Here is a 115,343-nt window from a genome sequence, read left to right as displayed (position 1 = left end):
AAGAAGACATAGTTTCCCTTTCTATCTGACCAATGGCGCCGGTCTGCAGCCAGCTCACCATTCATGAAATATATGTGCCTCGGATTTTCGAAGGCAGAGATTAGCACAAAAAAGATTTGATAGAAGAGAGATTCATGAAAATCCCGAGCTCAATTGAAATTCACGCGTGTCATTTTGACCGGCCGCGGCCTTTTCTCAAATTTTTACGTTCCTACACAGAGATTAGGACATTAGCCATTGCCTATTAGGCCTATCAACATACGCAATTACCCTGCATTCGAAAAATCAAAGCTTTCATCAGACGACAGCTTTACCAAAATCGGATGGCGCGACTCGCTGAACGAACAAAGCGCGGACAAGCCGGCATCCGCGACGTCACGTCACATCCCGCGCGCACGCAATCAGCCGCTCGCGCAATTCGCCCGCATCGGCCAATGGCGTATCGAACGGCGTACGCACGCGGCGGCCGTCATGTCGCCAGTCGGCGCCGTGGCGATCGACACCGAGCAATTCGAGCCCGTCGCGGCGCGCATTGCCTGCATCGTACGCGTCCCATAGCGCTTGTTCCTCATCGAACGCGAGCGGCGGTAGCCCATCGAGATGCGTGCCGTCGACCCAGCCCATGCGCCCGAAGCCGCCGATATAGCGCAGCCGCTCGACGCTGAGCGCCCAGAACGTGAAATCGCCGAGCGCGAGATAGCGCGCGGCGTCCGGCTCATAACGACAGTAGCGCGCGGTGACGTGCGGATCGTCGCCGAGCGGCACGAACCGGCCGAGCAGCGTCGCGCGCTCGGCATTCAGCACGTCGCCGCCGGGTGCGTCGACGACGAGGAAGCCCGCGCGCGGATCGGCGGCCAGATTGCGCGTGTGCTCCGCGAGGCCGCTCACGAGGATCACGGGACGATGGCTTGCATCGGGTGCAAACGGGACGACCGTCGGATACGGGAAACCCTGCGGATCGCGCGAATGGGTGGCGAGCGTGCCGAGCGCGCAGCGGTGCAGCAGATGCAGGGCGAGAGCGGGATCGATGTTCAAGAGGACTCCTGCGGTCGAAAGGTGGCGCGCCAGGCACGCCATGCGCTTCGATGTTACCCGCGGGCGCGGCGCGCCGCGCATCGGCCGAACGCGGGTCACCGGGCAGTCGCCGGATCATCGGCCAAACGGCCATCGCCCGGCACGATCGTAAGCGGTTCGATAGAATCGGACCGATCCGACGGGCGCCGCGTGCGTCCGTGCATGACTTTTGATGAGCGTTGCCGTGTCCGAATCCTCCTCCCCCGAATCGTCGTCCCCGTTCTCCGCGCCGCCCGACGCGCATCGCGTGCTGTCGCTGCCGGCCCGCCAGCGGGCGCGCGCGGCGTCGATGGCGCTGTTCTTCGTCGCCGGCATGATGTTCGCGTCGTGGGGCGTGCACGTGCCGACCGTACGCGACAAGTTCGCGCTGAGCCCCGGGCTGCTGTCGATCGCGCTGTTCGCGGTCGCCGTCGGCTCGATCGCCGCGATGCTGACCATCGCGCGCTGGATCGCGCGCGTCGGCTCGCGCACCGCGTGCCTCGCGGGCGGGCTCGTGATGTCGGCCTGCGCGGCGCTGATCCTCGTCGTGCCGGACTACCCGCTGCTGCTCGCCGTGCTCGCGCTGTTCGGCTTCTCGATGGCGACGCTCGACGTCGCGATGAACGCCGAGGCCAGCGCGGTCGAAATCGCGATCGGCAGGCCGATCATGTCGTCGCTGCACGGCATGTTCAGCATCGGCGGCATGGCAGGCGCGGCCGCCGGCGGCGCGTTGCTGTCGGCCGGCATGGCGCCGGCCGTGCATCTCGCGCTCGCGGCGGCGACCAGTGCGACGGTGCTCGCGGTCGCCAGCCCGGCCGTGCTGCCGCATGTGCCGCACCACGAACACGCGCACGGCGGCGGCAACCGCTGGCGCTCGCCGGCGTTGTGGATGCTCGGCGGGATCGCGCTCGTCGCGCTGATCGCCGAAGGCGCGATGTACGACTGGGCGACGGTCTACATGCGCGACGTCGTCGCGGCGAGCCCCGCGCTCGCCAGCGCCGCCTATGCCGCGTTCTCGGGGGGGATGGCCATCGCGCGCTTCGCAGGGGACGCCGTGCGCGCCCGCTTCGGCGCCCCGCAGCTCGTGTTCGCGAGCGCGTCGCTCGCCTGCGCGGGGATGATCGGCGCGCTGCTGCTGCCGTATCCGGCCACGGTGCTGACCGGCTTCACGATGATGGGGCTCGGCCTCGCGAACATGATGCCGGTGCTGTTCGCGGCCGCCGCGCGCGTGAAAGGCATCCACGCGGCCGAAGGGCTCGCACACGTGGCCGGGCTCGCGTATTTCGGCATGCTGTTCGGTCCGGTCGTGATCGGCGCCGTCGCGCAGGCCGCGAACCTGACGATCGGCCTGTCCGTCGTCGCGCTGTGCGCGGCGCTCGTCGCGGCCGTCGCGCCGAAGGTGCTCGCGCGGCTGAAGATCTGACGGGGCGCGGCCGGTGCCAGCCTAAAAAGAAAGCGCGCATGCGTTGCCGCATGCGCGCTTTCACCCCTTCTGTTGACCGCTTTTCGGGTTACATCTTCACTTCGTCGAGCAGCGACTTCTTGCCGTTCTTGTAGTTGTACAGCGAGATCACGCCGTGCTGCAGGTCGCCCTTCGAGTCGAAGGTCGTCGTGCCGATCACGCCCGAGTAGTTCGTCGCCGGCATCGCGGCGAGGATCTTCGCCGGATCCGTCGAGTTCGCGCGCTTCATCGCATCGACGATGATGTACACGGCGTCATACGTGAACGGTGCGTAGATCTGGATCGGCTGGCCGAAGCGCTTCTCGTACTTCGCCTTGAACGTTGCGCCGCCCGCCATCTTCTCGAGCGAAGCACCGGCTTCCGAGCACACCACGTTGTCGGTCGCGTCGCCGGCCAGGTCGGCCAGCTTTTCCGTGCACACGCCGTCGCCCGCGAAGATCTTCGCGCGCAGGCCGAGCTGCTTCGCCTGTTTCGCGAACGGGCCGCCGGTGGCGTCCATGCCGCCGTACATGATCGCGTCCGGATTCTCGCCCTTGATCTTGGTCAGAATCGCGCGGAAGTCGACCGCCTTGTCGTTCGTCGCGTCATGCGACATCACCTTCAGGCCGAGCGCCTTGGCCTTCTTCTCGAACTCGTTCGCGAGACCCTGGCCGTACGCGGTCGAATCGTCGACCACGGCCACGCTCTTGATGCCCTTCGAGTGCGCGTAGTTCGCGAGTGCCGGGCCCTGCTGCGCATCGGTGGCCACCACGCGATACGTGGTCTTGAAGCCCTGCTGCGTGTAGGCCGGGTTGGTCGCCGACGGCGAGATCTGCACGATGCCTGCATCGCTGTAGATCTTCGAGGCCGGGATCGACGTGCCCGAGTTCAGGTGGCCGACCACCGCGACGACCTTGTCGTCGACGAGCTTCTGCGCAACCTGCGTGGCCTGCCGCGGGTCAGCAGCGTCATCCTGCGGGTCGAGTTGCAGCGTGATTTTCTGGCCGCCGATCGTGAGACCCTTCGCGTTGATCTCCTCGACTGCGAGACGCGCACCGTTCTCGTTGTCCTTGCCCAGGTGTGCAATGCCGCCCGTCAAGGGCGCGACGTGGCCGATCTTGACGACTTGATCGGCGGCCGCGTTGCTTGCAGCTGCAACGCACAGCATCGCCGCAGCGGTGATCGGCAGCAGCTTTTGCATCTTGATATTCATGTAAGTCTCCAGTTTCGGTCCCAATAAACGCCATCGCCCGGTGCCCCGCTGCCATCCCTGTGTTTGCAATCACTGGACGATTCGCCGGTTGCATCGTTCATGCACTTGGCCTCAAGCACGTGAAAACCGCCGCTTTTAGCAGCCGCCCGTCCGTACTTGCGCGCAAGTGTAGGTGATCAAATTAATTTGTGGGACTTTTTTGGGGTAGTGGTAACACTACCGATATGCGTACTTTGGAATGATGACTCGAACATCGCTGCAAGCCCCGCCTGATAAGGGTTTCCGCTAATTCTCGGCGGCCTGCCGAAAGGTCGTTTCAAAACATTCCGGGGGCATTTCGATTCGGTATTTTGTGCCCGTGATCATTGAGTGAAACGCGCGTGACAACGCGCGTTTCATCGTCCGATATGAACGATTCAGGCAGCCGCCGCACGCCATTCGGCATCGAGCGCGTCAACGAGCTGCGATGTCGTCAGCGCGTCGCCGCGCCGTCGCGCGAGCGGTGCGCCCTGCCCGGCCCACAGCGACAGGTAGTCGCCGTTGTTGGCGCGTGCGGCGGCCTGGCGCAGCGGCTGCGTGAGCGCGTTCTGCACCGGGTACGGCGCGACGTCGGCCATGCGCTCGCCGAGCCGCGCCATCAGCGTGTTGCGCAGCCCGCGCGCGTGGCGGCCGGTGATCGCGCGCGTGACCTGCGTCGACGTATCGGCGCTTGCGAGCAGGCGCGCCTTCCAGTCCGCCGCGATCGCGCTTTCCGTGCATGTGAGAAACGCGGTGCCGAGCTGTGCGCCCTGCGCGCCGAGCGCGAGCGCGGCCGCGATCCCGCGGCCGTCCATGATGCCGCCCGCGGCAAGCACGGGCAGGCCGGTCGCGTCGACCAGTTGCGGCACGAGCGCGAGCGTGCCGATCAGCGCGTCATCGGCGGAACCGATGAACGTGCCGCGATGGCCGCCCGCCTCGGCACCTTGCGCGGACAGCGCGTCGGCGCCGGCCGCCTGCCATGCGAGCCCCTCGGCCACGTGCGTCGCCGTGCCGATCACGTAGGTGCCGGCGGCCTTCAGGCGCGCGACATCGGCGGCATCGAGCACGCCGAACGTGAAGCTCGCCACGGGCACGCGCAACGCCACGAGTGCATCGAGCTGCGCGCGAAAGTCGGGGGCGTAGCGCGCGGGCGCGGTGCCCGGCGGCAATCCGAGCGCCGCGTTCAGCGGGTCGATCGCGGCCAATGCGCGGGTGACGGTCGCCGCGTCGGGCGCGGCGTCCGGCTGCACGAACAGGTTGATCGCGAACGGGCGATCGGTCGCCGCGCGAATGGCTTCGACTTCGGTCGCGAGGCGCTCGGGCGCGAACGCGCCGGCGCCGAGACTGCCGAGCGCGCCGGCATTCGAGGCGGCGGCGACCATCGCGGTCGTGGTCGCGCCGACCATCGGCGCCTGCACGAGCGGCAGGCGCAGGCCGAAGCGTTCGGAAAAAGGCGTGGAAAACACACGGGCAGACATGGCGAATCCTTCGATGACGATGCGCGAAAGCGCTTTGTAAAGGCCGGCACATCGACTTTATCGAAGTGGCGCAGCGCCGAAAAATGAATAATCGAGATCGAAACGATCGCTGCGCGAGAAGCGGGCGCGTACCCTGCAACGACACGGGATCGGTGGCACACTCTAGGGCCTGTTCCCGCTAATGACGGGCTTGCGCCGGCCCGCCGCGGAAGGGCCGAGCGCAAGGATTGCAGCGAAGCGAATACCCGACGGATTCGCGACGAGCATGACGCCGCGATCGGCCCTTCCGGGGCCCGCTCCACGCATGAATTTTTCCAGTCAGGGGGACGTGCGTTACCGACCGTATTACGGCGTCGATCGCCGCTTGCTTGGCTCGGCCAAACGGCGCGCCTCGCGCCTCGCACGACGGCCGGCAACGCACGTTCGCAAGTCCGTCATTAGCGGGAGCAAGCCCTAGCCCTCTTCCACCCCGGGGCGCGCATCGCGCACCCCGTTCGCCAGGAGTTCAGAACGTGACTGCCCAATGGATCGACATCCCCACCGGTAACGACAGCTTCGGCGGCTATCTCGCACTGCCCAAGCGCGGCAAAGGCCCGGCCGTCATCATCATCCAGGAGATCTTCGGCGTGAACTCGCACATCCGCGCGGTCGCCGACCAGTACGCCTCCGACGGCTTCGTCGCGCTCGCGCCGGACGTGTTCTGGCGCACGCAGCCGCGCGTCGAGCTGACCTACGAAGGCGCGGATCGCGACAAAGGCATCGAACTGATGAAAAAGACCGACGTGGGTCTCGCGGTCGCGGACATCGGCGCGGCCGCCGATGCGTTGCGCGCGCGCCCCGAAGTGGCCGGCAAGATCGCCGCGATCGGTTACTGCTTCGGTGGCCAGCTCGCGTACCGCGCGGCCGCGACCGGCAAGATCGATGCGGCAGTGGCTTACTACGGCGGCGGCATCCAGAACGCGCTCGACCTCGCCGGCAAGGTCACGCAGCCGATCCTGTTCCACTACGCGGAAAACGACCACGGAATCCCGCTCACGGCCGTCGAACAGGTGAAGGCCGCGTTCGCCGGCCACGGCCATGCGTCGTTCCATGTGTATCCGGGCGCCGAGCACGGCTTCAACTGCACGGACCGCGCGTCGTACAACCAGCGCGCGTCGGCGCTCGCGCACGGCCGCACGCTGACCTTCCTCGCCGAGCACCTCTAAAAACGGCCGGCCGCGGGCCCGCGCACCGGGCCCGCGTTATGCTGCTGTCATCGCCACGGGTCACAACGGGGGTGACTGCGATGCACTCGGACTATCTCGCGCATGACGCGATCGGCCTCGCCACGCTGGTACGCGAACGCAAGGCGAGCCCGCGCGAATTGCTCGACGCCGCGATCGGCCAGGCCGAAGCGGTCAACGGCGCGATCAACGCGATCGTGCTGCAGGACTACGAAGCCGCACGCCAGCGGGCGGCCGCCACGCCCGACGGCGGCGCCGACGCGCCGTTCGCCGGCGTGCCCTATCTCGTGAAGGATCTCGGCGCGGCGGTGGCCGGGCTGCCGCTGTCGATGGGCAGCCGGCACTACCGGTATTTCGTGCCCGCCGACGATTCGCCGGTGATCGCGCGAAGCCGCGCGGCCGGTCTCAACGTGTTCGGCAAGACCAACACGTCGGAGATCGGCCAGATGCCGTACACGGAACCCGAGCTGTTCGGCGCGTGCCGCAACCCGTGGAGTCTCGATCACACGCCCGGCGGCTCGAGCGGCGGCGCGGCGGCGGCCGTCGCGGCCGGCATCGTGCCGATCGCGCATGCGTCCGACGGCGGCGGCTCGATCCGCATTCCCGCATCGTGCTGCGGGCTGTTCGGACTGAAGCCGAGCCGCAACCCGGTACTCGTCGACCTGCCTTCGAACGGCGAGCTGATCGTCCAGCATGCGATCACGCGCAGCGTGCGCGACAGCGCGCTGCTGCTCGACGTGACGACCGGCCAGACCTTGCCGGCCGGCTCGCCCGGCACGTTCCTCGGCGAGCTCGACACGCCGCCCGGCCCGCTGCGGATCGGCCTCGTGCTCGACCCGATGCTCGCGCCGGCGCTCGCCGACGACACGCGCGCGGCGCTCGACGACGCGGCCGCGCTGCTCGAATCGCTCGGCCACCATGTCGAGCCGGCGACGCTGCACGTCGACTACGCGCGCGCGGCCGAAACCTTCCTCACGCTATGGGCGACGATCGCCGAGGAGATGGTGCTCGGTGCGCGCGCGCTGACCGGCCGCACGCCGAAGCGCGGCGAATTCGAGGCCGCGACGTGGGCGATGGCCGTGGTCGGCCGGCGCCTCGCGCGCACGCGCCTGCCCGACGTGCTCGAATGGCAGCGCCAGCTCACGGTGCAGGTGGCCGGCCTCGTGTCGCGCTACGACGCGATCCTGTGCGCGTCGCTCGCGGGCCCGCCGGTGAAGATCGGCGAATTGCAGCCGACGCCGTTCGAATCGGCGCAGATGAAGGTGCTCGCCGCGCTGCCGGTGAAGCCGCTGCTGAAGGAAATGCTCGCGAAGTCGTCGGAAAAGGCGTTCACGTGGGCCGGCTGCACCGAGCTGTTCAACCTGACCGGCCAGCCGGCGATGTCGGTGCCGCTCTACTGGAACGCGCGCGGGCTGCCGATCGGCGTGCAGTTCGCCGCGCGCCACACCGACGACGGGCTGCTGCTCAGGCTCGCCCGGCAGCTCGAACAGGCGCGGCCGTGGTTCGACCGCCGCCCGCCGCTGATGCAGGCGCGGCGCTGACGCACGCGGCGCCGCTCCGCAGGGCTCGAAAAAAAGCCCCGCCGGCACAAACCGGCGGGGCTTTTCCACATGCAATCGCGTGAGCGCGCCTACACGACGAGCCGTTCACAGATCGTCCGCGTCGCGGCCGCCGTGTTCAGCGTATAGAAGTGCAGCCCAGGCACGCCCGCGTCGACCAGACGCTGGCACAGGCTCGTGACGACGTCCGCGCCGAACGCGCGGATCGACTCGCGATCGTCGCCGAAACTCTCGAGCCGGCGCGCGACCCAGCGCGGCACTTCGGCGCCGCACATCTCGGAGAAGCGCATCAGCTGCGAGAAGTTCGTGATCGGCATGATGCCCGGCACGATCGGCACGTCCACGCCCAGCTTGCGCGCATCGTCGACGAAGCGGAAATACGCGTCGGCGTTGAAGAAGTACTGCGTGATCGCGGAATTCGCGCCGGCTTTCACCTTGCGCGCGAAATTCTCGAGATCGGCCTTCGGCGAGCGCGCTTGCGGGTGGTACTCGGGGTAGCCGGCGACCTCGATGTGGAACCAGTCGCCATGCTCGGCGCGGATGAAGCTGACGAGCTCGGACGCATAGCGCAGCTCGCCGACCGCACCCATCCCGGACGGCAGGTCGCCGCGCAGCGCGACGATATGACGGATGCCGTACGAGCGGTACTGGTCGAGGATCGCACGCAGGCTGTCGCGCGACGAGCCGATGCACGACAGGTGCGGCGCGGCCTCGAGGCCGTCCTTCTGCATGTCGAGCACGGTATCGAGCGTGCCCTGCTGCGTCGAGCCGCCGGCGCCGAACGTCACGGAGACGAATTTCGGCTTCAGCGGCAGCAGTTGCGCACGCGTGGCGCGCAGCTTCTCGACGCCTTCCGCCGTCTTCGGCGGGAAGAATTCAAACGAGAGTTCGATCGGTTTCATGATTCGGTGGGAACAGGCTCAGGCCTCAGCCGATGTCGCGCTGACCGAAGATCAGCGCGGACAGCAGCCACGACACGATGCTGTACAGGATCGAACCGAAGAACGCGGACCAGAAGCCCGACACCTCGAAGCCCTTCAGCAGCGACGACGCGAACCAGAAGCACAACGCGTTCACGACGAGGATGAACACCCCGAGCGTGACGATCGTGACGGGCAGCGTCAGCAGGATCAGCACCGGACGGATCACCGTGTTGATCAGGCCGAGCACGACCGCCACGATCAGCGCCGTGCCGAAGCTCTTGATGTGGATCGACGGCACGAGGTACGTGATGATCAGCAGCGCGAGCGCGTTGATGACCCAGGTGAGGATGACGCTCATGGAGTGCTCCGGTTCGGTTGTCGATCGGTACGATCAGTAGCCGCCGCCGGCTGCCGCGGGTGCCCGAAGGCGCGCCGCGGCAGCCGGCGATCCGGCGCCGTGCCGCCGTACCGTGCGCACGTCGGCGACGCGCGCACGGCACCGCGGCAGCGGCGCATCGGATCAGTAGCGGTAGTGGTTCGGCTTGAACGGGCCATCCTTCTGCACACCGATGTACGAAGCCTGCTCGTCCGACAGCACGGACAGGTTCGCGCCGATGCGCGCGAGGTGCAGGCGCGCGACCTTTTCATCGAGGTGCTTCGGCAGCACGTACACCTTGTTCTCGTACTCGCCGCCGCGCACGAACAGCTCGATCTGCGCGAGCGTCTGGTTCGCGAACGAGTTCGACATCACGAACGACGGGTGGCCGGTCGCGCAGCCGAGGTTCACGAGGCGGCCTTCCGCCAGCAGGATGATGCGCTTGCCGTCCGGGAAGATGATGTGGTCGACCTGCGGCTTGATGTTTTCCCACTGGTACTGGCGGGTCGACGCGACGTCGATTTCCGAGTCGAAGTGACCGATGTTGCAGACGATCGCGTTGTGGCGCATCGCCTTCATGTGATCGTGGTTGATCACGTGGTAGTTGCCGGTCGCCGTCACGAAGATGTCGGCCTTGTCGGCCGCGTATTCCATCGTCACGACGCGGTAGCCTTCCATCGCCGCCTGCAGCGCGCAGATCGGGTCGATTTCGGTGACCCACACGGTCGCGCCCAGGCCGCGCAGCGACTGCGCGCAGCCCTTGCCCACGTCGCCGTAGCCCGCGACGACCGCGACCTTGCCCGCAATCATCACGTCGGTCGCGCGCTTGATGCCGTCGACCAGCGATTCACGGCAGCCGTACAGGTTGTCGAACTTCGACTTCGTGACCGAATCGTTCACGTTGAACGCCGGGAACGGCAGGCGGCCGTCCTTTTCCATCTGGTACAGGCGGTGCACGCCGGTCGTGGTTTCTTCGGTCACGCCCTTGATGTGCGCGAGGCGCGTCGAGTACCAGGTCGGGTCCGCGTCGAGGTGCTTCGCGATCGACTTGTACAGCGCGACTTCTTCCTCGTTGGTCGGCTTCGCGATCACCGAACGGTCCTTCTCGGCCTTCGCGCCGAGGATCAGCAGCAGCGTTGCGTCGCCGCCGTCGTCCAGGATCATGTTCGCGAATTCGCCGTTCGGCCATTCGAAGATGCGGTGCGAGAACTCCCAGTATTCGTCGAGCGATTCGCCCTTGAACGCGAACACCGGCGTGCCGGCCTCGACGATCGCGGCGGCTGCATGGTCCTGCGTCGAGAAGATGTTGCACGAGGCCCAGCGGACGTCCGCGCCGAGCGCCTTCAGCGTCTCGATCAGCACGCCCGTCTGGATCGTCATGTGCAGCGAACCGGCGATGCGCGCGCCCTTCAGCGGCTGCTGTGCCTTGTATTCGTCACGGATCTGCACGAGGCCCGGCATTTCGGTCTCGGCGATGTTCAGTTCCTTGCGGCCCCAGCCGGCCAGCGCCATGTCGGCGACGACGTAATCGTTGGAAGCTTTGGAATCGATAATGGCGTTCATCACGCCCTCCTTTCTAAAAAGTTTCTAGATTGGTGACGTGAGCGCCGTTCAGGAAGCGGAACCGGTGCGGTTGTGCCGCACGGCTGCTTGGTGAAGCCTTCCGAGCCTGGCGGACGCAGGATGGTCCGTCGCAACGCTCCTCGGAAAGCGGAGAGGATTGTAGCAAATCGGCGCGCAAAATGCGCAAGCGCGGCGCACACACGGCGCAAGCGCGCGGCGGCGGCGCGCGCGGCCGTCAGGAAAGGGTCAGGACTCCGCGCCGACCCACGCCTGTTCGCGCAGCCGCGCGCGCAGGCGCGCGACGGCCTGGCTGTGCAGCTGGCACACGCGCGATTCGCTCACTTCGAGCACCGAGCCGATCTCGCGCAGATTCAGACCCCGTTCGTAGTACAGCGACATCAGCAGCTTCTCGCGCTCTGGCAGCCGCTCGATCGCCTCGACGAGCGCCTCGCGCAGGTGCTCGTCGAGCAGCGCCGACAGCGGATCGGCGTGATCGACGCGGTAGCGGTCGAGGAACGGCTCGTCGTCGGCCGCACGGTCGAAATCCTCGTAGTAGATCAGCTGGCTGCCGTGCAGGTCCTGCAGCATCCCCTGGTATTCGTCGAGCGGCATGTTCAGGTGCTGCGCGATCTCGGTCTCGCTCGCCGAACGGCCGAGATGCTGCTCGACCTGATGCACCGCGTGCTCGACCTCGCGCGACGTCTTGCGCAGGCTGCGCGGCAGCCAGTCGTTGCTGCGCAACTCGTCGAGCATCGCGCCGCGGATGCGCTGCGTCGCGTAGGTCTCGAACTGCGCGCCCTGGTCTTCCTTGTAGCGGCCGGCCGCGTCCATCAGGCCGATCATGCCGGCCTGGATCAGGTCGTCGAGGTCGACGCTCGCCGGCATCTTCGCGACGAGCTGCAGCCCGAGGCGTCGCACGAGCGGCGCATATTGCGCGAGCACGTCGGCCTGGGACATCTTTCCTTGAGCGTTGTACATCATGGCTCTCTCCTTCCGGTGGTGCTCACGCGGCGTGTGCCGCGCCCGCCTCATACGACGGCTTGCCGCCCGCGTGCACGGCGCGGCCGGCACCCGAATACGGGCGCATCGGCCAGTACAGCAGGTCGGCGGCAATCTGCCGGTAGTCGCGCGCGGCAGCCGACGACGGGAACGCGTCGACCACGACGCGCATCAGCTCGCGTGCGTGCTCGACGAGCGTATCGGCGCTCACGCAGCCCGCGTCGGCGATCGACACCGTCAGGTAGCGGCTCGCGACGCCCGCGAGGTTGTCGAACGCGACCTTCGCGTCCGCGTGGCTGCCGACGTGATTGGTCAGCACGCGGAACTGCGCGAGCGCATGCGCGAAATGCAGCCGCTTCATGCACGCGTACGCCTCGGTGATCGCCTGCGCGGCGACCCGCGTGACGACCAGCACGTCGTGCGCTTCGCGGGCGAGCGTCGAGAACGAACCGTCGGCGCCGAGCTGCGCGTCGACGAGGACGATATCGGCCGGCCCGTCGATGAAATCGCTCAGTTGCGCATCGGTGTAGCCGGTGCGTGCGAGCCGCGCCGCGGCGCACAGGCCGAAGCCGGCCGCGACCCGCGTGCGTTCGCCGTCGCGCAGCCACGCGCCCGCCAGCGTCGCGCTGGCCGAATGCACGTCGGCACGCTCGTCGACGACGAGCACATCCTTGCCGAGCGACGCGAGCGCCGCCGCCAGGTTCACGACGGTGGACGTGCAGCCGACACCCGCCGGCCCGCCCGTCACCGCGACGATGCGCGATGCGCGCCCGGCCAGCAGGCGCCGCAGCCCTTCGGCCTGGTCGATGATTCGTTTATCCAAATCGCACCTCGTGCAGCTCGGCGGTGGAACGTGCGGTCAGTGCGGAGAGCAGCGTCGGCATGTCCTCGTCTTGCGGCACGAAGGGCGAGCCGTCGCGCGGTACACAGAACGCGCTCTTCAGCAGGAATTTGGTCGACGCGACGTACAGGTTCTCCGGCACCTTCTGGCCGGTCGACACGTAATGGATCGGCAGCTTGTAGCGGATCACCGTGTCGAGCACGCCGCCGAGGTGGGTCGCCTCGTCGAGCTTCGTGAGGATGCAGCCGGCCAGGTCCGGATGCTCGCCCACGCTGCGGTACGCCTGCACGACTTCGTTGAGCGTGTCGCCGTGGCTCGTCGCGTTGAGCAGCAGCAGGCGCTGCACCGGCGCGTTCGCCCCGTGCAGCATCGCGATCTGGTCGGATACCGCGCGGTCGCGCTGGCTCATGCCGATCGTGTCGATCAGCACGATGTGCTTGTTGCGCAGCTCGGACAGCGCGAGCGCGAGGTCGCCCGCATCCTTCACCGCGTGCACGGGCACGCCGAGGATCTTGCCGAAGATGCGCAGCTGCTCGTGGCCGCCGATCCGGTAGCTGTCGGTGGTCAGCAGCGCGACCTTGCTCGCGCCGAAGCGCATCACGCAGCGTGCGGCCAGCTTCGCGGTGGTGGTCGTCTTGCCGACGCCCGTCGGCCCCATCAGCGCGAACACGCCGCCGCGCTCCATCAGCGCATCTTCGCTTTCGAGCACCGGCAGGTTCGACGCGAGCACCGACTGCGCCCATGCGGCGGCCTGTTCGAAGGTCTGCGCGCCGTCGCCGGCCGGCATGTTGTCGACCAGCATCCGCACGAGCTGCGCGGAGAAACCGGCCGCGAACAGGTGCTTCGTCAGCGCGCCATGCACGGCGCTGCGACGCTGGCGGTCGTGCCACAACAGGCTGTCGAACTGCTCTTCCATCATCCCGCGCAGTTCGCCGAGCTCCTGCATCACCGTATCGTTGACGATCCGCTCGATGCGCGACTTCACTGCGTCGGCCACCGCGGCGGCGGCGTCGGTGGACAGGCGCGTGCGCTCGGCCGCCTTCGCGTTCGCTTTCGTGTCGGGCGCGCGGACGGCGACGGCCGGCATCCGGCGTTCGGCGTCGCGCACGATGTCGCGCGCCCAGTCGGGCGGCGTCGCGCTCGCGGCGGCCTGCGGGGCAGGCGCGCTCGCCTGCGGCGCGGCGGGCGCCGCCTGCGCACGTGCCATCAGCGCGTCGCGCTGCTGCGTCAGGCGCTTCGCGTGCTCGACGAGCCACGGTGCGGGTTCGGAGGCGGCGGCCGGGGCCGGGGCCGCGGCAGTCGGAGCGGGGGCGGCGGAATACGGCGCTGCCGCGGCCGGCGCTTCGTCATCGATCGCCGACGGTTGCGCCGCCGTGTCGTCTGCTTCGGCGCTTGCGCCGAACACCGACGAGAACACGTCCGGCAGCCCGCCTTCACCTGCCGCATACGGATTGACCGTCGGGCGGGCCGGCGCCGCGCCCGGGCGCGACACGATGCCCGGCACCGCGGCGGCCGGCACGGATTCCGGCACGCGCGGCGCGGCGATGCGCGGGCGCGCCGCAGCCGGCGGCGTCACGGCGGCCAGGTCCGAATCTGCAAGCGCAACGATTTCCACGCTGCCGTCATCGAGCGTACGGTTCGACAGCACGACCGCGTCGGCGCCGAGCGCCTCGCGCACGAGACGAAGTGCGTCGCGGCTCGTTGCGCCGGTGAATTTGCGAATGTTCAAGCGGAACCCCCGATGACGTTAACGACTTTGATCGTGCGTGTGTCCGGCACTTCGGCATACGACAGCACTTTCAATTGCGGCAGGCTGCGGCGCAGGAAACGCGCGAGCATCGCGCGCAGCGCGTGCTGCACCAGCAGCACGGGCGGCAGCCCGAGATTCTGTTGACGCAGCATCGCCTGTTGCGTGCCGGTCAGAAGGTTGTGCGCGAGGCCGGGTTCGAGGCCCGGGTTCGCGCCGGTGGCGAGCGCCTGCGACAGCACGCGCTCGAGATTCGAGTCGAGGCCCATCACCTGCATCTCGCCTGCGCCCGGATACCACTGCTGCGTGATCGCGCGGCCGAGCGCCAGCCGCACGGCGGCCGTGATCTCGAACGCATCGCCGCGGCCCGCGTGTTCGGACACGGCCTCGAGGATCGTGCGCATGTCGCGGATCGGCACGCCTTCCTCGAGCAGGTTCTGCAGCACCTTCTGCAGCGTCGTCAGCGAGATCGTCTTCGGGATGAGGTCCTCGACGAGCGACGGCGCGTCCTTGCCGGTGCGCTCGACGAGCGACTGCACTTCCTGGCGGCCGAGCAGCTCGGCCGCGTGCTGGACGACCAGATGATTCAGGTGCGTCGCGACGACCGTGCTCGCGTCAACCACCGTGTAGCCGTACACCTGCGCCTGCTCGCGCATCGCGACGTCGATCCACACGGCCGGCAGCCCGAACGCGGGATCCTGCGTGACGGCGCCCGGCAGCGCGGCCGTCACCTGGCCGGGGTTGATCGCGAGCCACTGGCCCGGGAACACTTCGCCGACACCGATCTCGACACCCTTCAGCGCGATCCGGTACGCGTTCGGCCGCAGCTCGAGGTTGTCGCGGATATGGATCACCGGCGGCAGGAAGCCGATTTCCTGCGCGAATTTCTTGCGGATGCTCTTGATGCGCTTGAGCAGTTCGCCGTCGCTGTTCTTGTCGACGAGCGGGATCAGCCGGTAACCGACTTCCAGCCCGAGCGGGTCGATCAGCTGCACGTCGTCCCAGGTCGCCTCGTGGCTGTCCGACGGCAGCGCCGCGGGCGGCGCGATGTCGGTCAGGTCGCCGGCCGCCTTGCGGGCCGCCGCGCGCTTGGTCTGCGTGCGGGCCAGCCAGATCGCGCCGCCGCCGAGCGCGAGGAACGCGACGTGCGGCATGCCGGGGATCAGCCCCATCAGCACGATGATCGCGCCGGTGATGTTCAGCACGCGCGGGTTCGTGAACAGCTGGCCGGTGATCTGCGTGCCGATGTCCTCGTCGGTCGCGACGCGCGACACGATCACGCCCGCCGCGGTCGAGATCACGAGCGACGGGATCTGCGCGACGAGGCCGTCGCCGATCGTCAGCAGCGTGTAGTTCGTGCCGGCCGCGGCGAACGTCATGTCGTGCTGGACCATCCCGACGATCAGCCCGCCGATCACGTTGATCGCCATGATGATCAGGCCGGCGATCGCGTCGCCGCGCACGAACTTCGACGCGCCGTCCATCGACCCGTAGAACTCGGCTTCCTGCGACACGGCCAGGCGGCGCTTGCGCGCCTGCTCTTCGTTGATGAGGCCCGCGTTCAGGTCGGCGTCGATCGCCATCTGCTTGCCGGGCATCGCATCGAGCGTGAAGCGCGCGGACACTTCGGCGATCCGCCCCGCGCCCTTCGTGATCACCATGAAGTTGATGATCATCAGGATCACGAACACGACGATACCGACCGCGAAGTTGCCGCCGACGAGGAAGTGGCCGAATGCCTCGATCACCTGGCCGGCCGCGTCCGGGCCCGTGTGGCCTTCGAGCAGCACGACGCGCGTCGACGCGACGTTCAGCGACAGGCGCAGCAGCGTCGAGAACAGCAGCACGCTCGGGAACGCCGCGAAGTCGAGCGGCTTCATCGTGTACATGCTGACGAGCAGCACCATCACCGACAGCGCGATGTTGAACGTGAACAGCAGATCCAGCAGCAGCGGGGGCAGCGGCAGGATCATCATCCCCAGGATCATGCAGATGAGGATCGGGCCCGCGAGCGCGCGCACATTGGCGCCCGCGAACGGGTTCGGGCGCTTCGCGAACAGGCCGGTCGGAGTGCTCATGCCGCACCTGCCTTGCCGAGCGTGTCTTCGGCTTCTTCGCGCTCGTCTTCTGCGGGCACCGACGCGCCCTTGTCGAGATCGGCCGGCACCTCCAGATCGACCGGCGCCGCCGGGAACGCACCGCCTTCCGAACGGAAGCGCTTGAGCTGGTAGACCCACGCGAGCACTTCGGCGACGGCCGAGTACAACGAGCCGGGAATCTCGCGTTCGAGTTCGACGTTGTGATACAGCGCACGCGCGAGCGGCGGCGCCTCGAGCAGCGGCACGTTGTGCTCGGCCGCGAGTTCGCGGATGCGCGCGGCGACGAGGTTCACGCCCTTCGCGACGACCTTCGGCGCACGCATCTCGCCGTCCGTGTATTGCAGCGCGACGGCGAAGTGCGTCGGGTTCGTCACGACCACGTCGGCCTTCGGCACGGCCGCCATCATCCGGCGGCGCGCGATCGCGCGCTGCTGCTGGCGGATGCGCCCCTTCACGTGCGGATCGCCTTCGTTCTCGCGATGCTCGCGCTTCACTTCTTCCTTCGTCATGCGCAACTTCTTGTTGTACTGCCAGATTTGGTAAGGCACATCGAGTGCGGCGACCACCAGCATCCCGGCGACCGTCGTGCCGCAGCACACGGCGACCAGGTGCAGCGCATCGGTCAGCGCCGCGCCGAGCGGCTGCGTCGCGAGGCCGAGCAGCTCGTCCTTGCTGCGCCAGATCGCGATGCCGCCGATCCCGCCGACGACCAGCGTCTTCGCGAGCGACATCCCGAGCTGGATCGGCCCCTGGATCGAGAAGATCCGGCCGAGGCCCGAGATCGGGTTCAGGCGGTCGAACTTCAGCTCGAACGTCTTCGACGAGATCAGCCAGCCGCCGAGCGCCATCGGCGCGAGCAGCGCGGCGACGCCGGTGAGCGCGAGGATCGGCAGCAGCGCGGCGAAGCCTTCGAGGCTCGCGCTGCCGGCCGCCGACAGCATCCGGCTCGTGTCGAACGCGGCCGCGCGATCGAACGTGAACGCGCCGCGCAGCATTGCCTGCAGATGCCCGCCCGACGGGCCCGCGAGCAGCCAGGTGCCATAGAACCCGGCCGCGAGCAGCGCGAACGAAGCCAGTTCGCGCGAACGCGCGACCTGCCCCTCCTCGCGCGCCTTCTCGAGGCGCCTGGGAGTGGCGGCTTCGGTCTTGTCGAGATCGCTCTCGTCTGCCACGTGGCCTCCAGTCGGGTACGGCGGAATGCCGCTTTCCAGTGACACCGATTATTCATGGAGGCGTCAAACGCCGATCGGTCGAGCAAAGCCGGGAAAGGGGGGTATTTCGGGGAATCGGGCGAACCGGCGCGAACGGGCCTGGACGGGGGACGGAACGGTGTGCGGCGCGGCGGAAAAACGCGCCGATCAGTGCGATCGGGGGGTGTCGGCTCCGGACGGAGCGGCGACGGTGTGAAGCGAGGAAAGGCGCGGAAAGGGAGAAACGGTGAAACGGCCTGGCGGGTGCGACGCGAAACCCTGCCCCGACGCGACGGCGTCGCGCGTCGGAGCAGGCGTCGGTCAGGCTGCCGCGACCGGATCCTCGCCGAAGCGGTTCGGACCTTCGGTGCCGCGCGAGCACATCCACACGAGCAGCAGGATGCCGCCGACGATCGGAATCAGCGCGAGCAGCAGAAACCAGCCCGAGCGGCCCGTATCATGCAGCCGGCGCACGCTGACCGCGATGCTCGGAATGATCAGCGCCAGCGAAGCCAGGCCGATCACGACGAGCAGCAGCAGCGTGATCAGGCCCGCGTCGTGGCCCGCCGCGCCGATGATCTGCGCGGCGATCGACAGCGCGCAGGTGAGCAGCGCGAAATACCAGTATTCGGCACGGCGCGCACGGCCTTCGAATGTCGCGTATTTATTGAGTGCGGAACGAACGGCTTCTGAAAAATTCATCTTATTACCCTCCTGTTTTATATAGACGACCCCGGAAACAACGCCGGCATTATATGTTTGAATTTCGACGGACTCCATCTGTTTTCACATGCCGGGGAGTGCGCGCACCCGGCCGCATTGCCGCCGGAACGCCGCCCGAACGGCGCGGGAACGGCTGCAACAGCGGAATGCGACACCATCGGCTTGCATGCCGCGTCATTTCAATAATCTTGAAAACCTGACAGAAACTGCAGCCCGGGATAATCCGGCATTTGATTGCATCGAAATGAAATCGGGTGCGATCGATAATCGGCGAAAGTGTGTCGCATTCGATTAACCGGCCGGCCTTACGCGGGGGTGCAAAGCGCGCTGCCCTTCGCCATTCCCGATTCCGGTCGAACCGCACGATGCTCCGCCATCCGCTCGTGTCGTGGCTGCCGCTCGCCTGCGCGCCAACAGCCGGCTGCGCAGGCACGCCGGCTCCGCCGCCGGGCGCGTAGGCGCCGCGCCCGCGCGCGGCGGCGCGCCGGTCGGCCCCGTCGCACCGCGCACCGCGTCCGGACAAAAAAAAGGGGACGATCGCTCGTCCCCTTGTTCCTGCGTCCCGCCGTGCCGCGTCAGAACGCGACGAAAGGCGCCGCGCCGCCGCTCGCGGTCTTGTCCATCCCGAAGTAGATCGTCTTGCCGTAGAAGTGCGGCATGCCGATGTCGAGCCAGCCGGACGAACCGAACGGACCCGCGATGTCGTTGAACGCGAACGTCGACGGGTTCGAGAACAGCGAATCCGCGTTCACGACGGGCATCGATACCGTGCCGCTCACGCCGTTCTGGCCGGTCAGCGTCGCCGAATAGGTGGTCGACGCCGTCGGGCAGTAGAACTGCGTGTTCTTCGAGCAGGCCGTCTGCGACGAATCGTTGAAGAAGTACGCATTCGAACCCGTATCGAAGAACGCCGTCACGTTGCGCCCGAGGAACGTCGCGTTGACGTCGCCCGTGGTGGTCGACGTCATCACGGTCTTCCCGGTCAGGTCGGGCAGGCCGAACGTCAGCGTCCCGGTTGCGCTCGCCTGTCCGTTGTTCGAGATGGTCGGCATGCTCACGCTCACCCCGTTGCTGTCGGCGAAACGATGCACGGGGTTGGCCACCTGCTGCGCGACCGGCACGAGCGCAACCGTGCAGTTCGCGTTGTCGCCGTTCGGGCATGCGTAGTAGTTGTTGTTCGTCGACGTCGACGTCGCGCAGGTCGTCCCGCAGTCGACCGGCGCCGGCCCGATGCCGAGGATCCCGTTCGCGCCGAGCGCGCTCGCCGTGTTGGCCGACGCGCCGCCGTTCGTGCACGAGTTCGGCACGTTCGTCGTGCCGAGGTCGCCGATGATCTGCACGGGCAGCGAGCTCGCCTGCTCGGAGCCGATCGACAGGTCGACCGTGCGCACCGAACCCCACGTATAGCTCGACACGAACTTGCCGCACTCGGCGACCGGCGCGCCGCCGCTCGTCACCTGCGGAAGGCTGCCGAGCACGCCCGACACGGCGCTGCCGACGAGCCGCAGCCCGTAGGACGCGGTATCGACGAGCACGTTGTTGACCACCTGGCAGTTCGACGTGCCCGGCGCACAGACCTTCAGGCTGATGGTCGGGATGTTGATCACGTTCGCGACGCCGGCGTTGACGGTGATGACGGCCGTGTTCCCGGAATTGCCGTCCGAGCCGCTGTTACCGTTGTTGCCGTTGTTGCCGTTATTGCCCGAACTGCTGCCGCCACCGTCGCCGCCGCCGCATGCCGTCACGAGGACGACCGTCGCCGCCGCGAGGCCCAGCACGCCGAGCCAGCGCTTGAATGTACGAGGAATGCTCAAGATCGCTCTCCCGCTGTCACTGGATGTCGGTGCCGGCCAGGCCGGCAGGCAGCGCCGCCGGCAGCCACGCCTGGCCCGAGAAGGCGCCCATGTGGCCGCCTGTCCGGATCACGAGGCCGCTCGTGTCGACGGACACGGGCGCGCGCCAGCCGCGCGCCTTGTGTGCCGCCTGGACGCCTGCGGTGTACTGCGGGAAATAGCTGCCGAGCAGCGAGGCGAGATCCGGCATCGTCGGCCCTTGCCACGCGAGGCCGAACACGCTGCCGGCGGCCGACGTGTATTCGTGGATGACGGTGCCCGATCCGAGCGTGATCTCGCGGACGGTATAGCCGGCCGTGCTCGTCTGCACGCCGTCTGCCGAACGCATTGCGCGCTGCAACGCGCGCACGGTTGCGGCCTGATCGTCCGCCGGCGGCGACATCGGCGCGCCGCCCAGTTCCGCGTATGCGTGGACGCTCCACAGCACACCCATTGCAGCCGTCGCGTGCGCGACGGCCCAGCCCAAGCGTTTCAGCTTCACGTTCCCCCCCAAGGGACTGGCTTCGTTGCCGGTAGTGCGGCCATCGGGCCCGCGCCGCCGGCAAACATATGAAATCGTACGAATGACGCTACGTTGCTACTGACGCGTAGTATGCCTGCTGAGTGTGTCGAAGTGTCAATTTGACGCAGGACGACCCTCGGCCTCACGGGTGAGACGCGCGCGGGAATGCGGTGCGGGGAACACGGGACGCGTGCATCGGGCGCCGCCGCGACACGCGGCGCGCCGATGCATGCGGCAGGATCAGAAGCCCAGGCTGGCGAGCAGGTCGTCGACCTGCCCCTGGTCCTGGACCACGTCGGTCTTGCCTTCCGGCGCGATCTGCGGGCCGTTCAGCAGCGACTCGGGGCTGCCGGTCGAACTCATCTGCTCGGCCGCGAACGCAGCCGCGGTGGCCGCGAACTGCTCGCGCCGCTCAGGCGCGATGTTCTCGACGAGCACGGTGAGGAGCTGCTGCTCGATCAGGTAAACCATGTCCATGATCTTCTTGATCACCTGCCCGGTCAGATCCTGAAAATCCTGCGCGAGCATGATCTCGAGCAGTTGCGCGCTGGTCGCCGACGTCGCTTCGGGCAGCGTGCGCAGGAACGTGCGCGTATCGTCCATCAGCTCGCGCACTTCCGCGTGCTCGATCGGTGCCGCGTACCACTGCGTCCAGCGCGCGTCGAGCGCCTCGGCCTCGTTCTGGATGCGCGCCTGCATCGGCTTCGCGACCTCGATCGCGTTCAGCACGCGCACGGCGGCCTGCTCCGTCATCGTCGCGACGTAGCGCAGCCGGTCGCGCGCATCGGGTACGGCTTCCGCCGCCCGCTCGACATGCTTGTCGAGCCCGAGCTCGCGCATCGAATCGCGCAGCGTGCGCGTGACATGGCCGATACGCGCGAGGATGCGGTCGCTTGCGAAATCGGCGCCTTCGGCGTGGCCGTCGGCGCTGAACCCCGCACCCGTCAGCGCGGCATGGATCGGCTCGTTCACGTCAGCTCCCGGCCTTCGCCATCTTGTCGATGATCTTGTTCAGCTTCTCGTCGAGCGTCGCCGCCGTAAACGGTTTCACGACGTAGCCGCTCGCGCCGGCCTGCGCGGCCGCGATGATGTTCTCCTTCTTCGACTCGGCCGTGACCATCAGCACCGGCAGGTGCGTGAGCGTCGCGTCCGCGCGGATTTCCTTCAGCATCGCGAGGCCGTCGAGGTTCGGCATGTTCCAGTCGGAGATCACGAAGTCGAAACCGCCGCCGCGCAGCCGCGCAAGGCCGGCCGCGCCATCCTCGGCCTCGTCGACGTTCGAGTAGCCCAGTTCCTTGAGCAGGTTGCGGACGATCCGGCGCATCGTCGGGAAATCGTCCACCACCAGGATTTTCATGCTCTTGTCCATCGTCGTTCCTTTCCAGATTCGTTTCCGTCGGGACGCGTATCGTGGCACGCGCCCCGTGGCATTCCATTCAAACGCGCTGCACGCGGTCGCCCATCGTCGCCAGGCGCGCCATCACGCGGCGGCTCATCTCGGCGAGCGGCACGATTTCGTCCGCGCCGCCGAGCGCGATCGCCTCGCGCGGCATCCCGAACACGATGCAGCTTGCCTCATCCTGCGCGAACGTGTGCGCGCCCGCGCGTTTCATTTCCAGCAGGCCTGCCGCGCCGTCGCGGCCCATCCCGGTCAGGATCACCCCGATCGCGTTCTTGCCCGCGTGCGTCGCCGCCGAGCGGAACAGCACGTCGACCGACGGGCGGTGCCGGTTCACCGGCGGCTCGTCCGACAGTTGCGCAATATAGTTCGCCCCGCTTCTCGCAAGCAACAGGTGCGCGTGGCCCGGCGCGATATACGCGTGGCCCGGCAGCACGCGCTCGCCATGCTCCGCTTCCTTCACCGCGATCCGGCACAGGCCGTTCAGCCGCTGCGCGAACGATTTCGTGAAGCCGGGCGGCATGTGCTGCGCGATCAGCACGGCCGGCGCATCCGGCGGCAGCGGCGTCAGCACTTCGCGGATCGCCTCGGTGCCGCCCGTCGACGCACCGATGATGATCAGCTTCTCGGTACTGACGAGCGGGTTGTTGATCATCGGCGCGGCCGGGTGGCTGTCCGCCGCGCGCGCGACGGCCTGCGGCTGCGGCGCCTGGCGCACGCGCGCACGCGACGCCGCGCGGATCTTGTCGGCGAGCTTTTCCGCATAGTCGAGCATCCCGTCGCGAATCCCGACGCGCGGCTTCGTGACGAAATCGACCGCGCCGAGTTCGAGCGCGCGCAGCGTGATTTCCGAGCCGCGCTCGGTCAGCGACGACACCATCACGACCGGCATCGGCCGCAGGCGCATCAGCTTCTCGAGGAAGTCGAGCCCGTCCATGCGCGGCATTTCGACGTCGAGCGTGAGCACGTCGGGGTTGTGCTGCTTGATGAGCTCGCGCGCGACGAGCGGATCGGGCGCGGTCGCGACCACCGTCATGTCGGGCTGGCTGTTGATGATCTCGGTCATCAGGCTGCGGATCAGCGCCGAATCGTCGACGCACAACACTTTGATCTTCTGCACTGCGGTCATGCCTCCTGCTTTCTTGATAGGTTCGCCGCCCGCACGCCGCCGCCCGCACGCCGCCGGCCGGCGCCGCGCTGCGCGCACCGAACAGCTCGATGCGCGGCCGCGCCGGCTGCGGCGGGGCCGGACGCTTCGCCGAGAACAGCTCGACTTGCGGACGCGGCCGTGCGGCGCGGGCGCGATCGGCCTCGCGGGCGAGCGCGGCTTCGCGCTCGGTGACGCCCGGCACCTGCAGCCGCAGCTTCTTCACCATCGCGCGCCCGCTGTTCGCCATGAACGCGACCTTGCGCGGGTGCACGCCCTGCAGGTCTTCCGCCGTGATGCGGATGCGTTCGAGCGCCAGGTAGCGGCGCACGAAATCCGCGTTGCGGTCGCCGATGTTGATCGTCGTCATCCCGGCCAGCACGGCGGCGCCCCCAAACACCTTCGCCTCGAAGCGTTCGCGGCGCCCGCCGGCCTTGATCATCTCGTTGATCAGCACTTCCATCGCATACGCACCGTAGCGCATCGATTCCGACGCGGCCGCGCCCGGATCGGCGCCGTCGTCCGGCAACATGAAGTGGTTCATCCCGCCGATGCCCGCGTACGGGTCGTGCAGGCACGCGGCGACGCACGAGCCGAGCACGGTCATCAGCACCATGTCCTCGGACGTCGTGTAGAACTCGTTCGGCAACAGCTTCACGCCGGGACGGCCGAAGTGGTTGTCGAAGTAGCGATTGGTTGCGATCGGCAGGGCGCTCATCCGCGCTCTCCAAAGGCGGGCGCGGCGCCCGCCGCCCGTGCGCGCACCGGCTGCGGCATCGCGGCCGCCGCCTGCGCCTGCGCACCACGCGGCCGCGCGCCGATTGCGGCGTCGCGGGTCAGTTCATACACCGTCTGCCCGCGCAGCCGGAACGCCTGCGTGACATACGTGAAATTTTCCGAATGGCCGGCGAACAGCAGCCCGCCCGGCTTCACGAGCGGCTCGAAGCGCGACAGCACCTGCCCCTGCGTCGGCTTGTCGAAATAGATCATCACGTTGCGGCAGAAGATCGCGTCGAACGGCTTCGCGATCCCGTAGTCCGCATCGGTCAGGTTCAGCTGCTCGAAGCGGATCATCGCGCGCAGCTCGGGGCGCACCTTCACGCGGCCGGCCTGCGCGCCCGTGCCCTTCAGGAAGAAGCGCTTCAGCCGCTCGGGCGACAGGTGCTTGACCTGGTCGTACGTGTAGATGCCGGCTTCCGCCTTCGCGAGCACCTGCGTGTCGAGGTCGGTCGCGAGGATCGACGCGCCGCGCGCCGCCGATTCGCCGAGCGCCTCGATCAGCGTGATCGCGATCGAGTACGGCTCCTCGCCGGTCGACGCCGCCGAGCACCACACCGATACCGGCGCCGGCCGTCCTTTCACGAACTCCGACAGGATCGGGAAGTGGTGCGACTCGCGGAAGAACGCGGTCAGGTTGGTGGTCAGCGCATTGGTGAACGCTTCCCACTCGAGCGGATCGTCTTCCTGCTCGAGCAGGTCGAGGTAGTCGCGGAACGTGTCGAGGCCGCGTGCCCGCAAGCGGCGCGCGAGACGGCTGTACGCCATGTCGCGCTTGTGCTCGGACAGCGAGATCCCCGCGCGTTGATGGATCAGCGCGCGAATGCGTGCGAAATCCGCGCTCGTGAACGCGAAGTCGCGCCCCGGCTCGCCCGCGCGAGGCGAGGCATCCGGTACATCGGGTCGAAACGGCGCGCGCGCGTGCGACATGGTTTAGAAGGTCTCCCAATCATCATCGGACGTGCCGGCCGTGGCCGCCGCCGGCTTCTCGCCGTTCAGCGCGGGGCGCACGAGCGCGGGCTTCGCGGCCGGCTTGTCGGCCGGCGCGGCGGTTTTCGCGAGACGCGGCCCATAGCCGCCCGCGGCCGTGCCGCGGGAAGCCGGCGCATCCTTCTGCGCGTGCGCGCCCGTATCGGCCGCACGCTTCGGTTCATGGCCCGCACCCGATGCAGCCGCAGCGGCCGCACGCGGTGCCGGCGCGGCGCGCCGTGCCGGTTGTGCGGCAGCCTGCGGGGCCGGCAGCGCGGCGGCCGGCGCCGCATCGAAACGCGGCTCCGACGTCAGCGCCGGCACGGCCGCAGGCTCATGCGCGACCGGCCGCGCGACCCCGCGCGACGGCGCGAGCACGATGCCGCCCGCCACGCGCCAGCCCGACACGATCGCCTTCATCTGGCGCGTCTGCTCCTCGAGCGACGCGGCCGCGGCGGCCGCCTGCTCGACGAGCGCCGCGTTCTGCTGCGTGACCGAATCCATCTGGCCCACTGCGCGGTTGACCTGCTCGATGCCGGTCGACTGCTCGTCCGACGCGGCGCTGATCTCGCCCATGATGTCGGTCACGCGGCGCACGGCCTGCACGATCTCGTCCATCGTCGAGCCGGCACGCGCGACGAGCGCCGACCCGCTTTCGACCTTCTCGCTCGAATCGCCGATCAGCTGCTTGATTTCCTTCGCGGCGCTCGCGCTGCGCTGCGCGAGCGAGCGCACCTCGCCCGCGACCACCGCGAAGCCGCGGCCCTGCTCACCCGCGCGGGCCGCTTCGACCGCCGCGTTCAGCGCGAGGATGTTGGTCTGGAACGCGATACCTTCGATCGTGCCGATGATGTCGACGACCTTGCCCGAGCTCGCCGCGATGTCCTGCATCGTCGACACGACCTGGCCGACCACCTCGCCGCCCTGCGTCGCGATGTCCGACGCATTCACCGCGAGCTGGCTGGCCTGCCGCGCGTTCTCCGCGTTCTGCCGCACGGTGCCCGTCAGCTGCTCCATGCTCGACGCGGTTTCCTGCAGCGAGGCGGCCTGCTCCTCGGTACGCTGCGACAGGTCGATGTTGCCGGTCGCGATCTCGCGCGCGCCGACGTCGATCGATTCGGTGCCGCGATGCACGGCCTGCACCATCGTCGTGACGGCGTCCTGCATCCGCTTGATGCCGCCGAACAGGCGGCCGATCTCGTTCGTGCTGAACACGTTCACCGGCTGCGTGAGGTCGCCGCCGGCGATGCGCTCGAAGTGCGCGATCGCGTCCTCGAGCGGCTGCACGATCAGCCCGCGCAGCGCGAAGCGGATCGCGATCACGACGACGACCGCGATCGCGATGCCGGCCGCGATCAGCGCGACCATCAGCGAGATCTGCGACTGCGTCGCGGCCTGGCGATCTTCCGCGCGCTTTTGCAGCGACGCGACCACGGCCGACGCGGCCTGGTCGTACGCGACGAACATCGGGCTGATCTTGGTATCGGCGACCGCGTGGTACGCGGCCATGTCGCCCGCGCGCGCGGCCGCGAACTCGGGCTCGACGCCTTCCTTCACGATCGTCGTGTAGCGGGTGGTCAGGTCGTCGACGAGCGCCTGCTCGACGCCGAGCTTCGGCGTCGACTGGAATGCCTGCCAGTTCTGGCTCGACTTCGCGTACAGCTCCTGCGCGCGGTCGAGCACCTTGGCCGCCTCGGCCGTGTTGCCTGCTTCCGTCAGCGAACGGAAGCGGTCGAGCGACACACGCGCACGCAGCAGGTACGACGACGTGTCGTCGAGCGTATGGATCGCCGGCAGGTCGACGTGCGCGATCTCGTCGAGCGAGCGGCTCGCCTGATTCAGCGCGTACAGGCCGAGCCCGCCGACGGCTGCGGCCAGCGCCACGAGGATGAGTCCGACCGCCGTGAGCGTCGTGCGGATCGACCAGTTATGCAACATTGCAGATTCTCCCTAAATTCCTGCGCGCGCGCGGCGCGCTTACCCGCCGAGCGTCTCGATCAGCGCCATTTCACGGCTCGACATCAGCTTCTCGATGTCCATCAGGATCAGCATCCGGCCGTCGACCGTGCCGAGGCCCGTCAGGTACTCGGTCGTCAGCGTCGCGCCGAATTCCGGCGCCGGCATGATCTGGTCGGTCTGCAGCGTCAGCACGTCCGAAACGCCGTCGACCACCATCCCGACCACGCGATGCGCGACGTTCAGGATGATCACGACGGTCTGGTGGTCGTACTCGACGCGGCCGAGATGGAACTTGATCCGCATGTCGACGATCGGCACGATGATCCCGCGCAGGTTGATCACGCCCTTGATGAATTCCGGCGCGTTCGCGATGCGCGTGACGCTGTCGTAGCCGCGGATTTCCTGCACCTTCAGGATGTCGATCCCGTATTCCTCGTCGCCGAGCGTGAACACGAGGAATTCCTGGCCCGTCGCGTCGCCTTGTTCCGCATCGCGGCGGCTCGTTGCCGCGTTCGCCGCGGCCGGATTGATCATTTGGACTTCAGCAGACACGTTTGCCCCCAATCGGTTGAATGGCGAGTGACATCAGAACATCGCGAGCTCGGCGCCGGCACGGGCGCCGTGCGTCGCACGGGTTTCACGGTTCAGCGCCGCGACGTCGACGATCAACGCGACGCTGCCGTCGCCGAGAATCGTCGCCGCCGAGATGCCGTGCACCTTGCGGTAATTGGTTTCGAGGTTCTTCACGACCACCTGCTGCTGGCCGACCAGCTCGTCGATCAGCATCGCGAAGCGGCGCCCCTCGGTTTCCATGATCGTGACGATTCCTTGCGTCGGGTCGGTGCGCGCGTCGTCGACCGAGAACACTTCGTGCAGCGCGACCAACGGCAGGTATTCGCCGCGCACGCGCACCACGCGTTCGCCGTTGCCGACCGTGTAGATGTCGTCGTTCGACGGCTGCAGCGACTCCATCACGAAGTTCAGCGGCAGGATGAAGATCTCGTTGCCGACCTTCACCGACATCCCGTCGAGGATCGCGAGCGTGAGCGGCAGCACGATCCGCGTGGTCGTGCCGCGGCCGGCCACGGACGTGATCTCGACGTGGCCGCCCATCGACTGGATGTTGCGCTTCACGACGTCCATCCCGACGCCGCGGCCCGACACGTCGGTCACCGTCTCGGCCGTCGAGAAGCCCGGCGCGAAAATCAGTTGCCAGACTTCGTCGTCGCTGATGTTGTCGGACACCTGCATGCCCTGTTTCGCGGCCTTCGCGAGGATTCGCTCGCGGTTCAGGCCTGCGCCGTCGTCGCTCACCTCGATCACGATGTTGCCGCCGTGATGCGCGGCCGACAGCACGAGCTGGCCCACCGCGTCCTTGCCGGCGGCCACGCGCTTGTCGACCGTCTCGATCCCGTGGTCGAGGCTGTTGCGCACGAGGTGGGTCAGCGGATCGATGATCCGTTCGATCAGGCTCTTGTCGAGTTCGGTCGCCTGGCCGAACGTGACGAGCTCGACCTGCTTGCCGAGCTTGCCGGCAAGGTCGCGCACGAGACGCGGGAAGCGGCTGAACACGTAGTCCATCGGCATCATGCGGATCGACATCACGGCTTCCTGCAGGTCGCGCGCGTTGCGCTCGAGCTGCGCCATCCCGTTGAACAGGCGGTCGTGCAACGCCGGGTCGAACGCGGTCGCGGTTTCCGCGAGCATCGCCTGCGTGATCACGAGCTCGCCGACCAGGTTGATCAGTTGATCGACCTTCTCGACGCCGACGCGAATCGAGCTGCCTTCGGCGCCCGATGCGGCAGCGGCGGCCGGGCGGGCGCGCTTGTCGTCGTGATGCGCGGCGGGCTGCGGCGCGTGGTCGGCGGGCGCTTGCCGGGCCGGCTGCTGCGCTTGCGCGGCAGCGGCGGCCGGCTCGGCGGGCGCGGGCGCGGCCGGCGCCGATGCGGCCGGTTGCGGTGCCGCGGCCTGCGGCGCGAAGACCTCCGCGCGCACCGGTTGCGCGGCGGCGGCCGGTTCTGCTGCCGGCGCCGCGGCTTCCGGTGCGGCAGCCGGTGCGGCCGGCGCGGTGCCGCGCCCGACGCGGATCTGGCTTTCGTCGATCACGAAGCAGCACACGGCGACGATGTCGTCGGACGGCACGTCCGATTCGACCCACAGCGTCAGGTCGGCGCCGGCTTCCTCGCGGCCCACGATCCGGCCGAGGTTGCCGAGCTCTTCGGTGAGCAGTTCGCGATCCTTCGCATCGACGCCCACGAGCGTGATCTTCAGGTGCGGACCGCCTTCGCCCGCATCGGCGGCGGCCGCCGGATGCGCGGCCGCGACGGCCTGCTCGATCACGTGGTCGGGCACGCGATCGTCGCCGGCGGCCGGTTCCACGGCCGGAGCAGCCGGTGTGGCGGCGGCAGCGGCCGGCGCCACGGGCGCAGCCGCGGCGGCTGCCGGCGCACCCGCGCCGCTCTCGGCCTTCAGCCGTTCGAGCTTCGCGCAGATCGTCGCGGCGGCGGCCGCGTCCGGTTCGGCGCTCGCGCGGTAGTCGACGAGCTGGTCGGACAGCACGTCCTTCGTCTCCAGGAACGCGTCGACCATTTCCTTGGTCAGCGTCAGCTCATGGTTGCGCGCGCGGTCAAGCAGCGATTCGAGGATGTGCGTCGTATCGGTCAGCGCGGAAAAGCCGAACGTCGCCGCGCCGCCCTTGATCGAATGCGCGGCGCGGAAGATCGCGGCCAGATCCTCGGGGTCGGGCGAGCCGACGTCGAGGTTCAGCAGCAACTGCTCCATCTGCGCGAGCAGCTCGTCCGCTTCGTCGAAAAATGTCTGGTAGAACTGAGTGATGTCGAGAGTCATGCCCGGTCCCGGGTTGAATGCGTCGCGTGAATGTCAGGAGGCGGCCGGCTCGGACAGCGTCGCGACCAGGTCGACCAGCACGGCGGGGTCGATCGGCTTTTCGATCCAGCCGGTCGCGCCCGCCTCGCGTGCGGCGTCCTTGAACGCGTCGCTGCCTTCCGTCGTCAGCACGAGAATCGGCGTTTCCGTATAGGCGGTCAGCTTGCGCAGTGCGGCGATCACTTCGAGCCCGCTCTTGCGCGGCATGTTCTGGTCGGTCAGCACCAGGTCGTACGGCACGGTGGCCGCCAGATCGAAGCCGGCCTCGCCGTCCGGCGCCACCGTCACGTCGTAGCCGGCCTGCATCAGCGTTGCCTGCAGCAGCGCACGCATGGTCGCGGAGTCGTCGATGGCGAGAATGGTTCGGATCATGTCTGTCTCGGAATCTTGTAAACGTCAGGGTTTCGGCACGGCGACGGCGGACGCCGCGAGCGCCGGGCGCGCGGCCGGCGACGGGGCCAGCTGCTGCGCGAGCTGCTGCGAGCCGGCCGCATCGGCCGACAGCGTCGTGGTCGTCGCATCGTCGCGCATCAGCGCCTCTTCGGATTTGCGGTTCAGCACGATCACGCTGATCCGGCGGTTTTCCGGATCGAGCGGGTCGGCCTTGTTCAGGTTCTGCGTCGACGCGAGACCGAGCACGCGCAGCACCTTCGCCTCGTCCATGCCGCCGGCGATCAGCTCGCGGCGCGACGCGTTCGCGCGGTCGGCCGACAGCTCCCAGTTGCTGTAGCCGCCCTCGCCGCCCGAGTACGGCACGGCGTCGGTGTGGCCCTGGACGATGATCCGGTTCGGCACGTCGTTCAGCGTCTTGCCGATCTCGCGCAGGATGTCGCGCATGTACGGTTCGACGTTGTCGCTCGACATCGCGAACATCGGCCGCTTCTGCGTATCGACGATCTCGATGCGCAGCCCCATCAGCGTGGAATCGATGCGGATCTGCTGCTTGAACTGGCGCAGCGTCGGGTTGGCCTCGATCGCGGCCATCAGCTTGATCTGCAGGTCGTGCAGGCGCGCCTGCTCGAGCCGGTCCTGCGCGCCTTGCGCCTGCGACCGGGATTGCTCGTCGCCCATCTTCGCGAGGCGTTCGGCGAGCTGGGTCGTGCCGTCGGTGCGGCGCAGCGTGCCGGCGTCGACGCTCGACAGATCGCGGCCGCCGCCGTTGATGATGCTGGAATCCTGCGAGCTGCGGTCGCCGCTGCCGAACAGCGCGGCCTTCAGCGGCGTGTTGAAGTATTCGGCGATCCCCTTCAGCTGCACCGGCGTGACCGAGCTCAGCAGCCACATCAGCAGGAAGAACGCCATCATCGCGGTCATGAAGTCCGCGTACGCGAGCTTCCATGCGCCGCCGTGGTGGCCCTTCTTCGCCGGGGCCACCCGCTTGACGACGATTGCGCGATCCTTGCTCTTGCTCATTGGTCGCTCCGCGTCACTTCGCCTTCACGCGGCGCACATGCTCTTCGAGCTCGGAGAACGACGGGCGCTCGGTCGAGAACAGCACCTTGCGGCCGAACTCGACCGCAATCGCCGGCGCATAGCCGTTCAGCGTCGCGAGGATCGTCACCTTGATGCACTGGAACATCTTGGTCGACTCGGCGACGCGCTGCTCCGCGAGGCTCGCGAGCGGCCCGATCAGCCCGTACGACAGCAGGATCCCGAGGAACGTGCCGACCAGCGCCTGCGCGATCATCGCGCCGAGCACCGCGGGCGGCTTGTCGGCGGATGCCATCGTGTGCACGACGCCCATCACGGCCGCGACGATACCGAACGCCGGCATCGCGTCGCCGACGCGCATCAGTGCATGCGCGGGGCCTTCGCCTTCCGCGTGGTGCGTCTCGATCTCCTCGTCCATCAGGCTTTCGATCTCGAACGCGTTCATGTTGCCGCCCACCATCAGGCGCAGGTAGTCGGTCAGGAATTCGACGATGTGATGATCGGCGAGGATCTTCGGGTATTGCGTGAAGATCGGGCTCTTTTCCGGATCGTCGATGTCGGCCTCGAGCGTGAGCGTGCCTTCCTTGCGTGCCTTCGCGAGCAGCACGTAAAGAAGCGCCATCAGCTCCATGTAGACATCCTTCGTGTATTTCGAGCCCTTGAAGAGCGTCGGCAGCACGCGCAGCGTGGCCTTGATGGTCTTGCCGCCGTTGCCGAGGATGAACGCGCCGACGCCCGCGCCCACGATCATCAGGATCTCGACGGGCTGGATCAAGGCGCCCAGATGCCCGCCTGCCAGCGCATAACCGCCGAAGACGGACAACAGCGTCACGAGTGTTCCCACGATAATCAGCACTGCCTGTCCCTCACGAATGACCGGCGGGGAGACCGCCGTTAAACAGGTTTACGGCAGTCGGCAGGAAAACTTTCGCGGGCGGCCAGGCGGCAGCCCGACGGTGTTTACCAGCAATTTGCAGACGATTCGCGCTACCCGGCCCGGCGCTCAGGCCGCAGCGGCGGCCAGTTCGGCGCGTGCGGCGGCGGCCTTGCGGGTCTTGCCTGCGCGCGACGGCGGCTGGCAGAGGCCGCAGACGAAACCTTGATGCGGATCATGCGCATGCGCGACGAAGTGGCCGCCGCAGCGCGTGCACGGGGTCATCTGCAGCATCCCCGAATCGAAGAAGCGCACGAGCGTCCACGCGCGCGTGAGGCTCAGCGCGGCCTCGTCGCCGGACAGGTTCACGTGCTCCTGATAGAGCCGGTACGCCTTCACGATCGACTGGATCGGCTCGCAACGGCCGTGGTCCTGCATGAACCGGTAGATGTTGTAGAACAGCGACGAGTGGATGTTCGGCTGCCACGTCATGAACCAGTCGGTCGAGAACGGCAGCATCCCCTTCGGCGGCGACACGCCCTTCAGTTCCTTGTACAGCTTGATCAGACGGTCCCGCGACAGGCTCGTCTCCGCTTCCAGGAGCTGCAGCCGGGCGCCCAGTTCGATCAGTTCGATGGCGAGAGTGATTTCCTTCACCTCGATCACGACGCTTTTGCTTGCCATGGTGATAACCGTCCGCTTGACGTTGTTCGGATGGATGGCCAATACGCTGCCCACCGGCGCGGCACGCCGGGACAAACGCAAGGCGGGATGGATCAGCGGACGCCTTCGACCTGCTGCCCGGCCATCAGGATGGCCGAGTGGGCGTGCGCGACGACATCGCTGCGGCCCTTGTCGGCGAGCGACGAGAGCAGCGCGTGATCATCGAAGCGGAAGCGGCACAGCATCTGGTTGGACGCAGCCAGCTTCACGGTCTGTGCGAGCGTGAGGTTGGCGAGCACGTCGGCGAGTTCCTGGGAGATTCCCATGCGGAACATGCCCATCGCTTTGTCTTCCCGCAGCAGGCGTTGCGCGAGGAGGAGGTACGACAGGTTGACCTCTTTGATCTCACTGAGCATTTCGCTGGTAGCGCTCATGATTCCCCCGTTAAAGAGCTTTGCTTTGGCCAATCGTGTTATGAAAACGTTTGCTCGATCAGAGCGCTCTTGGCGCTCAGTCGGCTCGTTTATAGTCTTACAGGGCGAATTTTGGCCAAACGGCATTTATGTCGGTATCAGCGAAGTGGCGTATGCCATGCAGGATTTGTCTGTAAACCGTGTAGGAATTTTTCCGACAAGGCGAATTGAAAGGGACAATTGGAAAAGCGAGTGGCGGCGCGAATTCGGCTGCGATGCGTCCGATGGCCTCCGGGCGGTGACGGAAGGCTTGCCGGCAGGGCTGCCGACAATCGGATCGGTAAAAATTATAGTGGTTTTTCACGATGGCGCAACAATAGTTGCATCTATCTCGATTCCTGATTCCTCGCCCTTTTTCTCGGGGTTTTCGCGTATTTCATCGTGTAACAAGCCTTAAGTGTTTGAAAAAACACTCGAAACCCTCGGGGCGCTATCGATAATGGACTCCAATGGGCGGCGGCGCGAGCCGTGCCGGCCCGCCCCGCAGCTTGCCGTCCGGCGCCCCGCGCACCCCGCCCAGGGCACGGCCACGTACCGCCAACCGCGTGCGTCGGCGAGTTCCGCAACCTTGCACGGGATCCGTACCGGCGCCACCGCGCTCCCGGATCGACACAGGAGAACATCCATGCGAATTGCCCAGATCGCGCCGCTTTACGAAGCCGTTCCGCCGAAGCTCTACGGCGGCACCGAGCGTGTCGTGTCCTACCTCACCGAGGCGCTCGTCGAACTCGGCCACGACGTGACGCTGTTCGCCAGCGGCGACTCCGTCACGTCGGCCCGGCTCGAGGCGGCCTGGCCGCGCGCACTGCGGCTCGACCCGTCGATCCGCGATTCGATGGCGCCCCATATGCGGCTCCTCGAACAGGTCGCCCGGGTCGCGCACGAATTCGACGTGCTGCACTTCCACCTCGACTACCTGCCGTTCCCGCTGATGTCGCGCCTCGACACGCCGTATGTGACGACGCTGCACGGCCGCCTCGATCTGCCGGAGCTGCAGCCGGTGTTCGACGCCTTCCCGGACGCGCCGGTCGTGTCGATCTCGAACAACCAGCGCAAGCCGCTGCCGCAGGCCGCGTGGGCCGGCACCGTCTATCACGGGCTGCCCGACACGCTGCTCACGCCGCAGCCGGGCGTGAAGCCCGAATACCTCGCGTTCCTCGGCCGGATCTGCCCGGAAAAGCGCGTCGACACCGCGATCCGGATCGCCGCGCAAAGCGGGCTGCCGCTGAAGATCGCCGCGAAGGTCGACAAGGCCGACGCCGACTATTTCAAGGAAGTGATCGAGCCGCTGCTCGGCCAGGCACACGTCGAATTCATCGGCGAGATCAACGAGGCGCAGAAGCCGGCGTTCCTGTCCGGCGCGAAGGCGCTGCTGTTCCCGATCGACTGGCCGGAGCCGTTCGGCCTCGTGATGATCGAGGCGATGGCCTGCGGCACGCCGGTCGTCGCGTTCAACCGCGGCTCGGTGCCGGAAGTGATCGAGGACGGCGTCACGGGCTTCATCGTCGAGGACGTTCAAGGCGCGGTCGGCGCGCTGCACCGGATCGACAGCCTGTCGCGCACCGCCATCCGCAAACGTTTCGACACGCGCTTCAGCTCGAAGGCAATGGCGCAGCGTTATGTCGAAACTTACGAATCGCTGTGCGCGGGAACCCGTCAACCGGTATTGCGCCGGGTCGCCGGCGCCTGACACGGAATTCCGCAAGGAAATATTCCGTAATCAAATCCGCGCCCGAATCGGCGCGCAAAACAAAAGAGCCGCATCTCGATGCGGCTCTTTTGTTTGGGCTTTCGGTCATTCGATCAGGAAACGATCGCGGTTTTTACCGACGATCCAATTCGGCGGCTTGCCTCGCCCGCTCCAGGTCGCGCCCGACTTCGGATCGCGGTATTTCGGGGGCAGCGGCGCCTTCTTCGGCGGGCGTCCGCGCTTCGCTCGCTCCGCGAAGCCCAGATCCTGGGCAGTCAGCCCATATTCGGCGATTTTTTGCTGGACTTCCGCAATCACCGCCGCCACTTCCTGGCGGCGTACATCGTCCGCCTGAGCCTGCAGATCGGCGATCTGCGCCTTGAGTTTCGCGTATTGAGACATTTTTCGACTCCCCTTTTGACGATGCGGCCCCGGCGAACTCGACCGGGACACCAGCATCCGTTACGTCATCCGCACTGCCGCCCTACCCTTCGAAATTAATGCTGTCATCTTTAACCGATTCGGCTATATCGAGAATGCGGACTTATTCTAATAAAAGGCATTCGTCAGCCATTCAAATTTAACAATCGTTGACCCTCCCCGACCCGATTCATTTCCTATAATCCAGACCAATTCCGGGTGACGGTTTAAATCCTTCGCGTCGTCCGGTTGTCTTCAATCCACTTGAACGAGGTCCTTACATGAATCTTTCTCAGCGTCTCGCTGCAGAGGTATTCGGCACGTTCTGGCTGGTGCTCGGCGGGTGCGGAAGCGCCGTGCTGGCCGCCGCCTTTCCGGGCCTCGGCATCGGCTTTGCCGGCGTCGCACTTGCCTTCGGCCTGACTGTGCTGACGATGGCATTCGCAATTGGTCACATTTCGGGCTGCCACCTGAATCCTGCGGTGAGCGTCGGCCTGACGGTCGCCGGCCGCTTCCCCGCGCGCGATCTCGTGCCGTATATCGTGGCGCAGGTGGTCGGCGCGACGCTCGGCGCATTCGTGCTGTACCTGATCGCAACCGGCAAACCGGGCTTCGACGTCGTCGGCAGCGGCTTTGCGACGAACGGCTTCGGCGAGCGCTCGCCCGGCCACTACGCGCTCGGCGCGGCGTTCATTTGCGAAGTCGTGATGACGGGCTTCTTCCTGTTCGTGATCCTGGGCGCCACCGACAAGCGCGCACCGGCCGGCTTTGCGCCGATCGCGATCGGCCTTTGCCTGACGCTGATTCACCTGATCTCGATTCCTGTCACCAACACGTCGGTGAACCCCGCCCGCTCGACCGGCCCCGCGCTGTTCGTGGGCGGCGAAGCGATCGGCCAGCTCTGGCTGTTCTGGGTGGCGCCGATCATCGGCGCCGCACTCGCCGGGATCATCTACCCGCTGGTCGCGGGGCGTGACAACGCCGTCGACCTGCTGCCGGTATCCGCTCGCACAAGCGAATAAAACACTACGGGGTCAAGCGAGCAGAGCAGCGAGCCTCACGCTGTCCAAGAAGATCGAGGCAGGTCGTTTCGACGGGCGCCACTGGCGCCCGTTTTTCATTGGCGCCCCGGCGGGACGCTCAGGATGCGGCGACGTTTTCTTCGAGCGAGAACAGCGTGCGCAGGTGGCGGGCGACGCCCGCGTCGAAGTTGTTGCCGATCCGCGGGATGTGCGGGAGCCGCGCGACCAGGTCGGGGTTCGCGTTGTTCATCATGAACGCGTGGCCGGCGGTTTCGAGCAGGTCGATATCGTTCATGTTGTCGCCGAACGCGATGCAGTGGCCGGTGTCGACGCCGAGCCGCGCGAGCACCGAGCGCAGCGCGCGGCCCTTCGACACGTTCGCGGTCATCACTTCGAGGCAGTCGGGCAGCGAGTACGTGACGTACAGCGCATCGCCGAAACGCACGCGCATCTGCTCGGCGACGACCGCCAGATCGGCCGGATCGCCGATGTACAGCACCTTCGCGATATCCGTGCCGTCGTGCGCGGACATGTCGATCACGTCGTAGCGGAAGCCCGAATCCTGGTGGAATTCGAGCAGGTGCGGCGCATCGCGGTCGATCAGCCAGCCCTGGTCGGTGAACAGGTTGACGATCACGCGGCCGTGCGCGCCGACGACGTCCGGCTGCACGAGGCCGCGGACGATCGCCGGATCGATGTCCTGCGCGTGGATCGTCGTATCGTCCGGCGCATGCACACGCGCACCGTTCGACGTGATCAGGTACGGCCGGATGCCGAGCACGTCGCGAATGCCCGCGACGTCCGCGTAATGACGCCCGGTGGCGATCACGAACTGCAGGCCGTCGCGGTCGAGCCGGCGGACGGTGTCGATCGTGTACCGATCGAGCTGGTGGTCGCTGTTCAGCAGGGTGCCGTCGAGATCGGTGGCGATGACTTTGTACATGGGACGGAAGAATGGCGCTCAGGGCTCTGCGGAACGGCCATTTTAACGTCGTGCCCGGTTGCCCGCCGGACGGTTCCCGGTCGATCGCCGCCCGCGGCCCGGTTGCGGTGCGCCATCAACCACCGTCGAAACGCCTTCAGCCTCCTTCCGCGGCCCGCAGCGCCTGCAGCGCGAGCCGCAGCGCGCCGTGCGCGGAATCGTCGAGCGGCGCGCGCAGCCGGGCGGCATGGCGCGCCGGCACGGCCGGTGCGAGTGCGTCCGCCAATCCGCCGCACAGCGCGACCGGCAGCGCCTGCTGCGGATCGAGCGCGTCGATCATCTTGCCGATCTCGTCGCCCGCCTGCGCGATCAGTGCGCCCGCGACCGGATGCGAGCGGTGCGCGAGCACGATCGGCGCAAGCCGCGCGTAGATCGTCTGGTTCGCATCGCACGACCACTGGACGAGCGCGTCGCGATCCTGCGCGCCCGTTTCCGCGAGCAGCGCATTGGCGAATGCATCGCGCGGCGCGCGGCCGTCGAGCGCCTGCTGCGCATACGCGAGCGCTCGCACGCCGAGCCATGCGCCGCTCGCCTCGTCGCCGGACGGAAAGCCGAAGCCGCCCGCAATCCGGCATGCGCCGGAGGCATCGAGCGCCGCCGCGATGCTGCCGGTGCCGAGCGCGACGATCAACCCCGGCGCGCCGCCGTGCGCGCCGACGACGGTTGTATACGCGTCGCTCTCGACCGCGAGCGCGCCGAGCGGCGCCTGCGCGCGGAACGCGGCGAGCCACGCCGCATTGTTCACGCCCGCGAGCCCGCAGCCGAGCGCGCACTGCGACCACTCGAACGCGAAACCGGCCTGCGTGAACGCGTCCGCGCACGCCGCGCTAATCGACGCCCACGCGCGCTCGATGCCGAGCCCGAGCCCCGACGGACCGCCGCGCCCCTGCGCGAGCTCGCGCCCGTGCCGGTCGGCCAGCACCGCGCGCGTGCCCGTGCCGCCGCCGTCGATGCCGATCGCAAAAAGTAATGCCGCCATGCCTTCATCCCGCTGATTCGAACAGGCACCAAGCTTAACCGGATCGGCGCCGCGCGCCCATCTGCCGTTCGGCAGGCTGTTCCGTGGAAGGGGCTTCCGCTATGCTGACGCGATCGAATCGACACTGAATACGAGGCAGACGATGTCGCAGCGGTGCAACTGGGTGAAGACGGAAGCGGATGCTCACTATCACGATACCGAGTGGGGCGTGCCCTCGCACGACGATCGCCACCTGTTCGAAATGCTGATCCTGGAAGGCGCGCAGGCCGGGTTGTCGTGGTCGACGATCCTGAACAAGCGCGCGGGCTATCGCGAAGCCTTTGCGGATTTCGACGTCGATGCCGTCGCACGCTTCACGCCGAAGCGCATCGAGAAGCTGCTGGAGAATCCGGGCATCGTGCGCAACCGCGCGAAGGTCGAGTCGGCGGTCACCAATGCGCGCGCCGTGCAGCGCATCCGCGAAGAGCACGGTTCGCTCGCCGCGTTCCTGTGGTCGTTCGTCGGCGATACGCCCGTCCAGAACGCATGGCAGTCGTACCGCGACGCGCCCGCGTCGACCGAGCAGTCCGACGCGCTCAGCAAGGCGTTGAAGGCTTACGGCTGCAAGTTCGTCGGTTCGACGATCTGCTATGCGCTGATGCAGGCCACCGGCATGGTCAACGATCACGAGGTCGGCTGCCCGTGCCACGCGCAATGCGCGGCGCTCGGCGGCAAGCAGCCCGCACGCCGGCGCAAGGCGGGCTGACGGCGCGCAAGCGCGCCGGAACCGCAGCGGCCCCGGGATTTTCCCGGTCCCCAAAAGCAAAACGGCGGAGCGGCTTCTTTCGAAGCACGCTCCGCCGTTTCGCGGCGAACCGTAAGACGCTCTTAGTGGAGCTTCTTCGGCAGCATCTGGCTGCGCAGGCGCTTGTGCAGGCGCTTGACGGCTGCGGCCTTCTTGCGCTTGCGGACTGCGGTCGGCTTTTCGTAGGACTGGCGTTCGCGCAGTTCAGCGATCAGGCCATTTTTTTCGATAGCACGGCGAAAGCGGCGAATCGCCACTTCGAACGGCTCGTTTTCTTTCAGAAGAATCGTCGTCATGTCGTTCCTAAATTGCTTAAACGGTCAAAAACGTAGCGGCCAAGCGCCACGCACCGGCCATCCGAGCGTCCCCACAAACAGGCGAAACGAGCGGAAATACGGCCTCGGAGGCCGGAAAAGAGAGGCGGAAAGCACCGCGAGTACGCTTCACAGCCGCGTGCAGCGCCGCGTTTGACTGCCAGCAGACATGCCGAAAACGGCAGAGGCGTGACAGAAATCTCAATTCAGCCCGCCATCATAGCAGAGAATCACAGATAAAACTATCCTTTTGCATCTCCCGGTTCGTCGCTCCGCGTGGCGCGGCCGATCGCCCCGTCGAACGGGGCCGGTTGCCGCACCTGCCCGCGGCCCGGCCGGCCAAGCCGGGCGTGCCTTTCGGCCGACAACCATCCTTCCGTCCCGAATTTACCCAAACATCCCTCTAAAGTTTTCGCCGGGTGCCGCCGTCAACCAGGAAAGGCGGGCAGCGCCAGTCGCGATAAAGCGCAACGCCGAAATCAGAACCTGTCTGTATCCCAGGCATTTTCCAAAACGAGGAAGCAAATGCTGAACATCAACACCAACATCCTTTCGCTGACGACGCAGACGAATCTGTCGGGCTCGCAAAGCGCACTGTCGCAAGCAATCAACCGCCTGTCGTCGGGCAAGCGCATCAACACCGCTGCTGACGATGCAGCAGGCCTGGCGATCTCGACGTCGCAAACGGCGGCAATCAATGCGCTGACGCAAGGTGTTGCAAACGCGAACAACGGCATCTCGATGATCCAGACCGCCAACGGCGCGCTGCAATCGACGGTCGACAACCTGCAGCGTATCCGTACGCTGGCGCAACAAGCGGGCGACGGCTCGCTGGATTCGAGCGCTCGCGCGAACCTGCAAGCTGAAGTGACGACGCGTCTCGGCGAAATCGACCGTGTCGCATCGCAAACGACGTTCAACAGCCAGACCATCCTGGGCGGCGCCGGCAGCGTCACGTTCCAGATCGGCGCAGCAGCGAACCAGGTCGTTACCGTCGACTTCGGCACGGCGAACTGGAACAGCACGGGCATGAGCGTGAACACCCTGAGCGTCGCCACCCAGTCGGGCGCGCAATCGGCGATCACGGCGATCGACGCGGCACTGAAGCAAGTCAACACGTTCCAGGCAACGCTGGGCGCAGCACAGAACACGTTCCAGGCTGCGATCTCGACGACGCAAACCCAGGCAACCAACATGACCGCCGCTCGCTCGCAGATCACCGACGCGGACTTCGCGACGGAAACGGCGAACCTGAGCAAGGCGCAAGTGCTGCAACAAGCCGGTATCTCGGTTCTGGCGCAAGCGAACTCGCTGCCGCAGCAAGTCCTGAAGCTCCTCGGCTAATCGAGCAGCACCCGCGGCGGGCCACGCGCCCGCCCGCCTCCGGGCCCGGCGGCGTCACCATGCGACGCATCGCGACGCCGCCGAACCCGCCCGGATCAGAATTCTCCAGGGAGGCACGCCTCCCTCTTTGCATTGAACCGCGGCGCCCCGCCGCATCGCGCACGTTGATTGCGCGGACGACCGGAGCAACGGCATGGCCACCACAACCCCCGTCAGCAGCACGGACATCAGCACCCTCCTGTCGCAGGCCGGACAGTCGATCATCAGCGGCGCGACCAATTCGTCGCTCGACGTCAATTCGCTCGTCACGACGCTGGTGAACGCGAAGACGGCCGGGCAATTGCAGACCCTGCAGACCCGCCAGACGAACGACAATACGCAGTTGTCCGCGATCGGCCAGTTGAAGGGTGCGCTGTCCGCGCTGCAGACCGCGCTCACCGGCCTCTCGAACGGCACCACGCTCGGCAGCCTGGCCGCGACGGCGAGCGGCAGCGGCATCGCGACGACGGTCACGAGCGGCAGCGGCGCGGTGGCCGGTTCGTATTCGGTCAATGTCACGCAGCTCGCGACCGCCAACAAGCTGTCGTCGGCCGGCGTGACGTCGGCGGACACGATCTCGGCCGGTTCGCTGAGCATCACCTTCGGCAGCAACCCCGCGTTCAACGTCAGCGTGGCGGCCGGCGCATCGCTGTCCGACATCGCGTCGTCGATCAATTCGGCATCCGGCAATGCCGGCGTCACCGCATCGGTCATCACCGGTTCGGACGGCCAGCATCTCGTGATGCAGTCGAACGCCACCGGCGCGGCCAACACGATTTCGATCACGGGTACGGGCGTCAATTCGAAACTGACGTCGGGGTACACGACGGTCACGCCGGCCGCCGACGCGAAGCTGACGATCGACGGCACGCCGGTGTCGAGCGCGTCGAACAACGTGTCGGGCGCGCTGACGGGCGTCACGCTGGCGCTGTCGCAGGCCGCCGTCGGCACGACGCAAACCGTCACGCTGTCGCAGGACACGGCCGCGGCGACGACCGCGATCAACAATTTCGCGACCGCATACAGCAACTTCGTGAGCACGGCGAAATCGCTGTCGTCCTACGACCCGACCGCGAAGACCGCCGGCCCGCTGCTCGGCGACGCGATGCTGAACACGATCAGGAACACGCTCGCGACGACGCTCAGCAGCGGCGTCACGACGGGCGGCACGACCTATGCGCTCGGCAGCATCGGCATCAACGTGGACTCGACCGGCGCGATGTCGGTCGACACCGCCGCGCTGACCACCGCGCTCAAGTCGAACGGTTCCGCGGTGGCGGCGATCTTCAACCAGACGAACGGCATCGCCCAGGCGCTCAATGCGAACATCAACTCGTACACGCAGACGTCCGGCCTGATCGACCAGCGCACCACCGCGATCAATGCCGATCTGACGAGCGTGCAGAATCAGGCCACGCAACTGCAGACCTACTCGAACCAGCTGACCACGCAATACACCGCGCAGTTCACCGCGCTGAACACGCTGATGGCGCAGATGGCGAACAACACCCGCTACCTGACCCAGCTGTTCGGCGGCCAGAACAGCGCGGGCGCGATGGCCACCAACAAGTAAGTCGCAACCGCACCGAACGGACCTGACCATGACGAACGACACCCTGTCCCGCGCCTTCGACCTGACCCGCGCGATGCAGTCGGCGGCCGACGCACGCGACTGGGTGCGCGTCGCGGCCCTCGTCGACGAACGCTCGCCGCTGCTGATGAACCTGTCCGGCGAGCAGACGCCAGACGCGCTGGACCAGGTGCGGCAGATCATGGCGATCGACGCGTCGATCACGGAGCATGCGCAGACGGACCGTGACCGCCTGGCTGCGGAATTTGCGCAGTCCCAGGAGCGGATCAAGGCCGCGAGCCAGTACCAGAAGGCCGGCATGCTGTGACCGGCCGGGCGTCTCGCCCGCCGCGCATTTCGAATTAAAAGACGCCGCCAGTCGAGCGGTCCGTTGTCGCCGTACCGTCGAGCCGCTTCCATGCGGCTTTTTTTTCGCCTGCAGGCGGGAGCGCGAGCCGGATCGCGCCGGCTACGCCCGCGTCGCCCGCTCGACGGCCGCCCCGATCAGCTCGGGCGGCCGGCCCGACGATGCGCGAGCGCGGCTTCCAGCCGTGGCGCGATCCCGCTCGTCACGCGTCACGGGTCGCCGTCTCACCGGCCGCGTAGCGGGTCCACATGCCGTGCAGCGCGTCCTCGAGGTTGCGTGCGAAGCGCGACGCATCGCACAGCGGCGACGCCAGCGCGCGCTCGCGCAGCGTTGCACGCAGCGTCGCCAGCCCGTCGCGGTCGCGCGCGAACGCGACGGCCTTCGCGAGGTACGCCGCCTCGTCTTCCGCGATCCATTCGCCCATGCCCGCCGCGTGCAGCAGGCTCTCGCAAATGTGCGTGACGAAGCGGCTGCCCTTCATCCCGAGCACCGGCACGCCCATCCACAGCGCTTCGGCGGTGGTCGTGCCGCCCGGGTACGGGAACGGGCTCAGCGCGATGTCGATGCGGTTATACGCGGCGAAGTACTCCGCACGCGGCGAACCGCCTTCGAGAATCAGCCGATCCGCGCCGATGCCGTGCCGCGCGAAGCGGTCGAGCGTCGCGTGGTTCACGTCGCCGGCGCCGAGCTCATGGGCCTTCAGCAGCAGGCGTGCGTCCGGCAGCGCGTGCAGGATGCGCGACCACAGCGCGACGACCTCGTCGCTGATCTTGATCAGCTTGCCGAAGCAGCCGAACGTGACGCCGCCATGAGTCACCATCGGCAGCGGACCGACCGCGACATCGTACGGCGGCGGCGTGAAGCACAGGTAGCTGTCCGGCAGTCGCCACGGCCGTTCGGTGAAGTGATGCGCCTCGTCGGCCGGTAGCGTATGCGCATCGCCGATGAAATAGTCGATCGCGCGGCAACCGGTCGTCGCGAAGAAACCGAGCCAGCTCGCCTGCACCGGCGCGGGCTTGTGCCCGAAGATCGGCAGGCCGCTCCAGTTGGTATGGCCTGCCATATCGATCAGGATGTCGATGCCGTCGTCGCGAATCAGTTGCGCGGCCTCCTCGCGGCCCAGGCTGACCACCTTCTTCCAGCTCGCGAAGTTCGGCCTGAGCCGCGCGGTCACGTCGTCCTCGCCGACGAAGGTCACATAGGCATGCGGCTCGATGCGCGACCGGTCGATCCGCGCGAGCACGCTTTCAAGGAAGATGCCGACCGGGTGCTGCCGCAGGTCGCCCGACACGAAGCCGACGCGCAGTGGCCGCCCCTGCGCCTGCGCGACGCGCTGCGCGCGGTCGTGCTCGAACGGACGCGCGTCGCGCTCGAGATGCTCGCCGTAGCGGCGCGCTTCGGCGACCCACTCGTGCGGTTCGAACGCGGGCGAGCTCGACATGTTGAACAGCATCCGCGAGTACGCGCGATGCAGGTCGTGCCGGATCGCCGAGCGGAACGCATCCAGCGCGCCGGCGAGATCCCCTTTCGCCCACAGGATGTCGCCGAGCGTCATCTGGACCTTCAGCGGATCGATGCCGAGCTCCCGCGCGATCTCGGTGTGCTTCATCGCCTCGTCGAGCTTCTCGAGCCGAAACAGCGCGGCGGCGAGGTTGTGATGCGCGTCGGCATCGTCCGGGTTCAGGTCGATCGCATGCCGGTGGCTCAACTCCGCGGCGGCCAGCAAGTTGAGGTTGTGATACGCGAAGCCAAGGAAGTTGTATGCGTCGGCCAGTTCGGGATCAAGCTCGATCGCACGCCGGCACACTTGCACCGCCTGCCCGTATTCGCCCTGCTGGTTGCGCAAATCGCCGAGCCACGCCCATGCTTGCGCATGCGCGGGGTCGATCGCGACCGCCTGCTCGAGCAGTTCGAGCGCCTTGTCGAAATCGCCGATACGCTGCAGCAGCCTTGCCAGTACGCAGTGCGCGTCCGCGTCGCCCGGATCGAGTCCCTCGCGCGCATGGTCGACCGCACCTCGCAGATCACCTGCCGCGCGCAGCGTCTCGCTCAGCCCCTGGTGCGCGACACGGAAGCCCGGTTGCAGCGCGATGGCGCGACGATAGGCATCCGCAGCATCGTCGAATTTCTCCTGCGCATGCAGCGCGTTGCCGAGATTGCAGTACGCATCCGCGTATTGCGGCTGGTGCGCGACCGCCTTGGCGTAGCTCGCCGCCGCCGCCTCGTGCTCGCCCAGATCCTGCAGCGCGTTGCCGAGGTTGTTGTACGCCTGCGCGTAACCGGGCCGCAGCTCGATCGCGCGCGCGCAGCTCTCCATCGCGGCCGTCGGCTCGCGCGCGTCGCGCAACGCGTTGCCGAGGTTGTTGTGCGCTTCCGGATAGTCCGGTCGCAGCCCCACCGCGCGCCGGTAGTACGCGATCGCGTCGTCGAGCCGGCCGCTTTCGCGCAGCATGTTGCCCAGGTTGTTGAAGTACGACGCGTCCGGCCGCTCGACGAGCGATTGCTCCATCAGGGCGAGCCCCGCGTCGTACTGCTTCAGCTGGCACGCCAGCAGCCCGAGGAAATGCAGCGCATCCGGCTGGCCCGGCTGCGCGGCGAGGATCGCGTCGTACAGCGTCTTCGCTTCCGCGAGACGCCCCGCCTGATGATGCGCGAGCGCGGACTGCAGCGTGTCGTGGATATCGTTCATGCTTCCTGCTCCGAGTTCGTATAGCGTTGCCACATGGCGAGGAACGCCGCTTCGAGATGCGCGGCGAACCGGCGCGCGTCGCACAACGGCGATGCGAGCAGCTGCGCGCGCAGCCCGGCGCGCAGCGCCGCGAGCTGCTCGCGATCGCGCACCGCCGCGATCGCCTTCTCGACATAGGTGTCCTCGCCGTCAGCGACCCATTCGCCCATGCCCGCCGCGTGCAGCACGCTTTCGCAAATGTGCGTGACGAACCGGCTGCCCTTCATCCCGAGCACCGGCACGCCCATCCACAGCGCTTCGGCGGTGGTCGTGCCGCCCGGGTACGGAAACGGGCTCAGCGCGACGTCGATGCGGTGATACGCGGCAAAGTATTCCGCGCGCGGCGAACCGCCCTCGAGGATCAGCCGGTCCGCATCGATGCCATGCCGCGCGAAGCGCGCCGCGGTCGCGTCGCGCACGCCCTCGCGGCCGAGCTCATGCGCCTTGAGCAGCAGCCGCGCGTCCGGCAGCGTGTGCAGGATGCGCGACCACGCGCGCACGACGTCGTCGCCGATCTTCACGAGCTGGCCGAAGCAACCGAACGTCGGATGGCCGCTCGCCGCCATCGGCAGCGGGCCGACCTCGACGTCGCAGGCCGGCGGCGTGAAGCACAGGAAGCTGTCGGGCAGCCGCCACGGCTTCTCGTCGAAGTGATGCGCTTCGGCGTCCGGCAGCGTGTAGCGGTCGCCGATGAAGTAGTCGATCGCGTCGCAGCCGGTCGACGCGAAGAAGCCGAGCCAGCTCGCCTGCACCGGTGCGGGTTTCCAGCCGAACACGGGAAGCCCGCTCGACTGCGTATGGCCCGCGAGGTCGACGAGGACGTCGATTTCGTCATCGTGAATCATTCGCGCGGCCGCCTCCGGACCCAGCGCGGCAATCGAGCGCCAGCGGTTCGCGTGCGGCTTCAGCTTCGCGGTGATCGCGTCCTCCTCGTCCGTGGTCACGTACACGCGCAGATCGATGCGCGTGCGCTCGAGGTGCGCCAGCACGCTTTCCAGGAAGATGCCGACCGGATGCAGGCGCAGGTCGCCGGACACGAAGCCGACGCGCAGCGGCCGCCCTTGTGCGCGCGCGTCCCGCTCGCGCGGATCGTGCGCATAGCGCGTCGAACGCGCGGCCAGGTGCCGGCCGTAGCGCCGCGCGTCGGCCAGGTAGTCGGCGGGGGTCACGCACGCGGACACCGCCGCGCTGAACAGCAGCCGGTTCAGCACGGTCGCCGCGACGTCGTCGGCATCGTCGCGCACCAGCGCCAGCGCATCGCGATACGCGTGGACCGCGGCGTCGACGTTGCCCTGCGCGCGCAGGATGTCGCCGAGATTGACGTGCATCAACACGGCCGGCGGGCCGGCCTGCAACGCCTGCCGGCAATACACGAGCGCCTCGTCGAGCCGCTGCAGCTTCAGCAGCACGACGGACAGGTTGTGGCACGCGCCGGCGTCGGCCGGATTCAGCGTGACAGCCGTGCGATGGCTGGCCTGCGCCGCGTCGAGCCGGTCCAGTCCGTGATACGCGTTGCCCGCGTGGTTGTGCGCGTCAGCGAGGTTCGGTGCGAGCCGGATCGCGTCCAGCGCATGGGCGAGCGCCTCCGCGCAGCGCAATTGCTTGTGACGCACGGCGCTCAGGTTCGCGTGGGCCATCGCCATCGACGCGTCCAGCTCGATCGCGCGGCCGTAATGCGTGGCGGCGCCGTCGAGGTCGCCCAGATCCTGCAGCGCGTTGCCGAGGTTGTTGTACGCCTGCGCGTAACCGGGCCGCAGCGCGATCGCGCGCGCGCAGCTCTCCATCGCGGCCGTCGGCTCGCGCGCGTCGCGCAACGCGTTGCCGAGGTTGTTGTGCGCCTCCGGATAGTCCGGCCGCAGCGCCACCGCGCGCCGATAGTGCGCGATTGCGTCGTCGAGCCGGCCGCTTTCGCGCAGCATGTTGCCCAGGTTGTTGAAGTACGACGCGTCCGGCCGCTCGACGAGCGATTGCTCCATCAGCGCAAGTCCCGCGTCGTACTGCTTCAGCTGGCACGCCAGCAGCCCGAGAAAATGCAGCGCATCCGGCTGGCCCGGCTGCGCGGCGAGGATCGCGTCGTACAGCGTCTTCGCTTCCGCGAGACGCCCCGCCTGATGATGCGCGAGCGCCGCCTGCAATGTCTGTCCTGTTCCGTCCATCTCGTCTGCTCTGCTCAATAGGGATGCGGTTCGCGTCCGGAGTCGATCAGCCTGCCGACATGCCCGATCATCACGGCCGACGCCGCAATCCCATCGCGTGCCATCCCGACTACGGTGTCGCGCACGCGCGACCGGTCGGAACGACGATCACGCCGGCCGGCGAGGTGTTCAGCGCGAGAGGCGCGATGTTCCGCTTGCCGCTGGCGTGGAAATGCCCACGCACGTCACGTCGTGAGCGGCCTCACACGGATGCGCCCGGCGCGGCTTCGACGTGCTGCGCCCACATGCCGTGCAGTGCGTCCTCGAAGTGGCGCGCGAAGCGGGGCGCGTCGCACAGCGGCGACGCGAGCACCTGCGCGCGCAGCGTCGCGCGCAGCGCCGCCAGCTCGGCGGGCTGGCCGACCTGCGCGACGGCCTTCGCGACATACGTGTCGTCGTCGTCCGCGATCCACTCGGGCAGCCGCGCCGAATGCAGCAGGCTCTCGGCGATGTGCGACAGGAAGCGCTCGCCGCGCCGGCACAGAACGGGCACCCCCATCCACAGCGCCTCGGCGGTCGTCGTGCCGCCCGGATACGGGAACGGGCTCAGCATCAGGTCGACGCGCCGGTACGCGGCCAGGTATTCGGCGCGCGGCGCGCGGCCTTCGAGGATCAGGCGCTGCGCGTCGATGCCGTGCGCCGCCAAGCGCGCGGCAAGCGCCTGCTGCTCGCGCGGATCGTCGAGATGCTCCGCCTTCACGAACAGCTTCGCGCCCGCGACCGATTGCAGCACGCGCGACCAGACCGCGACGACGTGATCGGTGATCTTCGCGAGCTTGCCGAAATAGCCGAAGGTCGGATGGCCGTTCGCGAGCATCGGCAGCGCGCCGACGTCGACAGGCTCGGCCGGCGGCGTGAAGCACAGATAGCTGTCCGGCAGATGCCACGGCCGCTCGGTGAAATGCGCGGCCTCGGCGGGCGGCAGCACGTGACGGTCGCCGATCACGTAGTCGATCGCGCGCACGCCGGTGCTCGCGAAATAACCGGGCCAGCTTGCCTGCAGCGGCGCGGGCTTCCACGCGAACAGCGGCAGGCGGTTGTAGACCGTGTGGCCCGCCGCATCGAGCAACACGTCGATGCGGTCCGCGCGGATACGCGCGGCCGCCGCTTCGTCGCTCAGGCCGGCAATGCAGGTCCACGTCGCGAAGGCCGGCTTGATGCGGGCGGTCACGTCGTCCTCGACGTCGCGCGTCGGGTACGCATGCATCTCGATCCGGTTCGCGTCGAGATGCTTCAGGATGCTCTCGATGAAATAGCCGACCGGATGCGCTTTCAGGTCGCCCGACACGATGCCGACCTTGAGCGGCCGCCCGGTGCGGGCGGTCAGGTCGACGAGCCAGTCCGTCCACGGCGTCGCGCACCGCGTGACGACTTCGTCGTAGCGCGCGGCCTCGGCGAGATATGCGTCGTGGTCGAACGCTTCGCTGCAGTGGCTCGCGAACAGCAGGTTGCTGCGCGGCTCCGGCAGTTCGGGGCGCAGCGCGATCGCGTGCCGGTAAGCCTCGAGCGCGGCCGGAATCTCGTTCACGTCGAACAGCGCATTCGCAAGGTTGTTGTAGGCCTGGCCGTTGTCCGGCTTCAGCGAGATGGCCTGGCAGAACGCATCGACGGCCGCACGGGCGTCGCCGGCGAGCCGAAGCGCGTTGCCGAGGTTGTTGTACGCATCGACGTAGTCGGGTCGCAGCTCGATTGCGAGACGGAAGCATTCGGCGGCGGCGGCGTGACGGTTGTCCGCCTGCATCACGTTGCCGAGGTTGTAGTAGTACATCGCGTCCGGCCTGATCTCGATCGCCGCCATGATCAGGTCGGATGCCTCCTGATAGCGCCCGTACTGATGGCCGATCAGGCCGAGGAGGTGAAGCGCGTCCGCGTGCCGGGGATCGGTGTCGAGGATCCGCCGGTACAGCGTCTCGGCCTCTTCCAGCCGGTCGGCCTGATGGTGCGCCAGCGCCTGTTCGATCGTGGCGGCGGCGGGGGAGGTGGGCATCATGAGCTATGTCGTCCTGGTAGCCAATACGGGATTCGAATCGCGGCCGGCTCCGCTGCGTCGGCGCACGCCTTCGCCTGCGGACGCACGCACCGACGGTCTCCGACGTGTCCGAATTCTCCTCGCGCACGCCGCGTTCCAATTTGGCGAGCAGGTGCTGGAAATGGTCGCTATTCCCGCTACTGCAAGCCGCACCCGCGGGTGCCCCGAATTCGCACCGGACACCCGCGAATCCATCGAAATGCGGGGTGAAACCACCCGCTAATCCGACATTCGATCCTGGCGGCGCTCGCTAGACTTGATCGCAGAAAGATGTCCGACCTGCGACGCCCGGAAGGTTGCGCATTCCGATGCCACCGCGCCGACGCGCGCTCGTCCGGTCACACCCTTTGTGCCTGGAGCCCTGTGTATGCACGAATCAGCGATCATCACCAACGCAGATGGCGATCAGCTCGCGGCGCGCCGCGAACTGTTCGACCTGATGCAGACCTACCCCGCGACGCGCGAGGAACTGGAACGGTCGCTCGGCCTGTTCGTGCGCGGCTCGCTCCTCGCACGCATTCTCGCGACCTTTGAGATTTATCAAAAAATCGTGCCGCTGCCGGGCGCGATCCTCGATCTCGGCACATGGCGCGGGCAGACCGCCGTGCTGTGCGAGAACTTCCGCGCGATTCTCGAGCCGCTGAACTTCCAGCGCCGCATCCACGCATTCGATACGTTCACCGGCTACACGGGCTTCGCCGAGCACGACACGCGCGACCGCAAGCTGTTCTCCGACGGCACGTACTCGCTGTCCGGCGAGTACGCCGACCTGCTGCGCAAGCTGCTGAACCTGCACGAGCGCAGCAACGCGATGGGGCACGTGCATGACAAGCACCACGTGTGGGAAGGCGACTGCCGCGACACGCTGGCCGCGTTCGACGAAGCGCATCCCGGCGAGATGGTCGCGCTCGCGTGGTTCGACCTGAACGTGATCGAGCCGACCCGGCACGCGTTCGACGCCGTGATGGAGCGGCTGGTGCCCGGCGGCGTCGTCGCGTTCTGGCAGCTCACCCGCGGCGGCCAGCTGCCCGCGGAAGGCATCCATTACCTGCGCGACCTGCTCGGCAACCGTCCGCACCAGATCCACAAGGCGGCGGCCTATCCGTCGCTCTGCTACCTGTCATTCCCCGAAGGCGGGGGCGCACGCAAATGAAAATCGCAATCCTCGGCAACGGCATTCTCGGCCTGATGACGGCCCGCGCCTGGCAGCAGGCCGACCCGGGCGTCGAGCTCGTGATCGTCGGCCACGCGCATCGGCCCGGCTCGGCCACGCGCGCTGCGGCGGCGATGCTCAATTCGTTCACCGAGCTGGAAGGCGATTCGCTCGGCACGCCGATCGACCGCTTCAAGTTCGAGCTGAGCCGCGGCGCGACGGCGGCCTGGCCCGCCGTATTCGCTGAAATCTGCACGCCGGAGCGCGCGATCGCGCACGGCTTCGGCACCTTCGTGCTGAACAACGCGGCGACCGACGCGCTCGACGACGAGAACTTCGCGGCCATGCAGCGGTTCTGTCGCGAATTCGAGGAGCCCTGCGAGGCGGTCGATCCGTCAGGCATCCCGAACTATCATCCGGACCCGCGCTATCGCGCGCTGAAGGCGGTCTTCCTGAAGCGCGAAGGCTGGGTCAATCCGAAACAGTTTCTCGACGCGCTGACCGAGTCGGTCGCGCAAGCCGGCAACGTGCGCTTCATCGACGCCGAGGTCGAGCGGCTCGACACCGCGGCCGGACGCGTCACCGGCGCGCGCCTGTCCGATGGCAGCGTGCTCGGCGCGGACCGCTTCATCCTCTGCAACGGCGCCAACGTGACGCGCGTGCTGCAGGCGAGCCTGCCCGAGCTGCCGGTGCAGCGGATGTTCTACGGCATCGGCATGTCGATCGAACTGCAGAGCACGGAGAACGTGCACACGCACTGCGTGCGCACGACCAACCGCGGCCTCGCGTGCGGTGTGTATTCGGCGCCGCACGGGCCTGACCGGACCCTCGTCGGCGCCAGCAACTACATCAGCCCGGTGCCGCACCAGCACGGCCACGCCGGCAGCGCGTACACGCTGCTCAAGTCCGCGATGGACCAGATCAACACCCGCTTCTCGCGCGCGAACCTGGTCAACGTCAACGTCGGCTGGCGACCGACGACGTCCGACCTGTATCCGCTGTTCGGCGAAACCAGCGTGCGCGACCTGTGGATTCTCGGCGGCACCAAGCGCGACGGCTTCCACCTGTCGCCGGTGCTGTGCCGCGATCTCGTCGCGGCGATGCGCGGCGAGCCGATCGATCCGCGCTACGCGGAACTCGCGCCCGAACGCCCGCTGATCCGCAACATGACGCGCGAGGCCGCGATCGCGAAGACGGTACGCCATCAGATCAATGCCGCGTACCAGCACGACTTCGTGCCGGCGCGCAACCGCATGGTCGAACAGCTCCAGAATGCGATGCGCGCGGACCTCGAGGCGCTGCACGACAAGCTGGGCGCAACGGACTGGGGCATTCCGCCCGAGCTCGTCGACATGTACCGGTACGGCCACATTCCGGCATGAGCGGTGCGACCATGAACCGCGACGCGAAGCGGGTGGCGATCGTCCAGTCCAACTACATTCCGTGGAAGGGCTACTTCGACCTGATCGCCGCCAGCGACGAGTTCATCCTCTACGATGACGCGCAGTACACGCGCCGCGACTGGCGCAACCGCAACCAGATCAAGACGCCGCAGGGCGTGCAATGGCTGAGCGTGCCGGTGAAGGTGAAGGGCAAGTATCACCAGTCGATCCGCGAAACCGAGATCGACGGCGCCGACTGGGCGCTGCTGCACTGGAAGGCCCTGCAGCAGAACTACGCGCGCGCGCCGCACTTCGCGCGCTATGCGGACGAGCTCGAAGCGCTCTACACCGGTCGCACCTACGGGATGCTGAGCGAGCTGAATTTCGCGATGCTGACGTGGGTCCTCCGGCAACTGGAGATCGGCACGCGCGTGTCGTCGACGTCGGACTATGCGCTGCACGGCGACCGCACCGAGAAGCTGCTGAACCTGTGCGTGCAGGCGGGCGCGACCGAGTACCTGTCCGGCCCGGCCGCGCGCAGCTACCTCGACGAGAACCTGTTCGCCGATGCCGGCGTCGCGGTGCGCTGGTTCGACTATCCGACCTATCCCGAGTATCCGCAGCAGTGGGGCGACTTCGTCCACGGCGTGACGGTGCTCGACGTGCTGTTCAACTGCGGTCCCGAAGCGCGCCGGTACGCGCTGACCTCGAAAGACTGAGGTGATGTCCATGAGCGAATCCCGGCATACGAGCCTGCTGGAAGATGTGGCCGCGTACTACAGCGCGCGGCTGGCGGAGCACGGCGCGACCGCGCGCGGCGTCGACTGGAACGGCGAAGCCGGCCAGTTCCTGCGCTTCGAACAACTGACGAAGATCCTGCCCGCGTCCGGCGGCCACTCGGTGAACGATATCGGCTGCGGCTACGGCGCGCTGGTCGATTTCCTGAAGGCGCGCGCGCTGCCGGACGGCTTCGCGTATGCGGGCTACGACATCTCGTCCGACATGGTCGACGCCGCGCGGCAGCGCTACCGCGACGACGCGAACGTCGCGTTTCATGTCGGCGCGGTGCCGCAGGCCGCGTCGGACTACGGGATCGCATCCGGCATCTTCAACGTCAGGCGCGGTCACGGCGACGACGCCTGGCTCGACTACATCCACGCGTCGCTCGACACGCTGCACGCGACGAGCCGACTGGGCTTCGCGTTCAACTGCCTGACGTCGTATTCCGATCCGCCGTTCATGCGCCCGGACCTCCTGTACTACGCGGACCCGTGCGCGCTGTTCGATCGCTGCAAGCGCCGCTATTCGCGCCACGTCGCGCTGCTGCACGACTACGGCCTGTACGAATTCACGATTCTCGTCCGCAAGGACATCTGAGCGGCGCCGCGCGCGAGCCGCGCGGCCGAACGTCCAACCCTTACCGCGGAGCCTGACCATGTTCGGCCCACCCAATCTCGACAGCATTCCGTTCGGCCGCCCGTTCGTGGTCGGCAAGGAGCTCTACTACATCGCGAAAGCGGTCGAGCAGGGCGGTCTCGCCGACGACCAGGCATTCACGAAGCTCTGCCACCGCTGGCTGGAAGCGCGCATCGGCTGCCAGCGCGCGCTGCTCACGCACTCGTGCACGGCCGCGCTCGAGATGGCCGCGATCCTCGCCGACGTGCAGCCCGGCGACGAAGTGATCATGCCGTCCTACACGTTCGTGTCGACCGCCAACGCGTTCGTGCTGCGCGGCGCGACGCCGGTGTTCGTCGACATCCGCCGCGACACGCTGAATCTTGACGAGATGCAGATCGCCGCCGCGATCACCAAGCGCACGCGCGCGATCGTGCCGGTGCACTACGCGGGCGTCGCATGCGACATGGACGTGATCGGGCAGCTCGCGGCGGACCACGACCTGTGGGTGATCGAGGACGCCGCTCAGGCGCTGCAGTCGACGTGGAACGGCAAGCCGCTCGGCAGCCTCGGCCACCTCGCGTGCCTCAGCTTCCACGAGACCAAGAACGTGATCTCGGGCGAAGGCGGCGCGCTGCTGGTCAACGACCCACGCCTCGTCGAGCGCGCGGAGATCATCCGCGAGAAGGGCACCAACCGCAGTCAGTTCTTCCGCGGGCAGGTGGACAAGTACACCTGGGTCGACGTCGGCTCGTCGTTCCTGCCGGGCGAGCTGATCGCGGCGTTCCTGTACGCGCAGTTCGAGCACGCGGACGTGATCACCGCGCAGCGGCGCGCGACCGTGCAGCGCTACCAGGACGCGCTGCAGCCGCTGCACGCGGACGGGCTGATCGAGCTGCCCGCGATTTCGCTCGCCGAGCGCGGCAACGGCCACATGTTCTATTTCCTCGCACGCGACCTCGCCGAACGCACCGAGCTGCTGCAGCAGATCCGCTCGGTGGGCGTGAATGCGGTGTTCCACTACGTGCCGCTGCACAGTTCGCCGGCCGGCCAGCGCTACGGGCGCTGCGGGTCCGGCATGGCGGTGACGGACCTCGTCGCCGACCGGCTCGTCCGGCTGCCGCTGTACCACGACATGACCGAAGCCGAACAGGATCGCATCCTCGACGTGGTCTTCGATTTCTACCGCACCCGATAACGATGACGATTCCCAAACCTAGCCTGGCGCACGGCGGTTCGCGCATCTTTACGCGACTCGACCACCCGTACTACATACTCGCGCCGAATTTCCGGCAAACCTCCGGCGGGATCCGCGCGATGCACTACCTGTGCCACGTGCTGAACCTGCTCGGCCACGAAGCGTACGTCTGCACGCCGGTCGTGCATCCCGACCTGCGCACGCCGCCGCTGACCAACGACATCGTGCAGGCGCACGCCCGCGCGAATCGCAGCCCGATCGTCGTCTACCCGGACGTCGTCACCGGCAATCCGTTCAACGCGCGCTGCGTCGTGCGCTACCTGCTGGCCGAGCCCGGCCGCATCAACGGCGAACCGATCACCCTGCAGCCGAACGACCTCATCTTCACGTTCGGGCCGTCGCTGGTGCCCGAAGAATGGAAGGCGGACCTGCTGCGCATGCCGCTGGTCGACACGCGCATCTTCAACAGCGACGGTGTCGACGATGCCCGCCGCAACGGCACGGCCGTCTTCATCAATCGCCACCTGCGGCGCGGCGGCACGCTGCATCCGGTCACCGCCGAGTCGATCGAAATCTCGACCCGCGTGCCGGAACGTTCGGCGCACGAACTCGCGGCGCTGTTCCGCCAGGTCGAGTGCGTGTACATGTACGAATGGTCCACCGCCGTGTTCGAAGCGCTGCTGTGCGGCTGCCCGGTCGTGTGCATCATGAATGACGCGTCGCTGTCGGAGCCGACCCGGTGGGTGATGGACGGCAAGGGCATCGCGTGGGGGCTCGACGAACACGAGATCGCCCACGCGAAGGCCACCGTTCACGAAGCGCGCAGCGTCTACCTGAAGGAAGAGGAGGCGTTCTGGCAGCAGTTGCAGAACTTCGTCGAGCGGACCCAGGCCCACGCGGACAAGCTGGATGCGCAGGCTGTCGCGCCGGGCGCCGCCGCACCGGGACAGCCCGCTCCCGCGCCGCGCTCGTGCATCGCGGTCGTCACCGCCGAACCGGCCGACTACGCGCGCGCCAGCCTGCGCTTTGCGCAGCCGTTCGCGCGGCTGGACCGCGAATGGGCGTTGACTTTCCCTGTCACGCAAGCCGGCATCGATCCCGACGCGCTGCAGCGCGCGGACCTGATCGTGCTGCAGGGCGACACGCCGGGCCTGCTGTCCGCCGCCACGCTGGAACACCTGTTCTCGCTCGGCAAGCCGGTCGTCCTCGAGATCGACGCGCCGCTCGACACGCTGCTCGCCGACCTCCCCGGCGCGACCGACAACGCGCGCCGCAAGGCGGGCATCCGCAGCGCCGTGCAGCGCGCGCATGCGCTCGTCGTGCCGTCGGAAGCGCTGGTGCGGCAGTACCGTCACGTCAACGCATCGGTCCACGTGCTGCCGACCGGCGTCGATCTCGAGCGTCTGCACCGCGCGGCCCCCGGCGTGCGCGACCACGTGAACCTCGCGGTTTCCGGCACCGGTCTCGACGGCGCGCGTCTCGAGCAGGTCCGCCACGCGCTGGCCGAGCTCCGTCGCCGGTTTCCGGGGAAGCTCCGGGTGTCGTTCGTCGGCGCGGCGCTGCCGGCCGGCTGGGACCGTGAACCGGACGTCACGCTGATCGCGCAGCCTGCCCCTTACGACAGCTACGCCGACGCGCTGAAGCGCGCGGACCTCGACATCGCGCTGGTCGCGGCGCCGGTCACGTTGCGCGACGATGCGCCGCCGCGCACATGGCTCGAATGCTCGGCGGCCGGCGCGGCCACGGTGCTCGTCGCCACGCCGGCGGAAGGCTGCTCGGTTGTCCACGGCCTCACGGGCTGGCTCGTCGCCGACAGCGCCGACGCGTGGGTCGACGCGATCGCGCACCTGATCGAGCATCCGCAAACCCGCGCGCAACTCGCCGCGGCCGCGCAGGATGCGATCCGCGCGCAGCACGACATCGGCCGCAACGCCGCGCGCCACGGTGCGCTGTACGCGCGGCTGCTGGCGGAGAACCGGACGCTGGCGCCCGTCGCCGCGACTGCGGACGCCACACCGCGCCGCAAGCGCCTGATCGTGTATTCGATCGATCCGGACGCATGCGCGTCGTCGCGAATTCGCCTCACGCTGCCGTTCGGTCTGCTGAACGACGAATGGGAACTCGTCCCGGGCATCCGGGACGGCCAGATCGACAGCAGCGTGCTGGCCACGGCCGACGCCATCCTGCTGCACCGGCTGACGCCCGGCCTGCTGACGGGCAACGACCTGTACACCATCTTCAAGCATGAAAAGCCGGTGATCTACGAGACCGACGACCTGCTGACCGACCTGCCGCCCGCGCATCCGCTCGCCGCGCAAGGCGGGATGGCCCGCGCGGGGATCGAGCTCATGCTGCGCAACGCGGACGCCGTGATCGTATCCACGCCGTTCATCGCCAGCCGCTACCGGCTGTCGCACCCGCGCGTTCACGTGCTGCCCGACAGCGTGGACTTCGACCGGTTCTACCGCCCCGTGACGGCGCGCGGCGGCGACTGCGTGACGATCGGCATCGCCGGCGCGTCGCTGCGCGCCGACAACTTCGCGCTCGTCGACGCGGCGCTGCAGGCGATCTGCGCGCGCCATCCCGGCAAGGTCAGGGTGAGTTTCGTCGGCGCGGACGTCCCGCCGGGCTGGGCCGGCCATCCGGCCGCCGGGTGCGAGCCCGAGCTTCACGACTACGACGCGCACGCACAACGCCTGCCGGAACGGCGCTGGGACATCGCGCTGCTGCCGCTCGCCGACCACGACTACAACGCGGGCGCGAGCACGATCCAGTGGCAGGAATACGCGGCGGCCGGCATCCCCTCGATCGTCAGCGACCGGTCAGCCTATCGCTTCGCGCTGAACGACGGCTGCGACGGCCTGCTGGTCCCGGATGCGCCGCAGGCCTGGGTCGACGCGCTCGACCGGCTGATCGCGAACCCGGCGCTGCGCCGCGGGCTCGCGCGCACGGCGCAGGCGAAGGTCCGCAAGCATCACGCGCTGCAGCAGGCGCTGCCGCGCTATCGCCATGTGTATCAGCAGTGCATCGACAAAGGCGCTGTCGGCAACCAGCCGGGCCGGCCGGATGCGCCGATCCACGGTGCGCTGATCCTGGACGCCGAGGGCGACCTCGACAAGGTCCGGCTGAGCCTGCAGGAAATCGCAAGGCGGCCGGAACAGGATCTGCTCGCGGTCGTGCTGACCACGTCGCAGGCGCCGCTGCCCGAATGGACCGACAAGGTGCGCTACCTGCACGCGCCCGCTCACGAGTACACGGCCACCGTCGAGCAGCTCTGCGCACTGCCGGCGTTCGACTGGACGCTGATCGTCGAGGCGGGCGACGGGCGTGCCGCGCAGGCACCCACGCCCGCCGATGCCGCGATCGCGTAGTTCGGCGCGCGCCGTGCCGCTTGCCTGACGCTGGCGGCCCGGCGCGCTGTCCCGGCAGCGCGCCCTGTGCTCAGTTGCTCGAACAGCCGCCGCAACTGCTCGAGCTGCATGAGCTCGACGAACTGCACGAACTCGACGCTCCGCACGAACTCGAACTGCTGCTGTCCCCGGCGCCCGAGTCGGACGAACCGCTCGACCCGCCGGTTTTCACGGCGACGGGCGGCGGCGCCATCAGCACTTTCGAATGCGCGGCCCACACGGTGCCGGCGAGCGCGCCGGCGCCGAACAGCGCAGCCGTCCACAAGAGCCCGTCCGGAGTCGCGCGCTCGCCCCGGCGTTCGTCGCGGTGCGCGTCGAGCGCCGCCTCGCCGCCGCGCGTCATGCCGCCGCGCCCCAGGCCGGGCAGGCGTCCGACCATGAAGTGGTACGCGACCATGAACGCCGCCATGAAAATCATCAGCAGCAGCACCGGCCGGCCGCGGGTCAGGCCGACCGCGAGCTTCGCCGCGCCCGCGCCGAACACGAGCAGCAGGATTGCGCGCGCGGCCATCCGCGTCGCCCGCATCTCGCCCGGCGCCCAGAGCCAGCCTTTGCGCTGCAACGCTGCAACACAGTCGGCTTCGCGCCACGCGAGACGCTGACGAAACGCGTGGCAGCTCGTCTCGCCGCCGGGTTGCCTCCTCAGCCATTCCCAGTCGGCGCCATAAGCGCCTGCGTGTCGCGGATCGTCGATCCGCACCCGCGCGCCGTGAACCTTGCTCATCCGCAGCTCGATCGCACCGGCATGCGCGAGCGACAGCATCGCGACCTGCGCCATGCGCGCACCGCCGCCCGCGAGATACGCCGCTTCCTCCGCGCTCAGGTCGGGCGACGATTCGGGGGCGCGCGTTCCCCACGCACGGTGGCGGTATTCGATCCACTGCAGGCCGGCGATCAGCAGCAGCGCGGCGATGCAGAGCGGCACGTAGAACAACCCGAGAAAGTCCGGCCCCGAGAAGTCCAGCACATTGAAATCGCTCGCGCTCGCGCAGGTCGCCGCGACACTGATCGCCGCCGTCGGCCACGCGAACTTCGCGAAGCGCCGCCAGCGTCGCGGGCGCGCGGCGGGCTCGCTCGACGGGCCGTCGCGCAGTTCTGCGCGCTGCATCGGGGCGTCGGCGGGCACGGTCGGCTCGGCGACGGGGCGCGGCCAGATCGCTTCGGGCGGCTCGCAGCCGAACAGCCTGCGGTAGCTGTCGAGCGTCTGCCGGTAGTGCCGCGCGTACTGCGCGGCCTCGTCGGGCGCGCCCGCGCCCGGCACGTGATGCAGCGGCGCGCGCAGCACGTCGGCGCAGAACACGTCCCAGTATTCGCGCGTGTATTGCAGGTGCAGGTGCCAGGCGGCGTCGACCGCGTGCGACGGCGTGACCGGATGGCCGGCTGCCTGCGCGAGGAACGCGAAGCGCTTGTATTCGTCGATCACGGCCAGCGCGTGTGCATGCGACCAGCCTTCGGCTTCGGCAAGGCGCCGGCTGTACGGCAGCGGCGCGGTCGGGTCGTCGGGGGAATACGTGTGCAGACGCGCGAGCAGCGCCTGCTGCGCATCGGTCTGCGCGCGGGCATCGACTGCGGTCGAGGTAGACAGGATGGCAGCCATCGGAAGTCGGCGCGATGCGCGGACGGCCGCCGCGATCGTCGCTTGGAGTGGTCGTTGCGGGCGATTCTCGCACAACGGCGAGGCAACACGACACCGGCACGGCGGCTGCGGTCGGCGCCCGTGGTGCGGCCGGTAACGGCTCCCGATCCGGCCCGAAGATCGAATTCGTAAGATAATGTTGTGCTACTGAAAGGCGGGCCAGGGGCCAGGCTCGGTGAATACCAAAAAAAGAACCGGAACATAAGTTTGAACAGGCGAAACTTTTTGATGGCGGCAGCGTTGGTGCCGCTTCTCGGGGCATGCAATCGCGGCAAGACGTCCGTGACATTCGAGCCACGGCAAATCCTGACCGGCCCCACGCCAAAAAACGGGGGTCGCCACATCCTGACGTTCGGCGACGACGGCATCACCTTCCTGCTCGACGGTGCGCCATTCCAGATTCGTAGCGGCGAGATGCATCCGGGGCGCATCCCGCGCGAGTACTGGCGCCACCGAATCCAGATGGCAAAGGCGATGGGGATGAACACCATCGCCGTCTACGTCATGTGGAATTTCCACGAGACGGCCGCGGGCAAATTCGATTTCGAGTCAGACGAGCGCGACGTCGAGACATTCATGCAGCTCTGCCAGGACGAAGGCATGTGGGTGCTGCTACGGCCCGGCCCGTATATCTGCGGCGAGTGGGATCTCGGTGGCATCCCTTCACGCCTGCTCGCACACGATGGCATCCAGTTGCGTGTGGGCTCGCACCGTGACCCGCGCTTCATGGATGCGGCGCGCCAGTACATTGCCGAGCTGGTGCCGCGAGTACGCCCGTTGATGTCGGCAAACGGCGGGCCGATCTTGCTGATCCAGATCGAAAACGAGTACGCGACCTACGGCGACGACATCGCCTATCTGGAGGAAATACGGCGCGCATGGGTTGACGGCGGCATCACGGGGCCGTTCTTTACCGACGATGGTGTCAAGCAGCTGCGGGAAAATCGAACTGCGCTTGACGGCTGCGCGATCGGCCTCAGTGGGCCAAAGGCGCACGACATTGATCGGATACGCGAAGAATTCCCCGGTTCTACCGTCATGGGCGGCGAAGTCTATCCAGGCTTCTTTACCCATTGGGGCGACCAGAAATTCCAGGGGGACGATTCCGATATCTCGCGCGAGCTATCGGATTTCATGCGCTATGGCTTGTCGTTCAGCATTTACGTGATCCACGGCGGCACGAGCTTCGGCTTCACGGCCGGCGCGAACCGCGACCACAAGACAGGCGACTATCAACCTGACATCACGAGCTATGACTACTTCGCGCCAATCGACGAGCAGGGACGCGCAGCGGGCAGCTTCACGCGCTACCGCGACCTGATTCAGGCGCACCTGACCGAACCGCTCCCGCCCGTACCGGCCGCACCGCCTACGATCGAGCTCGCTGGCGACCGTTCGCTGCGGCCGTTTCTTTTCGCTTCGCTATGGGACAACCTGCCGGCGCCGATCGCGACAAGCGACGCGCCGCGGCCCATGGAAATGCACGGACAACAGGCCGGCTTCGTCCTTTACCGTCACGCGGACATCGGCGGAGCCGGCGGCCCGCTATCGGCGGGTGACGTTCACGACTATGCGACAGTGTTCGTCGACACTGAATACGCTGGCGGCATAACGCGCGCGAAAATGCCGCGATATCTCGCGGAAGGGCTGCGCGTCGTATCAAACACCGAGCACGTCACACTTCCGACCGGTGGCAGGGTGCTCGATGTGCTCGTCGAAGGCATGGGCCGCGTCAACTATGGTGACGACCTGATTGATCGAAAGGGGATCAACGGGGACGTGACGGTCGGTGCGAAGCCGTTGCGTGAATGGACAACGTACGCGCTCCCGATGGACGCCGAGTACATCACGAGGTTGCGGCAACGCTGCACTGACCCGACCCGACCCGGCCTGTTCTTCAAGGCTGCTCTCATGCTCAACCGGGTAGGCGATACGTTCCTGGACATGCGTGGTTGGATCAAAGGCGTTGTATGGGTCAATGGGCGCAACCTCGGTCGCTACTGGAACGTCGGCCCTCAATATCGACTGTTCTGCCCCGCCCCGTGGCTGCGAACCGGGTACAACGAAGTGGTGATCTTCGACATGCATCAAATTACGCCGGCGCCGATCGACCTTCGTTCAACGCTCACCGGCTGATCCGCTCCAACGTGACGGGGCTGCGGTGGTCGCAAGTCGACCTTGCGCGGCGCGTCGCGTGGATCCACCCGGACCAGGCGAAGGCGCGCAAGGCCATCACGGTACCGCTCTCGGATACCGCGATCGCCGTGCTGCGCCGCCAGCACGCGAACCCGCGGGCGCCGGAATGCGCGGACAGCGTGTTCACCTATCGCGGCAGGCCGGTCTACCAGACGGCAACGGCCGCATGGGCCAAGGCGCTGCAGCGGGCCGGTCTGAGCGATTTCCGCTGGCACGACCTGCGTCATACCTGGGCGAGCTGGCACGTGCAGCGCGGCACGCCGCTGCAGGTGCTCAAGGAACTGGGCGGATGGGAGACGATGGAAATGGTGCAGCGGTACGCGCACCTGTCGGCCGACCACCTCGCGCAGTGGGTCACGCCGTTGACGGCCGAGCCCGTGCCCGAGCCAGCTGCAATTCAGCTGCAACGAGACAGTGCGACGAACGGAGAAAACCGCTGAGAGCCTTACTAGGCTTGGCGCGCCCGGCTGGGATCGAACCAGCAACCCCTGCCTTCGGAGGGCAGTACTCTATCCATTGAGCTACGGGCGCGTGAGACAGTGAAGCGACCCCATATACAGGCCGCCCACGATTGGCAAGACAGCAAGGATACCCGGTTTCCCATGACGCGTCCACCGTGCCCGACGAATCCCCGCCGGGCCGCGCTGCGTGCGGGTAAACACGCGCCATCGCACCGCTCGCCGTGATGTAAACGTTCCGTCTATAATCGACCGGGCTTCATTGGACTGCCATTTGCCGTTGCACCGCGCTCACAATTCCTATTCACGGAGACGAGGCAAGCATGAGCGAAGCACCCCACGAATCTCCCGTCAAAACCCCCGGGCAACTGATTGCCGTCATCATCGCGTCGTTCGCGATTCCGATCATCCTGATCGTCCTGTTCGCCAACTATGCGAACCATGCGTTCCGTTCCGGCGCCGGCACGGACGCGCTGTCCGACGAGCAGGTCGCCGCGCGCATCGCCCCGCTTGCGCAGGTCGACGTGAAGGACGCCAACGCGCCCCGCACGTACAAGACCGGCGAGGAAGTCTACAAGGCCGTCTGCGTGACCTGCCACGGCACGGGCGCCGCCGGCGCACCGAAGTTCGGCAACAAGGACGACTGGGCGCCGCGCATCTCGCAAGGCTTCGACACGCTGCTGAAAACGGCCCTCGCCGGCAAGGGCGCGATGCCGCCGCGCGGCGGCACGAGCCCCGATGACGTCAGCGACTACGAAATCGCCCGCGCGATCGTCTACATGGCGAACAACGACGGCGCGAACTTCCCCGAACCGGCCGCGCCGGCCGCCAATGCGGCGCAACCCGCCAGCGGCGCCGCAGCCGCGTCGGGCGCAGCGGACGCCGCGAGCGCGCAAATCGCCGCGGCACAGGCTGCGATCGCCGCGATCCCGAAGGCCGGCGAAGCGCCCGCGGCCGTCCCGGCCAGCGCCGACGCCGGCAAGGCGCTGTACACGTCGACCTGCCAGGCCTGTCACGCCGCCGGCGTGCTCGGCGCGCCGAAGTTCGGCAGCAAGGAAGACTGGGCGCCGCGCCTGAAGGACTCGATGGATACGGTCTACAACTATGCGCTGCACGGCAAGGGCGCGATGCCGCCGAAGGGCGGGTCGAACGCATCGGACGCCGACGTGAAGGCGGCCGTCGATTACATGGTCAACGCGTCGAAGTAACGCCCGCCCACCCGTAAAAAACCCCCCGCGACGCATACGCATCGCGGGGGTTTTGTTTTTCCGGAGCGCCGGGCCGCCATGCACCCGACGACGCCAACGCGTCACTTCTGCAGCAACGCCTTCAGGCTCGCGAGCCGGTCCTTCGGCGACATCGGCGCCTCTTCCGGCGTCGGCGGCGGCGCCTCGTCGAGCCCCATCTCCGGGATGAAGCGCGACGGTTCGCACACGACCGTCTCGCGCGCCCGCTTGCGCTTCTTGCACCAGTTCAGGTGCAGGCTGCGCTGCGCGCGCGTGATCGCGACGTACATCAGCCGGCGCTCCTCCTCGATCCGCTCGTTGTCGATCGGGCCGTCGTCCTCGGAGCCGCCGCGGTGCGGCATGATGCCCTCCTCGACGCCGACCAGGAACACGTGCGGATACTCGAGCCCCTTCGACGCATGGACGGTCGACAGGCGCACGGCGTCCGGATCCTCTTCCTTGCCCTCGAGCATCGACATCAGCGCGACGGTCTGGATCAGGCCGAGCAGGTTCTTGCCCGTATCGGCGAGCCCGTCCGCATTGTGGAAACCTTCCGCCTCGCCGTCGACGGCCTCCGTCTCGGGCTTGGTGCCCTTGCGCTTCAGCCATTCGAGGAATTCGAGCACGTTCTGCCACTTCGACTGCGCCTGCCGCTCGTCGAACGCGTCGTACAGGTACGCCTCGTAGTGGATCGCCTCCATCATGTCGTCGAGCACGACGGTGGCGGGATCCTTGTCCGCGCGCTCGGTCAGGCGCTGGATGAAGTCGCAGAACATCCGCAGCGGCTCGACCTGCCGCGCGGACAGCCGCGCCTCGATCCCGCCCATGTACACGGCCTCGAACAGCGACACTTTCGCCTGCCCCGCGAACGAGCCGAGCGCTTCGAGCGTCGTGTTGCCGATCCCGCGGCGCGGCGTGGTGACCGCGCGGATGAACGCGGGATCGTCGTCGGCGTTCGCGATCAGCCGCAGGTACGCGCACAGATCCTTGATCTCGGCCTTGTCGAAGAACGACTGGCCGCCCGACAGCACGTACGGGATCCGCTCGCGCCGCAGCACCTGCTCGAAGATCCGCGCCTGGAAGTTGCCGCGATACAGGATCGCGTAGTCGCGGAACTGCGCGCGCCGCTCGAACTTGTGCGCGGACAGCCGGAACACGACCGATTCGGCTTCATGCTCTTCGTCGTTGCACGGCGTGACGGTGATCGAATCGCCCATCCCGTGCTCGGACCACAGCTTCTTCTCGAACAGTTTCGGGTTGTTCGCGATCACGTTGTTCGCGGCGGTGAGGATGCGCACCGTCGACCGGTAGTTCTGCTCGAGCTTGATCACGTGCAGCTTCGGGAAATCCTTGCCGAGCTGCGCGAGGTTCTCGAGCGTCGCGCCGCGCCAGCCGTAGATCGCCTGGTCGTCGTCACCCACCGCCGTGAATGCGGCGCGCGGGCCGGCGAGCAGCTTCAGCAGCTCGTACTGGCACGCGTTGGTGTCCTGGTATTCGTCGATCAGCAGGTAGCGCAGCTTGTTCTGCCAGCGGTCGCGCACCTGCTCGTTCTTCGCGAACAGCTCGGCGGGCAGGCGGATCAGGTCGTCGAAGTCGACCGCCTGGTACGCATGCAGCGTCGCGACGTAGTTGCGGTAGACCAGCGCGGCCTGGTGCTCGTCCTCGTTGGCCGCGATCGCCATCGCCTCGTCGGGCATGATCAGGCCGTTCTTCCACAGCGAGATGATGCTCTGGATCTTGCGGATCAGCCCCTTGTCGGTCGTGCCGAGTTGCTCCTGGATCATGCCGAAGCAGTCGTCCGAATCCATGATCGAGAACTGCGGCTTCAGGCCGACGTGCTCGGCCTCCTGGCGCAGGATCTGCACGCCGAGCGAGTGGAAGGTGCAGACGGTGAGCTGGTTGACGGGCACCTTGCGGCCTTCCTTGCCGGGCGTGGTGAGCGTCTTGCCCTCGAGCAGCTTCCCCACGCGCTCGCGCATTTCGGCGGCCGCCTTGTTCGTGAACGTGACGGCGGCGATGTGGCGCGGCTCGAAGCCTTTCGCTTCGATCAGGTGCGCGATCTTCTGCGTGATCACACGGGTCTTGCCGCTGCCCGCGCCGGCGAGCACGAGACAGGGACCGTCGAGGTAGCGCACCGCTTCGTTCTGGGCGGGATTGAGGCCTGCGGACATGATGGCGGATGGTGTTGCGGTTGACGGCGGAACGCCGGGAGGATGCCTTGCGCGGCAGGCTGGCGAAGCAGGCGGACACGCGGGCAGGACGCGCATGTTAACACGTCGGCGGCGTGCTTTTCGGGAGCGCCGCCGGGCGGGGCTGCGCGGGCCGACCGGCCGGCCGCCCCCTGTCCGTCCGGCCAATCCGGCCCCGTTCTCGCACCGATCGGCCACAATATGTCCACCCGGCGCAGCCCCTCGCCGGCCCGCTTGAATCACCTGAACCGCCACCGGATCGACATCATGGGATACCCGTTCGCCACCGCTGCCCTTGGCCCGCTGCTGTTCGCGCAGGGGCGCTACGTGCGCCGCGTCACGCCGCGGCTGCCCGAGGCAGCCGGCCCGCGCGCCGGGGTAGCGGGCGACGGCCCGCCGCTGCGCGTGCTGGTGGTCGGCGATTCGGCCGCCGCGGGCGTCGGCGTCGCGACGCAGCGCGACGCGCTGTCCGGGCAACTGGCGAACGCGCTGGCGGCCACCCACCGCGTGAGCTGGAAACTGCTCGCGCACACCGGACTGACCACGCAGGATCTCGTCGACTGGCTCGCCGCCGAGCCGGCCGAGCCGTTCGACGTGGCCGTCACGTCGCTCGGCGTCAACGACGTGACGGGCGGCGTGCCGCCGGCCCGCTGGCGCGCGCAGCAGGCCGAGCTCGTCCGGCTGCTCGCCGCGCGCTTCCGGGTCGGGCACGTGATCCTGTCCGCGGTGCCGCCGATGGAGCGCTTTCCGGCGCTGCCGCAGCCGCTCGCGTGGTATCTCGGGCGGCGCGCGAAGCGGCTCAACACGGCGCTCGCCGGCTGGGCCGCCACGCAGCCGCATTGCACGTTCCTGCGTGTCGCGCTGCCGCTCGAGCGCCACCTGATGGCCGCCGACGGCTTCCACCCCGGCGAAGCCGCATGCGCCGCGTGGGCCGAGCAGGTCGCCGCCGCCGTGCGGCGGCGGGCAGCCGCATGACGCGGCGCGGCGCCCGTGCGCCAGCCGCTCACCGCACGGGCCGGCGGGCAAACACGCACGGGCGGCCTGCGCGCTCGCGCAAGATGCCGGCTGTCCTTGCGCAAGCGCCGGATCGCACCGCGCATTTCGCCCAACGCGCCAGTACAAGCGGCGGCGCCATGCCAAAATAGCCGGTCGTCTTCGCGCCGTCTCGGCGCACCATCCTTTAGTTTCCTTCGCAGCCAGGGATTGCCATGTCGTCATTGCTCAGGATTGGTTTGATGGGTTTCGGTTTCGCCGGCGCGACGTTCCACGCGCCCGTGATCGCCACGAGCGGCCGCACTGAAGTCGCCGCGATCGCGACGGGTCAGCCCGATCGCGCGCAGGCCGCGTATCCGGGCGCGCGCGTCGTCCCCGATCTCGACACGCTGCTCGGCCTCGACGACATCGAGTGCGTGGTGATCGCCACGCCGAACGACACGCACTTCGCGCTCGCGCGCCAGGTGCTCGAAGCCGGCCGTCACGTGGTCGTCGACAAGCCCGTCACGCTCACCGCCGACGAGGCGCTCGCGCTCGCGCGGCTCGCGAACGCGCGCAGCCGGCTGTTCGCGCCGTTCCACAACCGCCGCTGGGACGGCGATTTCCTCACCGTGCGCCGTGTCGTCGAATCGGGCGAGCTCGGCCGGCTGACCTGTTTCGAATCGCACTTCGACCGCTTCCGCCCAACGCCGCGCACGCGCTGGCGCGAGGAGCCCGCCCGCGGCGGCGGCCTGCTGCTCGACCTCGGCCCGCACCTGATCGACCAGGCGCTTGCGCTGTTCGGCGTGCCGGAGACCGTGAGCGCGACCGTCAAGACGCGCCGCGACCACGGCACGGCGCCCGATTTCGTGCATCTGCAGCTCGGCTATCCGGACAAGGACGTCGTGCTGCACGCGAGCGCGCTGTCGGCGATCGAACCCGCGCGCTTCACGCTGCACGGCACACGCGGCAGCTACCAGAAGTTCGGGCTCGACACACAGGAAGACCAGCTCAAGGCCGGCCTCACCGCGGACGACGTCGAATTCGGCGGCGGCAACCCGCCCGGCCTGCTGCGCGTGCTGGACGGCGACGTCGAGGTCGAGGTCGAGGTCGAGCGCCCGGTGCCGACGCTCGATGGCCAGTACGCGGAGTTCTACCGCGCGCTCGCCGCGTCGATCCGCGACGGCGCGCCGTTCCCCGTCACCGCGCAGGACGCCGTCGACGTGATGACGATCATCGAACTCGCCGCGCAAAGCGAGCACGATGGCCGCCGGCTGCCGTTCGTGCGCCGCACGATCTGACACCGCGCGCCGGCCGGTCATGGCCGGCCAGCGCACGCTCACTTGGATCAGCCGGAACATTCGGTTACAAATGCCGGGGGAACGAAAGTCAGCGCCCGACCGGTCTGACGCGTTTCTCAAAAAAGTCGATACGACACCAATCCGTCAGGAGAATGTTGATGCAACGGTTGATTCGCGCAGCTGCGTGCTGCGTCCTGGTTTCCTCGCTTGCGGCCTGTATCGTGCAGCCGCAGCAGCCGGTCCGCCCGGCCCCCCCGCCGCGGCCGAATCCGCAGGTCGTCGCGAACGAGCGGATGCAGCAGATCCAGGGCCGGATCGACAACCTGCATCGCCGCATCGATGCGCGCGTGAACGGCGGCTACTACCCGCCGCCGTACGGCGCGCAGCTTCATCACCGCCTCGACGTGATCCGCCAGGAAGCGAACGACATGTCCGCGCAACACAGCGGCGGCCTGTCCGGCGACGAGCAGCGCGTGCTGAACCAGGAACTCGACACGGCCGCCCGCGCGATCGGCGAGTAACGCACCGGCGCCCGCCGGAGCGGAAAAGCGGCGGCACCCGGTGCCGCCGCTTGTCGCGAAGCGACATTCTTTTGCTCAAATTGACAAGGCCCACCCGCTCGCGTACAGTCGCCCGCACGCGTCGGGAGAGCGTGTAACCGGGCTGTTTCAGCACCGGTTGCGCCGCCGAAGGGGCACACCCGCAAACTCTCAGGCAAAAGGACCGACCGCGTCGGGGAATCCCGTCCGCGCATTGCGCGGGCCACACTCTCCCCGCACTCTGGAGAGCGGCAGTAGCCCGCAGCGCATCGGTTGCGCGGGCAGGCTGCCCACCGAAGGGGCGCGCGTTCGCCAGGCCTGGCCGGCAGCGCAATCTCTCAGGTATCGAGGACAGAGGGGCATGTACCGGATCGCTCGCAGGCCATCGGCCGCGGTGGTCGGCACATGGCCGTTCTGATCCGCGCGCAAGCGCCTTGCCTGAGGCCTCGATGACTGCACTGAATCACACCCCGCTCAACGCCGCGCACCGCGCGCTCAATGCCCGCATGGTCGACTTCGGCGGCTGGGACATGCCCGTCAACTACGGCTCGCAGATCGAAGAACATGAAGCCGTGCGCACCGACGCCGGCATGTTCGACGTGTCGCACATGTGCGTCGTCGATTTCACCGGCAGCCGCGTGCGCGCGTTCTTCGAGCATGCGATCGCGAACAACGTCGGCAAGCTCAAGACGCCCGGCAAGGCACTCTACTCGTGCCTGCTCAATCCGCAAGGCGGCGTCATCGACGACCTGATCGTCTACTACTTCACCGAAGAATTCTTCCGCGTCGTCGTCAACGCCGGCACGGCCGAGAAAGACATCGCGTGGTTCAACCAGCTGAACGAGCAAGGCGGCTTCGGCGTGACGATCGCGCCGCGCCGCGATTTCGCGATCGTCGCCGTTCAGGGCCCGAACGCCCGCGAAAAAACCTGGACGACCGTGCCCGCCGCGCGCGCCGCGACGAGCGAACTGAAGCCGTTCAACGCCGCGCAGGTCGCCGGCACGCCGTTCGGCGATCTCACCGTCGCGCGCACCGGCTACACCGGTGAAGACGGTTTCGAAGTGATCGTCCCGGCCGTGCACGTCGAAGCGCTGTGGAACGCGCTGCAGCAAAACGGCGTGCGCCCGTGCGGGCTCGGCGCGCGCGACACGCTGCGCCTCGAGGCCGGCATGAACCTGTACGGCCAGGACATGGACGACACCGTCTCGCCGCTCGACGCGGGCCTCGCGTGGACGGTCGACCTCTCCGCGCCGCGCGACTTCGTCGGCCGCGCCGCACTGGAAGCCAACGGCACCCGCGCCGCGTTCGTCGGCCTGATCCTGCAGAAGGAAAACGGCAAGGCGGGCGGCGTGCTGCGCGCGCACCAGAAGGTCGTCACGCCGCACGGCGAAGGCGAGATCACGAGCGGCACGTTCTCGCCGTCGATGCAGGAATCGATCGCGTTCGCGCGCGTACCGGCGGCCGTCCAGATCGGCGACCTGGTCCAGGTGCAAATTCGCGACAAGAATCTTCCCGCGCGCGTGGTAAAACTGCCGTTCGTGCGCAACGGCAAGGTCCTCGCTGCGTAACGGCCGGGAGGCCCGCCTCCCGGGAAGCCGGGAGATGGCGCCCGGCGCAACACCACACCCGGCGTGCCTCGGCGGCGCGCCAGCAAAACGAATCACACCCTTTTATCCAGGAGCATCCGATGAGCAACGTCCCGGCCGATCTGAAATACACCGACGAACACGAGTGGATCCGCACCGAGGCAGACGGCACGCTGACGGTCGGCATCACCGATCACGCGCAGAGCACGCTCGGCGACATCGTCTTCCTCGAGCTGCCGGCAGTCGGCAAGCAGGTGAAGGAAGGCGACGCCGTCGGCGTCGTCGAATCGGTGAAGGCTGCATCCGACATCTACTCGCCGGTGTCCGGCGAGGTCGTCGCCGTCAATACGGAAGCCGCCGACGCACCGGAAGAAGTGAACAGCGACGCGTACGGCGTGTGGCTCTTCAAGATCAAGCTCGCGGCCGGCGCATCGACCGACAAGCTGATCGACGCTGCCGCCTACACCAAGCTGATCGACTAATTTCCTCACCCGAACCGCGCGGGGCCGGCCAGCCGCCCCGTCCCGCGCGGGACCAGAGTCACGCCATGAAGCTCGAACACCCGGACCGCCTGATGAACCGCACGCCCCTCTCGCTCGCCGCGCTCGAAACGCACGACGCGTTCGCCGAACGCCATATCGGCCCCGACGCCGCCAGCCAGCAGGCCATGCTCGACACGCTCGGCTTCGCGTCGCGCGCCGCCCTGATCGACGCCGTGATCCCGGCCTCGATCCGTCGCGCCGAAACGCTGCCGCTCGGCCCGTTCGCGCAGCCGAAGAGCGAGGCCGAAGCCCTCGCCGCGCTGCGGGTTCTCGCGGACAAGAACCAGGTGTTCCGCTCGTATATCGGTCAGGGTTACCACGACACGCACACGCCGGCCGTCATCCTGCGCAACGTGCTCGAAAACCCCGCGTGGTACACGGCCTACACGCCGTACCAGCCCGAAATTTCCCAGGGCCGCCTCGAGGCGCTCCTGAACTTCCAGCAGATGGTGGCCGACCTCACGGGCCTCGCGATCTCGAACGCGTCGCTGCTCGATGAAGCCACCGCCGCCGCCGAAGCCATGACGCTGCTGCAGCGCACCGGCAAGCCGGCGTCGAACGTGTTCTACGTCGCCGACGACGTGCTGCCGCAAACGCTCGAAGTGATCCGCACGCGCGCGCTGCCGGTCGGCATCGAGGTCAAGACGGGCCCGGCCGCCGACGCGGCACAGTCGAATGCATTCGGCGTGCTGCTGCAATACCCGGGCGTGAACGGCGACGTGCGCGACTACCGCGCGCTCACCGACGCGATCCACGCGGCCGGCGGCCACGTGGTCGTCGCAGCCGACCTGCTCGCACTGACCGTGCTCACGCCGCCCGGCGACTGGGGCGCGGACGTCGCGATCGGCAACACGCAGCGCTTCGGCGTGCCGATGGGCTTCGGCGGCCCGCACGCCGCGTATCTCGCGGTGCGTGACGAATTCAAGCGCCAGATGCCGGGCCGCCTCGTCGGCGTGACGGTCGACGCCCAGGGCAAGCCCGCGCTGCGCCTCGCGCTGCAAACCCGCGAACAGCACATCCGCCGCGAGAAGGCCACGTCGAACGTGTGTACCGCGCAGGCACTGCTCGCGATCATGGCCAGCATGTACGCGGTCTACCACGGCCCGCACGGCCTGAAGACGATCGCGCTGCGCGTGAACCGCATCGCGGCGCTGCTCGCCGCCGGCGTGAAGCAACTCGGCTTCGCGACCGTCAACGACACGTTCTTCGACACGCTGACGATCGACACCGGCGCGCGCACCGCGCAGATTCACGAATTCGCGAAGGCGAAGCGCATCAACCTGCGCCGCGTGAGCGACACGCAAGTCGGCGTGTCGGTCGACGAAACGACGACGCGCGACGACCTCGCCGATCTCCTCGCCGTGTTCGCGCAAGCCGCAGGCGGCACCGCGCCGGCCGTCGACGCGCTGGACGCGGGCCTCGCCGGCGTCGCCGCGCTGCCGGCCGGCCTCGAGCGCACGAGCGCGTACCTGACGCACCACGTGTTCAACCGCCACCATTCCGAAACCGAAATGCTGCGCTACCTGCGCAGCCTGTCGGACAAGGATCTCGCGCTCGACCGCTCGATGATCCCGCTCGGCTCGTGCACGATGAAGCTGAACGCGACGTCGGAAATGCTGCCGGTCACGTGGCCCGAATTCGGCCGGATCCATCCGTTCGCACCGGCCGAGCAGACCGTCGGCTACCGCGAGATGATCGACCAGCTCGAGCAGATGCTCGTCGCGGCCACCGGCTACGCGGCCGTGTCGCTGCAGCCGAACGCGGGCTCGCAGGGCGAGTACGCGGGCCTGCTGATCATCCACGCCTACCACGCATCGCGCGGCGAAGCACACCGCGACGTGTGCCTGATCCCGGCATCCGCGCACGGCACGAACCCGGCGTCCGCGCACATGGCCGGCATGAAGGTCGTGGTCGTTGCATGCGACGCGCAAGGCAACGTCGACATCGCCGATCTGAAGGCAAAGGCCGACGAGCATTCGAAGGATCTCGCGGCGATCATGATCACGTATCCGTCGACGCACGGCGTGTTCGAGCAGAACGTGCGCGAGATCTGCGAGATCGTCCATGCGCACGGCGGCCAGGTGTACGTCGACGGCGCGAACATGAACGCGATGGTCGGCCTGACCGCGCCGGGCCAGTTCGGCGGCGACGTGTCGCACCTAAACCTGCACAAGACCTTCTGCATCCCGCACGGCGGTGGCGGCCCGGGTGTCGGCCCGGTCGCAGTCGGCGCGCACCTCGCGAAGTTCCTGCCGAACCAGCGTTCGACCGGCTACACGCGCGCGGAAGACGGCATCGGCGCGGTATCGGCCGCGCCGTACGGCTCGGCGTCGATCCTGCCGATCTCGTGGATGTACATCGCGATGATGGGCGCGAAGAACCTGACCGCCGCAACGGAAACCGCGATCCTCAACGCGAACTACATCGCGAAGCGCCTCGCGCCGCACTACCCGGTGCTGTATTCGGGCCCGGGCGGGCTGGTTGCGCACGAGTGCATTCTCGACCTGCGTCCGATCAAGGAATCGAGCGGCATCACCGTCGACGACGTCGCGAAGCGCCTGATGGACTACGGCTTCCACGCGCCGACGATGAGCTTCCCGGTGCCGGGCACGCTGATGGTCGAGCCGACCGAATCGGAATCGCAGGAAGAACTCGACCGCTTCATCGCCGCGATGATCGCGATCCGCGACGAAATCCGTGCGGTCGAGGAAGGCCGCGCCGATCGCGAGGACAACCCGCTGCGTCACGCACCGCACACGGCGGCCGTCGTCACCGCGAACGAATGGCCGCACGCGTACTCGCGCGAGCAGGCTGCGTACCCGGTCGCGTCGCTCGGCACGAACAAGTACTGGCCGCCGGTCGGCCGCGCGGACAACGTCTACGGCGACCGCAACCTGTTCTGCTCGTGCGTGCCGATGTCGGAATACGCATAACGCGCACAGGCCAGGAGCCGTCCGATGGCAATCGCACCGCACGCAACTCCGTGTTGCGTGCGGTTTTTGCATTCGCCGCCCGAACCGGTGCGCGTTCGCCCGCCAATCCGGCTAACATCACACGCGATCCAGCCAATGAAGGAGTTCCGCATGGTGCGTCCGATGTTTCCGGGCCAGGGTGCAATGCAGAGCCGGCCGCGCACGCGCGCACGCCGGTTCGCGCCGATGCTCGTCGCGTCGCTGTCGTTTGCCGCCGCCGGCCTCGGCGCGTCCGGCAGCGCGCGCGCCGCGATGAATTTCTGCGCGGCGCCGGCACTGCAGGCGAGCGAGACGACCCAGGCCGAGCCGGGCGTCCAGGCGCTGATCCGCAGCGTCGACGCGCGCATCGGCGAGCAGCCGAAGGCGATGCCGCGCGTGCACACCGAGGGCACGCTGCCGCACGAAGGCATCTACGACCAGAGCGTCGACGCGCTGAAGGATCTCGACCTGATGCGCGACGCCGCGCTCGCGTGGCGCGTGACGAACGCGCCGCGCTACCTGCAGCTCGTCGACCGCTTTCTTTCCGCGTGGGTCGCGACCTACCAGCCGAGCTTCAACCCGATCGACGAGACGCGCTTCGACAGCCTGATCGTCGCGTACGACATGACCGCGAGCGCGCTGCCGGTGAAGACCCGCAACGCGACGGCCGCGTTCATCGCGAAGCTCGGTGCCGGCTATGTCGCACAGATCGACGCGCAGAAGCGCCCGCTCACCGGCACCTGGCGCAACAATTGGCAAAGCCACCGGATCAAGCTGATCGCGCTGTCCGCGTTCACGCTCGGCGACCGCAAGATGATGAACGCCGCGCAGCGGCTGTTCGTCGAGCATCTCGCCGACAACATCGGCCCGGACGGCAAGACGTGGGACTTCGAGGAACGCGATGCGCTGCACTATGCGGTGTACGACCTGCAGCCGCTGGTGACGGCCGCGCTCGCCGCGCGCCGCTTCAACCGCAACTGGCTGCGCGAGCGTGGCGCAAACGGCGCGACGCTCGCGGCCGCGCTCGACTGGCTCGTGCCGTACGCGCTCGGCGAGAAGACGCACGAGGAATTCGTGAATTCGCCGGTGCCGTTCGACGCGAAGCGCCGCGAGGCCGGCCTGCCGGGCTACACGGGGCAGTGGGACCCGAAAAACGCCACCGAACTCTTTCATCTGGCCGCGCGGCTCGACGGGCGCTATGCCCGCGTCGCGCAGCAGCTTTCCCCAACGCCGCCCGCATGGCTCGCCGCGTGCCTGCCATTGCAGGCGCGCTAGCACTACTCTTAAAGCAAGGCAGAAATCAACATGGCAGTCAGCGTCTTTGACCTCTTCAAGATCGGTATCGGTCCGTCCAGTTCGCATACGGTCGGGCCGATGCGCGCGGCGCTGATGTTCGTCCAGGGCCTCGAGCGCGACGGGCTGCTCGACGCAACGGCCCACGTGAAGGTCGAGCTGTACGGCTCGCTCGGCGCGACCGGCAAGGGCCACGGCACCGACCGCGGCGTGATGCTCGGCCTGCTCGGCGACGCGCCCGACACCGTCGATCCCGACACGATCGACGCGCGGCTGGAAGACGTCCGCAAGTCGAAGCAGCTCGCGCTGCTCGGCACGCACCCGGTGCCGTTCGTGCTGAAGGAGAACATCGCGTTCTACCGCCAGGCGCTGCCCGAGCACCCGAACGGAATGAAACTGCGCGCGTCCGACGCGAGCGGCGCGGTGCTGGTCGAGCGCACCTACCTGTCGGTCGGCGGCGGCTTCGTCGTGACGGCCGGCGCACCGAACACGAAGGTGCTGAGCGCGGCCGAGCAGATGACGCACCCGTTCCGCACCGGCGCCGAGCTGCTCGCGCTGACCGAGTCGACCGGCAAGTCGATCGCGCAGCTGATGTGGGAAAACGAGCGCGCGTGGCATACCGAGGAAGAGACGCGCGACGGCCTGCTGAAGATCTGGGCCGTGATGCAGTCGTGCGTGTCGCGCGGCTGCGGGATCGGCAACCCGGAAGCCGACGGCAACCTGCCCGGCCCGTTCCAGGTCAAGCGCCGCGCGCCGCAGCTGTACCGCACGTTGACGGGCAGCCCGGAGCGCGCGCTGCAGGATCCGCTGTCGATGATCGACTGGATCAACCTGTACGCGATCGCGGTCAACGAGGAAAACGCGGCCGGCGGCCGCGTCGTCACTGCACCGACCAACGGCGCGGCCGGCATCATCCCGGCCGTGCTGCACTACTACACACGCTTCACGCCCGGCGCGAACGAACGGGGCGTGATCGACTTCCTGCTGACGGCCGCCGCGATCGGCATTCTTTACAAGCTCAACGCGTCGATCTCCGGCGCGGAAGTCGGCTGCCAGGGCGAAGTGGGCGTCGCGTGCTCGATGGCGGCCGGCGCGCTCGCGGCCGTGCTCGGCGGCACGCCGCAACAGGTCGAGAACGCGGCCGAGATCGGGATGGAGCACAACCTCGGCCTCACCTGCGACCCGGTCGGCGGGATGGTGCAGATCCCGTGCATCGAGCGCAACGCGATGGCGTCGGTGAAGGCCGTCAACGCGGCGCGCATGGCGCTGCGCGGCGACGGCTCGCACTACGTGTCGCTCGACTCCGTGATCAAGACGATGCGCGAGACGGGCGCCGACATGAAGACGAAGTACAAGGAAACGTCGCGCGGCGGGCTCGCGGTGAATATCGTCGAGTGTTGATGCCGGCGCCGGCGGCCATGCGGGGCGGATCGATATCCCGCCAGGCCGCCGGGCACGGCTCCGGACACTAATCGTTCAGCCAGTTCTCCAGTCGCAACCCCGGATAGCTGACGAAATCCCGCTCGTTGTTGGTGACGAGGGCGACATCGAGCGACACCGCATGCGCGGCGATCAGCTTGTCGAGGTGGTCCTTCTTCCGCTCGCGCGTTGCGTCTCGGACCGGACCATACGCGTGCGCAGCCGCGACGTCGAAAGGCGCGACGGGAATATCCTCGATCAATGCGGCGAGGTTGCGACGCTCCCGCGCGGGATTCGCACATGCGGTCACGCCGTACTCGAGTTCGGCGTAAGTGATCGCCGACATGACGACGTCGCCGGTGTAGCACTGCGCAAAACGTTTCGCCACCTGCTCCGGCTGATTTTTCATCAGATAGATGCACATGTTGGTGTCGAGCATGTAGCGCGGCATCACAAACCCTCGCGTTCGGCCTGCTCATGCTCGCCACGCCCTTCGGTCATGAAGTCCGGCCCGAATTTCGCGAATTTCTCGAGTACCCGAGTCAGGGGTCGCCGCATCGGCCGAATGCGGATTTCGTCGCCGACGCGCTCGATTTCCAGCTCGATATCGCTGCGTTCATAGGCAAGGTCCGCAGGAATGCGCACGGCCTGCGAGTTGCCGTTCCGAAATACCCTCGTGGTGTGCATGTCGATCTCCGCCCGGATGTACAGTGTATGTACATTATATGATGCAGGCCGAGATGTAAATCCATGTGTGTACATACGCCTCCCGATGGCGGTCTGCCCGACGCGTCAACATCAACCCGCCGCTGAAGGTCGACATGCCGATTCAGCGTCCGGCTCAATATCCGTAGCGCGTACTTTTCATCGTCGCGCCAACGAGCACAAGCTGGCCGTTCGGCCAACCGCAACCAGAGAACGGGGGCGAGGCACCGTCCGAATCACTCCGCGTTCCGACACTTTTCACCGCCCCGCCGACAGGCGTAAGCTGTACGTCCCGCTACCCAGGGAGACGGCAGCCCATGTCGCATTCCAAGGATCTCGAGCAGCCCGCCACCACCGGCGCGCGACTGCTCGTCGATGCGTTGCTCGCCAATCACGTCGAACGCGTGTTCTGCGTGCCGGGCGAGAGTTTCCTCGCCGTACTCGATGCGCTGGCGGACAACACCGCGCGCATCCAGACGGTCGTCTGCCGCCACGAGGCCGCCGCCGCGAACATGGCCGAGGCCGTCGGCAAGCTGACCGGCCGCCCCGGCATCGCGTTCGTCACGCGCGGGCCCGGCGCGACGCATGCTTCGATCGGCGTGCACACCGCGTTCCAGGATTCGACGCCGATGATCCTGTTCGTCGGCCAGTGCGCACGCGAGCACCTCGACCGCGAAGCCTTCCAGGAAATCGACTACCGGCGGATGTTCGGCCAGATGGCGAAATGGGTCGCGCAGATCGACGATCCGCGCCGCATCCCCGAATACCTGAGCCATGCGTTCCACGTCGCGACGTCCGGCCGTCCCGGCCCGGTCGTGCTCGCGCTGCCCGAAGACGTGCTGTCCGAAGCGTGCGCGCCGCAGCCCGTCGTGCCGGCCGCGAAACGCGTCGCGGCCGCACCGTCGGCCGCGCAGCTCGACGAACTGCGCGAGCGGCTCGCGCGCGCGGAGCGGCCGCTGGCGATCGTCGGCGGCAGCGGCTGGACACCCGACGCGTGCGCGAACCTGCGCACCTTCGTCGAGCGCTGGCAACTGCCGGTGGCCTGTGCGTTCCGCTACCAGGACACGATCGACAACGCGCACCCGAACTACGCGGGCGACGTCGGGCTCGGGATCAACCCCGCGCTCGCGAAGCGCATCCGCGACGCCGACCTGCTGCTCGTGATCGGGCCGCGCCTCGGCGAAGCGACGACCGGCGGCTACACGCTGCTCGACATCCCGAAGACGCGCCAGACGCTGATCCACGTGCACCAGGGCGCGGACGAGCTTGGCCGCGTATATGCGGCCGACCTGCCGATCGTGTCGGGCATGCCCGAGATCGCCGCGCCGCTCGCCGCGCTCGAGGCGCCCGAGCACCCCGCGTGGGCCGGCACCGCCGCCGACGCGCACCGCGCGTATCGCGAATGGCATGCGCCGCTGCCGATGCCCGGCGACGTCCAGCTCGGCGACGTGATGGTGCAGTTGCGCGAGCGCCTGCCGCACGACGCGATCCTCACCAACGGCGCCGGCAACTATGCGATCTGGCTGCATCGCCACTTCGCGTACCGGCACTTCCGCTCGCAGCTCGCGCCGACGAGCGGCGCGATGGGCTACGGCGTGCCGGCTGCGCTTGCCGCGAAGTCGCTGTACCCGTCGCGCGCCGTCGTCGCGCTCGCGGGCGACGGCTGCTTCATGATGGCCGGCAACGAGCTCGCGACCGCGATGCAGTACGGGCTGAACATCGTCGTGATCGTCGTCAACAACGGGCATTTCGGCACGATCCGCATGCATCAGGAGCGCAACTACCCGGGACGCGTGCATGGCACGGGGCTCACGAATCCCGATTTCGCCGCGTATGCGCGCGCGTTCGGCGCGCATGGCGAGACCGTCGAGCGCACCGCCGATTTCGCGCCCGCGCTCGAACGTGCGCTGACCTGCGGGCGGCCCGCCCTGATCGAAATCCGCATCCCGCAGGACGCCAGCACGCCGGCGGCGACACTCGAGCAGATCCGCGAACAGGGCCGCCGCGCGCGCGGCGGATGACGGTGGACACGCACGCCGCGCCGCCCGACGTCGCGCTGTCGCACGACGACGCACTCACGCTCCCCGGCACGCTGCTCGCACCGGACGGCACGTTCGTCGCGCCCTACGACCTCGAGCACGGCGGCGCGCGTGCCGTCGGCCACGTGCCGGCCACGGCCGCACGCAGGCTGCTGCACGCCGCGCACCGGCCGTTCCGGCTCGACTACGACAACGCACGGCACGTGCACGTGATTAACGGGATGGGCGTCACGCTCGGCGATTCGGTGATCGGGCTCACCGCCCTCGCCGCGCTGCGCGACGCGCACCCGGGCCTGCGCTTCACGCTGTACCGGCCGGCCCGCGCGCCGCGCTATGTCGAGGCGCTGTATGCGCTCGCGGCCGACATCGTCGCGCCGTCCCGCACCCTGCCGTACCCCGCCGACGCGCTGCTGGCGGACGCGCCGTGCATCGACGTCGGCAATCACCTGTACTGGCCCGCTTTCGCGCGGCTGCCGATGATCGATTTCTTCCTCGACGCGCTCGGCGTGGAACCCGCGTCGGTGCCGGCATCGGCCAAGCGCAACCGCTGGCTCGCGCGGCTGCGGCTGCCTGCGTTGCCTGCGTCATGGCAGCGCCCGTACGTGCTGTTCTGTCCGACCGCGAGCACCGCATTGCGTAGCGTGCCGCCCGCACTGCGGGCAACGTTCGTCGAACAGCTCGCGCAGCGCTACGGATTGCCGGTGGCCGGGTTCGGGCCCGTCGCGCATCCCGCCTATGTCGACGTGAGCGCCGATGCGGCCGACGATACGGCCCGGTTCATCGCATGGGTCAAGGGTGCCAGCCTGCTGTTCGCGCCCGACACGGCCGCGCTGCATCTCGCCGACGGTTTCGACGTGCCGACGCTCGCATGCTTCACGACGATCGGGCCGGCGCTGCGCGTGCGCGACTATCCGCGTTGCGTGCCGGTCGCGCTCGACGTGCCCGCCGAATTGCTCGGGCTGCATCGCAGCGAGCGCCCGGCCGATCTCGCGGCGGTCGAGGCGGCCTATCGCGCGATCGATTGGGATGCGGTGGCGTGGCCCGCGCCGCGCAAGGCGGCGGCTACGGCCGAATAGGGAAACAGGGTGCGGCGGGCAGCGGCGACGCCGAAAGCGCGCTGTGTGTCCGCGCCGCCTGAGCCTGAGCCTGAGCCTGAGCCTGAGCCTGAGCCAGTGCCGGTGCCGGTGCCGGTGCCGGTGCCGGTGCCAGTGCCAGTGCCAGTGCCAGTGCCAGTGCCAGTGCCAGTGCCAGTGCCAGTGCCAGTGCCAGTGCCAGTGCCAGTGCCAGTGCCAGTGCCAGTGCCGGTGCCAGTGCCTGAGCCGAAGTCCACATCGAAACCGGAACCGCTTCGACTACCGCCCCACGCTTACCCCACCGTCACCATCGCCGCGCGATCGCGCAGCGTCTCCGACGGACGCTTGCCGAACAGCCGCCGGTAATCGGTCGCGAACTGGCTGAGGTGCCAGAAGCCCCATGCCTCCGCCACGTCCTGCACCGAACCGGCCGCGCGGCCGCACAGGTCACGCCGCGCACCGTTCAGCCGCAGCGTGCGCAGGTAGGTGGCCGGCGCCATGCCGAGCACGTCCTGGAAGCAGTACTGCAGCGTGCGCCGGCTCACGTGCAACTGCTCGCACAGCTCGGGCACGCCAACCGGGCGCGTACGATGCGCGAGCACGTAGTCGCGTGCCTGTTCGACGATCCAGCGCCGCATCGATGGCGCGCGGCCGGCGGCGTCGTCGGCCGGTTGCGCACACACATCGAACAGCGCGGCCAGCACCTCGGCCTGCAGGTCGTCGCGCTGCGCATCGGCCAGCGGGCCGGCCATCGCCACCGCACCATCGAGCCGGCGGCCGAGCAGCGCGCACAGGCGCGCGAGCCGCGCATCGCCGACCTGCATCACGCGCTGCGTGAACAGCCGCTCGTCGAGCGCGCGGCGCTCGACCTCCTCCGCATAGCGGCGCAGCACGTCGCCGCGCACGACGACACCGTAGATCGAGAACTGCGCGGGCGTCACCAGTTCAAACTCGACGTTGCCGGGCCGGAACGCGAGCGCACCCGGCCCGATGCGGCACGCATCGACGCGCGCGGTGCCATCGCACACGAGCGGGATGCCGAACCAGTACGCATCGCCGCGCACCTCGCACGCCTGGCGCAGCAGGTGGCTCGTCGATTCGCGAAACAGCTTCATCGTGTCGAGCGGCAGCTCGGTCAGCGTGCCGACGAAGCGGCCAGCCGCGAGCTGGTCGTAAGTCTGCCGCCAGCCGATCAGGTTGCGTGCCTGCTCGTCGGCGTCGTGCGCCACGCTGACGACCGCCTGCCCGGCCAGCGCATCGTCGCCCTGCGCGCTGCGCCGCGTGTCTTCGGCCGTCGGTTCTTCGCTGCACGCCACGTGTTGGTCCATCGTGTCCTCCCTCACCTGCCCGGAACCCCGCCTGTCACGCAAGTCCCGTGCCGAACGATGCATCGCCCGTCATTCGGCGCTGCGCGGCCTGCGCGCGCCATGTAGGCGTACCCAAACGCCCTGCCGTACGCACCCCGCCGGTGCGGCACGCGCCACGCCGGCGCACCCGGTGCGCTCCGCCCCGCCGGCGACACGCGACGGCCGGCTAGCCACCGTTCGCGCGCCGCAGCCGCACGACCCGCGTGCAGCAATTGCCGTACGCCTGCGCGACCGCCAACTCGACGATCGCACTGCCAGCCGGCCACGGCGCCGCGTCCGCATCGGACAGGTCCGTGTGCAGCGTCGCGCGCCCGTTGATCCGGTAACGGATACCGCGCATGAAGTCGACGAACAGCAACCCGACGCCGCTGCCATCGCACCGCGCAATGTCGCCCCGGCCGTCGTCGCCGTCGCCGTGCACCGGCAGCACGAAGCGCAGCGTCTTCGTATCGATCACGCGCACGACCGGCAGCAGGTCGCCGTTCGCGTCGCGCCGGCTCTGCACGATGTCGCAGGTCACGCCCGCCGGCCCGCCGCAGGCCGTGCCGACGAACATGAACGGCTGCGTCTCGATGAACTGCCGCACACCGATGCTCAGCCGCGTCGTCACGACGTCGCTCATCCGCTCGGCTTCGTCGGCGACGCCAAAGCGGTGGTGCGCGTCGAGTTCACCCGCGTGGAACACGGGATGGCGCGGACGGGATCGGGGCGGTTCTGACATGGGGTTTTACGTCCGGCGCGCCGGCTCAACATGCCGCCGCGAGCAAACGGCCATCGGGTTCGTTTCCGTCGAAGGCCGCGGCAACTCGCGGCCGGTGTCGGGTTGCGACTGCGAATGGGCGGAAACGGCAAAACTCCGGATCGCCGGTCGGCCGTGCGGCACGCATCCGCGCACCGGTCGTCGGCCAGCCAGCCGCCATCGCCCGGCGCGACACGCGTTCGACGACCATCCGGCATCCGACGCTTCGCCGCTGACGCCGAAACCCTGCGCCCCGACCGGCCGGCAATCCACTGCCGGCCGGCCAGGACGCCCGCGCGCGGCTCAGAAGAACCCGAGCGCCTCGGCCTGGTAGCTCACCAGCAGGCACTTCGTCTGCTGATAGTTCGACAGCGCCATCTTGTGCGTCTCGCGGCCGATCCCCGACTGCTTGTAGCCGCCGAACGCCGCGTGCGCGGGGTACAGGTGGTAGCAGTTGGTCCACACGCGGCCGGCCTCGACCTCGCGGCCCATCCGGTACGCACGCGTGCCGTTACGCGTCCACACGCCCGCGCCGAGCCCGTAGAACGTGTCGTTCGCGAGCTCGATCGCGTCCTGCTCGTCCTTGAACGTCATCACCGACGCGACCGGCCCGAAGATCTCTTCCTGGAACACGCGCATCTTGTTGTTGCCGAGCAGCATCGTCGGCTTCACGTAGTAGCCCGTGCCGAGTTCCGCCGCCGGCGCCGTGCGCTCGCCGCCCGTCAGGCATTGCGCACCTTCGCCGCGGCCGATGTCGATGTACGACAGGATCTTGTCGAGCTGCTGCTGCGATGCCTGCGCGCCGATCATCGTCTGCAGGTCGAGCGGATGGCCGGCCTTGATGCGCTCGACGCGCGCGACGGCCTTCTCGATGAACTTCTCGTAGATCGATTCCTGGATCAGGATCCGCGACGGGCACGTGCACACTTCGCCCTGGTTCAGCGCGAACATCGCGAGCCCTTCGAGCGCCTTGTCGAGGAACGCGTCGTCCTGGTCGAGCACGTCGGCGAAGAAGATGTTCGGACTCTTGCCGCCCAGTTCGACCGTCGACGGGATCAGGCTGTCGGCCGCCGCGCGCAGGATGTGCTTGCCGACCGGCGTCGAGCCCGTGAACGCGATCTTCGCGATGCGCTTGCTGGTCGCGAGCGCTTCGCCCGCTTCCTTGCCGAAGCCGTTCACGATGTTGATCGTGCCGGCCGGGAACAGGTCGCCGATCAGCTCCATCAGCACGAGCACCGACGCGGGCGTCTGCTCGGCCGGCTTCATCACCACGCAGCAGCCGGCGGCAAGCGCCGGCGCGAGCTTCCAGGCGGCCATCAGCAGCGGGAAGTTCCACGGAATGATCTGGCCGACGACGCCGAGCGGTTCGTGGAAGTGATACGCGACAGTGTTGTCGTCGATTTCGGAGATGCCGCCTTCCTGCGCGCGGATGCAGCCTGCAAAGTAGCGGAAGTGGTCGATCGCGAGCGGCAGGTCGGCCGCCATCGTCTCGCGCAGCGGCTTGCCGTTGTCGATCGTCTCGGCCACGGCCAGCAGCTTCAGGTTCTTTTCCATCCGGTCGGCGGCGGCGAGCAGCAGGTTCGCGCGCTCGGCCACGGACGTCTTGCCCCACTTGCGGCGCGCGGCATGCGCGGCGTCCAGCGCCAGCTCGATATCGTCGGCGCCCGAGCGCGGGATGCGGCAGAACGGCTGGCCGTTGATCGGCGATACGTTCTCGAAGTACTCGCCTTTCACCGGCGGAACCCACTTGCCGCCGATGTAGTTGTCGTATTGCTGACGGTACGGGTATTCGACGTCGAGGCCCAGTTGCTTCAGGTCAAACGGGTTCATACATGTCTCCTGTTTATCGTGCTTGTGTGAGTACAGCGCCGGTTCGAATTGCGCTGCCTTCGTTTACGCAACATGCGTGCCAAACAGGACGGAAACACGGCGACCCCAGCCGGCCCGCGTGCGCACCGTGCCGTGTTCATCGATGCCGCACGGCGGGTGTGCCGATTCTGAACAGCGCGACTGCGCCGCGCGCCGGGGCGGTGTTCGAAATTTCCACAGTGCGCAGGCGCACCTGCGCATGGAGGCAGGCCACGCCGCGTGGCATGTCGCTTGCGTGCACAACGCGCATTCCCACGCAACGGCGTGTGCGCCGGACGACACCATGAACGACCGCGGCCCCCTGACCGACGACGCCATCGCGTTCATTCGCGAACAGGCGTTCCTGATCGTCGCGACCGCCGACGCGGACGGCAACAGCGACTGCTCGTACCGCGGCCGCGAGCCACGCGCGGACGGCTCGTTCGAGCCGCTCGTCGACATGCCCGACCGCCGCACGCTCGTGCTGCCCGACTTCGCGGGCAACAACCTGTTCAACACGATCGGCAACCTGCTCGTGAATCCGGCCATCGCGCTGCTGTTCGTCGACTTCGTGCGCCAGACGACCTGGCTCGTGCAGGGCCGCGCGACGATCGACGAGGCGGCGGAAAACCACGCGCACTTGTGGCCCGCCGCGCGGCGCTATGTGGTGGTTGACGTGGAACGGGCGCAGGCACGGGCGGATGCGACGCTGCCGCCGTTGGTGCTGGCGTGATGCGCGTGACGGAGCGTCAACGTGCGAGCACAGCGATGACGAAACAAGACGGCACGCCGGCCGCCGTGGCCGGAGCACCCGTGCGCGACGACGCGCGGCTCAACGTCCGTGCGTCTGCGCACACGCCGCTTCGATCCGGCTGCGCACCGGCACGTCGGTGTGCGCGTGCTCGCCGGCGTCGTCACCCGTTTCAGCCGCCGCCGGCCGCCCGCCGAGAAACGCAAACACCACCCCCGCACACAGCACCGTAACGACCGCCAGCCCGATCAGCAGCCGATCGAACGCATGCGCGTAACTCGCGAGCAGCGCCGCATGCCCGACACCCGGCAGCGCGGCTGCCGCACCCGCCAGATCACCGGTCGCGAGCCGCGCAGCCGCACGCAGCGTCGCGTCGGGTGTGCCCGCAGCACCCGCCGCCTGCGCCAACCCCGCCCGCGCGAGCGCGGCCAGCACCGCACCGACGATTGCGAGCGCGATCCCCTCGCCGGCCACGCGCGTCGTACTGAAGATCCCCGTCGCCATCCCCGCGCGCTCCTTCGGCACGACGCTCACCGACAGCCCGTCCATCAGCCCCCACGGCATCCCGGCCCCGACGCCGATCGCGAGCATCGGCGCGATCACCGCAGGCCCCGCGCCGCCGCGCAGCGCGATCCCCAGCCACACGAGCCCGGCTGCCGCGATCAGCAGCCCGAGCCCCGAGATCACGCCGGCCGACAGCCAGCGCGTGAGCGTCGCGGCGACGAGCGGCACGACCAGCATCGGCGCGGAAATCGCGAGCATCAGCCAGCCGGCGTCGATCTCGCTGAAACCGTCGATGCCGATGAAGCGCAGCGGCAACACGACGAGCAGCACGATATAGCAGCAGCAGGTCGACACCGGCAGCACCTGCACGCCGACGAAGCGCGCAATCCGGAACAGCGACAGGTCGAGCATCGGCCGCGCGACGCGCGTCTCGATCATCACGAATGCGCATGCGCCGAGCGCCGCGCCGGCCAGCAGCACGATCACGAGCGCGCTCGTCCAGCCGCGCGCGGGCGCCTCGATCACGCCGAACGTGAACAGCGTCAGCGCGGCGGTAAACGCAGCCGTGCCTGGCCAGTCGAGCCCCGTCGCATGCGGGTCGCGCGACTCGTGCATGCGCGGCAGCCCGAATACGAGCGACAGCCCGCCGGCCACCGCGCTCGTGACGAAGATCGCGCGCCAGCCGACATGCCCGATCAGCGCGCCGGCGAGCACCGGCCCAAACGCGAGCCCGATGCCGAAGGTCGTGCCGAGCAGGCTGAATGCGCGCGTGCGCGCCGCGCCGTCGAACTCCTGCGCGAGCGCGGCCGTGCCGCCCGCGAGCGCCGCGGCTGCCGCGAGCCCCTGCGCGGCGCGCAGCAGGTCGACCGCGAGCATCGACGGCGCGAACGCGAGCGCAACCGACATCAGCGTGAAACCGCCGACGCCGATCGCGAACAGGCGCTTGCGGCCGAACTGGTCGGCCAGCGCGCCGGCCGCCATCAGGAAGCTGCCGAACGCGAGCATGAACGCGTTGGTGATCCAGTTCATCGCGACCGTGCCGCCGTGCAGGTCGCGGCCGATCGCCGGCGTCGCGACCGCGCCGCCCGAAAACGACAGCGGCAGCGCGACGGCGGCCATGCAGACGGCGGCCAGCACCCACGCGCGCCGGCGTGCCGACGGGTCTGAAGCGGCTGAAAAAGGGTGATCCATCATCGCTCCTCGAAAAGCCGGCGCGGATGCGCCGTCAGAGCGACAGAAGATAAATCCGATTCAATCCGCGAAAAACCACGCAAAGTTCCGCATATAACGGACTAAAATTCCGCAATTCACTCGACTACGCGCGTCGGCGCACGCCCTTCGATTCGATGGACAACCTGACCGGCATCGTCGCCTTCGTCCGCACCGCGGAAGCGCTGAGCTTCGTCGCCGCCGGCCGCGCGCTCGGCATCTCGGCGTCGGCGGTCGGCAAGACGATCGCGAAACTCGAGCAGTCGCTCGGCGTGCGGCTGTTCAACCGCACGACGCGGCGCGTCACGCTCACCGAAGAAGGGCGGCACTTCTACGAACGCTGCCAGCGGATCCTCGAGGATTTCCGCGATGCGGAAGCGACTGTCACGGCGTCGGCGCAGCGCCCGCGCGGCAAGCTGCGCGTGAGCCTGCCGGTGATCGGCTACCGGTTCCTGCTGCCGGTGCTGCCCGAATTCCGTCAGCGCTACCCGGACGTCGAACTCGATCTCGATTTCAACGACCGGATGGTGGATGTCGTCGAAGGCGGCTTCGACGCGGTGATCCGCAGCGGCCCGCTGTCCGATTCAAGCCTGATGTCGCGGCGGCTCGGCCCGTTCGCGTTCGTGCTGTGCGCGACGCCCGCGTATCTCGCCCAGGCCGGCACGCCGCGCACGCCGCGCGATCTCGAAACGCACGAGTGCGTGCGTTACTGCTTCCCGACCACCGGCAAGCTGCAGGACTGGGCGCTCGCGGCCGACGACGGCACGCCGCTGAAACTGCGCACCGCGCTGACCTGCAACAACATGGAGGCCCTGCGCGGGACAGTACTCGCGGGGCTCGGCATCGGTTACATGCCCGACTTCCTCGCGCACGACGCGCTCGAACGCGGCGCACTCGTGACCGTGCTCGACGACTACCGGATCGCGCCGGGGCAATTCTCGATCGTGTGGCCGTCGAGCCGGCAGTTGTCGCCGAAGCTGCGCGTGTTCGTCGATTTCCTGTGCGAGCGGCTGTTCCGGTAGCCCCCCGCAAGCCGCTCGCTCTGCGCGAATGCCGCCGCGCACCAGCGACCCGCACGGCCGTTTTCAGTCCGCCCCGATCCGCTCCGCCTGCGCCTGCGGCAGCAACGCATCGCTGTCGTCCTTCAGCCCGACGCCCGTCAGCTGGAGCCTGCGCGCATGCGTCATCAGGTAATGCAGCTTGTGCGCGGCCGCCGCGTAAGGCAGCCCTTCGGGCCGCACGTTCGAGATGCAGTTGCGCAGCGCGTCGTGGCAACCGACCTTCGGCGCCCACGTCAGGTACACGCCGAGGCTGTCCGGCGAGCTGAGCCCCGGCCGTTCGCCGATCAGCATCGCGACGACCTTCGCGCGCAGCAGCTCGCCGATCTCGTCGCCGAGCGCGACGCGCGCCTGGGTCGCGACCACCACCGGGCCGATCCGCCAGCCGTCCGCATCGAGCCGCGGCCGCACCGCCTGCAGCAACGGCAACGCCTGCTTCGCGGCCGCGAACGCCGACAGCCCGTCGCCGACCACGAACACGACGTCGGGTGCGTCGTCGAGCGCCGCGCCGTAGCCGGCCAGCCGCCCGCGACTGTCATCCGACAGCTTGCGGCCGAGGTCGGGCCGGCGCAGATAGTGGTCGCGGTCCGGCGCGGCGCTCTGCACGCCGAGCGTCGGTAACCCGCATGTCTCGATCTCGCGCCGCAGCGCGTCCGCATCGAGCGGCTGGTGCACCGCGTCGCGCGCCTGCGCATGCGACAGGTTGAACGCGAGCAGCGGCGCGGTCGGCAGGCTGTTGCCCGCGCGACCGAGCGCGATCCGTGCGTTCGTGAACGACTTCAATTGCGCCCACGGGTTCTTCTCGACGGCGTCGCTCATGCCGAAATCCCCATCCAGTCGTTCGCGCCCGCGAGCAGCGGCACACGCGACGTCGCGGCGCGCAATGCGCCGTGCGCGTCGGCGATTTCCATCGTCTCCAGCCACTCCTCGAATTCCGGCGCGCGGCGCAGGCCGAGCACCTCGCGCACGTACAGCTGGTCGTGGAACGACGTGCTCTGGTAGTTCAGCATCACGTCGTCCGCGCCCGGAATGCCCATGATGAAGTTGATGCCGGCCGCACCCAGCAGCGTCAGCAAGGTATCCATGTCGTCCTGGTCGGCTTCCGCGTGGTTCGTGTAGCAGATGTCGCAACCCATCGGCACGCCGAGCAGCTTCCCGCAGAAGTGATCCTCGAGCCCCGCGCGGATGATCTGCTTGCCGTCGTACAGGTATTCAGGGCCGATGAAGCCGACCACCGTGTTCACGAGGAACGGCTCGAACTTGCGCGCCACCGCATATGCGCGCACTTCGCAGGTCTGCTGGTCGACGCCGAAGTGCGCGTTCGCCGAGAGCGCACTGCCCTGCCCCGTCTCGAAGTACATCAGGTTGTTGCCGACCGTGCCGCGCTCGAGCGACAGCGCGGCCTCGCGCGCCTCGCCGAGCAGCGCGAGCGAGATGCCGAAGCTCGCGTTCGCCTTCTCGGTACCCGCGATCGACTGGAACACGAGATCGACCGGCGCGCCCTTCTCGATTGCCGCGATCGTGTTGGTCACGTGCGTGAGCACGCACGACTGCGTCGGCACGCCGTAGCGCTCGCGGAACCCGTCGATCATCGCGAGCAGCTTCACGATCGCCGCGAGGCTGTCGGTGGCCGGGTTGATGCCGATCATCGCGTCGCCGCAGCCGTACATCAGCCCGTCGAGCATCGATGCGGCGATGCCCTTCACGTCGTCGGTCGGGTGGTTCGGCTGCAGCCGCACCGACATCCGGCCCGGCAACCCTACCGTGTTGCGAAAGCGCGTGACGACGCGGCGCTTCCTCGCCGCCGCGATCAGGTCCTGATTGCGCATCAGCTTCGACACGGCCGCGACCATCTCGGGCGTGAGGCCCGGCGCGATCCGTTCGAGCGCCGCGCCGTCGGCCGCGGGCGACAGCAGCCAGTTGCGGAAGTCGCCGACGGTGAGGTGCGAGATTTCCGCGAACGCGGCAGCGTCGTGATCGTCGACGATCAGGCGCGTGACCTCGTCGTCCTCATACGGGATCACCGCTTCGTTCAGGAACGCCTTCAGCGGCACGCCCGCGAGCGCGATTTTCGCGGCGACGCGCTCCTCCTCGCTCGCCGCCGCGACACCGGCGAGCTGGTCGCCGGAACGCAGCGGGCTCGCCTTCGCGAGCAGCGTCTTCAGGTCCGCGAAGCGGTACGTGCGCGGGCCGATCGTCTCCGTATAGGACATCTGCGAGTCTCCTTGCCAAAAGCCGACGGCGCGCCCGTTCGACGGGGCGCGCCGGATGCCGTCAGGAACGGCCGTTCACCTTCGCCATGCTCATTCCTCCAGCAGCACGTCGCCGGGCGCGCTCGCGCGCTGCGAACGGGTCGCGAGGAAGTACGCGTAGCCCACCGCGAGGAAGCCGACGAACACCAGCGCGACCAGCCCGTTGAAGACCACCATCGTACCGAGACAGACGAGCGCCGCAAGAATCGCGAATGCCGGGAAGATCGGGTACAGCGGTGCGCGGAACGGCCGCGCCATGTTCGGCTGCGAGCGGCGCAGCTTGAACAGCGACGCCATGCTCACGATATACATCACGATCGCGCCGAACACCGACATCGTCACGATGTTCGCGGTCAGCGTCTGACCGCCGAACTGGATCAGCTCGTCGCTGTAGATCGCCGCGATGCCGACCACGCCGCCCGCGAGAATCGCGCGATGCGGGGTCTTGAAGCGCGGATGCACCTTCCCGAGCCATTCCGGCAAGTAGCCTTCGCGGGCCAGCGCGAAGATCTGGCGCGAATAGCCGAGGATGATCCCGTGGAACGATGCGACCAGACCGAACAGCCCGAGCCACACGAGCATGTGCATCCAGCCGCTGTTCGCGCCGACGATGTACTTCATCGCCTGCGGCAGCGGATCGTTGATGTTCGCGAGCTTGGTCCAGTCGCCCGCGCCGCCGGCGAACACCATCACGCCGATCGCGAGCGCGACGAGGGTCAGGATCCCGGCCACGTAGGCGATCGGAATCGAGCGCTTCGGGTTCTTCGCTTCCTCGGCGGCCATCGCGACGCCTTCGATCGCGAGGAAGAACCAGATCGCGAACGGGATCGCCGCGAACATCCCGTGGAACGCGCCCACGCTGAAGTGATCGGCGCCCGACCAGCCGCCCTTCATGAAGTTGCTCCACGCGAAGCCCGGCGACACGACGCCCATGAACACCAGCAACTCGAAGATCGCGAGCAGCGTGACGACCAGCTCGAAGGTCGCGGCGATCTGCACGCCGACGATGTTCAGCGCCATGAACACGAGATACGCGCCCATTGCCGCATGCTTCGGCTCGAGCCCCGGGAACTGCACGTGCAGGTACGCGCCGATCGCCAGCGCGATCGCGGGCGGCGCGAACACGAACTCGACGAGCGTCGCCGCGCCGGCGAGATAGCCGCCGGTCGGGCCGAATGCGCGGCGCGCATACGCGAACGGGCCGCCCGCGTGCGGGATCGACGTCGTCAGCTCGGTGAAACTGAAGATGAAGGTCGTGTACATCGCCGCGACGAACAGCGCGGTGACGACGAAGCCCAGCGTGCCGGCGCTCGCCCAGCCGTAGCTCCAGCCGAAGTATTCGCCGGAAATCACGAGGCCGACCGCGATGCCCCACAGTTGCCAGGTCCCGAGCGTCTGCTGCAGCGCGGGCTGGCCGGACGACTTGGCGCCGGCGGCGGGCCGGCCATTCGACTCTGCTTTCATCGGACTCTCTCCTCAAAGGCGCCGGGCCTGGCGGCCTGCGCGACTGAGAATCGATGCTAGAGAGTCATTAAACGACGTGTTATCGAAATTCGGCAAAGATCGCGGCTGACATTTCGCTGACGGAAATGCCGGCCCGGCCGGCCATGCGACGCGCGCCGATGTGCCGGGCGCGCACGCCCGACCGCGCCCTGCGGGCCGGCGCCGCCGGCCGCGCGAAGCGGCCGGACGGCACGCGACAGGCTTATTGCCCGCCGCCGCGCTGGTTGAACCAGCGATCGAGCAGCTTGCCGGCCGCTTCACGCCCGCCAAGACCGAACGACAGCGCCACCGCCACCGCGATCGCGCCGAGCACGAGGCCGAACGCAAGCTGGACGATCTCGTTCGCGATGCCCATCGCGCGCAGCCCCATCGCGAACACGAGGCCGAGGATCGCGAATTGCGCGATGCGCGCGAACAGCACGCTGTGCTCGCGGTCGGCCTGCTCGATCACGCGGCGCGCGAGGCCCGCGAGCCACACGCCGATCACGAGGATCACGCCGCCCATCAGCACGTGGCCGCCGAATTCGATGAACAGCGTGACGACGTCGCGCACCTGCGAGAACCCGAGCCGGTTCGCCGCTTCGACCGACGCAAACAGCATCGCGAAGAACACGATCAGCCGCGCCACCAGCACCGACGGCTGCAGGATCCCCGAGAACACGCGCTCGACGCCGAGCACGGCCGGCAGCCCGTCTGCGCCCGCGGCTTCGAGCAGCTTCTGAGCGAGCGACGCGACGAAGCGCGCGAAGTAGAACGTCACGAGCACGATCACGATCGCCGCGACGATGTCCGGCACCGCGCCGAGGAACTGGTTCAGCATGTTGGTGGCCGGCACCGAGATCGCGTCGATCTTCAGCGCGTCGAGCGCGGAGATCAGCGTCGGTACGAACACGAACACGTAGACGATCGTGCCGATCAGGCTCGACACGCGCACCGGCGTCGGGCTGTCGAGACCCTGCGTGAGGCGGTCGGCGCCCGCGGCGACGAGCAGGTTCGTCACGAGGCCGCGCAGCACGCGCGCGACGATCCAGCCGACCAGGCCGATCACCGCGGCCGCGAACAGGTTCGGCACGATCGCGAGCAGCTTGTCGACCATCCCCTGCACCGGCGACAGCAGCCCCGACAGCGCGAACGACGCGAGGATCGCCGGCAGGAACATCAGGATCACGAGCCAGAACAGCACGTCGCCGAGATAGCCGCTCATCGGCCGCATGCCCGCGCCTTCGGACAGCTTGTCGTCGATCTTGCTCGCCTTCAGCGTGCGGTTCGCGAGGCTGCGCAGCATCGACGCGATGAGCCACGCGATCAGCGTCAGCGCCCCGCCGCCGATCAGGTTCGGCAGGTAGTTGACGATGTGCGTGACGAGCAGCGAGAACGGGTTGGAGACCGCGTACAGGTTGAGCACGTTGAAGATGCCCACCGCGGTGACGAGCAGCACGAGCCAGAACAGGCCGCCTGCGATGATGCGCTCGACGCAGGCGCCCTGGCCGGTGCTTTCGTTGATCCGCTGATCGACCTTCAGCGCGCCGAGCAGGCGCATCGCGCCGGCCCGCACCACGACGGCGATCAGCCAGCCGATCACCAGGATGCCAATCGCGCCGGCGATCTTTGGCAGATACCCCCCTAGCGTGGTCTGCAGCGACGTGATGAAGCTGGAAGCATCCATTTCTTCTTCTCCCGAAAACGTGGTGTTGCGATTGAACATCGACGAACTACCTGCGTACTTCGAAAACGTGCTGCCCTGCCGGAGCAACTTACCCGAGAAAAATGACGCGATCATCCGATTTCACCGTCTTTAACTTTAGTCATAGATCTCGGGGGGGCAAGACCCCATTTCGTCACAATAAAAAGGGGCCTGATTTGTCGGCCTCCTGCGCATTTCCGCAAGATTTATCAATTCGGCCCGTGCTACCGTGACGTCGGTTCCCGCCCGGATACGCCGATGACCGTCGAAACGAAACCCGACCAGCCCGCCTGGATCCGTTACGCGGCCAGCGTGGCGCGCGTCCACGAGTACATTCGCGCGCACCTCGACGGCCCGCTCGACCTGAACCGGCTTGCCGAAGTCGCGTGCCTGTCGCCGTATCACTGGCAGCGCGTGTATCGCGCGCTGTATGGCGAGTCGATCGTGCTGACGGTGCGGCGGATGCGGATCGTGCGCGCGTCCGAAGATCTCGTCTGCACCGCGCGGCCGCTCGACGAGATCGCACGGCGCGCGGGCTACGGTTCGACGCACGCGTTCACGCGGGCGTTTCGCGACGCATACGGGGTGCCGCCCGTGCAGCACCGGCGCACGGGCAGCCACCGGCCCATCTATCCGTTACAGCGAGGAGAAGCAGACATGTTCAAGCATGAAGTCGACATCCGGCAGCTGCCGGAACTGCACGGCTATGCGGTAGCGCACACCGGTTCGTACTTGAAGGTCAGCGAAGCGTTCACGCGGATCGGCGCGTGGGTCGGGCAGCACGGGTTGATCGGCCCCGGCGCGAAGATGATCGGCATTTATTACGACGATCCGGACACGACGCCCGAAGCGCAGTTGCGCGCGAAGGCCTGCTTCATCCCGACCGACAGCGCGCCGGACATCGAACCCGCGCCGCCGGTGGAGCGCGTGACCGTGGCGGGCGGCGAATATGCGGTGCTGTTGCACACCGGGCCGTACGCGGACCTGAAGACGGCCTACCAGTGGCTCTACGGCGACTGGCTGCGTCACTCGGGCCGCGAAGCCGCCGACGCGCCGCCGTTCGAGCTGTACCTCAATACGCCGATGAATGCGGCGCCGACCGACCTGCGCACCGAGATCTACCTGCCGCTGCGCTGATCGAAGGGCCGGGGTGCCGGGGCGAGCCGGCGCGCTGTTCCAGGACGACGCCCGTTGCAGGCACCATGCTCCCGGCGACGGTTCCGATGCGGGCAATCACGCCGGCGATCGCACGTTATCCGGCCTGCGTCCCGCAGCCCGGGCAGAAACGCGCGTCGGCAGCCAGCGCCGCTTGGCAGCGGCTGCAAGCCTTGGCGCGCTGCGACGCGCCGCACTGCGCACAGAAACGCGCATCCGCCGCATTGAGCGCGCCGCAGCCCGCGCACGCGAGCTGGCTCAGCGGCACGTTGCCGCCCTGGCCACCCTGCCCGTCGGCCGGCGCCTGCCAGCCCCAACCGTAGCGATCGCGGCCGCGCGCATCGTGGCCGCCATGCCCGTCCCGGCGCTGCCCGCCGTGGTGGCCGCCACCGTGGCCGCTGTTGCCGTGGCCGCCGCCATGCCCCCCGCCGTGGCCGCCCAGGATTCGTTTCAGAAAGCTCATCGCGTACTCCTCAACGCTGGGCCTGCGCGCCGCCGAACGCCCCCGAGGACGACAGCAGCCGCAAACCGTTGGCCACGACGATCAGGCTTGCGCCCGCGTCGGCGAAGACCGCCATCCACATCGTGCCGAGCCCCGCGACCGTGAGGCCGAGGAACACGATCTTCACGCCGAGCGCGAAGCCGATGTTCTGCACCAGGACACGATGCGTCGCACGCGACAGCCGCACGAACGCGGGGATCTTGCGCAGGTCGTCGTCCATCAGCGCGACGTCGGCCGTCTCGATCGCCGTGTCGGTGCCCATCGCGCCCATCGCGAAACCGATGTCGGCGCGTGCGAGCGCCGGCGCGTCGTTGATCCCGTCGCCGACCATCCCGACCGCGCCCGCGCCGCCGGCCGACAGTTCCTCGACCGCCGCGAGCTTGTCTTCCGGCAACTGGTTACCGCGCGCGTCGTCGATGCCGGCCTGCTGCGCGATCGCCCGCGCGGTATGCGGGTTGTCGCCCGTCAGCATCGCGGTGCGGATGCCGAGCGCATGCAGATCGGCGATCGCTTCACGGCTCGTGTCCTTGATCGTGTCCGCCACCGCGAAGATGCCGAGCACGCGCGCTTCGTCGACCAGCACCACGACGCTCTTGCCCTGCCGCTCGAGCGCATCGAGCTTCGCCTCGAGGGCCGTCGAGCAGCGCTCGAGTTCCTCGACGAGCCGGTGGTTGCCGAGCCAGTAGCGCGTGCCGTCGATCGTGCCGCGCACGCCGCGCCCGACGATCGCTTCGAAGTCCTGCACATCGGCGAAGGCCGTCGCGCCGGCGTCGCGGGCAGCAGTGGCGATCGCCTGCGACACCGGGTGATCGGAGCGCGCCGCGAGGCTCGCGCCGAGGTGGCGTACACGTGCCGCATCGGCGTCGTCCGCATGCAGGTCGAAGTCGGTCTGCACCGGCTTGCCGTGCGTGATCGTGCCGGTCTTGTCGAGTGCGAGCCACGCGAGCTTGCGCCCTTCTTCCAGGTACACGCCGCCCTTCACGAGAATCCCGCGCCGCGCCGCGGCCGCGAGCCCCGACACGATCGTCACCGGCGTCGAGATCACCAGTGCGCACGGGCACGCGATCACGAGCAGCACCAGCGCGCGGTAGATCCAGTCTTGCCACGCACCGCCCATGACGAGCGGCGGCACCGCCGCGACCAGCAGCGCGACCGCGAACACGATCGGCGTGTAGACGCGTGCGAACTGGTCGACGAAGCGCTGCGTGGGCGCCTTCGCGCCCTGGGCTTCCTCGACCGCATGGATGATCCGCGCGAGCGTCGAGTGGGCCGCGACGGCCGTCACGCGATATTCGAACGAACCCGATTCGTTGATCGTGCCCGCGTACACGGCGTCGCCGGTGGTCTTTTCGACGGGCAGGCTCTCGCCGGTGATCGGCGCCTGGTTCACCGTCGAGCGGCCCGCGACGACTTCGCCGTCCAGCCCGATCCGCTCGCCCGGTTTCACGCGCACGACCGCGCCGAGCACCACTCGCGCGGCCTCGATCGTGCGCCACGACCCGTCGGCGTCACGCACGGTCGCGATGTCCGGCGCGAGCTGCATCAGGCCCTGGATCGCATTGCGCGCCCGGTCGAGCGACTTCGCTTCGATCAGCTCGGCGATCGTGAACAGCACCATCACCATCGCGGCTTCCGGCCACTGGCCGATCGCCATCGCCCCCGTCACCGCGATGCTCATCAGCGCGTTGATGTTCAGGTTGCCGTTGCGGATCGCGATCCAGCCCTTCTTGTACGTGGTGAGCCCGCAAGCGAGCACCGCCGCGAGCGCGAGCGCCGCCGACAGCCATACGGGCAGGCCGGCCCAGGTCGCGCCTTCGGACGCGATCGCGGCGACGCCGGCCAGCGCCAGCGGCCACCACGGCTTCGCGGGTGCGTCGGCGACGCGCTGCGCCGGTGCGCCGGCCGTTGCCGCCTCGGGGGTCATCCCGAGCGTGCGGATTGCGCTTTCGATCGCCGGCTGTGCGCCCGGCACGTGCTCGACGGTCAGCATCCGCTGCATCAGGTTGAATTCGAGCGCCGACACTTCGCTCATCCCGCCGAGCTTCTTGCGGATCAGCGTTTCCTCGGTCGGACAGTCCATCTGCATGATCCGGAACGCGGAGCGCACGTGGCCCGACGCGGTCGCCTGCGCGACCGGCAGCGGCGCGAGCGTCAGCGCGGCAGGCGCGCAGCAGTCGCCGGCCGCGTGGTCGTGGTCGTCGTCGTGACCGGCATGGTCGTGCGAGCACGCGGCGCCATGTACATGCCTGTCGTCGTGTGCATGATCGTGGCCGGCATCGTCATGCTTCGCACGCCCGTGCGAGCACGATGCCCCATGCACATGCGCATCGTCGTGTGCATGGCCGTGATCGTGATCGTGGCCGCGCGAGGCGGCCTTGCCGTGCGCGTGCTCGCCGGCCACCGGCACCGCGTCGACAACGGTCGCCAGCTGCGTGTCGCGCGGGTCGGCGCAGCACGTATCGGCGCCGTCGGCATGACGGTGTCGTGGGTCGTGGGTACGCTGGGCGTCGGTCATGACAACCTCCTTTATGGCTTGACGGTGTAGAGTTAACACCCTGAAGCCACTACAAGGTCAACCCTTACACGGGAGAAAGGCATGAAGATTGGCGAACTGGCCAAAGCGGCCCGCTGCACGCCCGAGACGATCCGGTTCTACGAGAAAGAGGGACTGATGCCGGACGCGGAGCGCACCGACTCGAACTACCGCAACTACACCGACGTGCATGTCGAACGGCTGCGCTTCATCCGCAACTGCCGCGCGCTCGACATGGCGCACGACGAAATCCGCGCGCTGCTGCAACTCACCGACATGCCTGCCGATCCGTGCGATTCGATCAATGCGCTGCTCGACGACCACATCGGGCACGTCGACGCGCGCCTCGCGGAACTCACGCACCTGCGCAACCAGCTCACCGAATTGCGGCGCCAGTGTGTCGGCGAGCATTCGGTCGAGGATTGCGGCATCGTGCACGGTCTCGCGACGATGGAAACCGTCGCCCCGGCCGCGAAACGCTCGCACCTCGGCTGAAACCCTTGTGAAATATGATAGTCTGGTTGAGAATAGTTATATTTACACTAGATATCGGATAACTATTCATGTCCACCAGTCGTCCGTCCCCGCTCGCGCTGGCCGTCCTCGCGACGCTGACCGAAACGCCGATGCATCCATACGGGATGCTGCAGCAACTGAAAGCGCGCGGGTACGACGAAGTCGTCAACGTGCGCCAGCGCACGAGCCTCTATCAGACGATCGACCGGCTGCTGCGCGACGGGATGATCGTCATGCACGATACCGAGCGCGACGGTGCGTTCCCGGAGCGCACGCTGTATGCACTGACCGAGGCAGGGCACACGGCCGGGCGGGCGTGGCTGCATGCGCTGCTCGCGGAGCCCGCGCGTGAATTTCCGGCGTTCGGCGCCGGTCTCGCGTTCCTGCCGCTGCTCGACGCCGAGGATGCACGCCACCAGCTCGAGCTTCGGATCGCCCGGCTCGACGCCGAGCGTGAGCGCCTCGAAACGCTGCGCGCCACCGCGCAGGCCGATCAGGTGCCGCGCCTGTTCCTGCTGCAGAACGAGCACGCACTCGTGCTGCTCAATGCCGAACTCGAATGGGCGCGCAGCGTCGTCGAACACCTGAAGATCGGCGCGCTGCGCTGGGTGGACGGCTGACGCGTCGCGCCGGCCGGCCCCAGCCGGCAACGGGCATCGCCCCGATCAAAGCACCTTGCCGGGATTCAGAATGCCGAGCGGATCCAGTGCGGCCTTCAGGCGTCGCATCAATCCGATTTCCGCGTCGCTGCGCGTGTGGGCGAGATAAGGACGCTTGAGCACCCCGATCCCGTGCTCGGCCGACACCGAGCCGCCCATCTCGCGCACCACCGCGTACACGCAGTGATCCAGCGCATCGAGGTCCGCGTCGGTCATCCCGGCGAGCGACACGCCGATATGCACGTTGCCGTCGCCGACATGGCCGAAGAACAGGCACGTGACATCCGGCCAGCGCGAGCGCAGCGCCGCCTCGCAGCGCGCAGCGAACGCGCCGAGTTCGCCCGTCGGCAGACTCACGTCGAAGTTGACGAGATGCGGCAGCGCATCGATCGCGAGACCTTCGCGCAGCGTCCACAGGTCGCGCGCCTGCCGCTCCGACGTCGCGATCACCGCATCCTCCACGAGCCCTGCGTCGAACCCCGCCGCGAGGCCGGTTTCCAGCGCGTGGTGCGCGTCGCCGCGCGGCGCGCTCGTCGCGCACTCGATCAGCACCGCAAAACCGCCGTCACCTGCGAACGGCGCGGTGACGCCCGGCGTATGGCGCGCGACGTAGTCGTAGAACGCCGGCCACATCGCCTCGAAGCTGACGACCTCCGGCAGCGTGCGCACGCGGTTCCACAATCCGACCACCGCGTCGTAGTCGCGCACGCGGCAAAGCGCGGTGGCCGGTGCAGCGAGCAACGGATGCAGCCGCAGCACCGCGCGCGTGACGACACCGAGCGTCCCCTCGCTGCCGATGAACAGCTGCTTCAGGTCGTAGCCCGCGTTGTTCTTCAGCATCCGGTTCATCGACGACACGACCGTGCCGTCCGCGAGCACGGCCTCGAGCCCGAGCACCTGCTCGCGCATCATCCCGTAGCGGATCGCGCGCGTGCCGCCCGCGTTGGTCGCAAGCATGCCGCCGATCTGGCATGAGCCGCGTGCGCCAAGATCGACGCCGAACGTGAAACCCGCCGCCTCCGCGGCTTCCTGCACCGTCTGCAGCGGCGTCCCGGCGCGCACGGTGATCGTGCCGGCCGCCGCGTCGAGCGCCTCGATGCCCGAGAAACGCTCCATCGACAGCACGACCTCGCCGCCGAGCGCGACCGCGCCGCGTGCGAGCCCCGTCAGCCCGCCTTGCGGCACGACCGGCTGGCCGAGCCGCGTGCACAGCGCAAGCGTGCGCGACACGTCGTCGATGCTGCGCGGGCGCACCAGCGCGCGCGGCCGCACGCCGGCCGGCTCGTTGTACGCGGTGAAGTAACGCGGATCGATGTCGGCCGAACGCATGACGAGCGCATCGCCCAGTTCGGCGACGAACACGGCTTCGATCGCGTCACCCGACAGCGATGCGCCGCCCTGTTCGCCCCCCGCGGCGGCCGTGTTCCGGTTCTGCATTGCGCGCGGCCCCGCTTACTTCGCCGAGATGTCGATATCGCCGAAATACTTCAGGCCGAGCGACTTCACCGTGCCGTCCGCCTTCAGCTTGTCGATCGCCGCATCGAGCTTCGCCTTCAGCGCGTCGTCCCCCTTGCGCATGCCGAAGGCGATGCCGCTGCCGAGGATCTTGTCGTCGTGCACCGGCTGGCCGACGAACGAGAAGCCCTTGCCGTCCGGACGCGACAGGAAACCGCGCTGGCCGGACGGTGCGAGCACGAGCGTCGCGTCGAGGCGGCCCGCCACGAGGTCCGCATACGCCTGGTTCTGGTCCTGGTACGCGACCACCGCGACGCCGGCCGGCTCCCAGTGCGCCTTCGCGAAGGTTTCCTGGATCGACGCCTGCAGCACGCCGACGCGCTTGCCTTTCAGCGATTCGGGCGTCGGCAGCAGGCCGCTGCCGGTGCGCGCGATCAACTGGGTCGGCACGCGATAGATGATCGTCGTGAAGTCGATCGCCTGGCGCCGCTGCTCGGTCGCGTTCATCGCCGAATTGATCGCGTCGAACTTGCGGCCCTTCAGCGCGGGAATCAGGCCGTCGAACGACGTCTCGACCCATTTGCACGACAGCTTCGCCGTCTGGCAGACGGCATTGCCGACGTCGATGTCGAAGCCCTGCAGGTCGCCGTTCGGCGCTTTCGATTCGAACGGCGGGTATTGCGCCTCGAGGCCGAAGCGCAGCGTCTGCGCGTCGGCGAGCGCCGCGCCGGAGCCGATTGCGCACGCGAGTGCGAATGCGAGTTTCAGGGTTGCCGTGTGCTTCATCGTGATCTCCTGGTCTGGTCGATGCGACGTCCTCGTCGCCGGTTTCCGTACGGGCCTTACAGCGAACTCAGCCGCCGCGCGCCTTCGACCAGCGTCGCGTCGTCCTTCGAAAAACTGAGCCGGATCACGCCGGCGTCGGTGCCGTCGGTGTAGAACGCCGACAGCGGAATCGTCGCGACACGCGCGTCGCGAATCAGGCGCAGCACGAAATCGCTGTCGCGCTCGTCCGAGAAGTGCCGGAAGCGCGCCAGCATGAAGAACGAGCCTTCGCTCGGCAGCAGCTCGAAACGCGAATCGGCCAGCTCGCGCGCGAGCAGGTCGCGCTTGGCCTGGTAGAACGCCGACAGGCCGAGATAGCTGTCCGGCCGCGCGAGGATCTCCGCGAACGCGACCTGCATCGGCGTGTCGGCCGCGAACACCATGAACTGGTGCACCTTGCGGATCTCGTCCATCAGCTCGGCCGGCGCGAGGCAATAGCCGACCCGCCAGCCCGTCACGTGGAACGACTTGCCGAACGACGACACGATCACGCTGCGCTCGGCCAGCTCGCGATGGCGCGCCATGCTCTGGTGCTGCGCGCCGTCGAACACGACGTGCTCGTAAACCTCGTCGGACAGGATCACGATGCCGGTATCGCGCGTGAGCTGCGCGAGCCGTTCGAGATCGTCGGCCGAGAACACGGTCGCGGTCGGGTTGTGCGGCGTGTTGACGATGATCATCCGCGTGCGCGGGTTGATCGCCGCGGCGACTTCGTCCCAGTTCACGCGGAAATGCTCCGGCGACAGCTTGATCGCCACCGGCGTCGCACCCTGCAGCCGCACGATCGGCGCATAGCTGTCGAACGACGGCTCGAAGTAGATCACCTCGTCGCCCGGGTGCACGAGCGCGCTGATCGCCGCGTAGAGCCCTTCGCTCGCGCTGGCGATCACCGTGATTTCCGTGGCCGGGTCATAACGCGTGCCGTACAGCGCCTCGGTCTTCTCGGCGAGCCGCTCGCGCAGCGCCGTGACGCCGGCCATCGGCGCGTACTGGTTGTGCCCGTCGCGCATCGCGCGCGCAACGCCTTCGACGAGCGCGGGATCGGGCGCGAAATTCGGCGCACCCTGCGACAGGTTCAACGCATCGTGCCGAGCCGCCAGTTGGCCGATCACCGTGAAGATCGTCGTCCCGACGTCGGGCAGTTTCGAACGGGGCGCGGTCGCGCTTCGCATGACTCCTCCTTCTGATGTCCTTCGGGCAAGCCGCGCACGGCCTGCATCTGCCGCAAGATTTAGCCCGAGCCAATATCGGCGGACAATCGAAAGTTCGTCATGGCGGCCATGCATTTTTCTCATGGCGCGCAAAGAGGTGCGCGCAGCGGCAAGGCACGCCCGCCAGAGCGACATGCGAATCAGGCATTTCCCCTAGCGCCTGTTCACGCTAATGACGGCTTGCGCTGGCCCCACGAATGATTTTTCCCAAACGGGGGAACGCGCGTTGCCGGCCGCATTGCGGCGTCGCGCATCGCTTGTCTGGCTCGACCAAACGGCGCTCCTTGCTTCTTGCACGCGCCCGAAGGAAGTCCCCTTGGGGGACAGCCGGCAAGGCTCGTTCGCAAGCCCGTCATTAGCGTGAACAGGCCCTCGGGAATGCTACCGGCCCGCCGCGGCCAGGTAGGCGAGCAGCACGGCCCGCAGTTCGTCGCGCAGCGCGGCGATGTCGAACGCGGGCCCGAGCGTCAGCAGCGCCTGCGAGAGACCGCCGTAGCAGATCGCGTGCGCCATCCGCGCGAGCCCGTCGAGCCGTGCGGCCGGCGGCGGATCGGCCGCGTGCGCGAGCGCGTCGCGCCACAGCGCGACGTACGCGTCGTAATGCCGGCGGTAGGCGGTGAGCGGCGACACCTGCCGCTCCAGCGCGAAGAGCACGCCCCACAGCGCCGCGTCGGCGCCGATCGCATCGACCTGCAGGTCGACGAGCGCGGCGGCGATTTCGGCCCGCGGCGCGCCGCGCAGCTGCGCCACGGCGTCGCGCAGCCGGTCGGCCAACGCCAGCACGTGCCGGTGGATGCAGAGCGCCGCGAGGCTCTGCTTGTCGCCGAAATACTCGTAGAAGGTGCCGATGCTGACGCCCGCGACAGCCGCGATTTCGCGGATCGTCGCCTTCGCGTAGCCGCGTTCGAGCAAAAGCTGAACGAACGCCTGCTGCAGCGCGTCGGAACTCGCCTGCGCGCGCGACTGGCGCGGCCGGCGGCGCAATGCGGGCGCGGGTTGCGCCGCCGGCTGGCCGGGCGGCGCCGGAACCTGAACATGTCGCGGCGGCATATTTGCTACTCTGAAAATCAGCAGGGAATGCGTTTTACCGGGGGCCGGAACCGGCGCCGAAGCGCCATCCGTGCGGCATGGCGCCGGCCGCCCGCGAAGCATGAGACCGGAGACAACCTCGATGACCGAATCGACTCACGCCGTCACGAACCAGTTCAACGAACTGGTCGACTATAACCTCTTCGCGACGGACATCGCGCTGCGCGACGCGCTCACCCGCGCGGGCGCCGACTGGGCCGTACCGCAACTCGACGCGTACGGCGCGCGGCTCGGCAGCGCCGACACCGCACGGCTCGCCGACGAAGCGAACCGCCACACGCCGGAGCTGAACACCTTCGACCGGCGCGGCCGGCGTATCGACCGCGTCGACTTCCACCCGGCTTGGCACGCCCTGCTCGGCCAATACCGCCACGAAGGCTTCGTGTCGCTCGCATTCCGCGAGTCGCGCCGCGGCCGCTGGGCCGCGACCGCGGCCGGCTTCTACCTGCACGGCCAGATCGAGGCCGGCACGCTATGTCCGGCGACGATGACGCAGGCCGCGATCCCGGTGCTGCAGAAGGAACCCGCGCTGTGGGCGCTGCTGCGCGACAAGCTCTACAGCGACGACTACGATCCGCGCGACGTGCCGGTCGCCGACAAGCGCTCGATCTGGTTCGGCATGGGGATGACCGAGAAACAGGGCGGCTCGGACGTGCGCGCGAACACGACGCTCGCGACCGCCGTCGGCGCGGGCGGACGCGGCGGCGAATACCGGCTGCGCGGCCACAAGTGGTTTTTCTCCGCGCCGATGTGCGACGCGCACCTCGTCGTCGCGCGCACCGAAGCCGGCGGCCCGTCGTGCTTCTACGTGCCACGCTGGCGGCCGGACGGCAAGAAGAACGCGGTCGAGATCCAGCGGCTGAAGGACAAGGTCGGCAACCGCAGCAATTCGAGCAGCGAAGTCGAGCTGAACGACGCGTGGGGCATCATGCTCGGCGACGAAGGCCGCGGCATTCCGACCATCATCGAGATGGCCACCTACACGCGGCTGAACTGCGTGCTCGGCAGCGCGGCGATGCTGCGCCAGGGCGTCGTGCAGGCGATCGCGTACACGCGCCAGCGTCACGCGTTCGGCCGCGTACTTGCCGAGCAGCCGCTGATGCGCACCGTGCTGGCCGATCTCGCGCTCGAAAGCGAAGCGGCGCTGTCCCTCTCGATGCGTCTCGCCGACGCGTTCGAGCGCGACGACTCGCCGCGCGAACGCGCCTGGAAGCGCATCGTCACGCCCGCCGCGAAATTCTGGGTATGCAAGCGCGCGGTCGAGCTGACCGGCGAGGTGATGGAAGTGTTCGGCGGCAACGGCTACGTCGACGACGGCCCGATCGCGCGGCTGTTCCGCGAGGCGCCCGTCAACTCGATCTGGGAAGGGTCGGGCAACGTGATGTGCCTCGACGTGCTGCGCGCGATATCTCGCGAGCCCGACGCGGCCGCCGCGCTGTTCGCCGAACTCGCCGACCTCGGCGCGGGCGAACCGCGCATCCGCGCGGCGCTCGATGCGCTGCGCGCGATGCTCGCGGCGCCGGCCGACACGCTCGAGGCATCGGGCCGCGTGTTCGCGCAGCGGCTCGCGGTGGTCGCGCAGGCGTGCCTGCTGCGCCGCGATGCACCGGCGGCCGTCGCCGACGCGTTCGTCGCGACGCGGCTCGCCGCGCCCGACTGGGGCCGCATCGCGGGCGGCTTCGATCCGCACGCGATCGACGTCGCCGCGCTGCTGCAGCGCGCGTATCCGGCCTGATGTCATTTCGGATCACTCAGTACGACCCCGTTCGCCCTCGATCGCCCGCCCGGAGCCCCGATGAACCTCGTCGCCGCCCTTGACCGCGCCGCCCGTGCGACGCCCGACAAGCCGTTCCTCGTCAGCGAATCCGCGACGATCACCTATGCTGCCGCGCGCGAGCGCTCGCACCGCGCGGCAGCCGTGCTGAGCGCGCTGGGCGTCGCGGCCGGCGACCGCGTCGCCGCGATGTGCTTCAACACGCCGGCCTTCGTCGACCTGATGTTCGGCGCGTGGCGGCTCGGCGCGACGTTCGTGCCGATCAACCACAAGCTGCAGGCGCCGGAAGTCGATTACGTGCTCGAACACAGCCGCAGCAAGGTGCTGCTGTTCGACGTGGCGCTCGCACCGGTGGCCGAACGCATCGTGCATCCCGCGCGACGGCTGGTGACCGAAGGCGAGCTCGACGGCGTACCGTGCTTCGACACGCTGTGCGCGACGATGGACGGCCTCGCGGGCATCGAGCCGGCCGACGGCGACATCGCGCAGATCCTCTACACGTCCGGCACGACCGGCCACCCGAAAGGCTGCGTGCACAGCCACCGCACCGTGACGCTCGCGGCGATGCAGGCAGCCCTCGCGACCGGCATCGGCCGCCACGAGCGCACGCTGATGGCGATGCCGATCTGGCATGCGTCGCCGCTCAACAACTGGTTCGGCGGCACGCTGGTCGCGGGCGGCACCGTCGTGCTGCTGCGCGAATACCATCCGCTGCGCTTCCTGCAGGCCGTCGAGCGCGAGCGCGTGACGCTGTATTTCGGCGCGCCGGTGTCGTACCTGCTGCCGCTCGACACGGTCGACGGCTTCGCGGCGTTCGACCTGTCGAGCGTGCGCGCCTGGCTGTATGGCGGCGGCCCGATCGGCCCCGCGCAGGCCGAACGTCTCGCGCGTGCGTATCGCAGCGACGCGTTCTTCCAGGTGTACGGCATGACGGAAGCGGGGCCGGCCGGCACGACGCTGTATCCGGACGAGCAGATCGCGAAGGCCGGTTCGATCGGCCGCCAGGGCGGCCCGGGCGTCGACCTGCGCGTCGTGCGGATGGACGGGATCGACGCGCAGCCGGGCGAGACCGGCGAGATCTGGCTGAAGACCGACAGCATGATGCTCGGCTATCTCGACGATGCAGCCGCGACGCGCGCCGCGTTCGCGCCGGGCGGCTGGTATCGCACCGGCGACATCGCGCGGATCGATCAGGATGGCTACCTGTTCATCGTCGACCGGCTGAAGGACATGATCGTGACGGGCGGCGAGAACGTCTATTCGAAGGAAGTGGAGGACGTGCTCGGCGCGCACCCGGACATCGCCGAGGCGGCCGTCGTCGGCGCGCCTCATCCGGACTGGGGCGAAACCGTCGTGGCGCACGTGGTGCTGCGCACGGGCGCCGTGCCCGACGCGGACGCGCTGCGCGCGTTCTGCGGCGAGCGGCTGGCCGCGTACAAGATCCCGCGCGAATTCACGTTCGCGCAGGCGCTGCCGCGCACGCCGACGGGCAAGCTGCAGAAGTTCCTGCTGCGCGTGCGTCGCAGGGACTGAGTACCCACGTTTGCGCCAACGCACTTGCAACTCGCGTACTCATATTCCCCTCGCGCCCCCAATCTTTCATCAAAGCGGGATACTGCACCATTCCCTGTCCGCGTCTCCCTCGGACTGCCACGTAACGAATGCGAACGCCCTCCAGGAAATCGCACGGCCCCATAAGCTGACCCATGCATTCCCGAACGCGCGGCCGATGCAATACGCGGAATTGAACTAGTAATAGAAGTTAGCGGTACTGAATCATATTCGTCCGATTGATCGACGTTTCTTATCTGGAATAGCGTATCAAGATAGCCATTCCATTTATTGAAAATGGGATGCCATCCGAATCAAGCAATAAACAATGCCGACAGTGTTGCGGGATACGTAATTTACAATGCTTAAGTTAATTCTCAGCCTAAGCCTTCTCACCGCCAATCCGGCATTTGCATGCATCGCCAGCGAGAATTTTGACATCTACTTCTCGATAGATAGCTCGCACATATCGAATTCCGAAATCGCCCGCATCGCAAAATGGGCCGCTGACCAAAAAGTCTATTACGCCAATCACTTCACCAAAGAAACAACACTGATTAGTGGCCATGCCGAGGAAAGTGAACGGAGCGCACTGGCCCTTGCGCAATCAAGAATGCAAACCGCGTATGCGCTGTTGGAGCAATTAGGTTTTTTACGCGGGACCATCAAGACGAGCGCCCGCGTCTACTCGCGTGGCGACGTGGACAATGGGCGGCGCGTGGAAATTTCCTTCCTGCCCGACTGCCCTAACAAGTGCTGTGATGGCAAGTAACGCCATACCGCCGCCAGTCACGGCGATGCGGCGTTGATGTACACATGTGGCAAGCCTGCTGCACCATCGCCTGCAAAATCCATACGACGTGCCGGCCGTGTACCACCAAAGAAAAAGCCACCGGAGCCCGACGGCCCGGTGGCTTTTTCGCATGATCGGCAGGGCAGCGACAAGCGCCGCCGCCCGCGCGTCATGTCACGTCATGCCCTGCTTACTTGCCGCCAATGCTCTTCAGCGGCTTCCACTCGCCCTTCTCGACCTTGTACATCGTGATGCCGCCGTTCTTCAGGTCGCCCTTCGCGTCATACGCGACGTGCGTCGACGTCACACCGGCCATGTCGGTCTTCGCGAGCAGCGGCAGGTACTTCGCCGGATCGGTCGAATCGGCCTTCTTCATCGCGTTGAACAGCGCCATCGCACCGTCGTACGCATACGGCGAGTACGTCTGCACGTCTTCGCCGAAGCGCTTCTTGTACTTGTCCGCGTACGTCTTGCCGCCCGGCATTTCTTCCAGCGGGAGGCCTGCCAGCGAAGCGATCGTGCCGTCGGCCGCGTTGCCCGCGATCTTCAGGAACGTCGGCGTCTTCACCATTTCGCCGCTCATCAGCGGAGCGGTGATGCCGAGCGTCTTCATCTGCTTGACCATCGGTGCCGCCTGCGAATCCGCGCCACCGTAATAGACGAGATCCGGCTTAGCAGCCTTCAGCTTGGTCAGGATCGCCTTGAAGTCGACCGCCTTGTCGTTCGTGAATTCACGGTCGACGATCGACGCGCCGCCGGCCTTCGCGGCCTTCTCGAACTGGTCGGCGAGACCCTGGCCGTAGGCCGTGCGGTCGTCGACGATCGCGATCTTCTTCATGCCGAGATCCTTCGACGCGAACGTGCCGGCCACCGAGCCCTGCTGCGTGTCGGACGTCATCATGCGGAAGGTCGTCTTGTAGCCCTGCTGCGTGTATTCCGGTGCGGTCGCCATCGCGATCTGCGGAATGCCGGCGTTCGCGTAGATGCGCGAAGCCGGAATCGTCGTGCCCGAGTTGAAGTGGCCGAGCATGCCCTTGATACCGTCGTCGACGAGCTTCTGCGCAACCGTCGTGCCGGTGCGCGGGTCAGCCTGGTCGTCTTGCGTGTCGAGTGCGAACTTCACCGGCTTGCCGCCGATCTTCGGGTTCGTCGCGTTGAAATCCTCGATCGCGAGCACGATCCCGTTCTGCATATCCTTGCCGTAGTGCGCCTGCGCGCCCGTCATCGGCCCTGCGTAACCGATCTTCACGTCATCCGCATGGGCCGTCCCCGCCAGCGACATGACTGCGACAAACGTCGCGCCTGCCAGCTTTTTCATCGTGTGTTGCATAGCATCTCCTTGGTACCAGGGTAAATGAAGCGGCTTCGGGATCGCCTTGCCGCTTCTTTTGTTTGATCCGAACGGCAAGGATGATCAGCCGATCGTCATCAAATTCGCATTGCCGCCCGCCGCGGCCGTGTTCACGCTCACCGAGCGCTCCGTCAGCAGCCGTTCCAGCGCGTAATCTTCCGCATCGCCGTTCTCGAACGCGCCCGCCGACACGCCCTGCACCGACACGATCGGGCCCGGCCGCTGCGCGACGTCCTTCACGAGCGTCTGCAGTTCGTCGCTGTCGCCTTCGAACAGCACCGCGTCGAACGGCGCGTCGGCCTGCTTGCGCACGGTCGCATGAGCCTTCAGCGACGCCGGCAGCGCGGCAACCAGCGCCTCGCCGGCCGCGCCCGCGAACAGCGCGCGGTTGCCGGTTGCGAGCACTGCCGCGAACTGCGCGCGCGCACCGCCCGGCGTCGCCGCGACACACAGCACCGTGCCGCGCGGGCCGAGTGTATACGTGTTTCGCTCGCCTGTCGGACCGGTCAGCACCGCGGTCGCACCGGCCGGCACCTGGGCCAGATAGCCGTCGCAACGCGCGGCCAGCGCCGGCTCGCGCTGCTCGATCAGCCAGTCGCGCAGCGTCGTGAGCGCCGCCGCCGGGTTGCCGCGCGCGTCGCCTTCCACCGCGCCGTCCGCGATCAGCATCTGCGCGAGCGAACGCGGCAGGCCCGACGGACGCGTCGCGAGCAGGCGCTGCAGGTACAGCGCGCCGCCGGCCTTCGGGCCCGTGCCCGACAGCCCTTCGCCGCCGAACGGCTGGACGCCGACCACCGCGCCGATCACGTTGCGGTTCACGTAGATGTTGCCGACGTGCGCGTTCGAAATCACGTGCGCGATCGTCTCGTCGATCCGCGTGTGGATGCCGAGCGTCAGGCCGTAGCCGGTCGCGCGGATCTGCTCCAGCAGCTTGTCGAGCTGGCTGCGGCGGTAACGCACCACGTGCAGCACGGGGCCGAACACCTCGCGCTTCAGCTCGTCGATGCTGCCGATCTCGATCAGCGTCGGCGGCACGAACGTGCCGTGCGCACAGGCCTCGGGCGCCGGCAGCTGCGTGACGGCGTGCCCCTTGTCCTTCATCGCCGCGACGTGCGTGTCGATCGTCTGCTTCGCCTCGGCGTCGATCACCGGGCCGACGTCGGTCGACAGGCGGTCGGGATTGCCGAGCGCCAGCTCGTGCATCGCGCCCTTGAGCATCGTCAGCGTACGATCCGCGACGTCGTCCTGCAGACACAGAACGCGCAGCGCCGAACACCGTTGACCGGCCGAGTCGAACGACGACTGCAGCACGTCCGCGACGACCTGCTCCGCGAGCGCCGACGAGTCGACGATCATCGCGTTCTGGCCGCCCGTTTCGGCGATCAGCGGGATCGGCTTGCCGTCCGGGTCGAGGCGCGCGGCGAGCGTCTTGTTGATCAGGCGCGCGACTTCGGTCGAGCCGGTGAACATCACCGCACGCGTACGCGGATCGGCCACCAGCGCCGCACCGACGGTCTCGCCGGTACCCGGCAGCAGCTGCACCGCGCCGGCCGGCACGCCGGCCTCGCGCAGCAGGCGCACGGCCTGGGCGGCGATCAGCGGCGTCTGTTCGGCCGGCTTCGCGAGGACCGTGTTGCCGGCGGCGAGTGCCGCGGCGACCTGGCCCATGAAGATCGCGAGCGGGAAGTTCCACGGGCTGATACAGACCACGGGGCCCAGCGGACGGTGCGTGTCGTTCGAGAATTCGCCGCGGATCTGTGCCGCGTAGTAGCGCAGGAAGTCGACCGCCTCGCGGATCTCGGCGATCGCGTTCGGCAGCGATTTGCCGGCTTCGCGCACGATCAGGCCCATCAGCGTGTGCATCTGCGCTTCGAGCAGGTCGGCCGCGCGCACCAGGCAATCGGCACGCGCATCGACCGGCGTCGCCTGCCAGATCGGCGCGGCGGCCACCGCGTGCGCGAGTGCCGCGCTCACGTGTTCGGCCGTCGCTTCGCTGACCGTGCCGACCAGGTCGCGCTGGTCGGCCGGGTTGCGCACGTCGCGGGCCGGCGCATCGGCGAGCGCGTCGTCGGCAAGCATCGGCGCCGCGCGCCACGGGAAATGCGCGCTCGCGAGCAGCGCGGACGACAGCGACGCGAGACGGTGTTCGTTCGACAGGTCGAGGCCCATCGAGTTGGGGCGCTCGTCGCCGTACAGGTTGCGCGGCAGCGGGATCTTCGCGTGCGGCGCGCCGAGCGGCACGACCTTCGACGCTTCGTCGACCGGATCGGCGACCAGCTCCTTCACCGACACGGTTTTATCCGCGATGCGGTTCACGAACGACGTGTTCGCGCCGTTCTCGAGCAGGCGGCGCACCAGGTAGGCGAGCAGCGTCTCGTGCGTGCCGACCGGCGCGTACACGCGGCACGGACGGTTCAGCTTGTCGCGGCCGGTGACTTCCTCGTACAGCGGCTCGCCCATCCCGTGCAGGCACTGGAATTCGTACTGGCCCGGGTAGTAGTTCTGGCCCGCGAGCTGGTAGATCGCGGCCAGCGTGTAGGCGTTGTGCGTCGCGAACTGCGGGTAGACGGCGTCCGGCGCCGCGAGCAGCTTCTTCGCGCACGCGAGGTACGACACGTCGGTGTAGATCTTGCGCGTGTAGACCGGATAGCCTTCGAGGCCGTCGACCTGCGCACGCTTGATCTCGGAATCCCAGTACGCGCCCTTCACGAGGCGGATCATCAGGCGGTGACGGCTGCGGCGCGCGAGATCGATCAGGTAATCGATCACGAACGGGCAGCGCTTCTGGTAGCCCTGCACGACGAAGCCGATGCCGTTCCAGCCCGCGAGGTCCGGATCGAAGCACAGCGCCTCGAGCAGGTCGAGCGACAGTTCGAGGCGGTCGGCCTCTTCGGCGTCGATGTTCAGGCCGATGTCATAGCGGCGTGCGAGCAGCGCGAGGGCGCGCACGCGCGGCAGCAGCTCGCTCATCGTGCGGTCCTGCTGCGAACGCGAGTAGCGCGCATGCAGCGCCGACAGCTTGATCGAGATGCCCGGGCCTTCGTAGATGCCGCGGCCGCCGGCTGCCTTGCCGATCGCGTGGATCGCCTGTTCGTACGACGCGTAGTAGCGCTGCGCGTCCTCTTCGGTCGTCGCCGCTTCGCCGAGCATGTCGTACGAGTAGCGGAAGCCGCGCGCTTCGTACTTGCGGCTGTTCGCCAGTGCTTCGGAGATCGTCTCGCCGGTGACGAACTGCTCGCCCATCAGGCGCATCGCCATGTCGACGCCCTTGCGGATCAGCGGCTCGCCGCCGCGGCCGATCAGGCGCGTCAGCGCCGACGACAGCCCGGCTTCGCTGTTGGTCGTCACGAGCTTGCCGGTGATCATCAGCCCCCAGGTCGCCGCATTCACGAACAGCGACGGCGCGTGGCCGACGTGCGAGCGCCAGTCGCCCTTGCTGATCTTGTCGCGGATCAGCGCATCGCGCGTCGCGCGATCGGGAATGCGCAGCAGCGCTTCGGCGAGGCACATCAGCGCCACGCCTTCCTGGCTCGACAGCGAGAACTCGTGGATCAGCCCCTCGACGCCGCCGCCCGAGCTCTTCTCGCGCAACGCCTCGACGAGCTTCGTCGCGAGCGCCTGCACGTCCGCCTGCAGGTTCGCGGGCAGGCGCGCCTGGCCGAGCAGGAACGGCACGCATTCCGGCTCGGGGCGGCGGTACGCAGCCGTGATCGCCGCGCGCAGCACCGATTGCGGCTGCACGTTCTGCGCGAACTCGAGGAACGGATGCGGCGAGTTGTCGTCGTCGCCGTCCGCGGCCTGGCCGTCGGCGAGCTCCGTGACGCCGCTGTGGCCCGACAACTCGGGCGGCAACTGGCCGTGCTCGATCCGCTCGAGGTACGCGAAGATCGCCTGCTTGATCAGCCAGTGGGGAGTGCGCTCGAGGCGCGCGGCGGCGTCCTTGAGGCGCGAGCGGAGAAGGTCGTCGACTTTGACGCCGAGAGTCGTGCTTGCCATGGTGGGTTCGTGCGCCGGTGCGAGCCCGGCGATAGGGGGTGAGAGGATGCGCGAAATCCTACGGCACGCAATAAAAAGGTGCAACCAAATTGCGAGACTGGTTGCACCCTTAGGTTACTCAATATAATCATACACTTATGTGGTTGCAACCTAGGGGTTGCCCGTGGTCGGAGGATCGGTGTTTTCCCTGAGCGGGCCGGTTTGGCATGCGTGCGCAACCTTCCGCGCGCGAGGCGGCGGACGAAAACGGGTTGCACTGGGTGTGACGGCAGGCGTGGCGCCGAGGCGCAGCCGTGCGGCAAGCGACGGCTTGGGGGCGCCCGGCCCCGGCGGGCCCGGCTTCAATGGGGCGGCACGCAGCCGGACGACCGCACGGCGCGCCGCTCAGATATCCAGCGGATCGACCTCGACGCTCCACCGCAGCACGCCCTTCAACGCGCGCAGCTCCGGCTGCCATGCGCGCAGCGCATGCTGCAGCGCCGCCCGCGACGCGCTTTCGAGCAGTAACTGCGCACGGTGGACGTTCGCGACCTTGACGATCGTCATCGGCACCGCGTCGTAGACGGTCACGCGATCGGCGCCCGGCAGCCCCGGCAACGCGGCCGCGGCCTGCAGCAGGAACGCGAGCGCCGCGTCGAGCGTTCGCCCTTCGGCGCGCAACAGCGCCTGGTAGACGAACGGCGGCAGGTGCGCGTCGCGGCGCTCGCCGAGCGTCGAATTCGCGAAGCCGACGTAATCCTGCCGCCCGAGCGCGTGGTACAGCGCGTGACGCGGGTAACGCGTCTGCACGAGCACCTCGCCCGGCAGCCCGGCACGCCCCGCGCGGCCGCTCACCTGCATCAGCTGCGCGAACAGCCGTTCGCTCGCGCGGAAGTCGTGCGAGAAGAGCGCGGTGTCGGCATTGAGCACGCCGACGAGCGACACGCGCTGAAAGTCGTGCCCCTTCGCGATCATCTGCGTGCCGACGAGGATATCGACCTCGCCCGCGTGCACATCGGAAAAGAGCGCCTGCGCGCTGCCCTTGCGGCGCGTGCTGTCCGCGTCGATCCGCAGCACGCGCGCGCCCGGCACGGCCTCGGCGAGCGCCTCCTCGATGCGTTGCGTGCCGCGCCCGAGCGGCGCGATGTCGACGTTGCCGCACTCGGGGCACGATCGCGGAATGCGCGCTTCCCAGCCGCAGTGATGGCAGCGCAGCGCGTGCTCGGGCTTGTGCAGCACGACGTACGCGCTGCAGCGCGGGCAGCCGGCCACCCAGCCGCAGGCATCGCACGCGAGCTGCGGCGCGTAGCCGCGCCGGTTCAGGAACACCAGGCTCTGTTCGCCGCGCTCGAGCCGCGCCTTCAGCGCCGCGACGAGCGGCCCCGACAGCCCGCCCAGCGACGCGCGCCCGCGCCGCCGCTCCTCTTCGAGGTCGATCAGCCGCACGGTCGGCAGCGTCGCGTCGGCCACCGCGCGGCGCGACAGCGTGAGCCGCGTGTAGCGGCCCTGCTCGGCCTGCCACCAGCTTTCGAGCGACGGCGTCGCCGAGCCGAGCACGACCGTGATGCCGAGCTGCTTCGCGCGCCACACGGCGAGATCGCGCGCCGAATAGCGCAACCCTTCCTGCTGCTTGTACGCGGGCTCGTGCTCCTCGTCGACGACGATCAGCGCGAGCGCCGGCATCGACGCGAGCACCGCGAGACGCGTGCCGAGCACGATCCGCGCGCGGCCCGTATGCGCGGCGAGCCAGTTGCGCGCACGCTCGCCCTCGGCGAGCCCGCTGTGCAGCGTGACGATCGCGTCGTCGGCGAGGGCACCCGCGAAGCGCGCGCGAAACGCGGCCTCGAATTGCGGCGTCAGGTTGATTTCGGGAACGAGCACGAGCGCCTGCGCATCCGGCCGTGCGTCGAGCAGCGACGCGAGCGCATGCAGATAGACTTCCGTCTTGCCGCTGCCCGTCACGCCGTGCAGCAGGAACGGCGCGAAGCCCTGCGCGGCGCGAATCGCGTCGAGCGCCTCGGCCTGCTGGTCCGTGAGCGACGGCGGCACAGTTCGTCCACCGGCTGCCAACAGGTTATCCACAGCTTTGGCCACAGGCGCGTCGGCCCAGCCGATCTCCTCGATGTCGACCCAGCCACGCGTCGCCCAGTCGTCGAGCGTGACCGCCGCCTTCGGGTGAAGCGCGCGCGCATCGGGCAGCGCCAGCGAACCGGTGTCGACCAGCGCCTGCGCGAGCCGCCGCAGCGCGGCCCCGCGCGCGGGCAGCGCATCGGGCAGCGCCGCGCGGCCGGCTTCGGTCGGCCGGTAACGCACTTCGGGCGCGAGCAGCCGCCCCCAGCGCCCGGCATCGCGCAGCGCCTGCGGCAGCGCCGGCAACGCGACCTCGCCACGCCCGCGCTGGTAGTAGTCGGCGGCAAACGACACGAGCGCGAGCCAGTCCGGCGACAACGGCGGCAGGTCGGCGCAGATCGCGTCGATCGCGCGCAGCCGGGACGGCGGCACATCGGTGTGAGTCGTCACTTCGCAGACGAGCC

At 68.1% G+C, this 115,343-nt stretch carries 92 protein-coding genes, 1 tRNA gene, 2 pseudogenes and 3 riboswitches (2 of these 98 only partly in view); of the genes and pseudogenes, 38 read left to right on the top strand and 57 right to left on the bottom strand.

From position 1 onward, the window contains the following. Positions 1-10, bottom strand: partial view of an H-NS histone family protein gene (locus HWX39_RS21650; RefSeq protein ID WP_006491875.1) — the 5' portion only. 284 nt of this gene lie to the left of the window's left edge; only the first 10 of its 294 coding nucleotides appear in the window; its start codon is at positions 8-10; its stop codon lies beyond the left edge, outside the window. A gap of 365 nt (positions 11-375) precedes the next feature. After that, positions 376-1,035 (bottom strand): pyridoxamine 5'-phosphate oxidase family protein, encoded by a 660-nt coding sequence (locus tag HWX39_RS21645; protein ID WP_175969901.1) that lies wholly within the window; start codon positions 1,033-1,035, stop codon positions 376-378. 223 nt (positions 1,036-1,258) lie between these two features. Here HWX39_RS21645 and HWX39_RS21640 point away from each other — a divergent pair, with 223 nt between their 5' ends. Then, the gene (locus tag HWX39_RS21640) at positions 1,259-2,476 is read left to right on the top strand and encodes an MFS transporter (protein WP_175969900.1); all 1,218 of its coding nucleotides are present in this window, start codon (positions 1,259-1,261) and stop codon (positions 2,474-2,476) included. A gap of 88 nt (positions 2,477-2,564) precedes the next feature. On the opposite strand, the gene HWX39_RS21635 is transcribed toward HWX39_RS21640, so the two are convergent. Together HWX39_RS21635 and HWX39_RS21630 are read right to left on the bottom strand one after the other, a co-directional pair. Continuing rightward, positions 2,565-3,707 (bottom strand): branched-chain amino acid ABC transporter substrate-binding protein, encoded by a 1,143-nt coding sequence (locus tag HWX39_RS21635; RefSeq protein WP_175969899.1) that lies wholly within the window; start codon positions 3,705-3,707, stop codon positions 2,565-2,567. 416 nt (positions 3,708-4,123) lie between these two features. Further along, the gene (locus HWX39_RS21630; RefSeq protein WP_175969898.1) at positions 4,124-5,203 is read right to left on the bottom strand and encodes a nitronate monooxygenase; all 1,080 of its coding nucleotides are present in this window, start codon (positions 5,201-5,203) and stop codon (positions 4,124-4,126) included. Between the two features lie 512 nt (positions 5,204-5,715). Here HWX39_RS21630 and HWX39_RS21625 point away from each other — a divergent pair. Both HWX39_RS21625 and HWX39_RS21620 read left to right on the top strand, forming a co-directional pair. Continuing rightward, complete coding sequence (locus HWX39_RS21625) at positions 5,716-6,408, top strand: dienelactone hydrolase family protein (protein ID WP_175958258.1); 693 nt, start codon at positions 5,716-5,718, stop codon at positions 6,406-6,408. Positions 6,409-6,488: 80 nt separating this feature from the next. After that, positions 6,489-7,967, top strand: a complete 1,479-nt coding sequence (locus HWX39_RS21620) for an amidase family protein (protein WP_175969897.1) — start codon at positions 6,489-6,491, stop codon at positions 7,965-7,967. Between the two features lie 89 nt (positions 7,968-8,056). On the opposite strand, the gene metF is transcribed toward HWX39_RS21620, so the two are convergent. From metF to flhD, 24 genes and pseudogenes are all read right to left on the bottom strand, one after another. Then, a complete protein-coding gene (metF, locus tag HWX39_RS21615; RefSeq protein WP_175969896.1) occupies positions 8,057-8,887 on the bottom strand; it encodes a methylenetetrahydrofolate reductase [NAD(P)H] in 831 nt (276 codons plus the stop codon). A 25-nt stretch (positions 8,888-8,912) separates the two neighbouring features. Next, positions 8,913-9,266 carry a phage holin family protein gene (locus HWX39_RS21610; RefSeq protein ID WP_011882923.1) on the bottom strand — a complete coding sequence of 118 codons (354 nt, stop codon included), beginning with the start codon at positions 9,264-9,266 and terminating at the stop codon, positions 8,913-8,915. Positions 9,267-9,428: 162 nt separating this feature from the next. Continuing rightward, positions 9,429-10,847 (bottom strand): adenosylhomocysteinase, encoded by a 1,419-nt coding sequence (gene ahcY / locus HWX39_RS21605; protein ID WP_175969895.1) that lies wholly within the window; start codon positions 10,845-10,847, stop codon positions 9,429-9,431. 32 nt (positions 10,848-10,879) lie between these two features. Further along, positions 10,880-10,995, bottom strand: a riboswitch (S-adenosyl-L-homocysteine riboswitch). A gap of 98 nt (positions 10,996-11,093) precedes the next feature. Beyond that, positions 11,094-11,828 (bottom strand): RNA polymerase sigma factor FliA, encoded by a 735-nt coding sequence (locus tag HWX39_RS21600; RefSeq protein WP_175969894.1) that lies wholly within the window; start codon positions 11,826-11,828, stop codon positions 11,094-11,096. 22 nt (positions 11,829-11,850) lie between these two features. After that, on the bottom strand, positions 11,851-12,669 hold the full coding sequence (locus HWX39_RS21595; protein WP_175969893.1) for a MinD/ParA family protein: 819 nt from the start codon (positions 12,667-12,669) through the stop codon (positions 11,851-11,853). Next, a complete protein-coding gene (gene flhF, locus HWX39_RS21590) occupies positions 12,662-14,416 on the bottom strand; it encodes a flagellar biosynthesis protein FlhF (protein WP_175969892.1) in 1,755 nt (584 codons plus the stop codon). Before flhF ends, HWX39_RS21595 begins: the two co-directional genes overlap by 8 nt. Further along, positions 14,413-16,512 (bottom strand): flagellar biosynthesis protein FlhA, encoded by a 2,100-nt coding sequence (gene flhA, locus HWX39_RS21585; RefSeq protein WP_175969891.1) that lies wholly within the window; start codon positions 16,510-16,512, stop codon positions 14,413-14,415. Before flhA ends, flhF begins: the two co-directional genes overlap by 4 nt. Further along, positions 16,509-17,705, bottom strand: coding sequence for a flagellar biosynthesis protein FlhB (gene flhB / locus HWX39_RS21580; RefSeq protein ID WP_175969890.1), 1,197 nt, complete (start codon positions 17,703-17,705; stop codon positions 16,509-16,511). Before flhB ends, flhA begins: the two co-directional genes overlap by 4 nt. Before the next feature lie 339 nt (positions 17,706-18,044). Beyond that, complete coding sequence (locus HWX39_RS21575) at positions 18,045-18,425, bottom strand: DUF805 domain-containing protein (RefSeq protein WP_175969963.1); 381 nt, start codon at positions 18,423-18,425, stop codon at positions 18,045-18,047. A gap of 596 nt (positions 18,426-19,021) precedes the next feature. Then, positions 19,022-20,260 (bottom strand): DUF3443 family protein, encoded by a 1,239-nt coding sequence (locus tag HWX39_RS21570; RefSeq protein ID WP_175969889.1) that lies wholly within the window; start codon positions 20,258-20,260, stop codon positions 19,022-19,024. Between the two features lie 16 nt (positions 20,261-20,276). After that, positions 20,277-20,780, bottom strand: a complete 504-nt coding sequence (locus HWX39_RS21565) for a DUF2844 domain-containing protein (protein WP_175969888.1) — start codon at positions 20,778-20,780, stop codon at positions 20,277-20,279. A gap of 261 nt (positions 20,781-21,041) precedes the next feature. After that, a complete protein-coding gene (gene cheZ / locus HWX39_RS21560; protein ID WP_175969887.1) occupies positions 21,042-21,773 on the bottom strand; it encodes a protein phosphatase CheZ in 732 nt (243 codons plus the stop codon). A 1-nt stretch (position 21,774) separates the two neighbouring features. After that, complete coding sequence (gene cheY / locus HWX39_RS21555) at positions 21,775-22,170, bottom strand: chemotaxis response regulator CheY (protein WP_011350601.1); 396 nt, start codon at positions 22,168-22,170, stop codon at positions 21,775-21,777. Between the two features lie 67 nt (positions 22,171-22,237). After that, on the bottom strand, positions 22,238-23,329 hold the full coding sequence (locus HWX39_RS21550) for a chemotaxis response regulator protein-glutamate methylesterase (RefSeq protein WP_175969886.1): 1,092 nt from the start codon (positions 23,327-23,329) through the stop codon (positions 22,238-22,240). Beyond that, positions 23,326-24,065, bottom strand: a pseudogene (gene cheD / locus HWX39_RS21545) (chemoreceptor glutamine deamidase CheD). Before cheD ends, HWX39_RS21550 begins: the two are co-directional and overlap by 4 nt. Beyond that, positions 24,062-25,054, bottom strand: coding sequence for a CheR family methyltransferase (locus HWX39_RS21540; protein WP_175969885.1), 993 nt, complete (start codon positions 25,052-25,054; stop codon positions 24,062-24,064). The pseudogene cheD and the gene HWX39_RS21540 overlap by 4 nt, the downstream one beginning before the upstream one ends. 3 nt (positions 25,055-25,057) lie before the next feature. After that, complete coding sequence (locus tag HWX39_RS21535; RefSeq protein ID WP_175969884.1) at positions 25,058-27,031, bottom strand: methyl-accepting chemotaxis protein; 1,974 nt, start codon at positions 27,029-27,031, stop codon at positions 25,058-25,060. Between the two features lie 39 nt (positions 27,032-27,070). Continuing rightward, positions 27,071-27,586 (bottom strand): chemotaxis protein CheW, encoded by a 516-nt coding sequence (gene cheW, locus HWX39_RS21530; protein WP_043185043.1) that lies wholly within the window; start codon positions 27,584-27,586, stop codon positions 27,071-27,073. A gap of 51 nt (positions 27,587-27,637) precedes the next feature. After that, complete coding sequence (gene cheA / locus HWX39_RS21525; protein WP_175969883.1) at positions 27,638-29,899, bottom strand: chemotaxis protein CheA; 2,262 nt, start codon at positions 29,897-29,899, stop codon at positions 27,638-27,640. 33 nt (positions 29,900-29,932) lie between these two features. Further along, positions 29,933-30,310, bottom strand: coding sequence for a response regulator (locus tag HWX39_RS21520; RefSeq protein WP_175969882.1), 378 nt, complete (start codon positions 30,308-30,310; stop codon positions 29,933-29,935). A 24-nt stretch (positions 30,311-30,334) separates the two neighbouring features. Continuing rightward, positions 30,335-31,351 (bottom strand): flagellar motor protein MotB, encoded by a 1,017-nt coding sequence (motB, locus tag HWX39_RS21515; protein ID WP_175969881.1) that lies wholly within the window; start codon positions 31,349-31,351, stop codon positions 30,335-30,337. 13 nt (positions 31,352-31,364) lie between these two features. Next, the gene (motA, locus tag HWX39_RS21510) at positions 31,365-32,225 is read right to left on the bottom strand and encodes a flagellar motor stator protein MotA (RefSeq protein ID WP_011350592.1); all 861 of its coding nucleotides are present in this window, start codon (positions 32,223-32,225) and stop codon (positions 31,365-31,367) included. 147 nt (positions 32,226-32,372) lie between these two features. Then, positions 32,373-32,927: a flagellar transcriptional regulator FlhC gene (gene flhC, locus HWX39_RS21505; protein ID WP_011350591.1), complete on the bottom strand. Its 555-nt coding sequence runs from the start codon at positions 32,925-32,927 to the stop codon at positions 32,373-32,375. A gap of 92 nt (positions 32,928-33,019) precedes the next feature. Next, on the bottom strand, positions 33,020-33,340 hold the full coding sequence (gene flhD / locus HWX39_RS21500; RefSeq protein ID WP_011350590.1) for a flagellar transcriptional regulator FlhD: 321 nt from the start codon (positions 33,338-33,340) through the stop codon (positions 33,020-33,022). On the opposite strand from flhD, the gene HWX39_RS36350 reads away from it, so the two are divergent. Beyond that, on the top strand, positions 33,339-33,776 hold the full coding sequence (locus HWX39_RS36350) for a hypothetical protein (protein ID WP_244135068.1): 438 nt from the start codon (positions 33,339-33,341) through the stop codon (positions 33,774-33,776). The two genes, flhD and HWX39_RS36350, sit on opposite strands and share 2 nt — an antisense overlap. A 228-nt stretch (positions 33,777-34,004) precedes the next feature. After that, complete coding sequence (locus HWX39_RS21495; protein WP_175969879.1) at positions 34,005-35,069, top strand: glycosyltransferase family 4 protein; 1,065 nt, start codon at positions 34,005-34,007, stop codon at positions 35,067-35,069. A 105-nt stretch (positions 35,070-35,174) separates the two neighbouring features. On the opposite strand, the gene HWX39_RS21490 is transcribed toward HWX39_RS21495, so the two are convergent. After that, a complete protein-coding gene (locus HWX39_RS21490) occupies positions 35,175-35,471 on the bottom strand; it encodes an H-NS histone family protein (protein WP_021162849.1) in 297 nt (98 codons plus the stop codon). Between the two features lie 299 nt (positions 35,472-35,770). Between HWX39_RS21490 and aqpZ the strand changes: the two genes are divergently transcribed. After that, positions 35,771-36,511 carry an aquaporin Z gene (gene aqpZ / locus HWX39_RS21485; RefSeq protein ID WP_175969878.1) on the top strand — a complete coding sequence of 247 codons (741 nt, stop codon included), beginning with the start codon at positions 35,771-35,773 and terminating at the stop codon, positions 36,509-36,511. Between the two features lie 118 nt (positions 36,512-36,629). On the opposite strand, the gene HWX39_RS21480 is transcribed toward aqpZ, so the two are convergent. Both HWX39_RS21480 and HWX39_RS21475 read right to left on the bottom strand, forming a co-directional pair. Beyond that, complete coding sequence (locus HWX39_RS21480; protein ID WP_175969877.1) at positions 36,630-37,454, bottom strand: Cof-type HAD-IIB family hydrolase; 825 nt, start codon at positions 37,452-37,454, stop codon at positions 36,630-36,632. A 136-nt stretch (positions 37,455-37,590) separates the two neighbouring features. Beyond that, positions 37,591-38,472: a BadF/BadG/BcrA/BcrD ATPase family protein gene (locus HWX39_RS21475; RefSeq protein WP_175969876.1), complete on the bottom strand. Its 882-nt coding sequence runs from the start codon at positions 38,470-38,472 to the stop codon at positions 37,591-37,593. 142 nt (positions 38,473-38,614) lie between these two features. Here HWX39_RS21475 and HWX39_RS21470 point away from each other — a divergent pair, with 142 nt between their 5' ends. Continuing rightward, the gene (locus tag HWX39_RS21470) at positions 38,615-39,217 is read left to right on the top strand and encodes a DNA-3-methyladenine glycosylase I (protein WP_175958282.1); all 603 of its coding nucleotides are present in this window, start codon (positions 38,615-38,617) and stop codon (positions 39,215-39,217) included. Positions 39,218-39,339: 122 nt separating this feature from the next. On the opposite strand, the gene rpsU is transcribed toward HWX39_RS21470, so the two are convergent. After that, complete coding sequence (gene rpsU, locus HWX39_RS21465) at positions 39,340-39,552, bottom strand: 30S ribosomal protein S21 (protein WP_006401410.1); 213 nt, start codon at positions 39,550-39,552, stop codon at positions 39,340-39,342. 543 nt (positions 39,553-40,095) lie between these two features. Between rpsU and HWX39_RS21460 the strand changes: the two genes are divergently transcribed. The 3 genes from HWX39_RS21460 to HWX39_RS21450 all read left to right on the top strand — a co-directional run bounded on the left by HWX39_RS21460 (position 40,096) and on the right by HWX39_RS21450 (position 42,851). Continuing rightward, on the top strand, positions 40,096-40,914 hold the full coding sequence (locus HWX39_RS21460) for a flagellin domain-containing protein (protein WP_175969962.1): 819 nt from the start codon (positions 40,096-40,098) through the stop codon (positions 40,912-40,914). A 193-nt stretch (positions 40,915-41,107) separates the two neighbouring features. Beyond that, complete coding sequence (fliD, locus tag HWX39_RS21455; protein ID WP_175969875.1) at positions 41,108-42,526, top strand: flagellar filament capping protein FliD; 1,419 nt, start codon at positions 41,108-41,110, stop codon at positions 42,524-42,526. 28 nt (positions 42,527-42,554) lie between these two features. Continuing rightward, positions 42,555-42,851: a flagellar protein FliT gene (locus HWX39_RS21450; protein ID WP_011350579.1), complete on the top strand. Its 297-nt coding sequence runs from the start codon at positions 42,555-42,557 to the stop codon at positions 42,849-42,851. A gap of 241 nt (positions 42,852-43,092) precedes the next feature. On the opposite strand, the gene HWX39_RS21445 is transcribed toward HWX39_RS21450, so the two are convergent. The 3 genes from HWX39_RS21445 to HWX39_RS21435 form a co-directional block, all read right to left on the bottom strand. After that, the gene (locus tag HWX39_RS21445; protein WP_175969874.1) at positions 43,093-45,579 is read right to left on the bottom strand and encodes a tetratricopeptide repeat protein; all 2,487 of its coding nucleotides are present in this window, start codon (positions 45,577-45,579) and stop codon (positions 43,093-43,095) included. Continuing rightward, positions 45,576-47,774 carry a glycosyltransferase family 41 protein gene (locus HWX39_RS21440; RefSeq protein ID WP_175969873.1) on the bottom strand — a complete coding sequence of 733 codons (2,199 nt, stop codon included), beginning with the start codon at positions 47,772-47,774 and terminating at the stop codon, positions 45,576-45,578. Before HWX39_RS21440 ends, HWX39_RS21445 begins: the two co-directional genes overlap by 4 nt. Before the next feature lie 241 nt (positions 47,775-48,015). Next, complete coding sequence (locus HWX39_RS21435; RefSeq protein ID WP_175969872.1) at positions 48,016-49,803, bottom strand: tetratricopeptide repeat protein; 1,788 nt, start codon at positions 49,801-49,803, stop codon at positions 48,016-48,018. On the opposite strand from HWX39_RS21435, the gene HWX39_RS21430 reads away from it, so the two are divergent. The 7 genes from HWX39_RS21430 to HWX39_RS21400 all read left to right on the top strand — a co-directional run bounded on the left by HWX39_RS21430 (position 49,802) and on the right by HWX39_RS21400 (position 58,341). After that, entirely contained in the window at positions 49,802-50,065 is a 264-nt protein-coding gene (locus HWX39_RS21430; protein ID WP_175969871.1) for a hypothetical protein, read from the top strand. The two genes, HWX39_RS21435 and HWX39_RS21430, sit on opposite strands and share 2 nt — an antisense overlap. Before the next feature lie 144 nt (positions 50,066-50,209). Continuing rightward, positions 50,210-50,995: a class I SAM-dependent methyltransferase gene (locus HWX39_RS21425; protein WP_059580641.1), complete on the top strand. Its 786-nt coding sequence runs from the start codon at positions 50,210-50,212 to the stop codon at positions 50,993-50,995. After that, entirely contained in the window at positions 50,992-52,377 is a 1,386-nt protein-coding gene (locus HWX39_RS21420) for an FAD-binding oxidoreductase (RefSeq protein ID WP_175969870.1), read from the top strand. Before HWX39_RS21425 ends, HWX39_RS21420 begins: the two co-directional genes overlap by 4 nt. Continuing rightward, the gene (locus HWX39_RS21415; RefSeq protein WP_175969869.1) at positions 52,374-53,096 is read left to right on the top strand and encodes a WbqC family protein; all 723 of its coding nucleotides are present in this window, start codon (positions 52,374-52,376) and stop codon (positions 53,094-53,096) included. The genes HWX39_RS21420 and HWX39_RS21415 overlap by 4 nt, the downstream gene beginning before the upstream one ends. 10 nt (positions 53,097-53,106) lie before the next feature. Continuing rightward, complete coding sequence (locus HWX39_RS21410) at positions 53,107-53,754, top strand: class I SAM-dependent methyltransferase (protein WP_175969868.1); 648 nt, start codon at positions 53,107-53,109, stop codon at positions 53,752-53,754. 58 nt (positions 53,755-53,812) lie between these two features. After that, positions 53,813-54,970 carry a dTDP-4-amino-4,6-dideoxygalactose transaminase gene (gene rffA, locus HWX39_RS21405; protein ID WP_175969867.1) on the top strand — a complete coding sequence of 386 codons (1,158 nt, stop codon included), beginning with the start codon at positions 53,813-53,815 and terminating at the stop codon, positions 54,968-54,970. Between the two features lie 2 nt (positions 54,971-54,972). Then, a complete protein-coding gene (locus HWX39_RS21400) occupies positions 54,973-58,341 on the top strand; it encodes a glycosyltransferase (RefSeq protein WP_175969866.1) in 3,369 nt (1,122 codons plus the stop codon). Between the two features lie 70 nt (positions 58,342-58,411). On the opposite strand, the gene HWX39_RS21395 is transcribed toward HWX39_RS21400, so the two are convergent. Next, the gene (locus tag HWX39_RS21395; protein ID WP_175969865.1) at positions 58,412-59,977 is read right to left on the bottom strand and encodes a TIGR04222 domain-containing membrane protein; all 1,566 of its coding nucleotides are present in this window, start codon (positions 59,975-59,977) and stop codon (positions 58,412-58,414) included. Positions 59,978-60,223: 246 nt separating this feature from the next. Here HWX39_RS21395 and HWX39_RS21390 point away from each other — a divergent pair, with 246 nt between their 5' ends. Together HWX39_RS21390 and HWX39_RS21385 are read left to right on the top strand one after the other, a co-directional pair. Then, positions 60,224-62,152 carry a beta-galactosidase gene (locus HWX39_RS21390; protein WP_244135062.1) on the top strand — a complete coding sequence of 643 codons (1,929 nt, stop codon included), beginning with the start codon at positions 60,224-60,226 and terminating at the stop codon, positions 62,150-62,152. Between the two features lie 2 nt (positions 62,153-62,154). Beyond that, positions 62,155-62,652 (top strand): annotated as a pseudogene (locus HWX39_RS21385) (site-specific integrase); the annotation flags it as partial. Positions 62,653-62,667: 15 nt separating this feature from the next. Here HWX39_RS21385 and HWX39_RS21380 read toward each other — a convergent pair. Then, positions 62,668-62,743 (bottom strand) — tRNA-Arg (locus HWX39_RS21380). A 250-nt stretch (positions 62,744-62,993) separates the two neighbouring features. Here HWX39_RS21380 and HWX39_RS21375 point away from each other — a divergent pair. Next, positions 62,994-63,878, top strand: coding sequence for a c-type cytochrome (locus tag HWX39_RS21375; RefSeq protein WP_175969863.1), 885 nt, complete (start codon positions 62,994-62,996; stop codon positions 63,876-63,878). A gap of 101 nt (positions 63,879-63,979) precedes the next feature. Here HWX39_RS21375 and HWX39_RS21370 read toward each other — a convergent pair whose 3' ends face one another. Continuing rightward, positions 63,980-66,067 (bottom strand): UvrD-helicase domain-containing protein, encoded by a 2,088-nt coding sequence (locus HWX39_RS21370; protein ID WP_175969862.1) that lies wholly within the window; start codon positions 66,065-66,067, stop codon positions 63,980-63,982. A gap of 285 nt (positions 66,068-66,352) precedes the next feature. On the opposite strand from HWX39_RS21370, the gene HWX39_RS21365 reads away from it, so the two are divergent. From HWX39_RS21365 to HWX39_RS21330, 8 genes are all read left to right on the top strand, one after another. Further along, positions 66,353-67,060, top strand: a complete 708-nt coding sequence (locus HWX39_RS21365; protein ID WP_175969861.1) for an SGNH/GDSL hydrolase family protein — start codon at positions 66,353-66,355, stop codon at positions 67,058-67,060. Positions 67,061-67,293: 233 nt separating this feature from the next. After that, positions 67,294-68,358 carry an oxidoreductase gene (locus HWX39_RS21360; RefSeq protein WP_175969860.1) on the top strand — a complete coding sequence of 355 codons (1,065 nt, stop codon included), beginning with the start codon at positions 67,294-67,296 and terminating at the stop codon, positions 68,356-68,358. A 158-nt stretch (positions 68,359-68,516) separates the two neighbouring features. Further along, positions 68,517-68,879: a hypothetical protein gene (locus HWX39_RS21355; protein WP_027788671.1), complete on the top strand. Its 363-nt coding sequence runs from the start codon at positions 68,517-68,519 to the stop codon at positions 68,877-68,879. Between the two features lie 112 nt (positions 68,880-68,991). Further along, positions 68,992-69,095: riboswitch (glycine riboswitch) on the top strand. A gap of 33 nt (positions 69,096-69,128) precedes the next feature. Then, a riboswitch (glycine riboswitch) is annotated at positions 69,129-69,262 on the top strand. An 84-nt stretch (positions 69,263-69,346) separates the two neighbouring features. Next, positions 69,347-70,465, top strand: coding sequence for a glycine cleavage system aminomethyltransferase GcvT (gcvT, locus tag HWX39_RS21350; RefSeq protein WP_175969859.1), 1,119 nt, complete (start codon positions 69,347-69,349; stop codon positions 70,463-70,465). 119 nt (positions 70,466-70,584) lie between these two features. Continuing rightward, positions 70,585-70,965 (top strand): glycine cleavage system protein GcvH, encoded by a 381-nt coding sequence (gene gcvH / locus HWX39_RS21345; protein WP_047899491.1) that lies wholly within the window; start codon positions 70,585-70,587, stop codon positions 70,963-70,965. A 65-nt stretch (positions 70,966-71,030) separates the two neighbouring features. Further along, positions 71,031-73,958, top strand: a complete 2,928-nt coding sequence (gcvP, locus tag HWX39_RS21340) for an aminomethyl-transferring glycine dehydrogenase (RefSeq protein ID WP_175969858.1) — start codon at positions 71,031-71,033, stop codon at positions 73,956-73,958. 150 nt (positions 73,959-74,108) lie between these two features. Continuing rightward, complete coding sequence (locus HWX39_RS21335; RefSeq protein ID WP_175969857.1) at positions 74,109-75,251, top strand: alginate lyase family protein; 1,143 nt, start codon at positions 74,109-74,111, stop codon at positions 75,249-75,251. A gap of 30 nt (positions 75,252-75,281) precedes the next feature. Beyond that, the gene (locus HWX39_RS21330; protein ID WP_175969856.1) at positions 75,282-76,670 is read left to right on the top strand and encodes an L-serine ammonia-lyase; all 1,389 of its coding nucleotides are present in this window, start codon (positions 75,282-75,284) and stop codon (positions 76,668-76,670) included. Positions 76,671-76,737: 67 nt separating this feature from the next. On the opposite strand, the gene HWX39_RS21325 is transcribed toward HWX39_RS21330, so the two are convergent. Both HWX39_RS21325 and vapB read right to left on the bottom strand, forming a co-directional pair. Beyond that, the gene (locus tag HWX39_RS21325) at positions 76,738-77,139 is read right to left on the bottom strand and encodes a type II toxin-antitoxin system VapC family toxin (protein ID WP_175969855.1); all 402 of its coding nucleotides are present in this window, start codon (positions 77,137-77,139) and stop codon (positions 76,738-76,740) included. Next, positions 77,139-77,375, bottom strand: coding sequence for a type II toxin-antitoxin system VapB family antitoxin (vapB, locus tag HWX39_RS21320; protein ID WP_175956716.1), 237 nt, complete (start codon positions 77,373-77,375; stop codon positions 77,139-77,141). The genes HWX39_RS21325 and vapB overlap by 1 nt, the downstream gene beginning before the upstream one ends. A gap of 335 nt (positions 77,376-77,710) precedes the next feature. Here vapB and HWX39_RS21315 point away from each other — a divergent pair, with 335 nt between their 5' ends. Both HWX39_RS21315 and HWX39_RS21310 read left to right on the top strand, forming a co-directional pair. Then, positions 77,711-79,414 carry a thiamine pyrophosphate-binding protein gene (locus tag HWX39_RS21315; RefSeq protein WP_175969854.1) on the top strand — a complete coding sequence of 568 codons (1,704 nt, stop codon included), beginning with the start codon at positions 77,711-77,713 and terminating at the stop codon, positions 79,412-79,414. After that, entirely contained in the window at positions 79,411-80,508 is a 1,098-nt protein-coding gene (locus tag HWX39_RS21310) for an ADP-heptose--LPS heptosyltransferase (RefSeq protein WP_175969853.1), read from the top strand. Before HWX39_RS21315 ends, HWX39_RS21310 begins: the two co-directional genes overlap by 4 nt. Positions 80,509-80,798: 290 nt before the next feature. Here the strand turns inward: HWX39_RS21310 and HWX39_RS21305 are convergent, their stop codons facing one another. From HWX39_RS21305 to HWX39_RS21295, 3 genes are all read right to left on the bottom strand, one after another. Beyond that, positions 80,799-81,833: a helix-turn-helix domain-containing protein gene (locus HWX39_RS21305; RefSeq protein WP_175969852.1), complete on the bottom strand. Its 1,035-nt coding sequence runs from the start codon at positions 81,831-81,833 to the stop codon at positions 80,799-80,801. A gap of 205 nt (positions 81,834-82,038) precedes the next feature. Beyond that, entirely contained in the window at positions 82,039-82,593 is a 555-nt protein-coding gene (locus HWX39_RS21300; RefSeq protein WP_175969851.1) for a hypothetical protein, read from the bottom strand. 321 nt (positions 82,594-82,914) lie between these two features. Next, a complete protein-coding gene (locus HWX39_RS21295) occupies positions 82,915-84,441 on the bottom strand; it encodes an aldehyde dehydrogenase family protein (RefSeq protein WP_089424179.1) in 1,527 nt (508 codons plus the stop codon). A gap of 322 nt (positions 84,442-84,763) precedes the next feature. Here HWX39_RS21295 and HWX39_RS21290 point away from each other — a divergent pair, with 322 nt between their 5' ends. Next, positions 84,764-85,192 (top strand): pyridoxamine 5'-phosphate oxidase family protein, encoded by a 429-nt coding sequence (locus HWX39_RS21290; protein WP_244135061.1) that lies wholly within the window; start codon positions 84,764-84,766, stop codon positions 85,190-85,192. 99 nt (positions 85,193-85,291) lie between these two features. On the opposite strand, the gene HWX39_RS21285 is transcribed toward HWX39_RS21290, so the two are convergent. Beyond that, the gene (locus HWX39_RS21285; RefSeq protein ID WP_175969849.1) at positions 85,292-86,905 is read right to left on the bottom strand and encodes an MFS transporter; all 1,614 of its coding nucleotides are present in this window, start codon (positions 86,903-86,905) and stop codon (positions 85,292-85,294) included. 155 nt (positions 86,906-87,060) lie between these two features. Between HWX39_RS21285 and HWX39_RS21280 the strand changes: the two genes are divergently transcribed. After that, positions 87,061-87,945 carry a LysR family transcriptional regulator gene (locus tag HWX39_RS21280; RefSeq protein WP_175969848.1) on the top strand — a complete coding sequence of 295 codons (885 nt, stop codon included), beginning with the start codon at positions 87,061-87,063 and terminating at the stop codon, positions 87,943-87,945. A 63-nt stretch (positions 87,946-88,008) separates the two neighbouring features. On the opposite strand, the gene eutC is transcribed toward HWX39_RS21280, so the two are convergent. From eutC to HWX39_RS21260, 4 genes are all read right to left on the bottom strand, one after another. Beyond that, entirely contained in the window at positions 88,009-88,800 is a 792-nt protein-coding gene (gene eutC, locus HWX39_RS21275; RefSeq protein ID WP_175969847.1) for an ethanolamine ammonia-lyase subunit EutC, read from the bottom strand. Next, complete coding sequence (locus tag HWX39_RS21270) at positions 88,797-90,194, bottom strand: ethanolamine ammonia-lyase subunit EutB (protein ID WP_175969846.1); 1,398 nt, start codon at positions 90,192-90,194, stop codon at positions 88,797-88,799. The genes eutC and HWX39_RS21270 overlap by 4 nt, the downstream gene beginning before the upstream one ends. A gap of 90 nt (positions 90,195-90,284) precedes the next feature. Beyond that, positions 90,285-91,697, bottom strand: coding sequence for an ethanolamine permease (eat, locus tag HWX39_RS21265; protein WP_175969845.1), 1,413 nt, complete (start codon positions 91,695-91,697; stop codon positions 90,285-90,287). Between the two features lie 241 nt (positions 91,698-91,938). After that, on the bottom strand, positions 91,939-93,402 hold the full coding sequence (locus tag HWX39_RS21260) for a mechanosensitive ion channel (RefSeq protein WP_175969844.1): 1,464 nt from the start codon (positions 93,400-93,402) through the stop codon (positions 91,939-91,941). A 276-nt stretch (positions 93,403-93,678) separates the two neighbouring features. Between HWX39_RS21260 and HWX39_RS21255 the strand changes: the two genes are divergently transcribed. Beyond that, positions 93,679-94,557 carry an AraC family transcriptional regulator gene (locus tag HWX39_RS21255; protein ID WP_175969843.1) on the top strand — a complete coding sequence of 293 codons (879 nt, stop codon included), beginning with the start codon at positions 93,679-93,681 and terminating at the stop codon, positions 94,555-94,557. A gap of 115 nt (positions 94,558-94,672) precedes the next feature. On the opposite strand, the gene HWX39_RS21250 is transcribed toward HWX39_RS21255, so the two are convergent. Both HWX39_RS21250 and HWX39_RS21245 read right to left on the bottom strand, forming a co-directional pair. Beyond that, on the bottom strand, positions 94,673-95,038 hold the full coding sequence (locus HWX39_RS21250; protein ID WP_175969842.1) for a zinc ribbon domain-containing protein: 366 nt from the start codon (positions 95,036-95,038) through the stop codon (positions 94,673-94,675). A 10-nt stretch (positions 95,039-95,048) separates the two neighbouring features. Beyond that, positions 95,049-97,592, bottom strand: coding sequence for a heavy metal translocating P-type ATPase (locus tag HWX39_RS21245; protein WP_175969841.1), 2,544 nt, complete (start codon positions 97,590-97,592; stop codon positions 95,049-95,051). A gap of 81 nt (positions 97,593-97,673) precedes the next feature. On the opposite strand from HWX39_RS21245, the gene cadR reads away from it, so the two are divergent. Together cadR and HWX39_RS21235 are read left to right on the top strand one after the other, a co-directional pair. Continuing rightward, positions 97,674-98,105 carry a Cd(II)/Pb(II)-responsive transcriptional regulator gene (gene cadR, locus HWX39_RS21240; protein ID WP_175969840.1) on the top strand — a complete coding sequence of 144 codons (432 nt, stop codon included), beginning with the start codon at positions 97,674-97,676 and terminating at the stop codon, positions 98,103-98,105. 68 nt (positions 98,106-98,173) lie between these two features. Beyond that, positions 98,174-98,746, top strand: coding sequence for a PadR family transcriptional regulator (locus HWX39_RS21235; protein WP_175969839.1), 573 nt, complete (start codon positions 98,174-98,176; stop codon positions 98,744-98,746). A 45-nt stretch (positions 98,747-98,791) separates the two neighbouring features. On the opposite strand, the gene HWX39_RS21230 is transcribed toward HWX39_RS21235, so the two are convergent. The 4 genes from HWX39_RS21230 to HWX39_RS21215 all read right to left on the bottom strand — a co-directional run bounded on the left by HWX39_RS21230 (position 98,792) and on the right by HWX39_RS21215 (position 103,326). Next, entirely contained in the window at positions 98,792-100,222 is a 1,431-nt protein-coding gene (locus HWX39_RS21230) for an FAD-binding oxidoreductase (protein ID WP_175969838.1), read from the bottom strand. 15 nt (positions 100,223-100,237) lie between these two features. After that, positions 100,238-101,026, bottom strand: a complete 789-nt coding sequence (locus HWX39_RS21225) for an ABC transporter substrate-binding protein (protein ID WP_175969837.1) — start codon at positions 101,024-101,026, stop codon at positions 100,238-100,240. 56 nt (positions 101,027-101,082) lie between these two features. Further along, on the bottom strand, positions 101,083-102,237 hold the full coding sequence (locus tag HWX39_RS21220; protein ID WP_175969836.1) for a pyridoxal phosphate-dependent aminotransferase: 1,155 nt from the start codon (positions 102,235-102,237) through the stop codon (positions 101,083-101,085). 420 nt (positions 102,238-102,657) lie between these two features. Then, positions 102,658-103,326: a TetR/AcrR family transcriptional regulator gene (locus tag HWX39_RS21215; RefSeq protein WP_175969835.1), complete on the bottom strand. Its 669-nt coding sequence runs from the start codon at positions 103,324-103,326 to the stop codon at positions 102,658-102,660. Between the two features lie 121 nt (positions 103,327-103,447). Here HWX39_RS21215 and HWX39_RS21210 point away from each other — a divergent pair, with 121 nt between their 5' ends. From HWX39_RS21210 to HWX39_RS21200, 3 genes are all read left to right on the top strand, one after another. Continuing rightward, positions 103,448-105,100: an acyl-CoA dehydrogenase family protein gene (locus HWX39_RS21210; protein ID WP_175969834.1), complete on the top strand. Its 1,653-nt coding sequence runs from the start codon at positions 103,448-103,450 to the stop codon at positions 105,098-105,100. Between the two features lie 60 nt (positions 105,101-105,160). After that, positions 105,161-106,672, top strand: coding sequence for an AMP-binding protein (locus HWX39_RS21205; RefSeq protein ID WP_175969833.1), 1,512 nt, complete (start codon positions 105,161-105,163; stop codon positions 106,670-106,672). Positions 106,673-107,051: 379 nt separating this feature from the next. Beyond that, positions 107,052-107,462 (top strand): WW domain-containing protein, encoded by a 411-nt coding sequence (locus HWX39_RS21200; RefSeq protein WP_175969832.1) that lies wholly within the window; start codon positions 107,052-107,054, stop codon positions 107,460-107,462. Positions 107,463-107,673: 211 nt separating this feature from the next. Here HWX39_RS21200 and HWX39_RS21195 read toward each other — a convergent pair whose 3' ends face one another. From HWX39_RS21195 to HWX39_RS21185, 3 genes are all read right to left on the bottom strand, one after another. Beyond that, the gene (locus HWX39_RS21195) at positions 107,674-108,813 is read right to left on the bottom strand and encodes a branched-chain amino acid ABC transporter substrate-binding protein (protein WP_175969831.1); all 1,140 of its coding nucleotides are present in this window, start codon (positions 108,811-108,813) and stop codon (positions 107,674-107,676) included. A gap of 84 nt (positions 108,814-108,897) precedes the next feature. Continuing rightward, complete coding sequence (putA, locus tag HWX39_RS21190) at positions 108,898-112,830, bottom strand: trifunctional transcriptional regulator/proline dehydrogenase/L-glutamate gamma-semialdehyde dehydrogenase (RefSeq protein WP_175969830.1); 3,933 nt, start codon at positions 112,828-112,830, stop codon at positions 108,898-108,900. A gap of 384 nt (positions 112,831-113,214) precedes the next feature. After that, positions 113,215-115,343: the 3' portion of a primosomal protein N' gene (locus tag HWX39_RS21185; RefSeq protein ID WP_175969829.1), read on the bottom strand. Its footprint extends 133 nt past the window's final position; only the last 2,129 of its 2,262 coding nucleotides appear in the window; its start codon lies beyond the right edge, outside the window; its stop codon occupies positions 113,215-113,217.

It is taken from the genome of Burkholderia sp. BCC0322 (assembly GCF_902833045.1).
GTDB lineage: Bacteria > Pseudomonadota > Gammaproteobacteria > Burkholderiales > Burkholderiaceae > Burkholderia.
Note: the sequence above shows the minus strand (reverse complement) of the source record. Positions and strands in the feature narration are given on the sequence as shown.

Coding starts and splice junctions, on each gene's coding strand:
- HWX39_RS21360 (WP_175969860.1), top strand. CDS start 67,294: ATGTCGTCATTGCTCAGGATTGGTTTGATGGGTTTCGGTTTCGCCGGC.
- gcvT (WP_175969859.1), top strand. CDS start 69,347: ATGACTGCACTGAATCACACCCCGCTCAACGCCGCGCACCGCGCGCTC.
- HWX39_RS21420 (WP_175969870.1), top strand. CDS start 50,992: ATGAAAATCGCAATCCTCGGCAACGGCATTCTCGGCCTGATGACGGCC.
- HWX39_RS21410 (WP_175969868.1), top strand. CDS start 53,107: ATGAGCGAATCCCGGCATACGAGCCTGCTGGAAGATGTGGCCGCGTAC.
- HWX39_RS21195 (WP_175969831.1), bottom strand. CDS start 108,813: ATGCAACACACGATGAAAAAGCTGGCAGGCGCGACGTTTGTCGCAGTC.
- HWX39_RS21225 (WP_175969837.1), bottom strand. CDS start 101,026: ATGAAGCACACGGCAACCCTGAAACTCGCATTCGCACTCGCGTGCGCA.
- HWX39_RS21635 (WP_175969899.1), bottom strand. CDS start 3,707: ATGAATATCAAGATGCAAAAGCTGCTGCCGATCACCGCTGCGGCGATG.
- HWX39_RS21255 (WP_175969843.1), top strand. CDS start 93,679: ATGACCGTCGAAACGAAACCCGACCAGCCCGCCTGGATCCGTTACGCG.
- cheY (WP_011350601.1), bottom strand. CDS start 22,170: ATGGACAAGAGCATGAAAATCCTGGTGGTGGACGATTTCCCGACGATG.
- HWX39_RS21450 (WP_011350579.1), top strand. CDS start 42,555: ATGACGAACGACACCCTGTCCCGCGCCTTCGACCTGACCCGCGCGATG.
- HWX39_RS21475 (WP_175969876.1), bottom strand. CDS start 38,472: ATGGCGGCATTACTTTTTGCGATCGGCATCGACGGCGGCGGCACGGGC.
- cheA (WP_175969883.1), bottom strand. CDS start 29,899: ATGACTCTCGACATCACTCAGTTCTACCAGACATTTTTCGACGAAGCG.
- HWX39_RS21395 (WP_175969865.1), bottom strand. CDS start 59,977: ATGGCTGCCATCCTGTCTACCTCGACCGCAGTCGATGCCCGCGCGCAG.
- HWX39_RS21425 (WP_059580641.1), top strand. CDS start 50,210: ATGCACGAATCAGCGATCATCACCAACGCAGATGGCGATCAGCTCGCG.
- HWX39_RS21630 (WP_175969898.1), bottom strand. CDS start 5,203: ATGTCTGCCCGTGTGTTTTCCACGCCTTTTTCCGAACGCTTCGGCCTG.
- HWX39_RS21285 (WP_175969849.1), bottom strand. CDS start 86,905: ATGGATCACCCTTTTTCAGCCGCTTCAGACCCGTCGGCACGCCGGCGC.
- HWX39_RS21495 (WP_175969879.1), top strand. CDS start 34,005: ATGCGAATTGCCCAGATCGCGCCGCTTTACGAAGCCGTTCCGCCGAAG.
- cadR (WP_175969840.1), top strand. CDS start 97,674: ATGAAGATTGGCGAACTGGCCAAAGCGGCCCGCTGCACGCCCGAGACG.
- ahcY (WP_175969895.1), bottom strand. CDS start 10,847: ATGAACGCCATTATCGATTCCAAAGCTTCCAACGATTACGTCGTCGCC.
- HWX39_RS21260 (WP_175969844.1), bottom strand. CDS start 93,402: ATGGATGCTTCCAGCTTCATCACGTCGCTGCAGACCACGCTAGGGGGG.
- HWX39_RS21310 (WP_175969853.1), top strand. CDS start 79,411: ATGACGGTGGACACGCACGCCGCGCCGCCCGACGTCGCGCTGTCGCAC.
- fliD (WP_175969875.1), top strand. CDS start 41,108: ATGGCCACCACAACCCCCGTCAGCAGCACGGACATCAGCACCCTCCTG.
- flhA (WP_175969891.1), bottom strand. CDS start 16,512: ATGAGCACTCCGACCGGCCTGTTCGCGAAGCGCCCGAACCCGTTCGCG.
- HWX39_RS21290 (WP_244135061.1), top strand. CDS start 84,764: ATGAACGACCGCGGCCCCCTGACCGACGACGCCATCGCGTTCATTCGC.
- HWX39_RS21200 (WP_175969832.1), top strand. CDS start 107,052: ATGCTTAAGTTAATTCTCAGCCTAAGCCTTCTCACCGCCAATCCGGCA.
- HWX39_RS21480 (WP_175969877.1), bottom strand. CDS start 37,454: ATGTACAAAGTCATCGCCACCGATCTCGACGGCACCCTGCTGAACAGC.
- HWX39_RS21300 (WP_175969851.1), bottom strand. CDS start 82,593: ATGTCAGAACCGCCCCGATCCCGTCCGCGCCATCCCGTGTTCCACGCG.
- HWX39_RS21270 (WP_175969846.1), bottom strand. CDS start 90,194: ATGTCCTATACGGAGACGATCGGCCCGCGCACGTACCGCTTCGCGGAC.
- HWX39_RS21460 (WP_175969962.1), top strand. CDS start 40,096: ATGCTGAACATCAACACCAACATCCTTTCGCTGACGACGCAGACGAAT.
- HWX39_RS21540 (WP_175969885.1), bottom strand. CDS start 25,054: ATGTCGCACGCGCGCGCGCCGTTTCGACCCGATGTACCGGATGCCTCG.
- HWX39_RS21430 (WP_175969871.1), top strand. CDS start 49,802: ATGAGCTATGTCGTCCTGGTAGCCAATACGGGATTCGAATCGCGGCCG.
- gcvH (WP_047899491.1), top strand. CDS start 70,585: ATGAGCAACGTCCCGGCCGATCTGAAATACACCGACGAACACGAGTGG.
- HWX39_RS21370 (WP_175969862.1), bottom strand. CDS start 66,067: ATGTCCGCAGGCCTCAATCCCGCCCAGAACGAAGCGGTGCGCTACCTC.
- HWX39_RS21375 (WP_175969863.1), top strand. CDS start 62,994: ATGAGCGAAGCACCCCACGAATCTCCCGTCAAAACCCCCGGGCAACTG.
- HWX39_RS21610 (WP_011882923.1), bottom strand. CDS start 9,266: ATGAGCGTCATCCTCACCTGGGTCATCAACGCGCTCGCGCTGCTGATC.
- aqpZ (WP_175969878.1), top strand. CDS start 35,771: ATGAATCTTTCTCAGCGTCTCGCTGCAGAGGTATTCGGCACGTTCTGG.
- putA (WP_175969830.1), bottom strand. CDS start 112,830: ATGGCAAGCACGACTCTCGGCGTCAAAGTCGACGACCTTCTCCGCTCG.
- HWX39_RS21245 (WP_175969841.1), bottom strand. CDS start 97,592: ATGACCGACGCCCAGCGTACCCACGACCCACGACACCGTCATGCCGAC.
- HWX39_RS21520 (WP_175969882.1), bottom strand. CDS start 30,310: ATGATCCGAACCATTCTCGCCATCGACGACTCCGCGACCATGCGTGCG.
- HWX39_RS21220 (WP_175969836.1), bottom strand. CDS start 102,237: ATGCGAAGCGCGACCGCGCCCCGTTCGAAACTGCCCGACGTCGGGACG.
- motB (WP_175969881.1), bottom strand. CDS start 31,351: ATGAGCAAGAGCAAGGATCGCGCAATCGTCGTCAAGCGGGTGGCCCCG.
- HWX39_RS21435 (WP_175969872.1), bottom strand. CDS start 49,803: ATGATGCCCACCTCCCCCGCCGCCGCCACGATCGAACAGGCGCTGGCG.
- HWX39_RS21230 (WP_175969838.1), bottom strand. CDS start 100,222: ATGCAGAACCGGAACACGGCCGCCGCGGGGGGCGAACAGGGCGGCGCA.
- HWX39_RS21330 (WP_175969856.1), top strand. CDS start 75,282: ATGGCAGTCAGCGTCTTTGACCTCTTCAAGATCGGTATCGGTCCGTCC.
- eat (WP_175969845.1), bottom strand. CDS start 91,697: ATGAAAGCAGAGTCGAATGGCCGGCCCGCCGCCGGCGCCAAGTCGTCC.
- HWX39_RS21365 (WP_175969861.1), top strand. CDS start 66,353: ATGGGATACCCGTTCGCCACCGCTGCCCTTGGCCCGCTGCTGTTCGCG.
- rffA (WP_175969867.1), top strand. CDS start 53,813: ATGTTCGGCCCACCCAATCTCGACAGCATTCCGTTCGGCCGCCCGTTC.
- HWX39_RS21620 (WP_175969897.1), top strand. CDS start 6,489: ATGCACTCGGACTATCTCGCGCATGACGCGATCGGCCTCGCCACGCTG.
- HWX39_RS21305 (WP_175969852.1), bottom strand. CDS start 81,833: ATGGACCAACACGTGGCGTGCAGCGAAGAACCGACGGCCGAAGACACG.
- HWX39_RS21445 (WP_175969874.1), bottom strand. CDS start 45,579: ATGAACGATATCCACGACACGCTGCAGTCCGCGCTCGCGCATCATCAG.
- HWX39_RS21470 (WP_175958282.1), top strand. CDS start 38,615: ATGTCGCAGCGGTGCAACTGGGTGAAGACGGAAGCGGATGCTCACTAT.
- HWX39_RS21215 (WP_175969835.1), bottom strand. CDS start 103,326: ATGCCGCCGCGACATGTTCAGGTTCCGGCGCCGCCCGGCCAGCCGGCG.
- rpsU (WP_006401410.1), bottom strand. CDS start 39,552: ATGACGACGATTCTTCTGAAAGAAAACGAGCCGTTCGAAGTGGCGATT.
- HWX39_RS21600 (WP_175969894.1), bottom strand. CDS start 11,828: ATGATGTACAACGCTCAAGGAAAGATGTCCCAGGCCGACGTGCTCGCG.
- HWX39_RS21295 (WP_089424179.1), bottom strand. CDS start 84,441: ATGAACCCGTTTGACCTGAAGCAACTGGGCCTCGACGTCGAATACCCG.
- HWX39_RS21335 (WP_175969857.1), top strand. CDS start 74,109: ATGGTGCGTCCGATGTTTCCGGGCCAGGGTGCAATGCAGAGCCGGCCG.
- HWX39_RS21205 (WP_175969833.1), top strand. CDS start 105,161: ATGAACCTCGTCGCCGCCCTTGACCGCGCCGCCCGTGCGACGCCCGAC.
- flhD (WP_011350590.1), bottom strand. CDS start 33,340: ATGAGCGCTACCAGCGAAATGCTCAGTGAGATCAAAGAGGTCAACCTG.
- flhC (WP_011350591.1), bottom strand. CDS start 32,927: ATGGCAAGCAAAAGCGTCGTGATCGAGGTGAAGGAAATCACTCTCGCC.
- HWX39_RS21315 (WP_175969854.1), top strand. CDS start 77,711: ATGTCGCATTCCAAGGATCTCGAGCAGCCCGCCACCACCGGCGCGCGA.
- gcvP (WP_175969858.1), top strand. CDS start 71,031: ATGAAGCTCGAACACCCGGACCGCCTGATGAACCGCACGCCCCTCTCG.
- HWX39_RS21550 (WP_175969886.1), bottom strand. CDS start 23,329: ATGACCGCAGTGCAGAAGATCAAAGTGTTGTGCGTCGACGATTCGGCG.
- HWX39_RS21355 (WP_027788671.1), top strand. CDS start 68,517: ATGCAACGGTTGATTCGCGCAGCTGCGTGCTGCGTCCTGGTTTCCTCG.
- cheW (WP_043185043.1), bottom strand. CDS start 27,586: ATGATCAATCCGGCCGCGGCGAACGCGGCAACGAGCCGCCGCGATGCG.
- HWX39_RS21415 (WP_175969869.1), top strand. CDS start 52,374: ATGAGCGGTGCGACCATGAACCGCGACGCGAAGCGGGTGGCGATCGTC.
- HWX39_RS21575 (WP_175969963.1), bottom strand. CDS start 18,425: ATGAATTTTTCAGAAGCCGTTCGTTCCGCACTCAATAAATACGCGACA.
- HWX39_RS21325 (WP_175969855.1), bottom strand. CDS start 77,139: ATGCCGCGCTACATGCTCGACACCAACATGTGCATCTATCTGATGAAA.
- HWX39_RS21280 (WP_175969848.1), top strand. CDS start 87,061: ATGGACAACCTGACCGGCATCGTCGCCTTCGTCCGCACCGCGGAAGCG.
- HWX39_RS21210 (WP_175969834.1), top strand. CDS start 103,448: ATGACCGAATCGACTCACGCCGTCACGAACCAGTTCAACGAACTGGTC.
- HWX39_RS21440 (WP_175969873.1), bottom strand. CDS start 47,774: ATGGACGGAACAGGACAGACATTGCAGGCGGCGCTCGCGCATCATCAG.
- HWX39_RS21235 (WP_175969839.1), top strand. CDS start 98,174: ATGTCCACCAGTCGTCCGTCCCCGCTCGCGCTGGCCGTCCTCGCGACG.
- vapB (WP_175956716.1), bottom strand. CDS start 77,375: ATGCACACCACGAGGGTATTTCGGAACGGCAACTCGCAGGCCGTGCGC.
- HWX39_RS21535 (WP_175969884.1), bottom strand. CDS start 27,031: ATGTTGCATAACTGGTCGATCCGCACGACGCTCACGGCGGTCGGACTC.
- HWX39_RS21490 (WP_021162849.1), bottom strand. CDS start 35,471: ATGTCTCAATACGCGAAACTCAAGGCGCAGATCGCCGATCTGCAGGCT.
- HWX39_RS21250 (WP_175969842.1), bottom strand. CDS start 95,038: ATGAGCTTTCTGAAACGAATCCTGGGCGGCCACGGCGGGGGGCATGGC.
- HWX39_RS36350 (WP_244135068.1), top strand. CDS start 33,339: ATGATTCCCCCGTTAAAGAGCTTTGCTTTGGCCAATCGTGTTATGAAA.
- HWX39_RS21400 (WP_175969866.1), top strand. CDS start 54,973: ATGACGATTCCCAAACCTAGCCTGGCGCACGGCGGTTCGCGCATCTTT.
- eutC (WP_175969847.1), bottom strand. CDS start 88,800: ATGAGCGACGCCGTCGAGAAGAACCCGTGGGCGCAATTGAAGTCGTTC.
- metF (WP_175969896.1), bottom strand. CDS start 8,887: ATGAAACCGATCGAACTCTCGTTTGAATTCTTCCCGCCGAAGACGGCG.